The organism is Liquorilactobacillus sicerae (assembly GCF_029916425.1).
GTDB classification, from domain to species: domain Bacteria; phylum Bacillota; class Bacilli; order Lactobacillales; family Lactobacillaceae; genus Liquorilactobacillus; species Liquorilactobacillus sicerae.
The window spans coordinates 1-115,343 of record NZ_JAHAVQ010000003.1 but is presented as its reverse complement, the minus strand read 5'-3'; the positions used below and the strand labels follow the sequence as shown (position 1 = coordinate 115,343).

At 37.8% G+C, this 115,343-nt stretch carries 102 protein-coding genes and 1 other RNA gene (1 of these 103 running past the window's edge); 92 read left to right on the top strand and 11 right to left on the bottom strand.

All coding sequences use genetic code 11. From position 1 onward, the window contains the following. The 37 genes from gpsB to KH893_RS02525 all read left to right on the top strand — a co-directional run. Positions 1 to 272: the 3' portion of a cell division regulator GpsB gene (gene gpsB, locus KH893_RS02705; RefSeq protein ID WP_281164638.1), read on the top strand. Its footprint begins 67 nt before the window's first position; the window shows 272 of its 339 coding nt (coding positions 68-339); its start codon lies beyond the left edge, outside the window; it ends in the stop codon at positions 270 to 272. A gap of 23 nt (positions 273 to 295) precedes the next feature. Further along, positions 296 to 667: RNase P RNA component class B (gene rnpB, locus KH893_RS02700), an RNA gene on the top strand. Between the two features lie 82 nt (positions 668 to 749). Beyond that, positions 750 to 1,889, top strand: a complete 1,140-nt coding sequence (locus tag KH893_RS02695) for a THUMP domain-containing class I SAM-dependent RNA methyltransferase (protein WP_281164637.1) — start codon at positions 750 to 752, stop codon at positions 1,887 to 1,889. 74 nt (positions 1,890 to 1,963) lie between these two features. Next, complete coding sequence (locus tag KH893_RS02690) at positions 1,964 to 2,338, top strand: EbsA family protein (RefSeq protein WP_281164636.1); 375 nt, start codon at positions 1,964 to 1,966, stop codon at positions 2,336 to 2,338. 121 nt (positions 2,339 to 2,459) lie between these two features. Beyond that, on the top strand, positions 2,460 to 4,118 hold the full coding sequence (locus KH893_RS02685; protein ID WP_281164635.1) for a formate--tetrahydrofolate ligase: 1,659 nt from the start codon (positions 2,460 to 2,462) through the stop codon (positions 4,116 to 4,118). A gap of 216 nt (positions 4,119 to 4,334) precedes the next feature. Then, positions 4,335 to 4,781 carry a signal peptidase II gene (gene lspA, locus KH893_RS02680; protein WP_281164634.1) on the top strand — a complete coding sequence of 149 codons (447 nt, stop codon included), beginning with the start codon at positions 4,335 to 4,337 and terminating at the stop codon, positions 4,779 to 4,781. Next, positions 4,765 to 5,694 carry an RluA family pseudouridine synthase gene (locus KH893_RS02675; protein ID WP_281164633.1) on the top strand — a complete coding sequence of 310 codons (930 nt, stop codon included), beginning with the start codon at positions 4,765 to 4,767 and terminating at the stop codon, positions 5,692 to 5,694. Before lspA ends, KH893_RS02675 begins: the two co-directional genes overlap by 17 nt. 144 nt (positions 5,695 to 5,838) lie before the next feature. After that, positions 5,839 to 6,378, top strand: a complete 540-nt coding sequence (pyrR, locus tag KH893_RS02670; RefSeq protein ID WP_281164632.1) for a bifunctional pyr operon transcriptional regulator/uracil phosphoribosyltransferase PyrR — start codon at positions 5,839 to 5,841, stop codon at positions 6,376 to 6,378. 126 nt (positions 6,379 to 6,504) lie between these two features. Further along, positions 6,505 to 7,791: a solute carrier family 23 protein gene (locus KH893_RS02665; RefSeq protein WP_281164631.1), complete on the top strand. Its 1,287-nt coding sequence runs from the start codon at positions 6,505 to 6,507 to the stop codon at positions 7,789 to 7,791. Between the two features lie 15 nt (positions 7,792 to 7,806). Beyond that, on the top strand, positions 7,807 to 8,757 hold the full coding sequence (locus tag KH893_RS02660) for an aspartate carbamoyltransferase catalytic subunit (RefSeq protein WP_281164630.1): 951 nt from the start codon (positions 7,807 to 7,809) through the stop codon (positions 8,755 to 8,757). 1 nt (position 8,758) lies between these two features. Continuing rightward, positions 8,759 to 10,042 carry a dihydroorotase gene (locus KH893_RS02655; protein WP_281164629.1) on the top strand — a complete coding sequence of 428 codons (1,284 nt, stop codon included), beginning with the start codon at positions 8,759 to 8,761 and terminating at the stop codon, positions 10,040 to 10,042. A 3-nt stretch (positions 10,043 to 10,045) separates the two neighbouring features. Next, a complete protein-coding gene (locus tag KH893_RS02650) occupies positions 10,046 to 11,140 on the top strand; it encodes a carbamoyl phosphate synthase small subunit (RefSeq protein WP_281164628.1) in 1,095 nt (364 codons plus the stop codon). Further along, the gene (gene carB, locus KH893_RS02645; protein ID WP_281164627.1) at positions 11,124 to 14,309 is read left to right on the top strand and encodes a carbamoyl-phosphate synthase large subunit; all 3,186 of its coding nucleotides are present in this window, start codon (positions 11,124 to 11,126) and stop codon (positions 14,307 to 14,309) included. Before KH893_RS02650 ends, carB begins: the two co-directional genes overlap by 17 nt. A 13-nt stretch (positions 14,310 to 14,322) precedes the next feature. Next, positions 14,323 to 15,096, top strand: a complete 774-nt coding sequence (locus tag KH893_RS02640; protein ID WP_281164626.1) for a dihydroorotate dehydrogenase electron transfer subunit — start codon at positions 14,323 to 14,325, stop codon at positions 15,094 to 15,096. Then, positions 15,093 to 16,037, top strand: a complete 945-nt coding sequence (locus KH893_RS02635) for a dihydroorotate dehydrogenase (RefSeq protein ID WP_281164625.1) — start codon at positions 15,093 to 15,095, stop codon at positions 16,035 to 16,037. Before KH893_RS02640 ends, KH893_RS02635 begins: the two co-directional genes overlap by 4 nt. Further along, positions 16,027 to 16,743, top strand: coding sequence for an orotidine-5'-phosphate decarboxylase (gene pyrF / locus KH893_RS02630; RefSeq protein ID WP_281164624.1), 717 nt, complete (start codon positions 16,027 to 16,029; stop codon positions 16,741 to 16,743). Before KH893_RS02635 ends, pyrF begins: the two co-directional genes overlap by 11 nt. Next, positions 16,740 to 17,363, top strand: a complete 624-nt coding sequence (pyrE, locus tag KH893_RS02625) for an orotate phosphoribosyltransferase (protein WP_281164623.1) — start codon at positions 16,740 to 16,742, stop codon at positions 17,361 to 17,363. The genes pyrF and pyrE overlap by 4 nt, the downstream gene beginning before the upstream one ends. Before the next feature lie 776 nt (positions 17,364 to 18,139). Then, complete coding sequence (arcA, locus tag KH893_RS02620; RefSeq protein WP_281164622.1) at positions 18,140 to 19,375, top strand: arginine deiminase; 1,236 nt, start codon at positions 18,140 to 18,142, stop codon at positions 19,373 to 19,375. Positions 19,376 to 19,397: 22 nt separating this feature from the next. After that, positions 19,398 to 20,396, top strand: a complete 999-nt coding sequence (gene argF / locus KH893_RS02615; protein ID WP_281164620.1) for an ornithine carbamoyltransferase — start codon at positions 19,398 to 19,400, stop codon at positions 20,394 to 20,396. Between the two features lie 94 nt (positions 20,397 to 20,490). Next, a complete protein-coding gene (locus tag KH893_RS02610) occupies positions 20,491 to 21,951 on the top strand; it encodes an amino acid permease (RefSeq protein ID WP_281164621.1) in 1,461 nt (486 codons plus the stop codon). A 125-nt stretch (positions 21,952 to 22,076) separates the two neighbouring features. Beyond that, the gene (gene argF, locus KH893_RS02605; RefSeq protein ID WP_281164620.1) at positions 22,077 to 23,075 is read left to right on the top strand and encodes an ornithine carbamoyltransferase; all 999 of its coding nucleotides are present in this window, start codon (positions 22,077 to 22,079) and stop codon (positions 23,073 to 23,075) included. A gap of 30 nt (positions 23,076 to 23,105) precedes the next feature. After that, positions 23,106 to 24,044: a carbamate kinase gene (arcC, locus tag KH893_RS02600; protein WP_281164619.1), complete on the top strand. Its 939-nt coding sequence runs from the start codon at positions 23,106 to 23,108 to the stop codon at positions 24,042 to 24,044. Positions 24,045 to 24,122: 78 nt separating this feature from the next. Further along, a complete protein-coding gene (gene arcD / locus KH893_RS02595; RefSeq protein WP_281164618.1) occupies positions 24,123 to 25,547 on the top strand; it encodes an arginine-ornithine antiporter in 1,425 nt (474 codons plus the stop codon). Between the two features lie 16 nt (positions 25,548 to 25,563). After that, on the top strand, positions 25,564 to 26,028 hold the full coding sequence (locus KH893_RS02590; protein ID WP_281164617.1) for an arginine repressor: 465 nt from the start codon (positions 25,564 to 25,566) through the stop codon (positions 26,026 to 26,028). A 51-nt stretch (positions 26,029 to 26,079) separates the two neighbouring features. After that, positions 26,080 to 26,496, top strand: a complete 417-nt coding sequence (locus KH893_RS02585; RefSeq protein WP_281164616.1) for a nucleoside-diphosphate kinase — start codon at positions 26,080 to 26,082, stop codon at positions 26,494 to 26,496. Positions 26,497 to 26,549: 53 nt separating this feature from the next. After that, the gene (locus tag KH893_RS02580) at positions 26,550 to 28,001 is read left to right on the top strand and encodes an amino acid permease (protein WP_281164615.1); all 1,452 of its coding nucleotides are present in this window, start codon (positions 26,550 to 26,552) and stop codon (positions 27,999 to 28,001) included. A 230-nt stretch (positions 28,002 to 28,231) separates the two neighbouring features. After that, entirely contained in the window at positions 28,232 to 29,011 is a 780-nt protein-coding gene (locus tag KH893_RS02575) for a tyrosine-protein phosphatase (RefSeq protein ID WP_281164614.1), read from the top strand. 51 nt (positions 29,012 to 29,062) lie between these two features. Further along, positions 29,063 to 31,810, top strand: a complete 2,748-nt coding sequence (locus KH893_RS02570; protein WP_281164613.1) for a cation-translocating P-type ATPase — start codon at positions 29,063 to 29,065, stop codon at positions 31,808 to 31,810. A 15-nt stretch (positions 31,811 to 31,825) separates the two neighbouring features. Beyond that, positions 31,826 to 32,716 (top strand): alpha/beta hydrolase, encoded by an 891-nt coding sequence (locus KH893_RS02565; RefSeq protein ID WP_281164612.1) that lies wholly within the window; start codon positions 31,826 to 31,828, stop codon positions 32,714 to 32,716. Between the two features lie 198 nt (positions 32,717 to 32,914). Next, on the top strand, positions 32,915 to 33,883 hold the full coding sequence (locus KH893_RS02560; protein WP_281164611.1) for a LysR family transcriptional regulator: 969 nt from the start codon (positions 32,915 to 32,917) through the stop codon (positions 33,881 to 33,883). A 38-nt stretch (positions 33,884 to 33,921) separates the two neighbouring features. Then, positions 33,922 to 34,842, top strand: a complete 921-nt coding sequence (locus tag KH893_RS02555) for a manganese-dependent inorganic pyrophosphatase (RefSeq protein ID WP_281164610.1) — start codon at positions 33,922 to 33,924, stop codon at positions 34,840 to 34,842. Positions 34,843 to 35,095: 253 nt separating this feature from the next. Continuing rightward, positions 35,096 to 35,863, top strand: a complete 768-nt coding sequence (locus KH893_RS02550) for a DeoR/GlpR family DNA-binding transcription regulator (protein WP_281164609.1) — start codon at positions 35,096 to 35,098, stop codon at positions 35,861 to 35,863. Positions 35,864 to 36,117: 254 nt separating this feature from the next. Continuing rightward, the gene (locus KH893_RS02545; RefSeq protein WP_010579987.1) at positions 36,118 to 36,447 is read left to right on the top strand and encodes an ASCH domain-containing protein; all 330 of its coding nucleotides are present in this window, start codon (positions 36,118 to 36,120) and stop codon (positions 36,445 to 36,447) included. A 178-nt stretch (positions 36,448 to 36,625) separates the two neighbouring features. Beyond that, a complete protein-coding gene (locus KH893_RS02540) occupies positions 36,626 to 37,156 on the top strand; it encodes a biotin transporter BioY (protein ID WP_281164608.1) in 531 nt (176 codons plus the stop codon). Between the two features lie 109 nt (positions 37,157 to 37,265). Continuing rightward, positions 37,266 to 38,462, top strand: coding sequence for a pyridoxal phosphate-dependent aminotransferase (locus KH893_RS02535; protein WP_281164607.1), 1,197 nt, complete (start codon positions 37,266 to 37,268; stop codon positions 38,460 to 38,462). A gap of 12 nt (positions 38,463 to 38,474) precedes the next feature. After that, positions 38,475 to 39,254 (top strand): glutamate racemase, encoded by a 780-nt coding sequence (gene murI, locus KH893_RS02530; protein WP_281164606.1) that lies wholly within the window; start codon positions 38,475 to 38,477, stop codon positions 39,252 to 39,254. Between the two features lie 61 nt (positions 39,255 to 39,315). Continuing rightward, entirely contained in the window at positions 39,316 to 40,050 is a 735-nt protein-coding gene (locus tag KH893_RS02525; protein ID WP_281164605.1) for a rhomboid family intramembrane serine protease, read from the top strand. A gap of 60 nt (positions 40,051 to 40,110) precedes the next feature. Here the strand turns inward: KH893_RS02525 and KH893_RS02520 are convergent, their stop codons facing one another. Next, on the bottom strand, positions 40,111 to 41,562 hold the full coding sequence (locus KH893_RS02520) for an APC family permease (RefSeq protein ID WP_281164604.1): 1,452 nt from the start codon (positions 41,560 to 41,562) through the stop codon (positions 40,111 to 40,113). A gap of 273 nt (positions 41,563 to 41,835) precedes the next feature. On the opposite strand from KH893_RS02520, the gene KH893_RS02515 reads away from it, so the two are divergent. The 24 genes from KH893_RS02515 (at position 41,836) to KH893_RS02400 (ending at position 64,648) form a co-directional block, all read left to right on the top strand. Then, a complete protein-coding gene (locus KH893_RS02515) occupies positions 41,836 to 42,213 on the top strand; it encodes a GntR family transcriptional regulator (protein ID WP_281164603.1) in 378 nt (125 codons plus the stop codon). Continuing rightward, positions 42,210 to 43,244 carry a DUF5808 domain-containing protein gene (locus KH893_RS02510; protein ID WP_281164602.1) on the top strand — a complete coding sequence of 345 codons (1,035 nt, stop codon included), beginning with the start codon at positions 42,210 to 42,212 and terminating at the stop codon, positions 43,242 to 43,244. The genes KH893_RS02515 and KH893_RS02510 overlap by 4 nt, the downstream gene beginning before the upstream one ends. Positions 43,245 to 43,259: 15 nt before the next feature. Then, positions 43,260 to 44,162: an alpha/beta hydrolase gene (locus tag KH893_RS02505; protein WP_281164601.1), complete on the top strand. Its 903-nt coding sequence runs from the start codon at positions 43,260 to 43,262 to the stop codon at positions 44,160 to 44,162. Positions 44,163 to 44,298: 136 nt separating this feature from the next. Next, positions 44,299 to 44,685 (top strand): GntR family transcriptional regulator, encoded by a 387-nt coding sequence (locus KH893_RS02500; RefSeq protein WP_281164600.1) that lies wholly within the window; start codon positions 44,299 to 44,301, stop codon positions 44,683 to 44,685. Then, the gene (locus KH893_RS02495; RefSeq protein ID WP_281164599.1) at positions 44,667 to 45,377 is read left to right on the top strand and encodes an ATP-binding cassette domain-containing protein; all 711 of its coding nucleotides are present in this window, start codon (positions 44,667 to 44,669) and stop codon (positions 45,375 to 45,377) included. Before KH893_RS02500 ends, KH893_RS02495 begins: the two co-directional genes overlap by 19 nt. A 2-nt stretch (positions 45,378 to 45,379) precedes the next feature. Then, positions 45,380 to 46,099 (top strand): hypothetical protein, encoded by a 720-nt coding sequence (locus tag KH893_RS02490; protein WP_281164598.1) that lies wholly within the window; start codon positions 45,380 to 45,382, stop codon positions 46,097 to 46,099. Positions 46,100 to 46,134: 35 nt separating this feature from the next. Beyond that, positions 46,135 to 46,905, top strand: coding sequence for a hypothetical protein (locus KH893_RS02485; protein WP_281164597.1), 771 nt, complete (start codon positions 46,135 to 46,137; stop codon positions 46,903 to 46,905). A gap of 19 nt (positions 46,906 to 46,924) precedes the next feature. Next, positions 46,925 to 47,986 (top strand): efflux RND transporter periplasmic adaptor subunit, encoded by a 1,062-nt coding sequence (locus tag KH893_RS02480; RefSeq protein WP_281164596.1) that lies wholly within the window; start codon positions 46,925 to 46,927, stop codon positions 47,984 to 47,986. After that, positions 47,979 to 48,668, top strand: coding sequence for an ABC transporter ATP-binding protein (locus KH893_RS02475; protein ID WP_281164595.1), 690 nt, complete (start codon positions 47,979 to 47,981; stop codon positions 48,666 to 48,668). Before KH893_RS02480 ends, KH893_RS02475 begins: the two co-directional genes overlap by 8 nt. Continuing rightward, a complete protein-coding gene (locus tag KH893_RS02470) occupies positions 48,668 to 49,843 on the top strand; it encodes an ABC transporter permease (protein WP_281164594.1) in 1,176 nt (391 codons plus the stop codon). Before KH893_RS02475 ends, KH893_RS02470 begins: the two co-directional genes overlap by 1 nt. 314 nt (positions 49,844 to 50,157) lie before the next feature. After that, entirely contained in the window at positions 50,158 to 51,393 is a 1,236-nt protein-coding gene (locus KH893_RS02465; RefSeq protein WP_281164593.1) for an aconitase X catalytic domain-containing protein, read from the top strand. After that, positions 51,377 to 51,802 (top strand): aconitase X swivel domain-containing protein, encoded by a 426-nt coding sequence (locus tag KH893_RS02460; protein ID WP_281164592.1) that lies wholly within the window; start codon positions 51,377 to 51,379, stop codon positions 51,800 to 51,802. Before KH893_RS02465 ends, KH893_RS02460 begins: the two co-directional genes overlap by 17 nt. Continuing rightward, positions 51,803 to 52,786 carry an NAD(P)-dependent oxidoreductase gene (locus KH893_RS02455; protein ID WP_281164591.1) on the top strand — a complete coding sequence of 328 codons (984 nt, stop codon included), beginning with the start codon at positions 51,803 to 51,805 and terminating at the stop codon, positions 52,784 to 52,786. Positions 52,787 to 52,806: 20 nt separating this feature from the next. Then, positions 52,807 to 53,826 (top strand): ABC transporter substrate-binding protein, encoded by a 1,020-nt coding sequence (locus KH893_RS02450; RefSeq protein WP_281164590.1) that lies wholly within the window; start codon positions 52,807 to 52,809, stop codon positions 53,824 to 53,826. A 27-nt stretch (positions 53,827 to 53,853) separates the two neighbouring features. Further along, positions 53,854 to 54,705, top strand: coding sequence for an ABC transporter permease (locus KH893_RS02445; RefSeq protein WP_281164589.1), 852 nt, complete (start codon positions 53,854 to 53,856; stop codon positions 54,703 to 54,705). A 13-nt stretch (positions 54,706 to 54,718) separates the two neighbouring features. Further along, positions 54,719 to 55,483, top strand: a complete 765-nt coding sequence (locus KH893_RS02440; protein WP_281164588.1) for an ABC transporter ATP-binding protein — start codon at positions 54,719 to 54,721, stop codon at positions 55,481 to 55,483. Between the two features lie 45 nt (positions 55,484 to 55,528). Then, positions 55,529 to 56,809 carry a Zn-dependent hydrolase gene (locus tag KH893_RS02435; protein ID WP_281164587.1) on the top strand — a complete coding sequence of 427 codons (1,281 nt, stop codon included), beginning with the start codon at positions 55,529 to 55,531 and terminating at the stop codon, positions 56,807 to 56,809. Continuing rightward, positions 56,809 to 58,143: an amidohydrolase family protein gene (locus KH893_RS02430; RefSeq protein WP_281164586.1), complete on the top strand. Its 1,335-nt coding sequence runs from the start codon at positions 56,809 to 56,811 to the stop codon at positions 58,141 to 58,143. The genes KH893_RS02435 and KH893_RS02430 overlap by 1 nt, the downstream gene beginning before the upstream one ends. Before the next feature lie 24 nt (positions 58,144 to 58,167). Continuing rightward, entirely contained in the window at positions 58,168 to 60,243 is a 2,076-nt protein-coding gene (gene hutU, locus KH893_RS02425; protein WP_281164585.1) for a urocanate hydratase, read from the top strand. A 6-nt stretch (positions 60,244 to 60,249) separates the two neighbouring features. Further along, a complete protein-coding gene (hutI, locus tag KH893_RS02420; RefSeq protein WP_281164584.1) occupies positions 60,250 to 61,512 on the top strand; it encodes an imidazolonepropionase in 1,263 nt (420 codons plus the stop codon). A gap of 84 nt (positions 61,513 to 61,596) precedes the next feature. Beyond that, positions 61,597 to 62,187 (top strand): HutD family protein, encoded by a 591-nt coding sequence (locus KH893_RS02415; protein ID WP_281164583.1) that lies wholly within the window; start codon positions 61,597 to 61,599, stop codon positions 62,185 to 62,187. Further along, positions 62,168 to 63,040, top strand: a complete 873-nt coding sequence (locus tag KH893_RS02410) for a MurR/RpiR family transcriptional regulator (RefSeq protein ID WP_281164582.1) — start codon at positions 62,168 to 62,170, stop codon at positions 63,038 to 63,040. The genes KH893_RS02415 and KH893_RS02410 overlap by 20 nt, the downstream gene beginning before the upstream one ends. Positions 63,041 to 63,102: 62 nt before the next feature. Continuing rightward, positions 63,103 to 63,852: an NrtR DNA-binding winged helix domain-containing protein gene (locus KH893_RS02405; protein WP_281164581.1), complete on the top strand. Its 750-nt coding sequence runs from the start codon at positions 63,103 to 63,105 to the stop codon at positions 63,850 to 63,852. 226 nt (positions 63,853 to 64,078) lie between these two features. Then, entirely contained in the window at positions 64,079 to 64,648 is a 570-nt protein-coding gene (locus KH893_RS02400) for a folate family ECF transporter S component (RefSeq protein WP_281164580.1), read from the top strand. A gap of 97 nt (positions 64,649 to 64,745) precedes the next feature. Here KH893_RS02400 and adhE read toward each other — a convergent pair whose 3' ends face one another. Continuing rightward, positions 64,746 to 67,364, bottom strand: coding sequence for a bifunctional acetaldehyde-CoA/alcohol dehydrogenase (gene adhE, locus KH893_RS02395; protein WP_427859748.1), 2,619 nt, complete (start codon positions 67,362 to 67,364; stop codon positions 64,746 to 64,748). A gap of 6 nt (positions 67,365 to 67,370) precedes the next feature. On the opposite strand from adhE, the gene KH893_RS13165 reads away from it, so the two are divergent. Both KH893_RS13165 and KH893_RS02390 read left to right on the top strand, forming a co-directional pair. Continuing rightward, complete coding sequence (locus tag KH893_RS13165; RefSeq protein WP_427859747.1) at positions 67,371 to 67,451, top strand: hypothetical protein; 81 nt, start codon at positions 67,371 to 67,373, stop codon at positions 67,449 to 67,451. A 257-nt stretch (positions 67,452 to 67,708) separates the two neighbouring features. Next, entirely contained in the window at positions 67,709 to 68,914 is a 1,206-nt protein-coding gene (locus KH893_RS02390; protein WP_281164578.1) for an acetate/propionate family kinase, read from the top strand. Positions 68,915 to 68,961: 47 nt separating this feature from the next. Here KH893_RS02390 and KH893_RS02385 read toward each other — a convergent pair whose 3' ends face one another. Continuing rightward, complete coding sequence (locus KH893_RS02385) at positions 68,962 to 69,438, bottom strand: MerR family transcriptional regulator (protein ID WP_281164577.1); 477 nt, start codon at positions 69,436 to 69,438, stop codon at positions 68,962 to 68,964. Between the two features lie 137 nt (positions 69,439 to 69,575). Between KH893_RS02385 and KH893_RS02380 the strand changes: the two genes are divergently transcribed. The 3 genes from KH893_RS02380 to KH893_RS02370 all read left to right on the top strand — a co-directional run bounded on the left by KH893_RS02380 (position 69,576) and on the right by KH893_RS02370 (position 73,154). Then, positions 69,576 to 71,060, top strand: a complete 1,485-nt coding sequence (locus KH893_RS02380; RefSeq protein ID WP_281164576.1) for an MDR family MFS transporter — start codon at positions 69,576 to 69,578, stop codon at positions 71,058 to 71,060. Next, entirely contained in the window at positions 71,057 to 71,797 is a 741-nt protein-coding gene (locus KH893_RS02375; protein ID WP_281164575.1) for a DUF4811 domain-containing protein, read from the top strand. The genes KH893_RS02380 and KH893_RS02375 overlap by 4 nt, the downstream gene beginning before the upstream one ends. Before the next feature lie 133 nt (positions 71,798 to 71,930). Further along, positions 71,931 to 73,154 (top strand): coiled-coil domain-containing protein, encoded by a 1,224-nt coding sequence (locus KH893_RS02370; RefSeq protein WP_281164574.1) that lies wholly within the window; start codon positions 71,931 to 71,933, stop codon positions 73,152 to 73,154. Positions 73,155 to 73,231: 77 nt separating this feature from the next. On the opposite strand, the gene KH893_RS02365 is transcribed toward KH893_RS02370, so the two are convergent. Continuing rightward, positions 73,232 to 74,392 (bottom strand): hypothetical protein, encoded by a 1,161-nt coding sequence (locus tag KH893_RS02365; RefSeq protein WP_281164573.1) that lies wholly within the window; start codon positions 74,390 to 74,392, stop codon positions 73,232 to 73,234. Between the two features lie 267 nt (positions 74,393 to 74,659). Here KH893_RS02365 and KH893_RS02360 point away from each other — a divergent pair, with 267 nt between their 5' ends. Continuing rightward, complete coding sequence (locus KH893_RS02360) at positions 74,660 to 76,906, top strand: copper-translocating P-type ATPase (RefSeq protein WP_281164572.1); 2,247 nt, start codon at positions 74,660 to 74,662, stop codon at positions 76,904 to 76,906. A gap of 62 nt (positions 76,907 to 76,968) precedes the next feature. On the opposite strand, the gene KH893_RS02355 is transcribed toward KH893_RS02360, so the two are convergent. After that, positions 76,969 to 78,372 (bottom strand): hypothetical protein, encoded by a 1,404-nt coding sequence (locus tag KH893_RS02355; protein WP_281164571.1) that lies wholly within the window; start codon positions 78,370 to 78,372, stop codon positions 76,969 to 76,971. Positions 78,373 to 78,644: 272 nt separating this feature from the next. Between KH893_RS02355 and KH893_RS02350 the strand changes: the two genes are divergently transcribed. The 10 genes from KH893_RS02350 to KH893_RS02305 all read left to right on the top strand — a co-directional run bounded on the left by KH893_RS02350 (position 78,645) and on the right by KH893_RS02305 (position 94,994). Next, positions 78,645 to 82,490: a lectin-like domain-containing protein gene (locus KH893_RS02350; protein ID WP_281164570.1), complete on the top strand. Its 3,846-nt coding sequence runs from the start codon at positions 78,645 to 78,647 to the stop codon at positions 82,488 to 82,490. Between the two features lie 172 nt (positions 82,491 to 82,662). Further along, positions 82,663 to 83,907 carry an accessory Sec system protein translocase subunit SecY2 gene (secY2, locus tag KH893_RS02345; RefSeq protein WP_281164569.1) on the top strand — a complete coding sequence of 415 codons (1,245 nt, stop codon included), beginning with the start codon at positions 82,663 to 82,665 and terminating at the stop codon, positions 83,905 to 83,907. After that, the gene (asp1, locus tag KH893_RS02340; protein ID WP_281164568.1) at positions 83,907 to 85,460 is read left to right on the top strand and encodes an accessory Sec system protein Asp1; all 1,554 of its coding nucleotides are present in this window, start codon (positions 83,907 to 83,909) and stop codon (positions 85,458 to 85,460) included. Before secY2 ends, asp1 begins: the two co-directional genes overlap by 1 nt. Positions 85,461 to 85,464: 4 nt before the next feature. Next, positions 85,465 to 87,003 carry an accessory Sec system protein Asp2 gene (gene asp2 / locus KH893_RS02335; protein ID WP_281164567.1) on the top strand — a complete coding sequence of 513 codons (1,539 nt, stop codon included), beginning with the start codon at positions 85,465 to 85,467 and terminating at the stop codon, positions 87,001 to 87,003. Then, positions 86,996 to 87,907, top strand: coding sequence for an accessory Sec system protein Asp3 (gene asp3 / locus KH893_RS02330; RefSeq protein WP_281164566.1), 912 nt, complete (start codon positions 86,996 to 86,998; stop codon positions 87,905 to 87,907). The genes asp2 and asp3 overlap by 8 nt, the downstream gene beginning before the upstream one ends. Next, on the top strand, positions 87,900 to 90,251 hold the full coding sequence (gene secA2, locus KH893_RS02325) for an accessory Sec system translocase SecA2 (RefSeq protein WP_281164565.1): 2,352 nt from the start codon (positions 87,900 to 87,902) through the stop codon (positions 90,249 to 90,251). Before asp3 ends, secA2 begins: the two co-directional genes overlap by 8 nt. Positions 90,252 to 90,269: 18 nt before the next feature. Beyond that, the gene (gtfA, locus tag KH893_RS02320) at positions 90,270 to 91,787 is read left to right on the top strand and encodes an accessory Sec system glycosyltransferase GtfA (protein ID WP_281164564.1); all 1,518 of its coding nucleotides are present in this window, start codon (positions 90,270 to 90,272) and stop codon (positions 91,785 to 91,787) included. Beyond that, the gene (gene gtfB / locus KH893_RS02315) at positions 91,780 to 93,123 is read left to right on the top strand and encodes an accessory Sec system glycosylation chaperone GtfB (protein WP_281164563.1); all 1,344 of its coding nucleotides are present in this window, start codon (positions 91,780 to 91,782) and stop codon (positions 93,121 to 93,123) included. Before gtfA ends, gtfB begins: the two co-directional genes overlap by 8 nt. After that, positions 93,110 to 93,286, top strand: coding sequence for a hypothetical protein (locus tag KH893_RS02310; RefSeq protein WP_281164562.1), 177 nt, complete (start codon positions 93,110 to 93,112; stop codon positions 93,284 to 93,286). The genes gtfB and KH893_RS02310 overlap by 14 nt, the downstream gene beginning before the upstream one ends. 10 nt (positions 93,287 to 93,296) lie before the next feature. Beyond that, entirely contained in the window at positions 93,297 to 94,994 is a 1,698-nt protein-coding gene (locus tag KH893_RS02305) for a glycosyltransferase (RefSeq protein WP_281164561.1), read from the top strand. A gap of 35 nt (positions 94,995 to 95,029) precedes the next feature. Here KH893_RS02305 and KH893_RS02300 read toward each other — a convergent pair whose 3' ends face one another. Continuing rightward, positions 95,030 to 95,950, bottom strand: coding sequence for a serine hydrolase (locus tag KH893_RS02300; RefSeq protein WP_281164560.1), 921 nt, complete (start codon positions 95,948 to 95,950; stop codon positions 95,030 to 95,032). A 353-nt stretch (positions 95,951 to 96,303) separates the two neighbouring features. Here KH893_RS02300 and KH893_RS02295 point away from each other — a divergent pair, with 353 nt between their 5' ends. Then, positions 96,304 to 96,444 (top strand): hypothetical protein, encoded by a 141-nt coding sequence (locus KH893_RS02295; RefSeq protein ID WP_281164559.1) that lies wholly within the window; start codon positions 96,304 to 96,306, stop codon positions 96,442 to 96,444. A 102-nt stretch (positions 96,445 to 96,546) separates the two neighbouring features. Then, a complete protein-coding gene (locus tag KH893_RS02290) occupies positions 96,547 to 97,353 on the top strand; it encodes a carbon-nitrogen hydrolase family protein (RefSeq protein ID WP_281164558.1) in 807 nt (268 codons plus the stop codon). A gap of 360 nt (positions 97,354 to 97,713) precedes the next feature. Here the strand turns inward: KH893_RS02290 and KH893_RS02285 are convergent, their stop codons facing one another. Next, a complete protein-coding gene (locus tag KH893_RS02285; RefSeq protein ID WP_281164557.1) occupies positions 97,714 to 98,034 on the bottom strand; it encodes a hypothetical protein in 321 nt (106 codons plus the stop codon). 295 nt (positions 98,035 to 98,329) lie between these two features. On the opposite strand from KH893_RS02285, the gene KH893_RS02280 reads away from it, so the two are divergent. Both KH893_RS02280 and KH893_RS02275 read left to right on the top strand, forming a co-directional pair. Then, complete coding sequence (locus KH893_RS02280; protein WP_281164556.1) at positions 98,330 to 101,374, top strand: alkaline phosphatase family protein; 3,045 nt, start codon at positions 98,330 to 98,332, stop codon at positions 101,372 to 101,374. 336 nt (positions 101,375 to 101,710) lie between these two features. After that, complete coding sequence (locus tag KH893_RS02275) at positions 101,711 to 102,568, top strand: metal ABC transporter solute-binding protein (RefSeq protein ID WP_427859746.1); 858 nt, start codon at positions 101,711 to 101,713, stop codon at positions 102,566 to 102,568. Positions 102,569 to 102,631: 63 nt separating this feature from the next. Here the strand turns inward: KH893_RS02275 and KH893_RS02270 are convergent, their stop codons facing one another. The 3 genes from KH893_RS02270 to KH893_RS02260 all read right to left on the bottom strand — a co-directional run bounded on the left by KH893_RS02270 (position 102,632) and on the right by KH893_RS02260 (position 104,782). After that, entirely contained in the window at positions 102,632 to 103,801 is a 1,170-nt protein-coding gene (locus KH893_RS02270) for an RNA-guided endonuclease TnpB family protein (RefSeq protein ID WP_281164554.1), read from the bottom strand. Further along, complete coding sequence (tnpA, locus tag KH893_RS02265; RefSeq protein WP_281164553.1) at positions 103,782 to 104,234, bottom strand: IS200/IS605 family transposase; 453 nt, start codon at positions 104,232 to 104,234, stop codon at positions 103,782 to 103,784. The genes KH893_RS02270 and tnpA overlap by 20 nt, the downstream gene beginning before the upstream one ends. A 203-nt stretch (positions 104,235 to 104,437) precedes the next feature. Beyond that, complete coding sequence (locus KH893_RS02260) at positions 104,438 to 104,782, bottom strand: hypothetical protein (RefSeq protein WP_281164552.1); 345 nt, start codon at positions 104,780 to 104,782, stop codon at positions 104,438 to 104,440. 254 nt (positions 104,783 to 105,036) lie between these two features. On the opposite strand from KH893_RS02260, the gene KH893_RS02255 reads away from it, so the two are divergent. Continuing rightward, positions 105,037 to 105,246: a DUF4649 family protein gene (locus KH893_RS02255; protein ID WP_281164551.1), complete on the top strand. Its 210-nt coding sequence runs from the start codon at positions 105,037 to 105,039 to the stop codon at positions 105,244 to 105,246. A gap of 24 nt (positions 105,247 to 105,270) precedes the next feature. Here the strand turns inward: KH893_RS02255 and KH893_RS02250 are convergent, their stop codons facing one another. Beyond that, positions 105,271 to 105,861: a sigma-70 family RNA polymerase sigma factor gene (locus tag KH893_RS02250; RefSeq protein WP_281164550.1), complete on the bottom strand. Its 591-nt coding sequence runs from the start codon at positions 105,859 to 105,861 to the stop codon at positions 105,271 to 105,273. A gap of 215 nt (positions 105,862 to 106,076) precedes the next feature. On the opposite strand from KH893_RS02250, the gene KH893_RS02245 reads away from it, so the two are divergent. The 10 genes from KH893_RS02245 to rfbA all read left to right on the top strand — a co-directional run. Continuing rightward, positions 106,077 to 106,844 carry a hypothetical protein gene (locus KH893_RS02245; protein WP_281164549.1) on the top strand — a complete coding sequence of 256 codons (768 nt, stop codon included), beginning with the start codon at positions 106,077 to 106,079 and terminating at the stop codon, positions 106,842 to 106,844. Positions 106,845 to 107,285: 441 nt separating this feature from the next. Then, on the top strand, positions 107,286 to 107,924 hold the full coding sequence (locus KH893_RS02240) for a sugar transferase (RefSeq protein WP_427859745.1): 639 nt from the start codon (positions 107,286 to 107,288) through the stop codon (positions 107,922 to 107,924). Positions 107,925 to 107,939: 15 nt separating this feature from the next. After that, positions 107,940 to 108,704: a DUF4422 domain-containing protein gene (locus KH893_RS02235; protein WP_281164547.1), complete on the top strand. Its 765-nt coding sequence runs from the start codon at positions 107,940 to 107,942 to the stop codon at positions 108,702 to 108,704. A gap of 4 nt (positions 108,705 to 108,708) precedes the next feature. Beyond that, positions 108,709 to 109,689 (top strand): glycosyltransferase family 2 protein, encoded by a 981-nt coding sequence (locus KH893_RS02230; protein ID WP_281164546.1) that lies wholly within the window; start codon positions 108,709 to 108,711, stop codon positions 109,687 to 109,689. Next, positions 109,679 to 110,575 carry a glycosyltransferase gene (locus tag KH893_RS02225; protein ID WP_281164545.1) on the top strand — a complete coding sequence of 299 codons (897 nt, stop codon included), beginning with the start codon at positions 109,679 to 109,681 and terminating at the stop codon, positions 110,573 to 110,575. Before KH893_RS02230 ends, KH893_RS02225 begins: the two co-directional genes overlap by 11 nt. 7 nt (positions 110,576 to 110,582) lie before the next feature. Then, on the top strand, positions 110,583 to 111,644 hold the full coding sequence (locus KH893_RS02220; protein ID WP_281164544.1) for an EpsG family protein: 1,062 nt from the start codon (positions 110,583 to 110,585) through the stop codon (positions 111,642 to 111,644). Between the two features lie 25 nt (positions 111,645 to 111,669). Next, positions 111,670 to 112,602 (top strand): glycosyltransferase family 2 protein, encoded by a 933-nt coding sequence (locus KH893_RS02215; protein ID WP_281164543.1) that lies wholly within the window; start codon positions 111,670 to 111,672, stop codon positions 112,600 to 112,602. 63 nt (positions 112,603 to 112,665) lie between these two features. Then, entirely contained in the window at positions 112,666 to 113,556 is an 891-nt protein-coding gene (locus KH893_RS02210) for a glycosyltransferase (RefSeq protein WP_281164542.1), read from the top strand. A 101-nt stretch (positions 113,557 to 113,657) separates the two neighbouring features. Continuing rightward, positions 113,658 to 114,635 carry a hypothetical protein gene (locus tag KH893_RS02205; protein WP_281164541.1) on the top strand — a complete coding sequence of 326 codons (978 nt, stop codon included), beginning with the start codon at positions 113,658 to 113,660 and terminating at the stop codon, positions 114,633 to 114,635. Positions 114,636 to 114,691: 56 nt separating this feature from the next. After that, the coding region (rfbA, locus tag KH893_RS02200; protein WP_281164540.1) for a glucose-1-phosphate thymidylyltransferase RfbA at positions 114,692 to 115,343 on the top strand (652 nt) is incomplete at its 3' end.

Sequence of the window (115,343 nt, the reverse complement as noted above, 5' to 3'; positions counted from 1 at the left end):
ATGATCCGGCTGATGTCGATGAATTTCTTGATGATGTAATCAAGGATTATGAAACTTATTCGAAAGAAACTCAGCGGCTTCAGTTGGAAAATGATCGTTTAGTCAGCAAGGTCGATGAATTGACAAAACAGCTGTCAGTCAGCGGTGATAGCCAAGTTAGCCGACCAGTTTCCAACGTAACTAATATGGACATCCTGAAACGCTTGTCTAATCTGGAACGCCATGTTTTTGGCGCACAGTTGAATAATGATGATCATACTGACCGTTTTTAACAACGATCAATAATAATCTTGTAAGTCTCTGGTGATCGCGGTTCGCCTTTGAGCGAACTGAGGAAAGTCCAAGCTTGCACAGACTGCGATGTCTGTAGTGATCGTGCTCGCTGAAAAAATAAGGCGAGGTGCCAATTGGTAATGGCAAGCAAACGGGCTAAGGTTTTGACTACGCCCTAGTAGTTTTGAAAAGTGCCACAGTGACGAAGCAATATTGGAAACAGTATTGATGGAACGCGGTAAACCCCACGAGCAGGTAACCCAAATTATGGTAGGGGCGCTTCATGCCGGAAATGAACTAAGCATGGGGGCAGGCAAATTGCCTGGAGATAGATGATCGCCACCTTGTTTGATATCTCCTGGATCATTCAAGGGACGGAACGTGGCTTATAGAGGCTTACATTTACAGGAAGAGGTTAGGAAGCCATGTGCATCCTAGCCTTTTTATTTTAATTAGAATATATTAGGAGAAAATTGATGGAAAAATTTAATTTATTAGCCGCTTGTGCAGCAGGCTTAGAGAGCGTTACTGGCAACGAATTGCGCCACTTAGGTTATCAAGTTCAAGTCGAAAATGGTCGAGTACGTTTCATTGGCGATTTGCGCGACATTTTAAGGAGTAATTTGTGGCTGCGTTCTGCCGATCGAATCAAAATTATTATTGGTGAATTCCCAGCAAAGACCTTTGATGAATTATTTGAAAGAACTAAACAGCTTGCTTGGGACCATTTTTTACCTTTGGATGCGGAATTTCCAGTTGCTGGTCGTTCACAAAAATCTCAATTGCATAGTGTTCCTGATGTGCAGGCGATTGTTAAAAAGGCCGTTGTTGATAAGCTTAGTCAAGTTTACCATCGACATGGACATTTACCAGAAAGTGGAGCAAAATATCCGTTGGAAGTTGCGATCAATAAAGACCAAGCTTTATTAACTTTGGATACAACTGGGCCAAGCTTATTTAAGCGTGGTTATCGCTTAGAGAAGGGTCCGGCACCGCTCAAAGAAAATTTTGCAGCTGCTTTGGTTTTGTTGGCTCATTGGTATCCAGAAAAGCCATTTATTGATCCAGTCTGTGGATCGGGAACAATTCCGATTGAGGCGGCTTTGCTTGGTCATAACATTGCTCCAGGATTCAAACGGCAATTTATCTGTGAGGATTGGGACTGGGTACCTGTGGAAGTTTCTAGGTCAGTCCGGGACGAAGCAGCTGATTTAGCTGATTATGATCGAAAATTAGCGATTTTTGGCTATGATATTGATGGACAAATGATTGCCATTTCGCGTTTGAATGCTCGTCAAGCTGGCTTAAGTAAAGAGATTTATTTCAAACAGCAGGCAGTCAAGGATTTTAAAACTGAACTGACAAATGGGGTAATCGTTGCCAATCCACCTTATGGTCAGCGTTTGAGCGATCAGGTGAGCGTTCACCAGCTTTATCAGCAAATGGGAGTCGCTTTTAAACCATTGAAAACTTGGAACAAGTACATTTTGACGAGTGATTTAACTTTTGAAAAATATTATGGGCAAAGAGCTACTAAACGGCGTAAATTATACAATGGATCTTTGCGGACCGATTTATTTCAATATTGGGAATTGACAAAGCAAAGAAAACATTAAAGATCATAAATTGGCTTCTTTTACCGAAAGATTTGCATTACCATAAAGCTAGAAAATTAATTGGAGGTTTTCAAGTGGATAAAAAGTTTTTTTATCAGCCAGATCTACCAACGTCAGTTACTTGCTGGTCTTATACGCTGATTATTTTATCAATCAGTGTTTTGCTGTGGTTAGAAATCACAGTTTTTCAAATTTGGACAGTTTTGGTTTTTTTATTGTTTCTCTTAGTTAGCGGGGTCCAGATTTATTTTCGCCAAGTTGAAATTCGACCAGATCAGGTAGTGTTGAAAACAGTCATTCCACAAAATAATAAAGTTTTGCAGCGCTCTGAATTGTGTGTTAGCAAGCAGCCGCATGGTTGTTTAGTGTTTAAAACTAAATTACAGACCTATCGCATTTATTTGCTGCCATCAGCTCGAAATAAGCTGTATGATTTAATCCAAGACTAAAGGTATTGTTCTTAAAATGTTCTTTTCAACCAGGACAATGCTTTAAAACTGAAAGAAATAATGACATTTTGCGAACTTTATCATATAATTGGGTTATCAAATTCAAGGGGGACTTTGGGCATTGAAAGATATTGAGATCGCACGAAAGGCAAAAATGGAGAAGATTACCACTGTTGCTGCACGTTTAGGGTTAAGTGCGGACCAGATCGAACAATATGGTGATTATAAGGCTAAGATCAAATTGCCATTACAAAATAATAATTTAGCAAATGGCAAATTGATCTTAGTGACAGCTATCAATCCAACCCCAGCTGGTGAAGGCAAATCGACAGTTACGGTCGGTTTGGGTGATGCTTTGAATCTTAGAAAGCGGCGGACTGCGATCGCTTTGCGGGAACCATCACTTGGCCCGGTCATGGGAATGAAAGGCGGTGCAACGGGTGGTGGCTATGCTCAAGTTATTCCAATGGAAGATATCAACTTGCATTTTACCGGTGATATGCATGCTTTAACAACTGCTAATAATACCTTGGCAGCTTTGATCGATAATCATATTTATCAAGGCAATCAGCTGAACATTGATCCGCGGCGAGTAATATGGAAACGTGTCTTGGATATCAATGATCGTGCACTGCGACATATTGTGATTGGACTCGGTGGCTTGTCTCAAGGAATTCCGCGTGAAGATGGTTTTGATATTACAGTTGCGAGTGAACTGATGGCGATTTTGTGCCTGAGTGAAAATTTAGCTGATTTGAAAAAACGAATCAGTCGGATTGTGATCGGTTATACCTATGACAAACAGCCAGTGACGGTTGCACAGCTCGGCGTAACTGGCGCAATTTCCTTATTGCTCAAAGATGCAATTAAACCAAATCTGGTTCAGACTTTAGCTCATACGCCAGCAATTATTCACGGTGGACCATTTGCCAATATTGCTCATGGCTGCAACAGTGTTTTGGCGACTCAAACGGCTTTGAAACTTGCTGATTATACGGTCACCGAAGCTGGATTCGGTGCTGATCTGGGAGCAGAGAAGTTTCTTGATATTAAGTCGCCAGTTTTAGGTCAGACACCAAATGCTGTTGTGATTGTAGCTACAATCAGAGCTTTGAAGATGCATGGCGGTGTAGCCAAAGATCAGTTGGCAACTGAAAACTTAGCAGCCCTGACAGCTGGTTTTACCAATTTACAGAAACATATTGCCAGCATTAAACGCTATCAAGTGCCAGTGATCATCGCCATTAACCGTTTCAGTGCGGATACTGAAGCTGAATTAATCAAATTAAAAGAATTGTGTCAGCAGGCTCAAACACCAGTGGCGGTGGCTGATGTTTGGGCTCATGGCGGTCAAGGTGCCTTAGAACTGGCCGACAAGGTTGTTGAATTGTGTGATCAACCAGCTGATTTTGTGCCGCTTTATCAAGCAGGTGATCCACTAACAGTTAAAATTGAAAAAATTGTGACAGAAATTTATGGAGGCCAAGAAGTTATTTATAGCCGCAAAGCTCAGCGTCAATTAAAGCAGTTTGCTCAAAGAGGTTGGGACAAATTGCCAATCTGCATGGCTAAAACACAATATTCATTATCAGATGATCCTAAAAAGTTAGGTGCACCAACTGGATTTGCAATTCATATTCGCGAGTTTGTGCCTAAATTAGGAGCTGGCTTCATTGTTGCGTTAACTGGCAATGTTTTGACCATGCCTGGTTTGCCGAAAGTTCCAGCTGCCAATCAGATGGAATTAGCTGATGATGGTACGATTTCTGGGTTATATTAATTAAAGTTCTGTCGCAGGATTTTTGCCAATATTAAAGAACTGATTATTTTCAAAGGCTAAAAGCAGCTCACTGATTTGTTAGTTGCTTTTAGCTTTTTTAGTGGGTAATGAATTGTTTCTTAAAAATTTAAGTTTATGCTGACAAATAGGTGAGGTATAATGTAAACTTAAGGTATTCTTTAATTATTTGATGCCAGAAAGTGAGGATCGATTTTAATGCCAATTTATTTTCTACTGATGTTTGCGGTGGTTTTACTTGACCAGTTAGTTAAACATTATGTTATGGTCACTGTCCCACTTAACAGCAGTATCAATTTTATTCCGCATTTTCTAGCGCTGGCACATATTCGCAATTATGGCGCAGCTTGGAATATCTTAACTGGCCAACGGCTTTTCTTTTTTGTAATAACCTTGGTTGCCTTAGTGATTTTAGGCTATATGTTTAAGAAAACTTGGCAGAATTGGATCTATGCGTTGGGAATCAGTTTGATGATTGGTGGCACAATTGGGAATTTTATCGATCGGATCCGGGTTGGCTATGTTGTTGACATGTTTGAATTGAAATTTATTAATTTTCCGGTCTTTAATGTTGCCGATTCGGCTTTAACTGTCGGAGTGATCATTTTGTTATTAGCAGTGCTCAGAGATGATCGGCATGACTGAACGACAAAGTTTCAAAATCACTGATCAATCAGGTAGGTTAGATAAAGTTATTGCTGGCTTTTTTCCAAATTATAGTCGTTCACAGTTGCAAGTGCTGATCCGCCAAGGCAATTTGAAGGTCAATCAGCAATTAGTTTTACCTAAGTACCAAGTTAAAACAGGTGATTTGATTGAATTGCAGCCGCCTAAGATCAAACAGCTCAGTCTTAAACCAGAAAAGATTCCTTTGTCGATTATTTATGAAGATCAAGATCTTTTAGTAGTCAATAAACCTCAAGGAATGGTCGTTCATCCGGCACCCGGGCATCCAGATCAAACCTTAGTCAATGCGCTGTTGTATCATTGCCCGTTGTCGACGATCAATGGTACTTATCGTCCTGGAATTGTTCACCGAATTGATAAGGACACTTCGGGTTTATTGATGGTTGCTAAAAACGATCAGGCTCACCAGGCATTGGCTGCCCAGCTGAAAGCTAAAAAGAATTTGCGTGAGTATACTGCTTTAGTTCATGGAATCATCAAAGAAGACCATGGAACGATTAATGCTCCAGTTGGCAGATCATTGCGTGACCGCAAAAAACAGGCAGTCGTAGCCAATGGACGGCCAGCAGTTACTCATTTTCAGGTGGTTAAGCGTTACTACCAAACACAATTTACTTTGATCAAATGTACTTTAGAAACTGGTCGAACCCACCAAATCCGAGTTCATTTGCGTTATATAGGGCATCCCTTGGCTGGCGACCCATTATATGGCCCAGCCAAAACACTCAAAGGCCATGGCCAGTTTCTTCACGCCGGTCGTTTGGGGTTTGAACATCCCCGGACTCATCAGGTAATGGTCTTTAATGTGCCAGTCCCGGGAATTTTTCAAAAAACGTTGGAAAGACTTGACAAGCAAGAAAATATCAAGTAAATTTATAGACAATGAAGGTCCTTTAAAGTTAGTCCTGTGAGGCTAAGAAGGCAGCGTCTTAATTGAGCTCGAAGAAGGCATTTGTCTACCACTTAGTCGATGAACTGAGTGGTCTTTTTTTTGGACAGAAAAGGAGAGGTAAAAATGGCAAAAGAAGTCGTTGATTCAATGGCGATGAAGCGTGCGCTGACTCGAATGACGTACGAAATCATTGAAAAAAACAAAGGGATTGGAGATTTAGTGATCGTTGGGATCAAGACACGGGGCATTTATCTAGCACAGCGGATTGCAAAACGCTTGCAGCAATTAGAAGGAGCCAGTGTCCCAGTCGGTGAATTAGATATTTCACTCTATCGCGATGATCGTCATGATGCATCATTAAAAAATGATCCAGTTGTCAAGTCTTCCCAGTTAGATTTTGACATTACTGATAAGCAAGTCATTTTAGTTGATGATGTTTTATTCACTGGTCGGACGGTTCGGGCAGCTTTAGATGCTTTGATGGATCAAGGACGTCCTAAAAAAATCAATGTTGCAGTTTTAGTTGATCGTGGACATCGTGAATTGCCGATCAAGGCGGATTTTGTTGGTAAAAATATTCCAACCTCACGCCAAGAGCAAATTCAAGTTTCAGTTGAAGAAATTGATGGTAAGGACTCAATTGAAATTAAAAACTTAAAATAAGCACCAACCATTTTAATTGACTCCAGAGAGAGCAAAAAGGTTGCCGCTCACCTAACTGAGGTGAAACCTTAAGCTGGCCTGGATCAATTGGATTCAGGTTTTTTTGTCGAGAAAGGATGAAATATTTTGAAAAATTCGTCTACAAAAGAATTTCGCAATGATGAAGCACTTTTGGATATTCAGGATCGACCAACTTTTTTTCACTGGCTGATTCTTTCGATCCAGCATTTATTTACGATGTTTGGCGCAACAGTTTTAGTTCCTTTGCTGATTGGCATCAATCCTAGTATTGCTTTGTTCAGTTCCGGTGTCGGTACTTTGACTTATATTTTATGTACCAAGGCTAAGATTCCGGCCTATCTCGGTTCGAGCTTTGCGTTTGTTACCACCATGCAGGCTTTAATGAAAGCCGATGGTTATCCAGCCGTTGCCCAAGGGGCGATTTCAGCTGGTTTAGTATATGTGGTCGTCTCATTGATCATTTCCCGCTTTGGCTCTAACTGGGTTGATCGAGTTTTGCCACCGGTTGTTGTTGGGCCGATCATCATTGTGATTGGCTTGTCATTGGCTACAACAGCCGCCAGTGATGCAATGTTGAATAACAATCATTATGATCTTAAATATTTTGCCGTTGCAATTTTCACTTTGTTGATTACCATCATTTTCAATCTGTATCTCAAAGGTTTTCCAAGCATGATCCCAGTTTTGTTGGGAATCGTTTGCGGCTACTTGCTAGCAGTGATGGTTGGAATTGTTGATCTGCAATCGGTCGTTGCCGCTAAATGGTTCTCTTTACCGGCCTTTGATGTAATGTTTGTCAATTATCACTTTAAATGGTATCCCGCGGCCATCATTGGCATGGCACCAATTGCTTTTGTCACGATGACTGAGCACATGGGTCATATCATGGTTTTAAACAAATTGACTAAGCGGAATTTCTTTAAGGATCCTGGTTTGCATCGGACCTTATTCGGGGATGGATTATCATCGATCATTGCCGGTTTTGTTGGTGGTCCGCCAACCACCTCATATGGTGAAAATATTGGGGTATTGGCAATGACTAAGGTTCACAGTGTCTGGGTCTTGGGTGGAGCAGCTTTATTTGCCATAATTTTCAGCTTTGTTGGTAAAATCAGTGCTTTGATCCACTCGATACCGACACCCGTAATTGGTGGTATTAGTTTTCTCTTGTTTGGCATGATTGCTTCTAATGGTTTGCGAATCTTAGTTGATAATCATGTTAATTATGAATTAAAACGCAACTTAGTAATCACTTCAGTTATTTTAGTAATTGGAATTGGTGGAGCATATCTGCAATTGGGAAATTTCCAATTAACCAGTATTGCTTTAGCAACCGTTTTTGGAATCGTCTTGAACTTGATTTTGCCGCAAAAAGCAAGAAGTGAAAAATAAAAGGAGCTGGGATTCATGCAAAAATCTCTTGAAATGGTAAAATTACCGCATTTTGTTTCGGTTGAAAATCTGCCGGTCGCAACTGTTAAAGCCCTTATTCAGCGAGCAACTTATTTTCAACAAGGTGGAAATGTTCCAGTTTGGTCAAAACCAATTTATGCTGCTAATTTATTTTTTGAAAATAGCACTCGAACTCACTGCAGCTTTGAAATGGCGGAAAGAAAGCTTGGCTTGACAGTCATTCCTTTTGATCCCGCGGCTAGTTCGGTGAAAAAAGGTGAAACTTTATATGATACTTTACTGTCATTGAATTCAATCGGGATCGACTTGGCAGTAATCCGGCATTCGCAAAACGGTTACTATCGCAACTTGATTAACCTGCCAGCTAGTTCGCAATTGAATATTGGAATCGTCAATGGCGGTGACGGTAGTGGTCAGCATCCTTCACAATCTTTGCTGGATATGTTGACGATTTATCAGCAGTTTGGTCATTTCAACGATTTAAAAATTGCTATTGTCGGCGATTTAACAAATTCACGCGTTGCTCGCAGTAACATGCAGCTGCTAACTCGTTTGGGAGCAAAAGTCTATTTTTCAGGTCCAGAATATTGGTATGACCAACAAGAATTCAGCCAATTCGGCCAATATTTGCCGATCGATCAGTTGATTGGGCGAATGGATGTCATGATGCTGTTACGGGTTCAGCATGAACGCCATGCTGAGGAAAGCCAATTTGATGCTCAAAGCTATCATCAAAAATACGGTTTAACCAAATCTCGCTATCAACAAATGAAAGACAAAGCAATTATTATGCATCCAGGTCCGATCAATCGTGGCGTTGAGATTGATTCAGAATTAGTTGAAGCTCCTAAGTCGCGTTTCGCACAGCAAATGAAAAATGGTGTCTTCATGCGCATGGCAATGCTGGAAGCAGTAATTAACGGGCGTCATTTAGGGGGACGGTAAGATGCTGACTTTGATTAAGAATGGTTTGGTCTATCAAGCTGGTCAACTGCATAAAATGGATGTTTTGCTCCAAGATGACCATTTTGCAGCTGTGGGAACAAACTTAGCCAAGCTAATCAGTGCTGATCAAGTAATTAATGCTGCCGAAAAATTAGTTGCTCCAGGTCTAGTAGACGTGCATGTGCATTATCGTCAGCCTGGTTTTACCCAAAAAGAAACAATCAAGACCGGTAGTTTAGCAGCGGCTCACGGCGGCTTTACGACGGTTGGGGCAATGCCTAATTTAGATCCAGTTCCAGATACGCCTGAAAAAATGTCACGAATGCAAGCGTTGAACCAAAAAGATGGTGTGGTGCATATTCTTCAATATGCTGCAATCACTAAAGGCCGGCAAGGAAAAAAAATTAATGCTTATCCAGCCCTGAAAGCTGCTGGAGCATTTGCAATCAGTGATGATGGCAATGGAATTCAAAGTGCAGCTGTTATGTATCAAGCAATGCAGCAGGCAGCTGCAGCTAAATTGCCACTAGCCGAGCATATTGAAGACGAATCACTTTTATTCAATGGTGTGATCAATGCTGGCCCGAAAGCTCAGGAACTTAATCTGCCAGGAATGCTGGACTTAAGCGAATCATCACAGTTGGCTCGTGATTTGATTCTCGCCCAAAGAACCGGGGTCCACTATCATGCCTGTCATATTTCAACCAAGGAAAGTGTGGCTTTGATTCGCTGGGCCAAACAACAGGGAATTCAAGTTACTTGTGAAGCAACGCCACACCATTTGTTACTGACAGCTGATGATATTTTGGCTGATGATGGTAATTACAAAATGAATCCACCGCTGCGGACGAAAGAAGACCAGGCTGCTTTGATTGCCGCCTTGGCTGATGGGACAATTGATCTAATAGCAACTGATCATGCCCCGCATGCGGCTAGTGAGAAAGCAGGCGGTTTTTGTCACGCTGCTTTTGGAATTACTGGCAGTGAAACAGCTTTTAGCCTACTATATACCAAATTGGTTAAAACTGGCCAGCTGACTTTGCCAAGATTATTGGAACTGCTGACCAGTGCGCCGGCAAAGGCATTCTCAATCTCTGCGGCTGGTACAATCCAAGCAGGTAAACCAGCGGACTTAACCATTTTTGATCTGCAGCATCCAGCACAAATCAAGGAATCAGCTTATTATTCAAAAGGCAAAAATAATCCATTTACTGGTGAACAGGTTTATGGCATTACTGAAATGACTTTTGTCAGTGGTCGACTTGTTTATCAAAAGGAGGACTGAAACGTGGAGAGATATTTAGTATTAGAAGACGGCGCGATCTATCAAGGAACGGCTTTTGGTGCTGACCAGCTGACGGTTGGTGAAGTAGTTTTCACGACCGGGATGACCGGCTATCAAGAAGCAGTTACTGATCAATCATATGCTGGCCAGATTCTAGTTTTTACTAATCCGCTAATTGGCAATTACGGCGTCAACCTTGACGATTGTGAATCGATCCAGCCGGGATGTTGTGGAGTTGTCTGTCATGAATTAGCCCGTGTTGCTAGTAATTGGCGGCAACAAGGCAGTTTCGACGACTTTTTGAAACAAATGAATATTCCAGGAATTTCCGGGATCGATACCCGAGCTTTGACCAAACGTCTCAGAGTGGCGGGAACCATGCGCGGCAAATTGACTGCCACCAAACAAGCTGCCAAGGAAGCACTGGTCAAACTTAAGCAGATTGAACCAACCAGCAACCTAACACCAAAAGTTTCAACGCTTCGTCCTTATCCGAATCCTGGTACGTGTCGCAATGTTGTCGTTGTTGATTTCGGCTTGAAACATAGCATTTTGCGCGAATTAGCCAAACGTGGCTGTAATACAATCGTGATGCCGTACGATTCGACGGCAGCTGAGATCTTGCAGTTGCATCCTGATGGCGTTTTGCTTTCCAATGGTCCCGGCAACCCTAAAGCATTACCGCAAGTTTTAGGTATGATCCGTCAGATTCAGGCTAAGCTGCCACTTTTTGGCATCTGTCTGGGTCACCAACTATTTGCTTTAGCCAATGGGGCCGATACCTTTAAAATGAAATTTGGCCATCGTGGTTTTAATCATCCAGTCAAAGAGATCGCTACTGGCAGGATCTTTTTTACTTCGCAAAACCACGGCTATGCAGTTAATCCTCAGTCAATTGACAGTTCAGTATTAAATGTTACTCATACTGAAATCAATGATGGCACCGTTGAAGGATTGCACCATAAAGCTTACCCAGCTTTCAGCGTGCAGTTTCATCCAGATGCTGCTCCAGGTCCACATGATGCGATGGCCATTTTTGATGATTTTATGCAAATGATCGATACAAGAAAGGAAGAGCGCAATGCCGAAGAGAACTGATATTCACAAAATTATGGTCATTGGGTCAGGTCCGATCATTATTGGCCAAGCAGCCGAATTCGACTATTCTGGAACGCAAGCTTGCCTGGCACTGCGCGAAGAAGGCTATGAAGTCGTTTTAGTCAATTCAAATCCGGCGACGATCATGACTGATAATGCGATTGCTGATCACGTCTATTTGGAACCTTTAACAACCGAATCGGTTTCACGGATCATTCGCCAGGAGTATCCAGATGCGATTTTGCCAACCCTTGGTGGTCAAGTTGGTCTTAACTTAGCCATGTCCTTAGCTAAAACCGGGATTTTGGATGAACTAGGAATTGAATTATTAGGTACCAAGCTCTCGGCAATCAATCAAGCTGAAGATCGCGAATTATTCAAAGAATTAATGAACAAACTTGCTGAACCGGTTCCAGCCTCTAAAACCGTCACTACTACTCAAGAAGCTTTAGATTTTGCTCAAGAGATTGGCTATCCAGTCATTGTACGGCCGGCCTTTACGATGGGCGGAACTGGCGGCGGTTTGTGTGATACGCCTGAACAGTTGGCAACGATTGCTGCAAATGGTTTAGATCTTTCACCGGTTACCCAATGCCTGATTGAAAAAAGTATTATGGGCTATAAGGAAATCGAATATGAAGTGATGCGAGATCATGCTGATAATACGATGGTTGTTTGTTGTATGGAAAACCTTGATCCAGTCGGGATTCATACGGGAGATTCAATCGTTTTTTCACCGCCGCAAACTTTAAGTGACCGGGAGTATCAAATGTTGCGCGATGTTTCTTTAAAAATCATTCGGGCATTAAAAATCGAAGGCGGCTGCAATGTTCAACTGGCCCTCGATCCAAATAGTTTCCACTATGATGTGATCGAAGTCAATCCGCGAGTCAGCCGTTCCTCAGCCTTGGCATCGAAAGCTACGGGCTATCCAATTGCTAAAATGGCGGCAAAAATCGCAGTTGGTTTGAACTTAGATGAAATTATCAATCCGGTAACTGGGACCACATATGCTGAATTTGAACCTGCCTTAGATTATGTTGTAGCCAAGATTCCACGGTGGCCATTTGATAAGTTTCAAAATGCTGATCGGCGGTTAGGAACTCAAATGAAAGCGACTGGTGAAGTAATGGCGATTGGCCGAACCGCGGAAGAAGCTTTGCAAAAAGCCGTTCGCTCACTAGAAATTGATGAACGCGATCTGTTTTCACCGATTGCTCAACGAGCTAGTGATGATCAGTTGGAAGAAAAACTAGTTCATCCGCAAGATGATCGCTTATTCTACTTAGCAGAAGCGTTTCGACGGGGATATACACTAGATGAAGTTCATGAGTTGACTAAGATCAATTTATACTTTTTGGACATTATCAAACACCTGACGGAATTAGAACAGCAGTTAAGCTCTTACCCTAATGATCGTCAGTTATTGGTAACGGCTAAACGATATGGCTTCAGTGATTATACAATTGGTCATTTATGGAACCAATCAGAAGATCAGATTCGGCAATTGCGGCTTAGTCAAGGGTTGAAGCCAGTCTATAAAATGGTCGATACTTGTGCAGCAGAATTTGACTCAAAAACACCGTATTACTACAGTACCTATGATTTAGAAAACGAAAGCCAGCCAACAGCTAAAAAATCAATTTTAGTTATCGGTTCGGGTCCAATTCGAATCGGTCAGGGGGTTGAATTTGATTATGCGACCGTTCACAGTGTCAAAGCGATCCAAAGCCTTGGCTATGAAGCAATTGTGATGAATAGCAATCCGGAGACTGTTTCAACCGATTTCTCAGTTTCAGATAAATTATATTTTGAACCATTAACATTAGAAGATGTTTTAAACGTGATTGAGCTCGAACAGCCGTTGGGAGTGATCGTCCAATTTGGTGGGCAAACGGCGATCAACTTGGCTGCTGGTTTAGAGCAGCATGGTGTTAAAATTTTAGGAACTTCAGTTAAGGATCTAGATCGAGCCGAAGACCGTGAACTGTTTGATGAAGTTATCAAGCAATTAGGTTTACGGCAACCGGTGGGTAAAACAGCGACTACTCAAGCCGGAGTTTTGCAAAAAGCTCAAGAAATCGGTTATCCAGTTTTAGTTCGACCAAGCTATGTGCTAGGCGGCCGAGCAATGGAAATTGTCTACAATGAAACAGAATTGAAAACTTATCTCAAGCAAAATGTTACTGCAGCGGCCGATCATCCAATTCTGGTCGATGCTTATTTGGAGGGACGAGAATGCGAAGTTGATGCAATTTGCGATGGTCAAGATGTTTTGTTGCCGGGAATTATGGAACATATTGAACACGCTGGCGTACACTCTGGTGATTCAATGGCGGTTTATCCACCACAATCGTTCAATTCAGCAATTAAAGAGCAAATCGTTGCTGCTACTCAAAAATTAGCTATTGCTTTGAATTGTCGCGGAATAATGAATATCCAGTTCATTATTCATCAAGATCAGGCCTATGTGATCGAGGTCAATCCACGGGCTAGTCGAACAGTTCCTTTTTTAAGCAAAATCACGGGAATTGAAATGGCTCAAGTTGCCACTAAAGTTATTTTAGGCAAAACTTTGCCGGAACTTGGCTATCAATCTGGTCTTTATCCGGAAAGCAAAACGATCAATGTCAAAGCTCCGGTTTTTTCATTCAGCAAATTAGCTGAAGTTGACAGCTACCTTGGTCCAGAAATGAAATCAACCGGCGAAGTTATGGGCAGTGATCGGACATTTGAAAAAGCTTTGTTGAAAGCTTTTGCTGGCGCAAAAATGAAATTGCCGATGAACGGCAATGTTTTGTTAACGATCGAAAAACGCGATAAAGAAACAATTTTGCCATTAGCTCAGCGTTTTAGCCAAATTGGCTATCGACTGTTAGCTACTGATGGGACTGCTAAATTTTTAGAAGATCATGGATTAAGAGTCATGAATGTTGCTAAAATTGGTGAAGTTGCAACTACTGATCCGAATATCTTGGACTTGTTGAAAGCTGGTAAGATCCAATTGGTAATTAATACGATGGGTCATGATCAGGCGGCAACTTCAGCTGGTTTCCAAATCAGACAAATGGCGATTTCGCATAACGTACCATTGCTGACCTCGCTGAATACGGCCGCAGCTTTAGTTAAGGCGTTGGAGAATCGGACTTTTGCAACTGATCCATTATAGAAAGGAGCCGTTTATGCCAAGTGCCAATGATTTTATCATTCAAGAACAGTGTCAATTGACTGCTGATGTGTATTTACTGAAGTTAAAAACGACTGCTAAGTTAAGTGGCTACCTGCCCGGAAAATTTGTGATGGTTGCATTGCCAAATGAACTTTTTCAATTGCGGCGGCCATTGGCAATTGCTGATTGTCAAGCTATGCAAGGACAGTTGAGCTTGGTTTATCGAACAGTTGGTCAAGGGACTAATTTGTTAGCTAGCCTAAAACCTGGTGTCAAGTTGAATATTCTCGGAGCCTTAGGCAATGGTTTTACTTACCAAAGTCTGACTGCTAATGATCAAGTCCTTTTGATTGGCGGCGGTACAGGTTTGCCGCCCTTGATGTTTTTAGCCAAAACATTAGCGCAAAAAGGTTGCCAGGTCACTACGATGGCTGGCTTTCGCACCCAAGCACAAGTCTTTGGTACAGCAGTTTTTCAAGCCAGTGGAAAATTTTTATTAGCTACCGATGATGGAACAGCTGGAATCCAGGGAACGGTCAAAACTTTATTGGATAATTGGTCAGCCAATTGCCGTCATGTTTATGCTTGTGGACCTTTAGGATTGTTACAGACAGTTCAAAAGCACTTTGCTGACTGTCAGCTGCCAGTTGACTTGTCCTTAGAAAGTCGGATGGGTTGTGGTATGGGTGCTTGTGCGGGTTGCATGGTCAGCATTGGTCAAGGTGATTTGAATCAGCATGTTTGCCTGGAAGGACCGGTTTTTTCAGCTGCGGAGGTGAAATTATGAAGCTCAGTGAACGTCTAGCAGTTGAATTGCCAGGTTTAAAACTTAAAAATCCAATCATGCCGGCCAGTGGTTGCTTTGCTTTTGGCGATAACCGTTATGCGGAAATGTTCGATCTGAACCAACTCGGAGCAATCATTATCAAAGCTGCCACGTTAAAACCACGGATTGGCAATCCAATGCCACGGATTGCGGAAGTACCAGGTGGCGTTTTGAATGCAGTTGGCTTACAAAACCCTGGGGTTGATGTAATTTTACAAGCCAAATTACCTGCCCTGAAGGCCAAATATCCGAATTTGCCAGTTGTTGCTAACGTTGCTGGTACGGCTGAAGCTGATTACGTCGAGACTGCCAAGCGTTTAAGTCATTCTGGTCTAGTTGACGCTTTGGAATTAAATATTTCTTGTCCAAATGTCCGGCACGGTGGTATGCAGTTTGGCACTGATCCTGTCAGTGCCAAAAATTTAACGGCAACTGTTAAAGCTGTTAGTCCGATACCAGTTTATGTCAAACTTTCACCAAATGTGACGGATATTGTTGCTATTGCTCGTGCAGTTGCGGCTGGTGGAGCTGATGGATTGAGTATGATCAATACCTTATTGGGGATGCGGTTGGATTTAAAGACTAGGCAGCCAGTTTTAGCTAATCAAACTGGCGGTTTATCTGGTCCAGCAATTAAATCTATTGCAGTTCGGATGATTTATCAAGTCAGTCAGCAAGTTGATTTACCAATTATTGCCATGGGTGGAATCAGCAATGCCGACGATGTTTTGGAAATGTTCTTAGCAGGAGCCAGTGCGGTAGCAATTGGAACGGCGCTTTTTCATGATCCACTGATTTTTCCCCACATTTTGGCGGATTTACCAACTAAAATGGATCAGTACCAGATCAAAAGTTTGTCAGCTTTGCAGCAGGAAGTGAGGAGCAAAATTAATGAAAATTGAGCGACCGATAATTGCGTTGGATTTTCCTGACAAAGCAATGGTTAATAATTTCTTGAAAAAATTTCCGGCAGGTCAGCGATTGTTTGTCAAAGTTGGGATGGAATTATTTTACAGTGAAGGTCAAACAATGGTTCAGGAATTGATTGCTGCTGGCCATGATGTCTTTTTAGATCTGAAATGTCATGACATTCCGCATACAGTTGAAGCTGCAATGCGGGTGATCGGTAAATTGGGCGTCAAGCTGACAACAATTCATGCTAGCGGTGGAACGCCAATGATGGAGGCAGCCGTTTCTGGTCTGCTAGATGGCAGTAATGGTGATTCAGCAGCTAAAATTTTGGCTATCACCCAGTTGACCTCAACGACTGAAGAGCAATTGCAGCAAGAACAGTTGGTAACAGCTTCAATGCAAGCCAGCGTACTGAATTATGCAGCTTTGGCTGAGCAAGCTGGCTTGGGCGGAGTGGTTTGTTCTGCTTGGGAAGCAGCGGCAATTCAAGCGCAAAGTCAGCCTGATTTTCTGCGGGTCACCCCAGGAATCCGGCTAGTCGGCAACAACCATGATGATCAAAAAAGAGTTATGACGCCGGATCAGGCAGCTCGCAATGGCAGCAGTGCAATCGTTGTTGGCCGGGCAATTACCCAGGCTGCTGATCCAGTGGCAGCGTATCAATTAGTTGAGAAATTATGGAGGGAACAAGTATGAAACAAGTAGCAGCTGATTTATTAAAAATCAAGGCCGTCAGTCTTTCACCGCATCAGCCTTTTACTTGGGCGAGCGGAATCAAAAGCCCAATCTATTGCGATAATCGTTTGACCATTAGTTATCCGCTAATTCGTCAAAGAATTGCGAGCGGACTGGCAGCTTTGATCAAACAAAGTTTTCCAGAAGCTGAGGTGATTGCTGGAACAGCAACTGCCGGCATTCCGCATGCCGCTTGGGTAGCTGATCGTTTAAATCTGCCGCTAATCTATGTTCGCTCCAAACCGAAAGATCACGGCCAAGGTCGGCAGATCGAAGGAGTCTTGCAACCAGGTCAAAAAACGGTTCTGATCGACGATTTGATTTCGACCGGAGGCAGTGTTTTAAAGGCCGTTGCAGCTGCTCAAAAGGAACGGGCACAAGTAGTTGGGGTGGTTGGAATTTTCAGTTACCAATTACTAGCTGCCAAGCAAAATTTTGCTGCGGCACAAATTCCATTTTTCACTTTGACCAATTACCATGAATTGATCGAAGTCGCTAAGGAAGAAAACTACATTGATGAGCAAGAATTGGAATTGTTGTACGCGTGGCACCAAGACCCGACGGATTGGCAACAAAAATAGTTAAAAAAGCAGTTCAAGAGCTAAAAAACTCTTGAACTGCTTTTTTTAACGAATATTGTTTGATTCGTTGTATTAAAGCTGGTTTTGGAATAAAACTGGTAAATCGATCAATAATTTGACCAGTCTTAATAATAATCAAAGTTAAAATGCCTTAAATTTGTAGTTGTTGGACAAATATAGGGAGATGATCGACATCGAATGATTTAAAACTGACTATCACAAATTCAGAATTTTCCGATAAATGAACTAAAATCGGCTTCATCATTTGATGTGTTGGATACCCAACGGAATTAAAATCAACAGTTTTATTTTGACTGATTTCTTGTTGAAAATCAGTATCAGAAACTTCTTTTACTTTTGACTAGGTTATTAAGCTTTTTTATTACTGCCATAGATATATACTACAATCTCCCCAACTATTACTGTATTTTAAACGCTAATTCAATTAAGACTTTTGAATTAGTTCTTAAAGTAAGAATTTTGATAGCTATTTCATTTAGAAAAAGCTTTTTTATTTTTTAAAATGATAAATTAATTCACTAAATATTCTAATTGTTTTTTAATGATTGGTATATTTTTTTTATTCATCAATTTATACATATTTTTCATAAAGTATACTATATTTTAAATACCAATGTATATAATGAAAATTTATACATCAGGGCAAATAAAAGGCTTGTCCAGCCTTAAAATACTAATAAATCAACTGTTGACAGCGGTTACACAAAGGTAATAACATATGATTGTAATAAAAATATACAGGAGGTTGATGAAAAATGTCTAAACCGATAAATGTTAAATCAGAAATTGGTAAACTGAAAGCTGTTATTTTAAAGAGGCCGGGTAAAGAGATTGAAAACATAACTCCGGACACAATGCCTCGGCTACTATTCGATGATATTCCTTACTTGCCGATAGCTCAAAAAGAACATGATGAATTTGCACAAGTTCTAAAAGCTAATGGGACCGAAGTCTTGTATTTAGATAATTTGGTTTCAGAATCATTGACTAACTCTGAGGTAAAAAAAGATTTCCTGAATCGGATGATCTCCGAGTCTGGATTTAAGGAAGAAAGCGAAACCGCGAAAGTTCTTTTTGGATATTTAGGTCATATGGGTAATTTGGAAATGATTACTCATATCATGGAAGGAGTTCGAAAAGATGAAGTTGAACTAAGTTCGCTAGATCTTAAAGAAGCATCTGGAGATAAAGCATATCCTTTTCTAATGGATCCAATGCCTAATTTGTACTTTACAAGAGATCCAGCTGCTGCAATTGGAAATGAGTTAAGCATTAACAAGATGACGTTTGCGGCACGTCAAAGAGAGTCGTTATTTATGGAATATATTATTTCCAACCATCCAAAGTTTGCAAATAAAGGTGTCCAGGTTTGGCGAGATCGGAATCATCTTAATCATATTGAAGGTGGTGATGAATTAGTCTTAAATGATCATGTTTTGGCAATTGGTATTTCCCAAAGAACGACAGCAGAAGCAATTGAGGATATTGCTAAAAGTCTGTTCACAAAAAATTCAGGATACGATACAGTTCTAGCAATTAAGATCCCGCATAATCATGCAATGATGCATCTAGATACGGTATTTACAATGATTAATTACGATCAGTTTACAGTGCATCCAGCAATTTTAAATCAAGATCAGCAGATTGATATTTGGGTTATGCATCCTAAAGATCAAGGCGTATCAGTTAAACACGAACGTAATCTGAAAGAGGTCTTGAAGGCAGCCCTTAAGTTAGATGATTTAGATTTGATTCCAACTGGTAACGGTGATCCAATTGTTGCTCCTCGTGAACAATGGAATGATGGCTCAAATACATTAGCAATTGCTCCAGGAGAGGTCGTTACTTATAATCGTAACTATGTATCAAATGACATTTTAAGAAAACATGGCTTACATGTCCATGAAATTCAGTCCAGTGAATTATCACGCGGACGTGGTGGCCCACGTTGTATGTCAATGCCAATTTATCGTGAAGATTTGAAAAAATAATTAAATAAAGGAGAAAAAGAATATGTTTAATGTACGCAATAAGAATTATTTAACTTTAATGGATTATACACCAAGAGAAATTAGGTACTTGCTCGATTTAGCGGAGAATTTAAAGAAAGCCAAATATACCGGGACAGAACAGCCAACGCTGGAAGGCAAAAATATTGCTTTGATTTTTGAAAAGAGTTCAACAAGAACACGTTGTTCTTTTGAAGTAGCTGCTCATGATCAGGGGGCACATGTTACTTATCTTGGACCGTCTGGAAGCCATATGGGTCACAAAGAATCGGCAAAGGATACGGCACGTGTTCTAGGAAGAATGTTTGATGGAATTGAATATCGAGGATTTTCGCAAAGAACAGTTGAAACATTAGCTGAATATTCTGGAGTTCCGGTTTGGAATGGCTTAACTGATGAAGATCATCCAACGCAGGTCTTAGCTGATTTTCTGACAGCTAAGGAGATTTTAAAGAAAGATTACAAGGATGTTAAGTTTGCCTTTGTAGGTGACGGACGTGATAACGTTTCAAATGCCTTGATGATCGGTGCAGCTAAAATGGGAATGACATATCACGTTGTATGTCCGAAAGAGCTGCAGCCATCAGCAGAGCTTTTAGCGAAAATTGATAAAATTGCTCAAAAGACCGGTGCTCAAATTAAAGTATTTAATGACATTGCTGAGGGCGTCGATCAAGCTGATGTTATTTATACAGATGTTTGGGTTTCAATGGGTGAACCAGATAACATTTGGAAAGAAAGAATCAACTTGTTGCAGCCTTATCAGGTTAACCGATCAGTACTGGATAAAACTAACAATCCAAATGTAATTTTTGAACATTGCTTGCCAGCATTTCATAATACCGAAACTGAAGTTGGGAAGAAGATTGCCGAACAGTATGGTTTAAGTGAAATGGAAGTTACAGATGAAGTTTTTGAAAGCAAGAATTCTGTAGTTTTTGAAGAAGCAGAAAACAGAATGCATACGATCAAAGCAGTAATGGTAGCTACATTAGGCAAATAATATTCGCTTTGGTGGCAGTAACTATAAACTGATTTTCTTTTTTAACAAAGTATCTTTTTAAAAATTAGACGCAAAATAAAAGAGATGTTTAATTATGAAAGATGAAATAAAAAGTAAAGTTGGATTAGGTGGTTTAATAGCTTTAGTAATTGGCGGAACAATAGGTTCAGGGATATTTGCATTGCCAGCAACGATGACTCAAAATGCTAATCCAGAAGGAATTTTAATTGGTTGGACAATCGTAGCAATTGGAATGCTGTCATTAGTATTTGTCTATCGAAATTTAACATTACAACAGCCTGAGATTGATGATGGTATCTATGGTTGGAGTAAAAATATGTTTGGTAATGTGGGTGGCTTTATAGCAGCTTACGGACATGGTGCAGGAGATTCAATTGGGAATTCTAGTTATCTAACAGTTTTATTTTCTGCATTTGGAAGCTTTACGATATTTAGATTTTTCGGTAATGGTACGACCTGGGCTGCAGTGATTACATCATCGGTTTTATTATGGATAGTTGTTTTTATGGTATCTAAAGGTGTTAAAACAGAGACTTGGTTAAATAATGTAACAACTATCGCAAAAGTAATTCCAATCGCATTGTTTATTATTTTGGCCTTACTAAATTTTAGTCCACATATCTTTATGGCACATTTTAGTTCTACTCAAATTTATAATACATCTTTAGGTAAATGGACACATGTATCTATTTTTAGTCAGAGTAAATCGGTTTTATTAGCAGCTATGTGGACTTTGATAGGTGTTGAATCAGGGACTATATTTGCTACACGTGCAAAGAAGTTATCAGACGTTGCTAAAGCCACAACAATTGGAGCAACTGTTGTTATTTTGCTACTAGTTGGAACAAGCATTTTGTCTTTAGGCTTAATGGTACCCAAGGAAATTTCAAATTTGCATGATCCTTCAATGGCCGGGTTAATGGAACATATGGTTGGTTCATGGGGAGGATGGCTGATTAATATTTGCTTAATAATTTCGGTCTTAGGGGCATTAATTGCTTGGGTAAATTTAAGTGCAGAAGAAACAAGATTGGCTGGTCGTGGCGGATCAAGTACTAGATGGTTAAATGGATTGAATAAAAATGAAGCACCAATTAATTCGTTGATTGTGACAGCGGGAATAACTCAAGTATTAATGATCGTTGCTGGTATCTATTCGGCAGGGTATAGAGTTTTGTTGGAGTTTTCAACCTCACTTTCAATAGTTCCTTATTTGATGGTTTCCCTTTATGCATTAAAGAGTGCCATAAAGGGAACGGGATTTAATAACAAAACAAGAACTGAAAGGATTAGTTCCGGTGCTTGGGCAGTATTAGCAGTTTCTTTTTCAATGTTTATGATTTATGGCGCAGGTTTAAAATATCTTTTATTAGCAGCTATTGTGTGGCTAACTGGTTTACCCCTATATTGGAAAGGCAAAATTGAAAGAAATGAGAAATGGGATAAATTTGAAAAAAGTGCTTGGTCAATAATAACTCTTATGGCTTTAACTGGAATTTATGGATTATTTACAGGAAATATTCTTTTTAATTAATAATTTGCGCTAAGCTTTTGAAAATTCATTTATGGCTTTTCATGGACATGGTGGCCCACGTTGTATGTCAATGCCAATTTATTGTGAAGATTTGAAAAAATAATTAAATAAAGGAGAAAAAGAATATGTTTAATGTACGCAATAAAAATTATTTAACTTTAATGGATTATACACCAAGAGAAATTAGATACTTGCTCGATTTAGCGGAGAATTTAAAGAAAGCCAAATATACCGGGACAGAACAGCCAACGCTGGAAGGCAAAAATATTGCTTTGATTTTTGAAAAGAGTTCAACAAGAACACGTTGTTCTTTTGAAGTAGCTGCTCATGATCAGGGGGCACATGTTACTTATCTTGGACCGTCTGGAAGCCATATGGGTCACAAAGAATCGGCAAAGGATACGGCACGTGTTCTAGGAAGAATGTTTGATGGAATTGAATATCGAGGATTTTCGCAAAGAACAGTTGAAACATTAGCTGAATATTCTGGAGTTCCGGTTTGGAATGGCTTAACTGATGAAGATCATCCAACGCAGGTCTTAGCTGATTTTCTGACAGCTAAGGAGATTTTAAAGAAAGATTACAAGGATGTTAAGTTTGCCTTTGTAGGTGACGGACGTGATAACGTTTCAAATGCCTTGATGATCGGTGCAGCTAAAATGGGAATGACATATCACGTTGTATGTCCGAAAGAGCTGCAGCCATCAGCAGAGCTTTTAGCGAAAATTGATAAAATTGCTCAAAAGACCGGTGCTCAAATTAAAGTATTTAATGACATTGCTGAGGGCGTCGATCAAGCTGATGTTATTTATACAGATGTTTGGGTTTCAATGGGTGAACCAGATAACATTTGGAAAGAAAGAATCAACTTGTTGCAGCCTTATCAGGTTAACCGATCAGTACTGGATAAAACTAACAATCCAAATGTAATTTTTGAACATTGCTTGCCAGCATTTCATAATACCGAAACTGAAGTTGGGAAGAAGATTGCCGAACAGTATGGTTTAAGTGAAATGGAAGTTACAGATGAAGTTTTTGAAAGCAAGAATTCTGTAGTTTTTGAAGAAGCAGAAAACAGAATGCATACGATCAAAGCAGTAATGGTAGCTACATTAGGCAAATAATAAACAAAAGTTTGAAAGAAGGTTCTCTTTATGAAAAAAATTGTTGTTGCTCTAGGAGGTAATGCAATTTTATCTAAGGATGCAAGTGCAAAATCTCAACAAGAAGCAATTAAAAAAACTGTTAATGTTTTAGTAGAATTTATTAAACAAGGGCATCAATTAGTAGTTACTCATGGTAATGGCCCGCAAGTTGGTAATTTGTTGCTTCAGCAGGTTGCAGGAAGCACAGCAAAGAATCCAGTGATGCCCTTAGATACAATTGGTGCCATGACAGAAGGTAGTATTGGGTACTGGATGCAGCAGGCATTTAATGAGGTTTTGGAAAAAGAAGGCATTCATAAAAAGGCTGCGACTATAATTACTCAAACTGAAGTCTCAGCGGATGACCCAGCTTTCAAAAACCCTTCAAAGCCAATTGGTCCTTTTTATCAGAAAGAGGAAGCAAAACAAGAGCAAGAAAAGCATCCTGATTATATTTTTGTTGAAGATGCTGGGCGAGGGTATCGACGTGTAGTTCCGTCTCCAATCCCTAAGGAAGTAATTGAATATCCAGCTGTTTCCGCAATGCTTAAAGACAACTTAATTCCAATTGCTGCTGGTGGTGGTGGAATTCCAGTTTCAAAAGATGCTGATGGCAACTTCATCGGCCAAGAAGCTGTGATAGATAAGGATTACGGTGCTGCAAAATTGGCAGAGAATATTGAAGCAGACGAACTGATTATTTTGACAGCAGTTGATTATGTATATGTAAACTTTAACAAACCAAATCAATTGAAATTAACTGATGTAACTGTTAATGAATTAAAACGCTACATTTCTGAAAATCAGTTTGCTAAGGGAAGCATGTTGCCTAAGGTCAATGCAGCCATTGAGTTTGTTGAGCAAACAGATGGAAAAGCGATAATTACTTCTCTCGACAATGTTAAACAACTGCTTGAAAAAGGAGTAGGCACAATCATTTCAAAATAGCATAAAAAAAGGGGGATCAAGAAAGTTAGTATCGTACTTTTAATATGATTCCCCTTTTTTTAAAGGAGGTCGAAAGTTGTGGAAGTAAAAAAACTTAATTTGATTGAATTAATTGGTCTAGTTGTTGGATCAATTATTGGTGGTGGAATATTTAATCTTATGAGTGACATGTCAAGATCTGCTTCAGCTGGATCACAAATAATTGGCTGGATTATTACAGCAATTGGCATGATTTCATTAGCTTTGAGTTTTCAAAACTTAAATATGAAACGTCCTGATTTAGACGCTGGAATTTATAGTTATGCGGAAGCTGGTTTTGGAAAATATATGGGATTTAATTCAGCGTGGGGTTACTGGATTTCTGCATGGTTAGGAAATGTTGGATATGCAACATTACTAATGAGTTCTGTTGGCTATTTTTTCCCAGTATTTGGAAGTGGTCAAAACATTTATTCAATTATAGCAGCTTCTTTAATACTGTGGATCTGTCATTTTTTGATTCTGCAAGGCATACAATCAGCTTCTTTTATAAATACAATTTTAACGGTTGCTAAATTGATTCCAATTGGAGTTTTTCTAGTAATCATGCTGATTTCTTTTAAATTAGGCATTTTCACATCAGACTTTTGGGGAACAGTGTCTCACAATTTTGAATTAAAACCGGTCATGTCTCAAGTTAAAAGCACAATGCTTGTAACTGTTTGGGTCTTTATTGGGATTGAAGGAGCAGTATTGTTTTCAGGCCAAGCCAAAAAAAGATCAGATGTCGGGAAAGCAACTATTTTTGGAATTATTACTGTTATCTTGATTTACATGTTAGTTACTTTGCTGTCATTAGGTGTAATGAATGGATCTGAATTATCGAAGTTGCGTCAACCTTCAATGGCATACTTATTAGAGTCAGTTGTCGGTAAATGGGGAGCAGTTTTGGTTAATCTAGGCTTAATTATTTCAGTGGTCGGTGCCTGGCTGTCATGGACAATGTTTGCAGGGCAGTTACCTTATGAAGCAGCCAAAAATGGAACATTTCCAAAATTCTTTGCTAAAGAGAATAAAAATGGAGCACCGATTAATTCACTATTAGTAACAAATGTTTTAATTCAAGTTTTCTTCTTTACTTTTCTAATTTCAAGTCGAGCTTACAATTTCTTCTATTCTCTTGCAAGTTCTGCAATATTAATTCCATATGCTTTTTCAGGTTTTTACCAGCTAAAATTTTCGTTGAGTGAGGATAATAATGTTGAAGGAAAACAAAAAAATATAGTTATTGGCGTGGTTGCAAGTGTTTATGCGTGCTGGTTAATTTATGCAGCCGGGTTAAAATATTTACTTTTAACAACATTACTTTTTGCACCGGGAATAATTTTTTACTATCAATTACAAAAGAAAGATAACAAAGCTGAAAAGGCGTTTAGTAAAACTGAACTGGGAATTGCAGTTCTCATAGTTCTATGTGCAATAGCTGCATTCTATCAAATAATAGTTGGAAAAATCACTTTTTAATTAGGGGGCAATTAATTTGGAAAATGATAAAAGAAGAAAATTAATCCAACTTCTAATTAATAAAAATAAAATCTCTACGCAACAAGAATTGATCGAACAGTTAAAGGAAAATGGCGTAGAAGTAACTCAAGCAACCATATCGAGAGACATTCGATCTCTAAATATAGTAAAGAAAAGAGACGATAATGGTCTAATTTACTATGCTCAAGCACAAGTATCTAAAGAAAATATGGTTTGGAAGTTCTATGAAACAGTTAACCAGTACGTTTATAACGTACAAAGAATCGAATATATAAATGTTATCCATACAGTTCCTAATTTTGCCAATGTTTTGACTGCGTTGCTGGATAGTTTAGAGGTTCCTGAAGTTACAGGCAGCGTTGCTGGTTATGATACAATTATGATCATTAGTTCAAGCATCGAGGACGCTATTTTTGTAGAAAAGTTATTTGAGGATCATATTGATGCAAGTTTAAAATAACTTTTTCTGACTTAATAATTCAATAATAATACTCATGGGAAGTAACGAATTATGAAAGAATATCAACAGTCTTGCGTAATTATAAAGCCAGATAGTATTGAAAAAAAATTAATTGGAGAAATCATCGAAGTAATCGAAAATACTCCATTTAACATCGAAGATATGAAGATGATTTATGCATCTGAAAATCAATTAACCGATCATTATAAAAACTTGAAGAACAAAACATTTTTTAAAGACCTACTTAATTATATGTTATCTGGCCCAATAATTGTATTAAAGGTCTCTGGTGATAATGTAATTGATGAATTGCATAAATTAGCAGGAAACACCGACCCTAATTTAGCGCAACCTGAGACTATTAGAGGACATTTATCATTATATGGCGGCGATAAGATGCATAATTTCATTCATACTTCTGATACTAAGCAAAATGCTATTAATGAATTGAATATTTGGTTTGATTAAGATAGCCCTTGCATCTAGTAAGTTTAATAAATTATTAGAGGGTGTATCTGAAAATGAAAAAAGAAAACGCGGTTCAAAATGATAAAAGCAAAAATCAGGTTAAACGAGTTTTAAAGACAAGGCACTTATCTATGATTGCTTTAGGAGGAAGCATTGGAACTGGATTATTCGTTGCTAGCGGTCTTACAATTAGTTCTGCAGGGCCAGGTGGGGCTTTAGTCGCGTATATCACAGTTGGCATTATGGTCTATTTCTTGATGACTAGTCTTGGTGAAATGGCCACGTATATGCCTATTAGTGGATCATTTGCATCTTATGCTGGAAAGTTTGTTGATCCTGCATTAGGATTTGCTTTGGGGTGGAATTATTGGCTTAATTGGGTAATAACTTTGGCAGTTGATATTACTACCGTCAGCATAATAATCAAGTTCTGGTTACCCAATAGTCCCACCTGGATTTTTAGTTTACTGGCTTTAGCTGTTATGTTTTTTATCAATATTATTTCTGCTCGTTCTTTTGCAGAAACTGAGTATTGGTTATCACTGATTAAAATTTTGGTTATACTTATTTTTATATTTTTAGGTTTCCTAATGATTTTTGGAAAATTAGGGCAGCCATTTACAGGTTTGAAAAATTTCACTTATAAAAAGGCACCCTTTTTAGGCCTTTTATCAATGCTAGGGTCTTTTTCAACAGCAGCCTTTTCGTTTCAAGGAACGGAACTTATCGGGATAACGGCTGGTGAATCAGCTAATCCAGAAGAAAGCATACCTAAAGCAACCAAGCAAATCTTCTGGAGAATATTATTATTTTACATCTTATCAATTTTTGTGATTTCATGTTTAATTCCGTATGATAGTCCGTTCTTACTTGGATCGAGTACTAAAGATATTGCAATAAGCCCATTTACATTGGTCTTTAAACAATCTGGCTTAAATTCAGCAGCAAGTATAATGAACTTTGTAATTTTAATATCAGTTTTATCATCAGCTAACTCTGGTATTTACGCAGCAACTCGAATGCTTTACTCACTTTCATATCATAAAGGAGCGTTATCAATTTTCATAAAGACAAATAAGCAGGGTATACCAAGTTTAGCTTTATTTGTGACAACATTTATCGGGTTATTAATCTTCTTGATGAATTTTTTTGAAGTAGGAATTTATGATTTCTTAGTTACAGCTAGTGGTTTAACGGGATTTATCGCATGGTTAGGAATTTCTATCTCACATTTGCGCTTTAGAATGATCCTAAAGAAAAAAAATATACCACTAAGTAGCTTAAAATATCGTGCTAAGTTTTTTCCTTTAGGACCGATTTTGTCGACTCTGATTTGCGTGTTGATTATTTTAGAAAAAGGAATTGAATTGACGATTGATTTTAATTGGTATGAGCTTCTAATTACTTACTCTTGCATACCGATATTCTTAATTTTGTTTTTAGGCTACAAGTTAAAAAATCATACAAAGTTGATACCGTTGGATGATGTTAGTATAAAAAAATAAAAAAAGCTTAACAAGAAAGCAGAGCTGATATTATTTTTAATATTGGTCCTGCTTTTAATTATAAAAAATTATCAAGCAGAAAGACGATGAATATAAAAAATCCAATTTTTAGATGGAAAAATTTATATGATTCATAATTCATTCTGTAAAGAATATCTCAAAAAAATAATAACTATTTGTTTTTGCGCCTAAAAGATTTACAATAACTTTGAAGCAAGGAGATGATCAACATGCATTCAGAAAGACTTTTACCAGTTGCTGGTAGCGTTAACTTACGCGAATTGGGTGGATATCCGACCCAGGACGGTCAAACTGTCCGCTGGCAAAAAATCTTGCGTGCCGGCGACTTAAGTCATCTTACAGGTTACGGACGTTTTCAGCTGGCTCATTATGGTTTGCAGTATGATATTGATTTACGCTCACCGCGTGAAAGAAGCTATGCACCTGACAACGTACCAGAACAAATCATTGTTCGTTCCTATCCGGTTTATCCGACTGATGATCAAGAAGATGATGGTGATCTGCCGCTTGCTGAACTTCAAGCTCAAAGCAAGTCGGCACTGGAAACTGATCCTTATCAACTGATGGTTTTTAATTCCCATTCACAATTGGCCTTTCGCTGCTTGTTTAAGGATCTTTTGGCTAATGATCAGGCGAAACATTCACTGCTGTTTCATTGCGCAGCCGGTAAGGATCGGACTGGAATTGCTAGTTTTTTGATTCTTTCAGCTTTAGGAGTAGATTATCAAATAATCCGGCAAGATTATTTATTGACCAATATTGTATACTCCGCTGGTGATCGGGATCAATTGAGAAAAAAGTTGAAAAACAAAAACGCAGCCGAGTTTATTAATCGAATGAATGCTTCGTTTTCGGTTTTGGGTGAGGAATTAGACCAGGTTCAAACAGCTATTGTTGAAAAATATGGTACGGTCAATCAGTACTTAAAAACAACCATGCAGCTGAGTGAAGGTGATCTTGATTTATTACGGAAAATTTATTTAGAATAATTTGCCGCAATAAAGTTTGACATAAGTGTCTGTAGGAAGAAGTGATTTGAGATGGAAGAGGATCAAAAAAAAGCTCAAATATATGCACAAAAGGATCTTGCGGAATTATATCAAGAATTTTCTTCAAGTCCGATTGGTTTGACGGCGCAAGTTGCTGCTGATAGATTACAACAAAATGGTTTAAATACGATTCAAAAGATTAAGCGTCAACCTGAATGGCAAGTCTTTTTAAAAAACTTTGTTAGTTTAATGGCTTGTCTATTGTGGGTCAGCGGATTAATCGCATTTTTTTCGGGCACAACTGAATTGGGAATTGCAATTTGGTGTGTTAATCTGATCAATGGCTTATTTAGCTACTATCAACAGCACGCTGCTCAAAAGGCGACCGATTCAATGCTTAAAATGCTGCCAAATTATACGCAAGTCATTCGTGATGGCAAGCAACAGCAAATTGATGCTAGTCAGATAGTTGTTGGTGATGTGTTTTTATTGAATGCTGGCGATGCAATTCCGGCAGATGCACGTTTGCTGGAAACTAATTCCTTGCAGATCGATGAATCAGCATTGACTGGCGAATCGGTGCCGGCAACTAAGAATGCCGTATATCAAGGTTCAGATTCTGATCAATTATCAGCTAATAATTTAGTTTATGCGGGTACTTCGGCTGTCAATGGTTCGGCTAAAGCAATTGTTTTTGCAACTGGGATGAAAACTGAATTTGGCAAGATTGCTCAGTTGACTCATCAACAAAAAAAGAATGTCAGTCCATTACAATTAGAATTAAACCGGCTGACCAAGCAGTTGTCGATCATTTCACTTTCGATTGGGGCAGCTTTTTTCGTAGCTTCAATTTTCTTTGTACATTATCCGCCAGCGCAGGCCTTCATCTTTGCTTTAGGGATGATCGTTGCATTTATTCCCGAAGGCTTATTGCCAACTGTTACTCTGTCTTTAGCACAAGGAGTTCGGCGAATGGCTCAAAAACACGCTTTGGTCAAGGAACTCAACAGTATTGAAACCTTGGGTGAAGCAACGGTGATTTGTTCTGATAAAACTGGGACGCTGACCCAAAATCAGATGACGATCAATCATCTTTGGACTCCAGAACACGATTATCAGATAACAGGAGAAGGTTATGAAGTCAATGGTCAGATCATGTTAGATCAGCAGCCGGCTGATTTGAAAGATCCAGATTTGCAGAAAATGCTCGAAGTTATGGTTTTAGATAATGAGGCTAAGTTACAAACTAATTCCAGTCAGCAAAAGCAGACTTTGGGGACACCGACTGAAAGGGCGTTATTGATTGCCGCCTTAAAGTCCCATTTAGATTTACAACAACTAGCTGAAAAATTGCCCAAGCTTCAAACCTTTCCCTTTGATTCAATCAGGAAGAGGATGTCGACTGTTCATCAGCTGGATTCAAAGCAGCAGTTAGTACTAGTCAAGGGTGCTTTGAGTGAAACACTGCCACTGTGCAGTCAAATTCAAGAAAATGGCCAAGTCAAAGCGTTAACGGCCGAGTTGCGGCAACGGATCTTAGCGGCTAATGCTCAGTATGCAGCGAGCGGATTGCGGTCGTTATGTCTGTCATATAAAAAAATCCCTAGCTCTCAACAAGTGGATTTAGCTGAAGCTGAAAGCGATTTGATTTTTGTCGGTTTGGCTGTCATGATGGATCCGCCGCGGCCAGAAGTGTACCAAGCAGTCAAAAAATGCCATCAAGCTAAAATTAAAATTATTATGGTGACCGGTGACAGACCACTGACAGCTAAAGCCGTTGCAGTCAAGATTGGAATCACTGGACCAAATCCGCAAGTTGTTACTGGTGAACAGCTGGAGAAAATGTCAGCAGCACAGTTAAAAGAAGTTTTAAAGGGCGATGTAATTTTTGCCCGCGTTGCGCCAGAACATAAATATCGAATCGTTTTGACTTTGCAGCAGTGTGGTCAAGTTGTTGCTTCAACCGGCGATGGCGTCAATGATGCGCCAGCCTTAAAAAAGGCAGATATTGGCGTTGCGATGGGGAAATTAGGGACAGATGTTGCTAAAGATGCCGCGGATATGATTCTGACCGATGATAACTTTGCTTCGATTGTTGCTGCCATTGAAGAGGGGCGAGCAGTTTACAGCAATATTCAAAAGTTTTTGCTGTATATTTTGAATTCCAATGTACCAGAAGCTTTTCCTTCCGTGTTGTTTCTCTTCAGCGGTGGGCTGATTCCATTGCCTTTGACAGTTATGCAGATCTTAACGGTTGATTTAGGAACAGATATGTTGCCGGCTTTAGGCTTAGGTGCGGAAAGAGCCGAGCCAGATGTGATGCAAAAGCCGCCACGTTCTCGCCAAGCCCATCTTTTAAAGAAGTCTTTGATTTGGAAGGCTTTTGGCTGGTACGGATTGTTAGCCAGTTTGATTTCGACCTTTGCTTATTTCTATACAAATTATGTTTCTGGCTGGCCAGGCAAAGCTTTAGCTGCTAGCGGTTCAGTCTATCTTGAAGCAACGACCATGACTTTAGCTGCCATTGTTTTTTGTCAGATTGCCGCAGTTTTAAATTGTCGGACAGAAAATACATCAGTTTTCAAGATTGGTCTCTTCAGTAATCACCAAATCTGGATTGGAATCATTTTTGAAATCTTGTTATTAAGTATTTTGATTTATTTACCATTTTTACAAGGAGTCTTTAACACCACCGCAATTGGCGTTAAGGAATGGTTATTTTTAATAGCTATCCCGATTCCAATTTTTTTGTTAGAAGAATTGCGGAAATTTATCAGTCGCCACTTCCAAAGAACTTAATTAAAGGAGCATTTTATGATCACTAAAAGCTTACAAGGAAAAATCAAGATTGCACGGCAAGCCTGGAAAAAAACTGATGATCAGCGGGATGCGGGTTTAACAAAACAAGTCAGTGGGATCAAACGTTTTGATAATTTGGCTTATGGTCCGGCCGGCCAATGGAATTTGACGGATATTTACCGGTCAGATAGTGAAAAAACTTTGCCAGTGATCGTTAACATTCATGGAGGCGGCTGGTTTTATGGCACTAAAGAAACTTATCAATTTTACTGCTTAACCTTGGCTCAAAGTGGCTTTGCAGTGGTAAACTTTAATTATCGTTTGGCTCCAGAAACACCATATCCAGGTGCAATTCAAGATGTTGTTCGCCTAATGAACTGGTTAGCGAACAATGGTGCGACCTATCATTTGGATTTAAATAATGTTTATTTGGTTGGCGACAGTGCTGGCGGCCAGTTGACAGAACAATATTTAGCGATTGATAGTAATCCAGCCTATAGTCAGCTTAGTGGTTTTAATCGGCCGCGGTTAAAGATTAGAGCGGCTGCCTTAAACTGCGGTGTTTATTTTTTACCAGAGTCATGTTATCAACCTGATGATTTAGAAACAGCCTATTTCCAGCCAGCATTGGTTGCCAAATATCAGCCTCAGCTGGAAGTAGAAAAATATCTAACGCCCGCTTTACCACCAATTTTTCTAATGACTGCTAATCAGGATTTTTTACGTGAAAAAGCAGTGAAGTTGGATCAATGGTTAAATAAAAGCCAAATTGCTCATTGCTTTAAAATTTATGGTGATGCGCAGCAACCACGTTCTCATGACTTTCAGATCAATCAAAAAGATCGAATCGCTGCTCAATGTAATCAAGCTGAAATTGCGTTTTTTAAAACTTATTTGGCTGATTAAGATGAAATTCTTAAGCCAGTAGTGACTTTCATTTTAAAGACTTTTTGATGAAACTATGTATTTATAAAACTTTTAAATCTTAAAAACGTTTTTATAGGTTGATAGTTAACATGGTTTAGGGTTATGATAAATGATAATATTTCTAATATAATATGACAAAAATATTTTTCTATTTATTTTGTTCAAGGGGAATTTGAAATGAAAACAAAACAGGAGAACATCTTTTCTTCTAAAACGCTTAGTTACTTTTTACAATTAGCTGAAACAATGAGCTATACACAGGCGGCACAAATTTTAGGAATCACGCAACCGGCGTTAACGCAGCAAATCAAAAAACTGGAACGGACGGTTGGGGCACCGTTATTTTATTCAGTTGGTAAAAAGCTGCATTTATCAGATGCAGGTTACACGATGTTAGATGCTACTCATCAAATTTATGAGACTTTGAATCGGGCGGCTGATGAAATTCAACAATCAACGAGTGCCACCCAAGGGGAAATTAGCGTGGGTATCCTGGCTTCGATTGAAGATCGGGTTTTTAATCAATTTGCAGTTCGTTATTTTTTAAAACATCCGGGAATCAAATTAATTTTTCATATGCTAACACGAAAAGAGATTTGGGAACGGTTAGAGAATAATACAATTGACCTAGCAATCATGTATTTGCCAGATGAAAGTATTAAAAACTGGAAGCCTTATGAATCGCGAAAAATTTTGACGGAGAACTTGCTTTTTTTACACCATAACCAAGAATGGTCAAAAAAGAAACGCATTCGGTTAAAAGATACTCTAGAACAGCAGTGGGTGACTTATCCGCCTAAGTATTACTTAAATAGTTTAATTCGCGAAGCATATAAGAATGCTTTGATTGACAAACCCACTAGTGTAGCACATTTTGCTACTCCCTTTCAGCTGTTTAATTTTTCTAGTCGGACGGGTGTTGCAACGGCTTTGCCAATGTCATTTATTTTAGCTCATTTAGACGAAAAAGCTCAAACAACTTGGACGGCTTTATTTGAGCCGGAAATTTCGTTTGATTTGGCATTCGTTTTTCGACGTGACAAGGATCAGATTCCCCGGATCGAAAACTTTTTAAACGCTTTTGATAGTTATTTGGAACAGCAGGATTACATTTCACGCTTGACAGAAATCAGCCGAAAAGGTTAAATCAATATTGAAGAACAATATAGATAGGAGATTTTAAAGTGAAAGAACTAGTTTTTGGGCATAAAAGTCCTGATACTGATGCAATAGTTGCTGCTAAGGCATTTTCTTACCTACAAAATCAGCTTGGCTATGAGACTGAAGCGGTTGCTTTGGGTGAACCAAATGATGAGACCAAATTTGTTTTGCAGCATTTTGATGAACCAACGCCACGGGTGATTACAGCTGCCAAACCAGAAGTTAACGCTGTTATGTTAGTTGATCATAACGAGGCTCAACAAAGTGTAGCTGATTTACAGGATGTTCAAGTTACACATGTCGTCGATCATCATCGGATTGCTAATTTTCAAACAGCTGCACCGCTTTATTACCATGCAGAGCCGCTTGGTTGTACCAGTACGATTTTGTTGAAGTTATTCAAGCAAAATCAAGTAGCAGTTCCAGCAAAATTGGCCGGTTTGATGCTTTCAGCCATCATTTCGGATACTTTGTTATTCAAATCACCAACAACTACCCCTGAAGATGAAGCTGCGGTTAAAGAATTGGCAAAAATTGCTGGTGTTGATTATCAGCAATATGGTTTGGAAATGTTAAAGGCGGGAACCAATCTAGCAAGCAAAACGGAAGATCAATTAGTAACGGCTGATGCTAAAACTTTTGAAATGGGTGGTAAAAAGGTTCGTATCAATCAAATAAACACTGTTGATTTGGATGAGGTTTTTGCGCGGGAAGCTAAATTACGACAGGCCATTGAAAAACAGAATCAAGAAAATGATTACGATCTGTTTTTGTTGATGGTAACTAATATTTTAAATAGCGACACGCGGATCTTAGTTGTTGGTGAACCACAGGCAGTCGTGGAAAAAGCTTTTAATACCAAATTAGTTGATAATAAAGCTGATTTGCCGGGAGTAGTTTCACGAAAAAAACAAGTCGTTCCGCCGCTGCAAGCAGCTTTTTAGTTGTGAATTAAATAAGCATTTTAACTAAGCAGACTACTTAAAATTTATTTTTAAGTAGTCTTTTTTTAGAATGAGGTTGATCAGCAAGCATCAATAAAACACTGGATATTTATTGTTGAAAATTAGAAATAATTATTTTGCTGATCATAAGTAAAAATCAGCATCAAATTAAGCATTTAAAAATGTAAAATTGCACTAAATGCTTATTTAGAGTATAATTATAAAAGATTTGATTTTTGGTGAGGAGAATTTTATGAGTCAAGAAAAAAGGATTGCTTTGATCAAACAGTTGCTAGAAGAAAGACAAGAACTGACTACGAAAGACATCATGGCTGAATTTGGAGTTTCTCAAGATACAGCTCGACGTGACATTGTCTTGTTAGCTCAGAGAGGAGAAGTCAAACGAACTCATGGTGGGATCTTGCCATTAGATTTTGGTCATCAAGTATTGAACTATCAAAAACGGCTGTCGCAGTTCACTGAAGAAAAAACTAAAATTGCTTTAGAAGCGACAAATTATTTTAATCCACATCATGTTTATTTTATTGATGCGTCAACGATTCTCTTAAAAACTTGTCAAAATATTAATTTACCAATTACGGTTATTACTCATTCGCTTGATAACTGTTTGGCTTTAGCTGAGCAAAATAAGGTTACAATCAAAGCGTTAGGTGGAGCATTTGATCATGAAAGTCGTTTTTTCTATTCTAATCAAGCTTTAAATGAGTTAGATACAATTGAATTTGATACTGCCTTCATTGCTGCCTCAGGAATCGACGAAAAAGGCTTATATATCTTAAAACAAGAAGACGCTCAAATCGTCAGTCGGGCGGTTGCACGTTCACGAAAAGTAATTTTAGTTGCTGAGCATCAAAAGTTTGTTAATACTTCTTATTATCGAATCTGTACCCCAGATAAGATTTCACTATTCATAACAGATCGGCCATTAACCCAAAAACAGCGAGTAATCTTCCCGGAAACGACTAAAATCCAAGTTGCTGGTGAAAGTACGAGTCGTTGATTGATGTTTGAGAGTTACTGGGGGTAGAAATTTTTGTCAAACTTATTTATAATATTTTTGTTCGTTTAGAAAATAAGAAAATCAAAAAAAATCTTGCATTTCAGATTAAAAAAAGATAATATTTTCATTATATAGTTGAATTAATTGATGTTTCAAATTTTAGGCATTAATCAGTTTTGTCAGAAGCGACAGGCTGCTAAAAAGTTCTAAAGTAACTTGTTGCTGCAGATCAGCATTTGCAGGAGGTCGGTATTGTGGATATCAGATTAGATGACGAGTTGTTTGAAAAAATTTCAGCCGGAACAAAGACGGTCGAAGTATTCCTTAACGATGACCAGATGAAACATTTTGGAGTTGGTGATACACTGGCAATCCATCGCGCTTCGAATGAAGATGATTATATTTTAACAAGTGCTTGGAGTATCAAAAAATGCCGTAGTATTGCAGAAGTTTATCAAAAATTTTCTGAAAAAGCAGTTGGCTTATCTTCAAAGGAACTAGCTCGGCTTTATCCGGCTGAGAAAGTTAAACGCCATGGCCTCTTGGCAATCAAAATCAAGTTATTAAAACCTAATTATGAATAACCGCAACGGTTAATTCCAAGTGTTAAATACTTTATGTAGTCAGTTGAATCTTTTTTTAGGTTTGACTGTTTTTTTGACCATTTAGTAAACTAAATTAAAAATGTGGTTGACAAAAATGCTACTGATGAGTAAATTAAGATTATCAGCTGATAAATTTCTGAAAAAAAGGATTGATATAATGAAAAAGAATCGAATACGGCAAGTTACAGTTAATGGAATGATGCTCGCCGTAATGATCGTCTGCTCACAGTTAACAATTCCAATTCCGATTGTTCCAATCACTTTACAGACATTTGCAGTTGGGCTGATTGCATCGTTGTTATCAGTTTTGGATGGTTTTGAAGTACTAATTGCTTATTTATTGCTGGGAACGCTTGGTTTGCCGGTTTTTGCAAATTTTAGTAGTGGCATAGCAGTTTTCCTTGGACCGACAGGTGGCTATTTGTTTTCTTTTTTAGCTTATCAAATAGTGACTGCTGGATTGCTAAAAAAATTTGGGCGCCAATTGCCAATTCTATTTGCAGCAAATTGTTTTGGTGCGTTGCTAAGTTTATTGATCGGTTCAGTCTGGATGATTTGGGTGCTAAAAATTTCTTTTACCAAAGCCATGCTGATCGGTTTTGTTCCCTTTTTACTGCCAGGATTGTTTAAAATCATAGTAATCATGCCGATTGTTAAAAGGCTTGCTCCGCTTACCTTACGGCACTAAGCTGTTTATGTTGAAAATATGAATGAAGATTCTTTAACTATTTTTTGAATTCTGCGTGCTATAATATTAAGTAGATTTAATTAATTATCCGATGCAGGGAGTAAAAATTATGGTAAAAGAAAAGTTTAATCAGAAAATTGAAGCAATTGCTGTTTCTGATATTCGCCAATTTGACAGCGAAGTTAGCGATATTCCAGGGATCATTAAGTTGACCCTGGGCGAACCGGATTTTGACACACCAGAACATATTAAGCAGGCTGCGATTAAAGCTATTAATGATAATCAGTCGCATTATACTGCCAATGCTGGCTTCCCCGCTTTACGCCAAGCTGTTGCGGCCTATTATAATGAAAAGTTCAATTTGAATTATCAACCTGATCAGGTTGTAACGACGATTGGCGCGACGGAAGGAATTGCGGCTAGCTTGCAAACGATTCTTAATCCTGAAGATACAGTGATCGTGCCGACGCCAATCTTTCCCATCTATATTCCTGATACCAAAATCAATGATGGACGGGTGATTTTAGTTGACACTAGTCAAGATGGTTTTATATTAACTGGTAAAAAGTTACGAGAAGTAATCGAGGAGCATCCATTAGCGAGGATCAAGGCTTTGGTTTTAAATTATCCTTGCAATCCAACTGGTGTGACTTACTCAAGGAAACAATTGGAAGAGTTGGCGCAAGTTGCTCGTGATTATAACTTTTGGGTCATCAGTGATGAGATTTATGCTGAATTGACTTATCAAAAGCAACATGTTTCGTTCGGAGAAATTTTGCCCGAACGCTGTATTGTGTTGACCGGTCTTTCAAAATCACATGCGATGACTGGCTGGCGGGTCGGCTATATTTTAGGACCGCAAGAATTCACTGAACAAGTTGTTAAATCACATCAATACATGGTGACTTCACCATCAACGATTTCCCAATATGCAGCTTTAGAGGCCATGACCAATGGTAAAAAAGATAGCTTAGCGATGAAGAGCGAATATGCTAAACGTCGTGATTTTATGATTAAGGAACTGACGGCTACTGGTTTTAAAATTGCCAGTCCAGATGGAGCTTTTTATCTCTTTGCTAAGATTCCAGCGGGTTGCTTCCAAGACTCATGGAAATTTGTTCGTTCATTAGCGCAAAATGCCAAGGTTGCTTTGATTCCCGGGATTTCCTTTGGACCAGGCGGAGAAGGATACGTTCGGATCAGTTATGCGGCTAGCATGGAAAAACTTCAACGAGCGGCTGCAGCCATCAAGGAATACGTTACAAAGTTCAGCAAGCAAGCGAAAGCCAGTACCAAGAATAAGTGAGGTAATCAATTAATGGATACAGTTAATAATCGACCAGTAGGAGTTTTTGACTCAGGAGTTGGTGGCATCAGTGTTTTAAGAGAACTGTATCGATTATTGCCACAAGAAAATTATATTTTTTATGGTGATTCGGCCAATGCGCCATATGGTACGCGACCAACGGCTGAGGTTCGTCAGCTAAGTTTGGCAGTCACGGAGAAGTTACTCTCACGACAGATCAAGGCCTTAGTCATTGCTTGCAATACAGCCACCAGCGCTGCTATTCAGCGGATTCGCCAGCAGTACCCAAAGCTGCCAGTCGTTGGTTTAGAGCCAGCCGTTAAACCAGCTGTTGAACAATTTTCCAAAACCAGCATTGCGGTAATGGCCACCGAATTGACTTTAAGGGAAGTTAAACTGCAAAAACTGTTAGAGCGTTATCAAGATCAAGCTAAGTTGATCAAAGTCCCAGCTCCGGCGCTAGTTGAATATGTGGAAAAAGGTGAGCTTAATACCCCAGAGGTTCGGACATATTTAACCGGTTTACTGGCACCATTAGGTAAATTAAGTTCAATTGTTTTAGGCTGTACCCATTTTCCGTTTATTAAACCAGCTTTAAAGCAAGTCGTTGGTACTGAACCTAAGATTATTGATGGTGGACCTGGAGCGGCTCGTGAATTGCAGCGGGTTCTGGCTAAAGCTAATTTATTGAATTCTTCGGCTGTTCAAGGTAAAGTCACTTTCTACAACAGTAATCCAGACCCAGCTGAAATCACTTTGAGTCAGCGTTTATTTCAAACACCATTAGACTAAATTAAGAATTAGGGACTGTCATTGGGACGGCCCTTAATTTGACTAAAAAAGGATTGAAGATATGCAGAATAATAAAGTAAAAATGCCTGATTGGTACTATCGTCGTAAATATCCGCTTTACGGCCGTTTTAGAAAATATTTTCAAGGAAATTGGATGACAAATTCCATTTTGATCATAACGGTAGCCGTTTATCTAGTTGAAGTTTTACTGAGCGGAAGTTTCACTATCAGCGGTCAGGTTTTGGAACAACTTGGAGCGCGCTGGAATCCAGATATTGTTGCTGGTGAATGGTGGCGTTTGTTTACGCCAATTTTCTTGCACGTGACGATATATCATATTGCTTTTAATATGGCAGCCTTAATGTATGCCGGAACAATTGTTGAAGAAGTTTACGGACACTTCAAATTTTTGCTGATCTACCTTTTCAGCGGTTTTTGCGGAAATTTGATCAGTGCTTTTTTTAAGCCTAACACGATTTCTGCTGGGGCATCGACTTCGTTATTTGGTTTGTTTGCGGTGATTGCTTTATTGCAAGTTGTTAGTGGTTTTAAACATCAGTTCACTGAACTAAGCAAAGGTGCAGTCGTTTTGATTGTTTCTAACCTGATTTTCAACTTGTTTATGCCGTCAGTTGATATTGCTGGTCATTTGGGGGGATTAGTTGGCGGTGCAATCAGCGTTTTACTTTGGAGTCCGAAAAGCATTCGTTGGCATGCGATTCATGATATTCTCGGAACACTGGTAGCTTTGGCAACTGTGATTGGTGCTGCCTGGTATGTACTCAATTTGATATAAGAAAAAAGCCAAGCAACAGTTAGCAAGTAATCAAAACTTGTTACTGTTAGCTTGGTTTTTTTATTTGGCTTCCACAATTGATTGTTTTTTTTCAATCCGTGCCAGCAACGGCATGATCAATCCAAACCCAAAGAGAACAAAAACAGAGAATAGATTCATCAGCAGTTGGTGGTTATAAGCTGGTGTTTTAAATTTGACGTCTTGCGGGATAAAACTCATCACGGCACAGATAAATGAAAAGATAAAACACCAAACTCCAACTGCGATCGCAGCTGCTTTATTTTTGATAAAGACAAAGGACGAATGGAAACGATCAGATTGCCAACGGACAGCAATAAATGCCAAAAAGATCCAACAATTTTTAAACGGAAAGACGATTCCATTCAAATTCAACAGCCAATTGAAGATAGCATTGATATTCGGCAAGGTACCGCTCATTAGCAATAAGAACAAGCAAAGCCCACAAGTCAAAATATAACTATGCAGTGGCCGACCGTTCTTATCACGTTTGCTTAACCAGCTGGGAATGAAATTAGCTGCCGTATCACCAGCAATTACCCAACTTGAAGAATCCAGTAAGACAGCCAGCTGTGCCATCATGTAGATTGCTTGGACGACAGTGAAGATATACAGCAAAATATTTCCCAGGCCCAGACGCTGCCCCAGTAATTGAAAGGCATAATATGAACCGTTCATTTTTAAATCATGGGGCAAATTATTAGCGTTGAAAAAAATAGCTAGCGAAAAAGTTCCAAAGACAGTCAAAAAAGCTGTCATAAAGGCTACTAACCACATAGCCTTAGGGAAATCCTTTTGTGGGTGGCGCATTTTAATCAAGTAAGGCGCCACGAGTTCAGCACCGCAAACCGCAAACATTAATAAACCGGTTGTTGAAAAATATTGTAAGCTAAAATTGGGAATAAAAGAATGAAAATTAAATGGTTGAGTAGCAATTTTGCCACCGTGAGCTAAAGAGTAGCCAGTCATAATGACAAATAAAACTGTCATTAAGAACATAGCACCACCACCAATTGTCGCCATAACTTCCATTGATTTTTTAAATAAATTCTGCAATAAAATGAAAGCCAAAATAATTACAAAAGTCAACAAACCAAACATAAAATTCGACATGCGTCGGTCTAATGAATTGTCACCAAGAACCAACCAACTAAAAGAAACGATTACTGAATTAGCAACGTCAACTATGTACGGCAAACAAGCAGCCCAATACATCCAAGCTGTCAAATAGCCCAACGTATCATTGGTACTGTGCCGGACCCAAGAAGCCAAGCCACCTTCTTCTTGACCGGTAAAAGTGGCACCTAGTTGACTGACTGACATTTCATAGGGAATAACAAAAGCAAAAACCATAAAGACCCAAGTAAAGACAACTGATAGCCCTTGGTTTTGCAGTGGGTAAAGGATATCATCAAAACCAATGATTGTTACAAAATCTAAAAAAGCAATCACTGGCCAACTGATATAATGTTTATTTTCAAGTGTTGGTTCCATTTTTTCCTCCTGATAAATTTTGATGGTTGGGTTAAGGTCAAAACTTATTCGGTGGTTTAGAATGCAACCAGTAAATTAAAGGTTTCAATTTTTTACTTCTCTCTTTTAGACGATAACATTAAGTATTTTAAAAATATCTCAAAAGAATTGCAAGAAAAATTTAGTTTAGAAAACAAGGAATTATTAATTTTTGATTTTCTCTGGACTTTATGTTCTATCTGTTATATAACATGTATATCAGACAGAACAATTGATTTTTAGGGAGGTGAAAAAATGTTACTAACAATTGATTTACAATCCTCAACGCCGATTTATCAACAGATTCGCAACCAAATCGTAGCTCAAGTAGCGGCCGGATTAGTTCAGCCGGGAGAAAAGCTGCCGGCAATCCGCACTCTAGCGAATCAATTGCAGGTTAATTTGCATACCGTCAACAAAGCTTATCAGCAACTCGCCCAGGAAGATTTTATCGATTTACTGGGCCGGCGGGGAGCAATTGTTGCCCAACCATCAACAGCAAATTTGCAACAAACAAAAAAATCTTTTCAACAAGCAATTACGGAAGCGGTTGCTCAGGGAGTTTCGTGTTCAGCATTGCAACAATTAGTTACGCAAACTTACCAACAGTTGAAAGCGGGGAAGATAGTATGAAACAGGGACAAGTTTTGGAATTCAGCTGGTTGCTCTTAGTTTTATTATTAGCGCTTGAGCCTTGGCTGACGCGAAAAAATGTGATTTTTGGAGTAGTTTTTAGTCAAAATAAATTTTGGACAGCCAGTTATTTAAAAAAGCTCCGTTGGCTATATTTTAGCTTAATTTGCCTGATGGGAATCATAATCAAGTTAAGCGTGCAAAGCTTTGGTTCAGCGATCAATCTGATTGTTATCGGCTTGCCAGTAATATTATTGTTGGGGACAATTGTTTTTGGCCTTTTTCATCAGTTAGTTTGGCGCTGGCAAAAGCAACAGCCAGCCAATCATTTGCAGACTAACAAGCGAGTGACTGTCGACTTGAAAGAATTGGCTGCCAATGAAATATCTTCTTGCTGGTTGATATTCTTATTGGTCGTGCCGTTGCTGGCTGCTTATTTAGCTGTGGCAAATTATCAGACGTTGCCGGCTAACTTGCCAATTCATTATTCGCTTAATGGTCCTGATAGTTGGTTGCCAAAACAGCGAGCTTGCTGGTTGATTTTAGCTAACCAGGCTTTGCTGGCAGTGACCTTTATTGCAACTGGCTATTTGACCCGCCAAGCAGCTGCTTCTGTCCATGGCAGTCCACAGGCAACTCCCGGTTATTATCATTTCCGGCGTAGCATTTACTTTTTTATGATCTTTGCCGGCTTGGTGAGCCAAATTATTTTGCTGACGCCACTATTAAAAGTCAACCATTTAACAACTTGGCTGAATTTCCTTGGCTTATTTAGTTTGCCATTGTTGATTGGATTACCGTTATTGTTTTTTTGGTTGTTTATTCGCCGCAAGAAACCACATGGTCCAATTATCGATGATAACTCCAATTGGATCTGGGGAATGATCTATTATAATCGTAATGATCCAGCGATTTTTGTCCAAAAAAGGAGCGGATTGGGTTTCACCTTTAACATGGCTCACAAACTTAGCTGGATCTATCTGATTGGCTTTTTGGTATTGGTCATGGTTTTAGGGGCTTTAGCAAATTAAGACTGGAGGTTGGAAATGGTTGAGTTTAGTGAACAAACAGTTGCAATCAAAGTTACGCCTGGAAAGCTAGCGGGGAGTTTATTACTACCAGCGCAGTCAACTAAGCCGGCAATCGTTTTGCTGATTGCTGGGTCTGGTCCGACCGATCGAGATGGCAATAATCGTCTCAGCGGGCAAAGCGATAATTTAAAACAGTTGGCAATTCATTTGGCTAACAATGGTTTTGCCAGTTTGCGTTACGATAAGCGTGGCGTTGGTCGAAGTCAAACGGCGGGAGTTGCTGAGCAGCAACTAAGATTTCAAACTTTTGTAGCTGACGCTTTAGCTTGGGCTAACTATTTGAAACAAACAGCGGCTTTCAGCCAAATTTTTATTTTAGGACATAGTGAAGGTGGCTTGATAGCTATCAAAGCCTGCCAGCAGTTTCAGGCAGCTGGATTGATCTTACTGGCAACACCAGGGCGCAGCTTGGCCGAGATCTTAGCTGGCCAATTAAAGCAGCAATTAGCCAGTCAGCCCCAGTTGCTGCAGCAGAGTCTCCAGATTTTGGCAAATTTGGCTGTCGGTCGCTTGGTATCAACAGTTCCGCCTGAATTACAGGTCATCTTTCGCCCAAGTGTTCAGCCTTATTTGCAATCACTTTTGGCGTTTGATTCGCCAGTTAAATTAGCTCAATTGAAATTGCCAATTTTAATAGTTCAAGGAACGGCTGATTTGCAGGTTTCAGTTGCTGATGCTCAGTTACTTAAGAAGGCCGTGCCAACTGCTAAGCTAGTGGTAATCGAGCATATGAATCATGTTTTAAAAATCGTTGATCCGGCTGATCGAGGCAACAATTTAGCCAGTTATCATCAGCCTAACCGACCACTCGCTGGTAAACTAAATCAGCAGCTAATCGCTTTTTTGACAGCTCAGTAAAGGTAAGAAGTTTAATAAATTAAATTTTTAGAGGACGACAACAGCAAAATATTTTGCTGTTTTTTTAATACTTGTCAGCCATAATGTATTAGTGTAGTATATAAGTACAACAGTATGACTGAATGAGGTGATCAAGATGAAATTTGCGGCTAACATTCCAATTTACTTACAAGTCAAAGATCTGCTGATTCAGCGGATCATTACCGGTGTGTATCCACTTGGTGAAAAGATTCCCTCAGTGCGTGAGTTAGCTGACGAGCTAACGACTAATCCGCGAACGATTCAAAATGCCTTGAAAGAATTGATCACAGCTAAGATTCTTGAAACCAGGCGGGGACAAGGAAATTTTGTAACGACTGAGCAGAGCCGGATCGAAGTTTTAAAACAGCAGGAGATTCGGGAAACAACTGAGAAGTATTTGCTAAGATTGCGACCTTATCTGAGCTTAGCAGAAATCATTCGAATTTTAACTGAAGTTGATCAGCAGCAGGGGGGACCAAAAAAATGGAAAATGACGGATTAATTTTAAAGAATATCTTTTTCAGACGCCAAAATAAACCAATTTTAACCAATATCACAGTTAAAATTCCTTGGGGCAGAATTGTTGCTTTACTAGGTGAAAATGGTGTTGGTAAAACAACCTTGTTAAGAATCATCTGTGATTTAAATAAGGGTTACCACGGAGTCGTCAATTTAAATGGCGTGGTTGATGAAAAAAGGAAACAGTTTGTTTCTTACTCAGATAACTTGGAAGGCTTTGCTAAGAAGAGTTTATTAACAAAAATTATTGATTTTTATGAATTAGGCTATCCTGATTTTGACCGCCAGCGTGCTGAAAAGCTCTTGACCTTCATGCAGCTTGATCCAGAACAGCGCTTAGGTGATTTATCAAAAGGCAGTCGCGAAAAATTTGTTATTACCTTAACATTAGCTCGCAAAGCCAAACTTTACTTGCTGGATGAGCCTTTGAGCGGGGTTGATATTTTCAGCCGGGACAAGATAATTTCAAGTTTGATCAAATGGATTGGACCAGATGCAATTTTAATTATTGCCACCCATCATTTAAATGAGCTGGAGCAAATTATTGATGATGCGATGATTTTAAAAGATCGTCGTTTGCTGGCTTATCGCGATGTTGAAGAGATTCGAGTTCAAGAAGGCTTAAGCGTTGAAGAATATTATCGGCAAATTTATTTAGAAGATCGGAGGCAGTAAGTATGTTGAAAACCAAGAAAATTTGCCGAATTTTTTTTCAAGCAGAAATCAGCAAAGATTTTGCCTTAGCTTGCGGCTGGCTTTTGGCTGAAATACTTTGGTTTATCATTTTGATATTTTTTAATCAGAGTCAGCGAAATTTAAATACTTTAATCAGTAGCTGCTTGATTTTTTTTATAATAGTTTTTGCCATTGTTAGTGTTTGCAAAGTAACAGTCTCAATAAATCAGACCTGGAGTAAGAACAAGTATCGTTTATTACCGGTCAAAAGCGGGATTTTTTATTTTAGTAATTTGATCATGCGAACCCTAGCAGCTCTCTTAGTTTCATTGCCCGTTATCGGTCTAAACTTATTAACAATTATGGTAAATCCTAAATTTATCAAGAGTTTAACTAATATAAACTTTGACAATCAAAATGTCATTAAAGTTGGCATGGTAGCCTTAATGTTTTACCTATTAATGATAATCAAAGCGACATTCTTGTGGCTAGTAGCTGTTTCCTTAGCCAATTTTTTTAAGCCCCGGTGGCAAGATTTGGTTTGCTGGGGAAGTTTCTTTTGCTTATTCTTTGCTTTAGCAAGTCTCGGGGGACAAGTTGAAAAAAGAATTTCCAATAATATTTTTGATTGGCGAGTTTTAGTTATTAATTCTGTGACACTTATTTTATGTATGATCGGTAGCATTTTGCTGCTAAAAAGCCAAGTTGAAACACAGAGCTAAAATACTTTTTTAACCTTAATTTAAGGAGGTAAACAATGCTTTCAATTAGAAAAACCTGTGCTTTGTTTTTTAAAGAAGCGCTACAAGAATATCGTTTATTCTTAATAATTGGTTCTGGCATTACCATTTTATGGCCGTTTATCGTTCTGATTAGGTTCGGTACAAGCCAAAATGACTTAATAGGTATTGGAGGTGGAGAGCTTTGGCTAGCAGTGATGTTCATTTTTCTGGGCATTATTAAACTGTTAGGAATGATTAATCGCGTCTGGACAAATAGCAAATACCGTTTATTGCCAATGAGTAGTACTCAGTTGTATTTGAGTAATATTACAATGCAGATTTTGGCTTTCATTGTTACGATTGGATTTTTAGCAGTGATCAATTTGTTGGCCGGCGTACTGATTTTTGATACCTATGCTAAGATTTCCTGGAGCGTTAATGCTACTAGTATGGGCTTTTCTTTAAGTGCTGCCAGTTCTGGTAAAGTTGTTGTGCATATTAGTGCGGAGAAGATGTCAAAAATCATTTTGACGCTGCTGGATTTCTTTGGCTCGATCATCATTGATATTAGCTTCGTGCTGCTCTTGTCGGAATCAATTATGAACTGGCTGACGCGCAAGCATCAAAGAATATTCAGTACTTTAGGTTTTGCAATTTTATTAGCGCTATTTTTAACCTTGGATATCAAAATTGCTGATCAACTAACTAGTGATTCAGTTTCATTTGCATATGATTTGGCAGTTAGCGTTTTAAGTATGTTAGGCAGTATTTATTTGTTAAAACATCAGGTAGAAACCAGAAATTAATTTTGAGAGGGCGAAAGATGTGAAAAAATTTAATCGGTTAAGCAAAAAACAATGGGGGATCATCTTAGCGGTCATAGTTTGTTTAGTAATTGTTATGGGAGTGATAGTCATTAGGCATAAGTCACAAAAAACAGCGGCTAAGCAAATTAATTATGCAGTAGTTAAATTGCAGCATCAGGTACCGCTGACTTTGATGGGCAAAGTTCAAGCTAGTCAGACGCAGCGCTTACAAAACCCTGCTGGTAAAGTGACTAACGTTGCTGTAAAAAACGGTGAAAATGTCAGTCAAGGCCAAACCTTATTGACAACTTATAATCAAACTGCCCAAGATTCGCTCAATGATCAGCAACAAGAAATCGCCAAACTACAGCGGAGTTTGAATTCAACTAATACTCAAGTTAAAAATTTGCAACAACAATTAGCACAGTTATCAAGCAGTGATGATAATTACAGCGATCTCAAGCAGCAGTTGACCGAAGCTCAAAATAGCGCGGCTGACACGCAAGCAGAATTGACCGAAGCTCAGCAAAAGAAACAAAAAACTGCCCAAAAGGTTACGGGAACCTTGACAGCACCATTTGCTGGCACGATCACAGTTAATTATCTGGCAAATGGCACACCGAGTTTGCAACTTCAAGGCAATGGGATGCAAGCAGTTGGTGAAGTCTCTGAGTATAGTTATAAGAAACTGACTTCGGGAACTAAGCTGAAGATCAAAGCGGTTGCTACCAAGGTCAAAACTGATAGTCAGGTTTCATTTTTGTCAACAACCGCCGCCAGTGACAGTCAAAAAAATGATGCCAAGTATCAGTTTACTGCCTCAATTTCAGGCAACTTTATTGATGGTCAAACACTCAAGATTTCGGTTCCACAAGCTGGCATTCGTGTTCCAAGTGCGGCCATTTATCACGGCAAAGTCTTTGTCGTTAAAGGACGGCAAGTTAGTGAAGTTGTTACGATCAGTGGAAAAAAAGCATCCGGTTTTACGATCGTTAAAACCGGACTGCAAGCCGGTCAAAAAATTGTCAATAATCCAGACCATAATTTAAAAGTTGGAAGCCGGGTGGATAATGATGATTAAATTAGAAAGTATCAATAAATATTACCAGCAAGGTGATCAGCGATATCATATTTTAAAAAATATTAATTTAAAGATCGATCAGGGAGAATTTGTCTCAATTATGGGTCAATCCGGTGCCGGGAAGTCAACCTTAATTAATATTATTGGTTTTCTTGATGACCAGTTTGAGGGAAACTATTATTATTTTGATCACCCAATCCACGATTACACTCGCAAACAGTTTTCAAAGTTAAGAAATCAAAATGTTGGCTTTGTTTTCCAAAACTTTGAACTAATTAAGAATTTGTCGGTGGCTGAAAATGTTGCTTTACCACTTTTGTACGCTGGCCAGCAGCGGAAAATGATTAGTCAACAAGTCGGCCAAGCTTTAAAGCAGGTTGGTTTAGCTGGCAGTGAGCAGAAAAAACCAACTAATCTTTCCGGTGGTCAGCAACAACGAGTTTCAATTGCCCGGGCCATCATTGCCCGCCCTAAATTTTTGATTGCTGATGAACCAACCGGAGCTTTGGACAGTCAAACTTCAAAAGAAATTATGGAGCTATTTAAAAACTTGAATCAGCAAAATCAAACAACAATCATTATGGTCACGCATGATGAAAGGGTTGCACATCAAGGTCAGCGGATTATTCGCATCTTAGATGGTCAGATCATTGCCGATGAACAGATCGAGGTGAATGCTTAATGCTATTTGTCGAGCTTTTAAAAACGGCCTGGCAATCGCTACGAACTAATCCACGCCGCAGTTTATTGACAATTTTTGGGATCGTAATTGGAATTGCGGCGGTTATTACGATTATTTCTTTGGGTAATGGCGTCAAGGCTAAACTGCTGAATGAATTGGAAGCTACTAGTACTGGTAAACAAACGACCAAGATTAATTATTATAGTAGCAATGGTTCTGATAAAATGGGTTTTGTTCAAAATGATGTTGAACAAATCAAAGGGAACTTCAGTAGCTTAGCCCAAGTCAAGGTCCTAAATCCAACATCGCACATAACTACGAATGCTCAGATTGGCAGCCAGCTTAAAAATGTTTCAGTGACTCTTTTACAAAAGCCGATTACTGGACTCAGGCTAATTGCAGGTAGCCAATTCACCCACTATGATTTAGCAGTCGCTAGTCCAGTTGCCTTGATCAATCAAAAAATGGCTAAAAAACAATATCATGATCCTGCAAATGCAATTGGTACTTCAGTTGAAATCAAGCATGTTTATTATCGGGTCATTGGAGTCTTTACTTCAAGTATTAGTCGTTATCAGACAAACTTCTTGTTGCCAAAACAGGTCTTTTATCAGAATTTATCGTCCAATAGCGGCAACACTTTGAAATTGACCTTTAATCAAGGAGTCAATGTCTCAAAAGAAACTAAGAGGATTGTTAAGTTCCTCAAGAAAAATGGAACTCAGCATAAAAATGGTCATTATGAATATTTTGATCTGGGCAAATTATTGAAGAGTATTTCAAAAGTTATCGACGAGCTGACGATCTTTATTAGTGCCATCGCCGGGATTTCGCTGTTTATTGCTGGTATTGGCGTCATGAATATGATGTATACCTCAGTTTCAGAACGAACCCAGGAGATTGGTATTCGCTTAGCAGTCGGGGCCCAGCCAAATTCAATTTTGCTGCAGTTTCTCTTAGAAGCAGTTATGCTAACGGTCAGCGGCGGTTTACTTGGTTTTGCCTTGGGCGGGTTGATTGCCAAGCTGATTTCTTTGGCCTTGCCGTTTAAAGCAGTTTTGACGCTCAATTCTTTCTTGCTGGCTTTTGGAGTTTCAGCTTTTGTGGGAATTGTTTTTGGTATTTTACCTGCCAAACAAGCTGCCAACAAGAATTTGATCGATATTTTACGGTAAAAAATTTGGTTTTATGAATATTAATTTAACCTCAAAACTAATCTTAAAACATGATTAGCTTTGAGGCCTTTTTTTACAAAAATATTGTATTAATGCAAGCGAACCTGTAATTTTTAAAAGCAATCATATTATATAACTTTAATCTTAGCTTAATCTTTCAATAGCCAAGCTGAAAGCGGATACATATTAATAAAAAACTAATATTTTAAAATTCATTGACTCGTATGCCTTATTATAATAAGCTTTAACTAAGTTAATGATTTCATTCATTTATCGTTAACATTAATAAATTAATCAAAAGGAAGGGGATAAACATGGTTGAATTAAAAAAGGATGAGATAGATATGCTTGATGGAAAGTACGGGAAGGGTACACAAACTGCAATGAAAATTCAAGTAGCGATTGCAGAAGCATTTAATGCCCCTTATATGGTACCAATTTCAAGAGCTCATGTAGCTCTTAGTAATCAAGAAGCAGATCTGTGGTTTGTCGAGAAATTGGTTAATCAAGGTGCTACCTGTCGAGTTCGACCAACTGTAAATCCAAGTTTCAACTGGAAACAAATGAAAAGAATTACAACTTTAGATCCAATTGATGAAAAAATAGTAAAAAGAACTGATGCAGCATACAAAAAAATTGGAGCACTTATGACGTATGATTGTACTCCATATCTACAACTGAATGTTCCAAAGATAGATGATGTAATAGCATACTCAGAGTCTTCAGCCACACCATTTGTTAATTCAGTTTATGGTGCTAGAACAAATCGTGAATCTGCACAGAGCGCACTTTGCGCCGCAGTTACAGGAGTTGTTCCATATTATGGATATTTGAAAGAAGAAAATAGAAAAGGTGAGGTCTTAGTAAATGTTTTACCAGAAATGAAATCGGATTTTGATTTTCAATTATTGGGTTATGTAGTTCCATTAAAAATTGGTTTTAAAATTCCAGTTTTCAATTTTAAAAATAAACCTAATAAGAAATCTTTTTCTAATGCCTCTCTTATGAATCTTGGAGCACAAATGAACACTTCTGGAAATGTTGCAATTTATCATATTTTAGGATTTACACCTGAAGCCAGTACTCTTGAGGAAGCTTTTCAAAGTAATGAAGTTCCAGAAACTATTGATATTACACAAAGTGATCTCGATTCGGTTCGTGATAAGATTTCAGCTCCTTTAGGAAAAATTGACTTTGCTTTATTTGGTTGCCCACATTTAACTTTTGAACAAATTGAAAAAGTTGTTCAAATTATAAAAGGTAAAAAGCTTTCTGTACCTTTGTTTATTATGAGTTCAGATCCAACGCGAAGATTATGTGAACAAATGGGCTTGCTACAAGAAGTCCAAAATGCTGGAGGAGATATTATTTCAAATACTTGTATGGATCAACCATGCTGGAAATTTCTTTATGGAAAAAAAGGAGTTACAGATTCTCCAAAATGCGCTTATTACACAAGAAGAAGAAAAATGGAATTTGTAATTACAGATTTAGAAAATGCAGCATATTCAGCTTTGAAGGGAGAAGTTACAGATGACCGTTATGAATAAAATCTTTAAATGTCACAAAATTTCTGAAGGACAAGCAGAAGGTGAGGTCCTTTTTTCAAAAGACGGAATTTGCTTTTATTTAATTGATCCGAAAACTGGCGTGGTAATCCAAAGGAATCATAGCTTATTTGGGAAAAGCGTTGCTGGGAAAATTTTAGTTTTTCCCAATGGAACAGGAAGCTCAGTAGTTCAAGCGGACGGAATGTATCAACTAAAAATGAACCATAATGAACCCAAAGCAATGATAGTTGAAAATGCTGATACAACTTTAGTAGCCAGTTCAATAATTATGGATATGCCATTAGTTGATAAAGTTGAAAAAAGTTTTAAAGATGAAGTAAAAAATAAAGATCTAGTTAGAATAAATGCTACAGAAGGAACAATTAAATTGTTAAGGAAGGAAAAATGAATGGATGAAAAAGCACCTTTATTTTGGATTATTGATGAAGAATGGACTGATTATGAGCTTGAGAAAGAAATAATCTATAAGAATTTTTCAAAAGCGATAATCAAGCATTCTAATTATGATTATAAAGATGATTTAAAAAAGTTTGGCAAAAAAGTTGATGCGATAATTGCTCAAGTTTATGCCGAAATACCAAACTCTACTATTGACTATTTAGAATCTTGTAAAGGGATTGCAATCTTTGGGGGTGGTTATGACAAAGTAGATATTTTAGAAGCAAGAAAAAATAATATACCAGTTACAAATGTTAAGAATTATTGTAAAGAAGATATTGCTGAGTATGTATTAAATTCTATTTTATTTAGTCTTAAACCGCTGAATACCTTTTTTAATCAAATAAAGAAAGGAAATTGGGGTTATCAAACATTAGATAAATTACCATCGAGAGTAAATAATCAAACTTTATTAATAATTGGTTTTGGTAGGATAGGAAGCTACGTTGCAGAAAAGGCTTTAAAAATAGGTATGAAGGTTATTGCATTTGATCCTAAGTTGGAAGCTGGTCAGATGATAAAAAAAGAAGTTCAGGTAGTTGGCTTAGAAGAAGGATTAAGGAAAGCAAACTTTATATCTATTCATTGTAATTTAACTAAAAAAACTGAAAATTTAATTGACAAATATCAATTTTCTTTAATGAAAAAAGATTGTGTATTAATTAATACTTCTCGAGGAAAGGTAATTAATGAGGATGAATTAATCAAGGCAGTTAAGCTTAAAAGAATAAAGGGAGCAATTTTAGATGTAATTGCTGAAGAACCCCCACGTAATTTGGATTTACCAATTTTGCAAACCAAAGGGATAATTGTTACTCCTCATATTTCTTATTTATCTTCTGAATCAATTACTGAATTGAAGAAGAGAGCAACTGAGAATGCAATTGCAATGTACAAAGGGGAATTTCCTAATGATGTTGTGAATTTTAAATAAAGGAAAGAAGGAAAATAGATATGGATAAGTTAATCAACAAAAAAAGCGGTTATATTAAACGTTCATTGCTTGTGTTCTTATTGTCTTTGTTATCAGTTTTAACTATTTTTATAGGTCAAGTTTCTGCAAATAGCAAGGTAGTTAAAATTGCTCATTCATCCTGGATCGGTTTTTATCCCTTAGATTTGGCTGAGCAAAAAGGTTTCTTTAAAGATTATGGAGTAAATGTCCAGATTAAAGACATTGAAAGCAAATCTGACAGTAAAAGTGCTTTGGCTTCAGGCAAAATTCAAGGCATTGCAACTTCTGTAGATACTAATGTTTTAAGTGCAGCTAGTGGTTTAAAAATTCAAAATGTTTTGGCTTTAGATACATCTACTGGTGCTGATGGTCTTGTAGGTACTAAAGATATTAAAACCTTTAAAGACTTAAAAGGGAAAACAGTTGCTTTAGATACTACTGGAGGAGCTAGTTACTTTTGGTTTAATTATATGTTACAAAAAAATCATATGAAATTGTCTCAAATGAAGGTAGAGTCAATGGACTCGGGAGCCGCAGGGAGTGCTTTTGTAGCTAAGAAGGTTGATGCTGCAATGACATGGCAGCCATGGCTATCAAAAGCTGAAAAACGAAGCAACGGACATGTGGTAATGTCAAGTAAAAGTTCACCAGGAATTATTGTAGATACCTTAGGCTTAAGTACGAGCTTTATTAAAGAACATCCAAAGGAAGTTAAGGGAATAATTAAAGGATGGTATAAAGCTCTTGCTTATATCAAATCTCATCCAACTTCGGCATACAAAATTATGAGCAAAAAAGCGGGTATTGGTTCTAAAGAATTAAAGAAAGAAATGACCACAGAAATTAAACTTTATAACAAAGAAGGAAACAAGAAATACTTTGGCACAGAGAAAAATAAAGGACAAATTTATAAAATTTCAAAAATTGCATCAGATTTGTGGTATACATCTAAGATATCTAAAAATAAGATCAGTGCAGAAAAAGTTACAAATCCTACTTTTGTAAATGAGATAAAATAAATTTTTAATATTGAAAGTGGTGACAAGATGACAGATTCAAAAGTAGAGAATTCTGAATATATCGCAAAAACATCAACAAAATTAGAAAAAAAATCAATTTTGAAAAAAGTTTTAGTACCTCAAAAAGAAATTTCTAGAAAAAACAGAATAATTTTGGGAATTTTAGCCTTTGTTCTAATTTTGTTATTTTGGAGCTGGATAACTTATGGGAAGATAGTTGGTACAATGTTTGTTCCAACGCCTTCATCAACGTTTAGTGCGCTGACTAACATGCTTTCGACGGGGTTTTGGAGTGATATAAGTATTACTGTTTATCGAGTAATGACTGGCTTTTTAATTGCTTTGATTGTTGCTTTGCCATTAGGAATATTAGTTGGAGCGTATCAACCTATTGCAGCATTTTTTGAACCAGTTTTTTCTTTCGTTAGATACATGCCGGCTTCAGCTTTCATTCCTCTTTTTATTTTTTGGATTGGAATTGGTGAATCCGAAAAAATTGCAGTTATAATTCTAGGAAGTTTACCACAGCTAGTTTTAATGATTGCAAATGATATTAGAAATGTTGATCAGTCATTGATAGAGGTTTCATATACACTTGGAACGAATACTCTGAACGTTTTGTGGAAAGTAATATTACCTAAAAGCTTGCCTGATATTATGAACACTATTCGCATCGTTTTGGGATGGGCTTGGACATACGTTATTGTTGCTGAGTTAGTAGGAGCTTCATCAGGTATTGGGTTCAGTATTCTTCAAGCAGAGCGAACCTTTCAAACTGATAGGATTTTTGTAGGAATTTTAATTTTGGGAATAATTGGACTAATAGTCGACACGGTTCTAACACTGTTGAATAAAGTATTGTTTGCCTGGAATTTTTAGGAGGACTTGAATTATGGATGAAAGTATTGAAGTAAAAAATGTTTCAAAAAAATTTCATACAAAAAATGGAGATGTTCAAGCTCTCAGTGACATTAACCTAACAGTGCATGACAAAGAATTTGTTTCTATTATCGGCAGATCAGGTTGTGGCAAATCTACTCTTTTAAGAATAATTGGTGGGTTAGAAAATGCTTCGGAAGGTGAAGTTAAGTGTCATTCACGGGAAATCGATGGCCCAGGTCCTGATAGGGGAATGGTCTTTCAGCACTATAGCTTATTTCCTTGGATGACTGTTAAAAAAAATGTTGAATTTGGGTTAAGGCAAAAAGGAATTGATAAAAAAGATAGAGCTGAAATTGCTGAAAAATATATTAATTTGGTGGGCTTAAAAGAATTTGAAGAGTTATATCCTAAAAATCTTTCCGGAGGAATGCAACAAAGAGTGGCATTAGCTAGAGGTTTAGCAAATGATCCTGAAGTGTTACTTTTAGATGAACCATTTGGGGCACTTGATATGCAAACTAGAGAAGACATGCAGGATTTATTGCTTGATATCTGGCAAAAATCACCTAAAACCATTGTTATGGTTACACATGATGTTGAAGAAGCCATCTTGCTAGCTAATCGAGTTGTAATAATGAGCTCACATCCAGGCAAAATTAAGAAAATTTTAAAAATAGAACTTGGTGAGCAAAGAAAGTTTGAAACAAGACTAACATCAGAATTTCTAAAATATAAAGGAATCGCCAGCAAGTTAATTAGATCCAAATCATTGTAATAATAAACATTAATAATGCTTATTATTTTAAAGAAGGTTGAATGATTGGTAAAAAGCAATTTAATTGAGTTGAAAATTAATAAAGACAGAATTAAAAAAAATATTGAAAACTTAGGTCAGATTGGTTTAAGCAAACAAGGTGGCATAAATCGTTCATTAGCTTCCAAAGCTGACATTGAATCAAGAAACTGGATCAAAACTTATTGGCAGCAGAACTTTAATATCTCTGTGACGACGGATGCAGCTGCAAATTTATGGGGAGAATATCCATATTCAACCAACAAATCGCTAAAGCCATTAATTATTGGCTCACATAATGATAGTGTTCCAGAAGGCGGTAAGTATGATGGTGCACTGGGAGTTTTACTTGCCACTGAAGCTTTTCAAACGATGGTTGAAAAGCAAATCAAATTAAAACATCCGCTAAAATTGATTTCTTTAACTGGCGAAGAACCTAATCCTTATCAAATTTCTACCCTCGGAAGCAAAATAATTTCTGGAGTGGTTGATAAAAAGTATTTGGCAAAGTTTAAAAACATTGAAACTGGTGAACCGCTCGCAACGGCCATTGATCGTTTAGGTGGAAACTTTAAGAATTTAGAAAGTGCTCGCTGGTTAGATAATGATTTTACAGCTTTTATTGAATGCCATATTGAACAAGGCAGAAGGTTATTTGATAGTGGTGATCCAGTAGCTGTTGTCAAAAAAATAACTGGTATCTATCGAGAGTTGGTTGTTATTGATGGTGAAGCTAATCATGCAGGGACAACTGATCTTTTTCATCGCAAAGATGCACTTTTGTCATTAAGCTGGCTCAATGTTAAGCTGCGAGAATATTTACAGAGTCTGGAGAGTAATGAGCCTGTTGTTGGGACAATTGGTTTTGCTGAGATTGAGCCCAATGCTGCTAATATTATTCCAGGTCGGGTGCGTTTTAATGTAGATTTACGTTCCGGGGACTGGGGCTTAGTCGAAGAGGCAATCAGCTACTTGGGTAAATTGTTTACAAACCTGGAGAAAATTGGCCTTAAAGTTACGCGTAACGTAATCTTAAATCAAAAGCCAGTTGATCTTAATGCTAAGATCATTCAGACATTTTCCAATACAATCGCAGCTGACTCAAATCTTAATTTAAAGGTTTTTACTAGTATGGCAGGACACGACGCGGCTAATATGGCTCATATTGGTCGGTCAGGAATGTTATTTGTTAAAAGTATTGATGGTAAAAGTCATTGCAAGGAAGAGTATTCAAAAATTGAAGATATTGAAGTTGCTGGGAATGTGCTATTACAAACCATTTTGGACTTAGACAGGGAGTTAGATTAATGCAAAAAATATTATTGCCAAAATATTTATATACAAATGCTGGCTTTAAAACAGACTGGGCGATTCTAATTACCAACAATACAATCACAGATCTGGGACCACAAGCAGGTATGTTAAAAAAATATGCGCAAGTTCCTTCCTATAAATATAAGAATTTGGTTTTTGTCCCGGGAACAGTTAATACGCACAATCATTCTTTTCAGAGCTTGTTACGAGGAATAGCTATTGATCAACCTTTTTTAAAATGGCGTGATAATTCACTTTATAAGTACTCACCTAAAATGAGGTTGGAAGATATTTATAATGGTGCATTATTTGCTTATGCAGAAATGATGAGATGTGGTGTCACAACTGTTTGTGATTTCTTCTATCTCCATAATTTCGGCAATGACTCAGATGAAGCGATTATTCAGGCAGCTAAGGATATCGGTATTCGATTAGTTCTTGCTAGAACCATGTACGACTGGGATGGTGCACCTGATGGTTATTTAGAATCGATTAAAGAAGCAGTTGCCAATACTAAAAAATTAGCGGAAAAGCATCAAAGTGATCCATTAGTTACAGTTTTGCCAGCCCCCCACAGTTTACACGGAGCAAGTCCAGAAATGATTCAGGCTGGTCATAATTTAGCCCAAGAAATGGGTACTAAATTTCATATTCATGTTGCAGAGGAACCATTTGAAGTTAAGGCCACACTTGAGAAACATCACTTGCGAACAGTTGAATATTTGGACAAGTTAGGTGTTGTGGATTCTTCTTTAGTGCTGGTACATGGTGTTTGGCTAAATGATAATGAAATTAAGTTATTAGGAAACAAGCATGCTGCGTTAAATTATTGTCCATCCAGTAATATGTTTTTAGCGGATGGCATAACAAATATTCCTGCAATGGCGGCTAATCAGATTAACATCGCACTCGGCAGCGATGGAGCTTGTGGAAATAATCGAATTAGCGTTTTTGAAGAAATGCGAATGACAGCCTTATTGCAAAAGGCTGCCACACAGGATGCACTTTGTGTCAAATGCAAACAAGCTTTTGATATGGGCACAAAAAACGGAGCTAAGCAATTAGACATAAATGCTGGAGAAATAAAGCCGGGTGCCTTAGCTGATTTTGTTGGTATTGACTTAAATGATTTTTCGATGAAGCCATTAAGTAATAATTTAGAACAACTTTTACCTAACATTGTATATTCATTGCAGCCGACTGCGATTAAAACAGTGTTTGTAAATGGTGAGGAAACTGTTAAAGATGGCAAGTTAAGCAAAATCGATGAAGAAAGTATTATGCGAAAAGTTGATCAAACAATGAGTTATTTCGAAAGTATTGATTAATTCTAGAAAGGAAATGAATTTTTAATGAGTGGTGTAAAAAATAAAGATCAAGAAGTTTCTGAAATTTTAAGTAAGATCAAAATTAACGAAAAACCGATTGAATTGTCATTAGTTGATGATGAACTTCCTGCTTATCCGAAATTTGTTGAAGGAATTAGGAGGGCACCCTCGCGTGGGTTCCGCTTGACAATGGACCAAACAAAAGTTGCTTTGAAGAATGCTTTAAGATATATTCCACCAAAATTTCATAAAAAGTTGATACCGGAATTTTTGAACGAATTGTATACTAGAGGTCGAATTTATGGTTATCGTTTTCGGCCTGAAGGAAGAGTCTATGGACATCCAATCGATGAATATCAAGGAAAAAGTCTTGAAGGTAAAGCTTTTCAAGTTATGATTGATAATAATCTTGATTTTGAAGTCGGTTTATATCCATATGAATTAGTTACTTACGGTGAAACGGGAAGTGTTTGTCAGAACTGGATGCAATACCAATTAATCAAAAAATATTTGCAACAGTTAACTGATGATCAGACTTTAGTTATTGAATCAGGTCATCCGGTAGGGCTTTTCCCATCTGAATCAACCGCCCCAAGAGTTATTATTACAAATGGTTTAATGGTTGGCGAATTTGATAATTTAAAAGATTGGGAAGTTGCTGAGGAAATGGGAGTTGCCAACTATGGTCAAATGACGGCTGGCGGTTGGATGTATATCGGTCCGCAAGGAATTGTACATGGGACTTATAATACTTTATTAAATGCTGGGCGTCAAAAACTGGGAATTCCTTTAAAAGATGATTTAAAAGGGAAATTATTTATTAGTTCAGGTTTAGGCGGAATGAGCGGAGCACAACCTAAGGCTGCAAAAATTGCAAATTCTGTTTCAGTAATTGCCGAAGTAGATCTCTCTAGAGTAAAAACACGCTTGGATCAAGGCTGGGTGGACGTTTATTCAGATGATTTGAATAAGATATTCAAAAAGGTTGAAGATGCTTTAAAAAACAAAAAAGCTTTATCAGTTGCTTATCATGGAAATATAGTAGATTTATTGAAATATGTTATCGATCATGACATTCATGTTGATTTGTTATCTGATCAGACATCTTGCCACGCCGTCTATGAAGGAGGATATTGCCCACAAGGTATAACTTTTGAAGAACGTACAAAAATGTTAAAAGATGATCGAGAGAAGTTTCATAAATTAGTCGATAAAACTTTACACAAACATTTTGAATTGGTTGAAGAGCTTCATAAAAAAGGAACTTATTTCTTTGATTATGGGAACTCTTTCTTAAAAGCTGTTTATGATTCAGGTGTTAAGGAAGTATCAAAAAATGGTATTGACGATAAAGATGGTTTTATTCTTCCATCATACGTTGAAGATATAATGGGACCAAATTTGTTTGATTATGGATATGGACCATTTCGTTGGGTTTGTCTGTCTGGAAAGAAAGAAGATTTACAAAAAACTGATCAGGCTGCAATGGATTGTATAGATAAATATCGTCGCTATCAGGACTTGGATAATTACAAATGGATACGCGATGCAGAAAAAAATAAATTAGTGGTTGGGACACAAGCTCGCATTCTTTATCAAGATGCTGAAGGCCGAATTAGAATAGCGCTTAAATTTAATGAACTAGTGAGAAAAGGTGAAATTGGTCCGGTTATGATTGGCCGTGATCATCATGATGTTAGTGGAACAGATTCTCCTTTTAGAGAAACTTCAAACATTCATGATGGAAGCAATGTTATGGCTGACATGGCTGTTCAATGTTTTGCTGGCAATGCAGCTCGCGGAATGAGTTTAGTAACACTGCATAATGGTGGCGGGGTAGGAATCGGACGTGCCATTAATGGTGGATTTGGTTTAGTGCTTGATGGAAGTGAGCGTGTTGATGAAATTATTAAAAAAGCAATTCTCTGGGATGTTATGGGTGGAGTAGCACGAAGAAATTGGGCAAGAAATAAAAATGCAATGGAAACAACTCAAGAATTTAACAATAAATTCAAAGGTGAGGCTCATATTACTGAGCCGTATTTAGCAGAAAAAGATTTGATTAACAAATCAGTTGAAAAAACTTTTCCGAAAGCGTGATAAATAATGGAAAATTTATTAATTCTACATGCGAGCCAAATTGCAACTCCAATTGGGAATTCTATCAAGCATGGCAAGGAAATGAATCAAATAAAAATTATTAATGATGGTGCGATTTTCCTTGAGAATGGACTAATAAAATATATTGGCAAAACAGATGAAGTGATAGAAAAAGTTAAGAGTAGAAATATCTCAACCTTTGATAAGATCATAGACGCAACTGGATCAACACTTGTTCCTGGATTTGTCGATTCGCATACCCATTTCCTTTTTGCAGGATATCGACTCGATGAATTTTGTGAGAGAGTTGCTGGATCAACATATATGGAGATAATGGAAAAAGGTGGCGGAATCCAGGCAACAGTTGATGCAACGCGTAAGGTATCTTCAGCCAAGTTAAAAAAACTAGGTTCAAATCGATTGCAGGAAATGTTGCATCAAGGAATAACTACTGTGGAAGGCAAAAGCGGATATGGATTGGATAAGGAAGCTGAACTTAAACAATTACGAGCTTTTAGAGAATTGAATGTTATTCAACCGGTGGATATTTCAGTCACCTATCTAGGAGCTCATGCTATTCCACGTGAATTTGAAAACAAAACTGATGAATATATCGAATTTATAATAAAAGAAGTTTTACCGGTGATCAAGGAAGAAGAGCTAGCTGAATTTGTCGATGTTTTTTGTGATCAGGGAGTTTTTGATTTAGAAAGCTCTAGTAAACTGCTAAAATCAGCCAAAAAACTTGGATTCAAAATTAAAATGCACGCAGACGAAATTGCCAATTTAAATGGAGTTAAATTGGCTTCGGAATTAGATGCAGTTTCGGCAGACCATTTAATAAAAATTTCCTTAGCTGAAATTGATGAACTTAGCCGGAAAAAGAATACAGTTGCGACGCTGTTGCCTTGTACTGCTTTTTGTTTAAAAGAAAACTTTGCTCCCGCGCGCGAGCTAATTGATAAGGGCTGTGGGGTCGCACTTGCCTCAGATTATAATCCTGGTAGCTCCTTTACTTGTTCAATTCCGCTGATAGTTGCATTATCAAGCTTTTCAATGAAAATGACGATGAATGAGATATTAACTGCCTTAACCTTGAATGGGGCAGCTGCGTTAGATATTGCTGATGAAAAGGGCAGTTTGGAGCCTGGAAAGATTGGCGATATTGTCTTTTTAAACTATTCCGATTTTCGTTACCTATTGTACAATACTGGAAATAATATTGTTTCTAAAGTTATTAAAAATGGAAAATTGGTTTATCAAGCGTAAAAATTTAAGCCTAATTATAGAGGATGGATTATGCTAGACCATAGTTTATCCTCTTTTTATTTAATGAACAGGTGAGGAATATTAATGACAAAAATTATTTTAAGGAAACATAATTCATATGTTAGACAATCATGGCTAGGTGGGGAGACAACGGAAGTTTATCTTTATCCTGAGGATGGAGATTACCAGCAAAGAAATTTTGCTTTTCGTTTCTCCTACGCAACGATTGAGATTGAAAAAAGCACTTTTTCGAATTTAAACGGTTTTAAAAGAATTTTAATTCCAACTAAAGATGAGATTACTTTGATAAATAATTTACGAAGTTTTAAAATAAAAAAGAATCAACCGTATTTTTTTGCAGGGAGCGATCAGGTTCAATCATTGGGTGTATCGGAGGATATCAATTTAATCTATCGTCCTGAGTGGCAAGCACAGATGAAATTAATCAGCTTACCAGCAAAGTTTAAATTTGATGTTGAGATAGTCGGAGTTTTTGCTTTAAAGGGGAATTCTAAAGTGTCTCTTAACGATAATGAATTTCAGCTAAGAGAAAAGGATTGTCTAATAATTCAAAATTCTGACCATCAAAAGCTCCAATTCAAAGTGGACAATAAAGAATTGAATGGACAAGTAGCAATATTTTGTTTGAAAAGAGATGATTCATTTGAAAGTTAAGGAAATCAGGGATAAAAAGGATTTGGATGATCGTTTGTTAGCAGTAGATCAAACCTCAGAAGTCAATCAGAAAATTGCCAGGTACATCGAAAAAAAATATAATTTGATAGTTTTTATGACGGCTGATAATTTAAGCAATAAAATAGGTGTGAGTCAAGGAAGCGTTTCAAGATTCTGCACGAAAATGGGCTATAATGGCTATAATGATTTTTTACGTTATTTACAAAAAATTATTAGTTCAGAAATGACAATTAAAAAACGACATTTAATTATTAATAATGAAGATGAAAATGATAAAAACCTTAATATTTTAAATCAGGAAATCAACAACTTAAAGGAACTTCAAGAGATAACTCAAACTGCAGAATATAAAAATGTTGTTGAGATCTTAGCAAAATCAGATAAAATTTTTTTAATGTCAAACCGGATGTCTGAAACGCTGTTACCTTACATGTATTATATTTTTAGTCGGTTAAGACCCAACGTTTACAAGCTGGATTATGGTACTCCAGCTTGGGAGAATGTTGATTTAGAAGATCCTAAAAAAAGTTTGATATTTACGACGTTTTTTCCACGTTATTCAAGCTCTCTTTTGAAAAAAATGCAAGATTTAAATAATAAGGGCTTCAAGATTATTTCAATTACAGATAGTCGCTTGTCGCCAATAGTTAAATATTCAAAGGTTGCTTTAATTAGTCCAATTACAATTTCTTCAGTTTTCGATGTCTATAGTACACCGTTGCTATTAATAAATTTATTGATGCGAGATATTTCAAGCAAAATTCCTAATATTGATCAGCGATTAAATCGAATCGAGGAAATGAATAAAAATGAACATTCATTTTTGTTATAATTTATTCCTTCTATATTTTGCGGTATAATTTAAGCAGCAAATAATGGAAATGGGTGGTCTAAGTGGTTGAAGTTGTTGTCGAGCCGAAAGTTACAATAACCAATATTATTTGGAGTTTTGATCTGCGTGCGCAAAAAGTCAATTTATTATTGATCAAGCGGGCAGACCCGCCGTTTCAAAATTATTGGGCATTGCCCGAAACTGTCATGCGCGTTCACGAGGGTGCAGATCAGGCAGCTTTACGTTTAGTTCAGGAGAAGATTGGTTTGAAATTGTCACGTTTTCATACTGAACAGTTGGAAACTTTTACTAATCCGTTGCGTTCACCAACTGCTAAACGTGAGATATCTTTAGCGTATATGACTTTTTTGCCTGATATGCCAAAGTTAAATGCTGGCTATGGAGCAGTCGATGCTCAGTGGTTTGCTTTAGGTCATGATCAGCAACATAATTACACTTTTACCGGAGAACCAGCTGCATTTGTTTTGCCCAAACGGCAGAGTGAACTTGAGTTTTATCAAACTGCTCGGCACGAGCATTCTTTAGCGTTTGATCATGAATGGTTGCTAAAGATTGCTTGTTTGCGGATCAAAAATAAACTCGATTATCAGCCAAACATTCTGTTGGTTTTGGGCAAGAGTTTTACTTTGAAAACGGCCCGAGTTGTTTATGCAGCATTTTTAAAAATCAAAGCGGATCAAATTGATAATTCAAATTTTCGTAAAACTCATGCTTGGCTGTTTCAAGAAGTTGGGGTAGCAGCTAAACAGGGTCCGGGACGTCCAGCTCGTTTGTATCGTTTGCAAGTTTGACTTGCATTATTGCTTGGATCAAGGTAAAATAGATTTAATAAAAGTATAATTTACTTTTATTTTAGACAAATAAAGGTAAATTATACCTAAAAGGCACAGGCATTTTTTAAAATCTAACGTCAGACATCCTAAAAAAAACTAAAAAATGCCTTTTGCTGATTAGGGAGTGGTTTGAAGAAAAATAAATAGTTGTTGAGTTGGCAGTCAGATGCAGAGGAAAGAGAGAATGAGCAGCGAAAAAAATAATTTTTTTAGTTGGAAAAGTCCACGGCTGAGGGTTGAAGCATTAACTTTAGCAGCGTTACTGTTAGCAATTGATGTTGTTTTTTACAAATTAGCATTTGGTCCAGCTTACGTTGATTTTAATTTGGGTTTCATCAGTACAGCTTTGATGGGATATTTTTTAGGTCCGTGGTTAGCCGGAGGATTAGAAATGGCTTCGGATTTCATTGGGACTTTGCTGGGTGGTGGAACATTTGCTTTTCCATTTCTATTAACGGCTTTTTTAGGCGGAATAGTTTATGGAATTTTTTTGCATAAGAAGCAGCCAAGCATTTGGTCCGTTATTATTACTAACTTATTGATTTTAATTCCCATTAGTTTACTGATTGATTCCTGGTTGATTCATTTGACGTATCAAGTTGCTTGGAAAGTTCTATTTTGGAGTCGTTTAGGTCGTAATATCATCGATTTTGCGATTCAAACACCATTATTATTTATAGTAATCAAAGCACTTGATCGAACCCAGTTGCGGGAAAGATTTGAAAGTCGGATTACTAACAGTTTGACTCGTTAAGTTCGATTAGCTGCCAGTAACACAAAAGACACACGTTAGAAATTTCGTGTGTCTTTTTATTATGGAAATTTATTTTTAATTATTTATCGTGCAAAAATTAGAATTGATCGCGTAACAGCTGCTCAATTTCTGCCAAGCTGGCCTGACGCGGGTTAGTCGTTGTGCAACGATCAGTATAGACCATCTCAACTAAGGTTTTTAAGGCACCTTCAAAGCGCTGTTTAGTAACATGATTTGCTGATAAACGCGGCGTAATTTTGACCGCTGTCATCAATTTTTCGATTTGTTGGCAAAGCTGTTCAACTAATTCGGCATCATTCTGACCTTTTAAACCGATGAAACTAGCAATCTCAGCATAGTCTTTTTGAGCTCGGTAGACTGCATAGCGTGGAAATGGAGTCCGCTTGACCTTACCGGTGACAGCATTAAAACGAATGACTGGAATCATAGCACAGGCCACAGCTAAGCCACTTGGCAAGCCAAATTCGCCGCTGGTTTTATGAGCTAGAGAATGGGTTAGTCCTAAAAAACTGTTGGCAAATGCCATCCCAGCTAAAGTAGCTGCATAATGCATTTTTTTACGAGCAGCTTCGCCTTCAAATGTCGGATGAGCGGGATCATAATTATAAGCAGCCACCAAATTTTGGAAAACTAACTTGATTGCTTCTAGCGACCATGGACGAGTAAAGTCAGAACTCATGACCGAAACATAGGCTTCCAACGCATGCGATAAAGTATCCATTCCACCAGTCGCAACGACTGCTTTTGGCAAATGTTTGGTCAATTCAGGATCAATGATCGCTGTTTCTGGTGTCAAAGCATAATCAGCTAATGGATATTTGATTTTAGTCTGATTATCAGTGACAATCGCAAATGGCGTTACTTCTGAGCCACTTCCAGAAGTCGTTGGAATGGCAATCAATTGGCTGGTCAAATGATGATTAAATTTGACGACCCGTTCGCTGATATCCATCAATTTTTGTTCGATACTCATGAACAAATTGCGATTTGCCTGATAATCTTCCAAGAAACCAGCTTTTTGATCGAGAGAGTATTCGTAAGTAAAACGTGCTAATTTAGCAGCATTGATGACTGTTCCACCACCTAAAGCAATGATCGTATCTGGATTAAATTGAGCAATGACTTGAGCTAGTGCCAATGTTTGGCTGATATTAGTATCCGCAGTTACTTTATCAAAAATTGAAATTTTGACTGGCCGATCACGCAAGGCCAACTGCGCATTAACTTCTTCGATCAAGCCTTGATTGGAAAGATCTGCATCAGTAATGATCAAAGCTCGATTAATATTTTCGTGAACATCTTGCAGGTAAGATAGGGCATGCTTTTCATAAAAAATTTCTTTAGGCAACCGAATCCACTGTGGCCGGCTACGGCGTTTAGCAACGGTTTTGATATTTAACAGATCGCGAGTCGATAAATTATGTGACAATGAATTTTTCCCCCATGAACCAGTTCCTAAGGTTAGACTTGGCCGCAAAGCTGCGGTGTAAATATCACCGATTGCACCGATTGAATCCGGCTGGTTGATCAAGATTCGGGCAGCTTGAGTTTGATCAGCAAATTCATTAATGAAAGGATCGTCCTGCGAGCCAATTTGAATCGCAGCATTATGACCGGCACCTTGATAATTCAACAAGGCAGCCACAATTTTGATTGCAGCTTGACGATCTTGAGCTTTGTAGACCGACAGCAGTGGTGAAAGCTTTTCCGAAGAAAGCTTTTCACCAATATTTTTCGGATCCAATTCAAAAATTATGACATCCTTATCAGCTGGCAGGTCGATTCCAGCTTGTTCGGCGATCCACTTAGCCGATTTGCCAGCAACTGGACCATTAACTCCATGACGGTCGTTGAAAACAAAATCAGCTAATTTTTGGTAATCCTTTGGTGGCAGCAGATAAGCACCCTTGGCCAGAACTTTTTCCAGCCAAGCATCATAGACCGCCGCTTCGACGACAACTGAGTTTTCCGTGGCGCAAATCATTCCGTTATCAAAGCGTTTAGAGAGCAACAGATCTTCAACTGCTCGGTCCAAATCAACGGTATGATCAACATAAACTGCACCATTGCCAGCACCAACCCCCATCGAAGGATTCCCCGATTTCAAAGCCGCATTGACCATCCCCGGGCCGCCAGTTGCCAGAATTGAAGCAATTTTTGGATTGCGGATCAAAGCGGTCGTATTATCGAGACTGGGCTTTGCGATCCACTGGATAATATTTTGGGGAGCTCCAGCTTTTAAGGCCGCCTGATAAACGATCTTGGCTGCTTGGACGGAACATTTTTGAGCTTGGGGATGAAAGGCAAAGATAATAGCATTCCGAGTTTTCAAAGCTAGCAGTGATTTAAAAATTGCTGTCGATGTCGGATTAGTTGTTGGCACGATCCCGGCCAAAACACCTAGCGGAGCAGCAATTTCAATTTTGCCAGCAACTTGGTCATTATTGATGATTCCAACTGTGCGATCATGTTTGATGGTGTTATAGACATTTTCCGCAGCAAATTGATTTTTAATAACTTTATCTTCAAGAATTCCTCGTTGCGTTTCTGCAATCGCTGCCTTTGCCAATTCAAGTGCGGCTTGCGAAGCAGCTTGGGCCATTGCCCCAACGATCTGATCGACTTGGTTTTGTGAAAAGCTGGCATACTTTTTCTCAGCGACAACGGCTTTTTCGACTAATCCGTTAGTATAAATTTCAGCTTGCTGATATTGGGCGGCTTTTTCTTCAGGAGAAAGCGTCGGTTTAACTTTTTTGGTGACTGTCATTTAAATCCTCCTTAAAAAAATTTATAATTTTTATTGTGAAATTAGTCACTTAATGTAACTAAGACAAATAATAAACTAAAAGATTGTGAATTGCAACACTTAATCCATAATCGTTTTATTATTAAATTATAAAGCAAATTTATTTATTTTTCTCAAGAAATCGCTTACATAATAGGAACCGTCGAAAAAAGCTAAAAAGCAATTGACAACAATTTTGAGTATGTTAACATATAACGTGAAATATATCACAATAGAAGAAAGAAGAATGGTTAATGAAAAAAATACTATCGGTCAATTCTGGCAGTTCGTCGATGAAAATCAGCTTGTTTGAAATGCCAGCAGAGAAGTGCCTAGCCAAAGTTTTGATCGATTACTCCGATCGGCAAAAATGTAAGGCAACGTTGACACTAGCCGACCAGAAAGAAGTGTTTATTGATCATTTTTCTGAGGAGCTTCATCCAATTGCTTTGACGTTACAGCTTTTGATCAAACATGGCGTGCTTAAAAATAGTCAGGAAATCAGTGGGATTGGCCATCGAATCGTGGCTGGTGGAGAAGTGTTTACCAAATCAACTGAAGTTACGCCTGCAATGATGGATAAGCTGCAAGATTTGATCGAACTGGCTCCATTGCATAATCCGGCTAACATTGCCGGAATTCGCGAAGCTGGCAAATTATTTCCAAACTGTCGTCAAGTGGCCGTTTTCGACACATCTTTCCATACTAGTCTGCCGCCAGAAAATTATTTATATGCGCTCCCATTGAAATATTATCGCAAATATAAAGTCCGTAAATACGGTGCTCATGGGACCAGCCATCGCTATGTTGCTCAGCAAGCAGCTAAAATGCTGCAGCGACCGGTGACTGACTTGAAACTGATCACGTTGCATTTAGGTTCGGGAGCTTCAGCCGCAGCAATCAAAAATGGCCGCAGCCTTGACACCTCGATGGGTTTTTCACCGGTTTCTGGTTTAATGATGAGTACGCGCAGCGGTGACATTGATCCTTCGGCTTTGGCTTTTTTACTGGATCATGGGGCGTTCAAAGATGCTGACGAGTGCATAGAAATTTTAAATCATCACTCTGGAATTTTAGGAGTTTCAGAGATCAGCCGTGATATGCGTGAAGTTCAGCGGCAGTTATCAACTAATCAACAGGCGGCGTTGGCGGTCAAGATGTTTGTCAAGCGAATCTGTGATTACATTGGTGCTTACTGGCTGGAATTAGGCGGCGCGGATGCGATCGTTTTTACTGGCGGAATTGGTGAAAATGACTGCCTGATTCGTGATATGATCTGCCGCAAGCTGGAATGCCTAGGGGTCAGCTTTCAGCCACGTTATAATCAGAATCATCAGCTGCCGTTTGATTTTTCGACCGCTGGGAGCAAAACGCATTTGCTGGCAATTCCGACGAATGAGGAATTAATGATTGCCCGTGATACGTTTGCTTTGGTGGCTAAAGCTGCCGTTGAAGAATAATAAGCCTTTTAATTAGAAAATTAAAAAAGGATCGCCCTAGCAGTTAGCTAGTGGTGATCCTTTTTTAGTAACAGACAAGTTGGTTGTGCCTGTTTGATGATGGCGACGACGTGTGTATCTGGTTGTTCTTTTAAAGCGCCGAGATCAAATTCATAGCCATCTGTTAAACGTCTGACCCCTGAAATGCGTTCCTTGAACAATTTATGGATTGCCGCTGCCGCCTGATCATGGGCCTGAGTTTTTTCGACAGCAGCTTTCAAAGTGAAGCCAGAGTCTAAGTAAGATTTGATCAAGCTGATGCGTGCCATTGTATAATAGGAATACTTACGATGTTGATGGTTATCAGCACACTTGGCAGCCTTAATATAGCCGCGCTGTTCCCAATAACGCAATTTACGTTGAGAAACTCCGGTTGCCCGCGCAATATCGCCAATGCCCAGCAAGAAATTATCCTGTCGCATAATTTCCTTGATCCGCTCGACAAATTCTGGATCAGTTAAAAGATTATGTGTCAATTTTTTCATCCTTTAGTTGTTTTAAATTCTCACTCTAATTGTATATTCTTTAACAACTTTGTCAAGTAAGTTGACAAAGAAATCAAAAGGGACTATATTTATCGTCAGACTTAAATTTTTGAAATGTAAACAAGGAGGATCAAGTTTTGGCGAAATCACTTGATGCCAACGGCAAGCCTTATAATCGAACACTTTTGGTTGTTCTGCTGTTAGTTGGTACTTTTTGTACGGTCTTGAATCAAACGATTTTAGCGACCGCCTTTCCAACCTTAATGAAATACTTTGATATCAATGCTTCAACTGTTCAGTGGCTGACGACTGGTTTTTTGATGGTCAATGGAATTATGATCCCGATCAGTTCTTGGTTAATGGGACGCTTTAATTCGAAAGTATTGTATTTGACCGCCATGATAGCATTTTTTATTGGGACTTTGACCTGCTATCTGGCACAAAATTTTGCGACCTTGCTAACAGGACGCCTGATCCAGGCTTTAGGAGTTGGCGTAACTATGCCGTTGCTCCAGACTTTAATGCTGACCATTTTCCCGGCTAATCGTCGCGGCGCTGCGATGGGCTTAGCTGGCTTGGTAATCGGCTTAGCACCGGCAATTGGTCCGACGCTTTCCGGCTGGGTGATCGACAATTATCGTTGGCAGACTTTATTTGGGATGATCTTGCCGATCGTTGCGGTTGTCATTTTAGGTGGAATCTGGCTGATGCGCACCTTACTACCGGCTCGCAGTGAAAAATTAGACTGGCTATCGGCTTTATGGTCAACAATCGGTTTTGGCAGTTTGTTGTACGGCTTTTCGGAAGTTGGCGACAAGGGTTGGGGCAGCGGTCTAGTTTGGACGACGATCGTTATCGGTGTGATTTTCATCATGCTTTTTGGCAAGCGCCAACTGAATTTGGAAAAACCATTTTTAGAGCTGCGCGTCTTGAAAAATCCCGAATTTTCGATTGCGACGTTATTGAGTTCGGTTGCCATGATTGCAATGGTTGGCACGGAAATGGTCGTTCCACTGTATTTGCAGACAGTCCGGGGTGAATCAGCTTTCCACTCTGGCTTAACGCTCTTACCCGGAGCTTTAATGATGGGAATCATGAGCCCGATCACCGGCCAGATTTTTGACCGAATTGGAGCGAAAAGGTTGGCGGTTACTGGTTTGTTTTTGTTGACGATTGGAACAGTACCGTTTGCTTTCATTACGAAAACAACGCCGCATCTGTATGTCATTGTCTTATATGCTTTGCGGATGTTTGGCATTGCGATGACAATGATGCCGGTGACAACTTCAGGGATGAATGCTTTGCCGTTGCGGTTGATGAGTGATGGAACAGCTGTCAACAATACGATTCGTCAGGTTGCTTCTTCGATGGGAACCGCGATCATGATCAGTATTTTGACCAATGTTACTAAACAGCAAACGCCGGCTCACAGCTTATTGAAACAGCAGCCGCTGCTTTATAAAAATCGGGTTTTGGATGCCGTGGTCAACGGCTATCATGCAGCTTTTTGGGTGACAGTCATCTTTTCTTTGCTTGGCTTTTTGATCGCCTTTTTTGTCAGCGATCGGGTACCGCGTTCAATTAAAGTTAAAACGCACGCAAAGGAGGCTGAAGCCAAATGATTATTGGAGCTTTGATCATCCTGGCATTATTGCTTTTTATCAGTATGACTGCCATCAAGCCTTTTGGGCGGCGGATCACGATTAGCGTTGTGCTGGGAATTCTGTTGATAATCACGATTACGCTGATCGTTAAAAATGACCATGATCATTTTGGCATGCAGCAAGTCACTCAGACTCAGCAGGAAAGCTTGGTCTCTAGTGTCAGCTCACAGCAAATGTCGATCTTGCTTTATCAGCCGTTGGGCACGCAGCAAAAAGAAAAAATCTACTTATATAAGACTAAACAGCAAAAAAAGCTGCGCAACACCAGTGCTGATCCAGAAAAAAATCAGGTAAAGGTCAAGCATAATGCTGCCAAGTCAAGTTTACAGATCAAAACGACTCGCTGGCGGTATAAAAATAGCTGGGATCGATTCTGGTTTGGAATCGCTAATAACGGAAATCAGTTGGTTAAACGTCAATATACTTTTAAGCTTAGTCAAAATTGGCTGGTATTGAGTACTAAACAGGCTAAACAACTGCAGACCTTGTTGAAACAGAAACAAGCTCAGTTAAAGCAAGGAGCCCAACAGTATGCCACTGCTCAGGTCAAAGCGGGTTTGGCAAAAGCTGTGCAGAAGAATCCAACTATGTCGGCTAGTCAACGTCAGCAGTTGAGCCAAAAATTAGCGCAGCAAGCGGCCATTGTTTATCAAAAACAAGCCATTAGTCAATTGTTGAAACAGCTAGAAAAATAATTAGTTTACTTGGTTGATGAAAAATGTCTGGAAAACATTTTTCATCTTTTTTTATCCAGCCGATTATCAAATCAGCTTGATTGATATATAATAAATATATTACATTATTTATCTTTTTTAGAAAGGGCCAGTTATGAAAAATACATTGAGGGCAGCCTTATTCTTGACGCCAATCTTGGTGTTGACTTTAATTCAGACTGATAATCAGGTTGCAGCAACTGATTTGACGCTGAAAAACGTTGCTAGCCAAACAGCGCTGAGTTTGGAGCAGCAAGCTCAACTAGCCAAACAGCAACAAAATAAGACTGATTCGCTTTGGCAGCAGGCTAAAGCTGTGGTCAATAATTTGACTGCACAAGTTGCAAATCTTCAAAACCAGCTAAAGCAGCTTGATCAGGCTCAGTTAAAACTTTTAGGCCAAATCGATCAGGCCCAAACAGCAATTTCTCAGCAACAGGCAATACTTGTAAAGCAGCAGACGCAAGCGGCAACTGCCCAAAGTTCCCAAAAACAGGCGCAAAGCCAACTAACAGCGGCGCAAAATCAACAAACGTCAGCTGAACAGGCACTTACCAAGCAACAAGCTTTAGTTGCTGCTGATCAGTCAGCTTTGGATCAATTACAGCAGGCAAATTCATTAGATCAAGCTAAGATAACGGCAGCGCAAACGCAGTTAAGTACGGATCAAACCAAGTTGGGCACTTTGCAGACGACTGCTGAACAAAAAAATCAAGCGTTACAACAAGCGCAAACTGAACTTAAAAGCAAAACAGCAGCGTTGAATGAAATTTTGACCCAAGTTTCGCAGACTAAACAGCAAATCAAAACTTTGCAAACGGCTATTAAAGCTTATCAGGCGACGTATCAGGCTAACCAGCAAAAAATTTTTCAAATCAGGCTGGAGCTTGAATTATTACAGCAAAAGTTAGCTGTTGCTCAGCAACAAGCAAATCAGGCGCAACAAAACTATTTAGCTGCACAAAAAAAGTATCAGCAATTGCAACAACAACTAGCAGCTAGTCATGAATTATTGACGAAGCTTTCACAGCCGATAACGAATGCTAAAACTTCATCAGCAGCCAGCTCGTCAGCTAAAACCCAAATACCAGTTGATCGAGTGCTGAAAACGGCGGCTGAAACATCTTCATCCGCTCAAAGCACAAAACAGCAAGCAGCCAAATCAGACGTTAATCATTCACAACAAGCTAAAACAAAGGCTGCAGTCACATCAGCTAATTCTGCTAATTCAAATAAAAAGAGCAATTTTTTAGCGTCAAATTTTGACAAACTAATAGTTGCTTTACCAGCAGTCGCTATTTTAGTGGCGTTTGGTTATGATTTCTTTCGCTTACGCTAAGTTAATAAAAAAAAAGGGGTTGGAAAAATTCGATTTTTTCCAACCCTTTTTTGAAGTGCCTTAGCAAATTTTATTTTTTAAGAATAATCAAATTCATCTCGGCCAGCAGAAAGATCGGCGAAAACAGCCAATAAAATGAAGTTATAAGACAACTGCAATAGATGTTGATCAATTGCGGAACTGATGATCACTAACAATAATGCAATTAAGAGTGAAAAAGTCTGCTTTTTAGAAAATAAATAAATTAAGTAAAAAATTGCTGAGCAGACGATCATGGTGGTGATCAGGCCAGAGATAACCAGTAACCGGATATATGAAGAGTCAATATAAAAATAATCTTTTTGGATCGCAAAAGATAAATTTCCATTGCTGTGTTCAACTACATGCTGACCAAACAAAGTGATTCCATGATTAAATAATCCCCTTTGACCTAGAGATAGGCGTTTGGAAAGACAATCGTTGAGAATTTTAAAAAATTTTATTTGCGGGTCAAAGGACACCGTCAGTGCCAGAAAAATAATTAAATAAAAAGCAACCAGCCAACTTAGAAAATATGAGCCTAGCTGGCGCAGACTTTTTTTGACTGGCGTTGGGAAAAGGACAATTGCCAATAACAAAAGCATCATCACCAAATCTAACCGCGAATTGGTCAGTAAAAAGGTCAGGGCAACCAAAATAATGCTGATAATTTTTCCTGGAATTGATATTTGAAATTTGTGCCAAGTATAATAAGCTAAAAGCAAATAAAAAACTCGGGCGGCCAAATCGGTTGGTGTCAAAAAACCTAGTGAAAATCTTAGAACTTGAAAACCAGGTCTGCCATCCATAACTTGAGTCGGAATCACCTTAAGTAAGCTAGCTAAAATTATCAAACTGGCAGTTGGTAATCCAATCCAAAAGAAAGTCCAAATTATTTTTTGAAAATCAATTTTCCATGCGGTGACAGCAAAGATTGCGTAATAAAAAAAGTCTGAATCACCAGAACGTTTACTAAAAAAGTAAAAACATAATAAACTAATGATGACAGCTAAGCGTATTCTCTGGGTTAGATCATTTCGCAGCAGGAAAACTATTAGAATGAAAAATGCCACTAATTTAACTGCTAGATAAATTGTATACATTGGGAAAATAAAGGGTACAGCATAACTTAAATCAATCATCATTAGAAAAACAAAAGCAGCCAAGCATGTCAAATACAGATTGGCATATTGCGACTGCAAGCGTTGATAAAAAGACACGGTATTTCCTCCATTCACATTGGACATTCTGAGTATACAACAAATTAGTATCATTTAGAAAGTCTGTTAAAGTTGTCGGGTAGAAAAATATGTACTTTAGTGACGAATAGTTGTGAGTCTTTAGAAGCAAATTGAAAAATCAGCGATGTTAAGCTGAAAGTAATAGTAGCTTGACATCGGTACAAGGTAAAACTTGCTTTTTATCGTTTACAAATGTAAACTTAAAGTGGAGCTTAAATCAGAAAACTTTTTTGGGGAGGAAGAGCAATGAAGAAAAAAACAACAGTGAATAATCAACAGCATGGCTCAATGAACAAGGATCACGAAATGTCGATGAAACATGGGTCAATGAACAACATGGATCACGAGATGCCAATGGAACATGGCTCAATGAACATGGATCACGAGATGCCAATGGAGCATGGCTCAATGAACATGGATCACGAGATGCCAATGGAGCATGGCTCAATGAACATGGATCACGGAATGTCGATGAAACATGGCTCAATGAACATGGATCATGACATGATGATGCACGGTGGTCAGATGATGCACATGGGGAATCTTAAGCAAAAATTTTGGATCTCGTTGATTTTAGCTTTGCCGGTCTTGTTGCTGGCACCGGTGATGGGACTTGATCGTCCGCTTATTTCTTGGGAAGGCGGTGCCAGCAAAGGATTGGTGATCTTGCTTTTTGATGCTTTGCTGTATTTCTATGGGGGAGCGCCATTTTTAAAGGGGTCAGTTGCTGAAGTCAAAGACAAAAAACCGGCTATGATGACGCTGATCACTTTAGGAATTTCCGTGTCCTTCTTTTATAGCCTTTATGCGATTCTGATTAATAATTTTGGCCATCCCCAAACGTCAGTTATGGATTTTTCGTTTGAACTAGCGACGTTGATTTTGATTATGCTGCTGGGTCATTGGATCGAAATGAATGCTGTCATGGGAGCTGGCAATGCTTTAGATAAAATTGCGGCTTTGTTGCCAAGTACAGCACATTTGATCAATAAAAATGGGCAAACGACCGATGTCAAGTTGGCTGAGCTGCAGGAGGGTCAGCGGGTTCAGGTCCGTGCCGGCGAAAGTCTGCCGACTGATGGGATTGTCATGGCTGGTTCATCAACTGTCAATGAGGCTTTAGTCACCGGTGAAGCAGCAGCCGTGACTAAAAAGGTCAACGACCAAGTGATCGGTGGCTCGATCAATGAAAATGGTACACTGACGGTCAAAATCACCAAAATCGGTCAAAACGGCTACTTATCACAGGTCATGGAAATGGTTCAGCAAGCTCAGCAGGCTAAATCTAAAGCGGAGACGCGTGCCGATACCGTTGCCGGGTACCTATTTTATGCGGCCGTGATAGTTGGCTTGATCGCTTTTTTCGCTTGGCTGCCACAAGGATTAGCAACAGCTTTAAGTCGGATGGTCACTGTGTTAGTGATCGCCTGCCCGCATGCTTTAGGCGTTGCAATTCCATTGGTAGTAGCTCGTTCAACTTCGATCGGTGCTAAAAAAGGTTTGCTGTTGCGTAATCGTCAGGCGCTTGAAGCAACTAAGTCGTTAAGCCACATTTTCTTCGATAAGACGGGCACGCTGACGGCTGGAAAGTTTAAGTTAAATGCGCTGGTGCCAGCTAATGGATATCCAAAAGAACAACTCCTGGGAAATTTAGCTGCTTTGGAAGCAAACTCATCACATCCCTTAGCTCAAGCGATCCTGAGCGCTGCTAAAACACAACAGCTCCAATTGCCGACTGCGCAACAGGTCAAGACGTTGCCAGGTATTGGTTTGAGTGGCCAAATCAATGGCAAGCAGTACCTGATCGCTAATCTTGGCTATTTGACGAAAAAGCAGCTTAAATTCGACCAGCAGCAAGTTGAAACGTGGTCAAGCCGTGGTAATACGATCAGTTTCTTGCTGGATGATCAGGAGCAGATTCTTGGTATGATGGCTGCCGGTGATCAATTGAAAACCGGTGCGAGAGAGCTGGTTGTTAAACTTAAGAAACAAGGAATTACACCAGTAATGCTGACCGGCGACAATCAGGCCGCTGCCAAGTATGCTGCTGATCAGCTGGGAATCACTGATTATCATGCTGGCTTATTGCCAGCTGATAAACAGCAGATCATTGAAAAATATCAGCACGATGGCAAGCATGTCATGATGGTCGGGGATGGTGTTAATGATGCTCCAAGTTTGGCAGCGGCTGATTTAGGAGTCGCGATTGGTGCTGGAACTGATGTCGCTATCGACTCCGCTGACGTAATCCTAGTCAAATCAGATCCGCATGATATCTTAAGTTTCTTGACACTGGCTAAATTGACTAATCGCAAAATGATTCAAAACCTTTGGTGGGGAGCCGGTTATAACTTGGCCGCTTTACCATTAGCTGCTGGGATCTTAGCTCCAATTGGGATAGTTTTAGATCCAGCTGTTGGTGCTATTATTATGGCTTTGTCAACGATAATAGTTGCTTTGAATGCGATGACTTTGACGGAAAAAGCAATTTAAAAAAAATAAAAACTATAAAAGCTTCACCTCTATCTAACTCATGGTAGGGGTGAAGCTTTTTTTTAAGCTTTTTGTAAGCGATTACGTTTCACTTCTTCAATCTTACGTGTCAAGTGTAGCCAGTCATATAGAGTTGGTGTTCTTAACCAAACAATTTGAGGGATCTCATCATGTTTTTTATTATATTGATCAGTTACATATAGGTCGGTTTCTGGTCCAATATAATCGTCAACTTGAATTTCAAAATTCAAAAATTTTTTAAAAAGACGTTCGATAAAACTGTTTGTATAATATCCACCAGCAAAATCTAAACAGATATGGACAATATCTGTTTGAAAAATTTTAAATGGGCCTAAAAAGGCCGCTGCCATCAAATCAAAATGTAAACGTTCATAGCCATAAACTTGAGTAACATTTTTATCAATTTCTTTAATTATTTCTGCAACTGTCTGACTTAGACGTGGATGCAAGTTATATAAATAATCAAAGTTTTTATTGCTAATCTGTTCATTGACGATATTCTTGTATTTTTCTAAAGCTAGATATATGGCTAAAGTCGATGAAAAGTACAACAAAACTTGATCACTAACTTGTTTTTGCTGTCCGGTTAAATTTAAGAAATGACGAAGAATGATTTTTTTGATTTGTAAGAAATATTTCTGATGTTTTGTTTCAAGATATTTTGGCTGCAATAATTCAACCTTTTTTATGCCAATATGGTACAAGAATTGATTTAAAAATATATTTTCACTTTTGAGATATTGTTTTTGAATTGGCAGAGTTTGAATAATCTGACTAGTCTTATTATCCACTTGAGTGATCAATAAATTTTTAGGTACTACGTAAAATTGTTTGGAAGTTCGAAAATAAATTATTTTATAAATCAGTTTTAGTTTTCTTCGCTGTGAAGGATTTAAATGAGTTAATGAAATTTTTAGACTAACAGGATAAGAAAAATCAGGTCGAATTGGATCATCAAAGAAATCAAAAACATTAAATAGTAGATAACGGATTAATGTTTCGTTTAATTGGCGATTTTGTAAAAACTCATTTGCAAATTGAAGCAACTTATTTTTTTGTTGATAAAAACTGGTTCGATTCCAATTGAAATCAATTTCCATCTTTTTGTGATCAGGAAATTCGCCAGTTTTTAAAAACCCGATTGCTAATTCACGTTGTAATGAAAACTTAAAGTAATAGTCTTTGAGCTTGTTGAAAACCTTCCGATCAAGATTTTCATCACAGATGAGTTGATGGGACTCAATTTGGAAGCCATTATTTCCTGTTACTTGATAAATATCATCGTTTAAATTTTCTAACAAGCTGTTTAACCGATAGCTTGATAATCCTTTGCTTTCTTTGAAACTTTTTAATTGCAACTTACGTTCTGGCAAATTATCAATGATTTCTTGGAAGAGGATAATTTTACTTTGGTCATAATTATTTAATAAGTTGAAAAAATTCATCATTATCATTTCCTAGCTATTTTTTTGAAATGTTTAATTTCAGTTCCATTATATAAATAAACAAAAAAATATCAAGCAAAATGTTTTTCATTTTGCTTTTTTTTGAAAAAATAAAAAATCCAGCATGTTCATAGACTTGATAACATTAATTTAGAAATATTAAACCCATAATTAGATTACTCAAAATTGAATTGGTATTGCAAAACCAATTCAATTAAGAATAAAAAAATACACATTTTATGATAAAAAGACATGTTTTGGAGAAATAAGTTATGAAAAAATATAATAAAAACAACTATTTTGAAAGTGAACCTACTACACGAGTAAAACTTTATAAAGCTGGAAAAAATTGGGTCAGCTCAATTTTTACCAAAATCGGCTTAATCAAAATTTCTAGAAGCGATGATCTTCTGAGTTCCCAGTTTAAAGAACAGCGCGAAGTTGAATCATCTGAGACTAACTCAACTTTGAAAACAGCCAAAGTGTTGGCCTTTTTAGGTGCAGTTGCAGGTGGAGCAGCGATTACAAACACGAAGGCTGCAGCTGACACTACCACGGAATTGAGCTCAACAAAGACGCTGGCGACAGATTCAACTTTAGCAACTCAAGAGAGTACCCAAATTAATCAAGATACAACTTCTGAAAATAATTATGTAAATTCGACAAGTGAAATTGCTGCTTCAGAAAATCAAGCTTCAGAATCAGTTTCGCTGTCTGCTCAACAGTCGAGTTCAGCTTCTAATTCAGTGTCGCTTTCAAATGCTGAACAACAATCAGCAATGTTATCGTCATCAATTGTTGCTTCCGAGGCTAAGTCGACTTCACTAATTAATGAAAAAAGTGAATCAACAACTGAAAGTGAATCGGCAACAGAAAGTGGATCAGCATTGCAATCTTCAGCTGCAACTGATAGTGGGAGTGCAAATTATACTAGCTCAGCAGCAACTTCTGACGGTGCCTCATTAAGTACTTCAACATCAGAGACTGAAGCTGCTTCAACTTCTTCTGCAACAAGTGAAAGTGAAACACAGCAGACGCAAGTTTCTTATAAAACTTTGGTCAGTGCTTATGAGCAAACATTGGGAACAACGGATAGTGGCTTGATCAATGTGACGGCAGCAAACTTTTTGGATTATTTTACATTGAATGGCAGTGCTACTTATGATGCAAGCACTGGAATTGTTACTTTGACACAAGATGAGCAAGGTCAAGTTGGCAACTTTGCTTTAAATAGCAAAATTGATATGACTGGCAGTTTCACCTTGACAGGGCAAGTCAATTTAGGCAGCAAGACTTCAGCTCAAGGTGGTGCTGATGGTATTTCCTTTGCTTTTCATGATGGCAATACAACAGATGTCGGGAATTCTGGTGCCAATCTAGGCATTGGTGGCTTGCAAGATGCACTTGGCTTTAAACTTGACACTTGGCATAACGATGATCAGGCTCCAACCTATCCCGATGGAAATAAAGACGGTGCGCAGATTGCAGATGATAATTCCTTGGCTTTTGGCTGGGCTGCTGATCCGACTAGCGATCCACAATTTGGGGCATTCGTAAGTACCCAATCTGAGGAAATCGCTGGTCAATATAACGTTTTTACCGCATCACGTTGGTGGGCAACCACTGATGCAAGTTCTGTTCAAGCATTAAGCAGTGATGATTTGAATGGGCAATTTCATGATTTTGTTATTTCCTATGATGGAAATACAAAACTTTTAACTATAAAATATACAGAAACTAGTGGCACAGTGTTAACGTGGACAAAAACTATTTCGAGTTCAAGTGAGGCAATGGCGATGATCGTCAGCGCTTCAACTGGAGAAGCATCAAATTTGCAACAGTTTAAGATTACTTCCTTTGAATTTAAACAGGCCGCGACGGTCAATGTTGAGTACGTTGATCTCTCAGGAAATGAGTTGACACAGGGGACAGTGACTTATCCAGATGGTCCATATGTCTCAAATTCCTATCAAACAGAGCAAAAGGAAATTAGCGGCTATACTTTCTTAAAGATGGGTGATGGCTCATTAGCATCTTCGGGAACTTTGACAACCAGTGGAAATAATGGGACAGTAATTTATGTCTATGTTAATGAATCTGAATCAAGCAGTTTAAGTAGTTCGACCAGCACGAGCGCTTCGACTTCAACCAGTTTATCTGAATCCTTGAGTAGCTCAACTTCAGGAAGTGAGAGTAGTTCCAGCTCATTAAGTAGTTCGATTAGTGAAAGTTCGTCCGGATCCTCGAGTTCTTCATTATCAACCAGTGAGAGTACTTCAAGTTCATTAAGTGGTTCAGTTTCGAATAGTGAAAGCTTATCAGACTCCTTGAGTAGTTCAACTTCAAGCAGTGAGAGCAGCTCGAATTCGTTGAGTAGCTCAGTTTCAAATAGCGAAAGTTTATCAGAATCCTTGAGTGATTCAATCTCAGAGAGCGAGAGTACCTCAAGTTCACTAAGTGGTTCAGTTTCAAATAGTGAGAGTACCTCGAGTTCCTTGAGTGGTTCAGCTTCAAGTAGCGAAAGCACTTCAAGCTCGTTGAGTAGCTCAGTTTCAAATAGCGAAAGTTTATCAGAATCCTTGAGCGACTCAACTTCAAGCAGCGAGAGTACTTCAAGTTCACTAAGCAGTTCAACTTCAAGCAGTGAAAGTACTTCGAGTTCATTGAGTGGTTCAGTTTCGAATAGCGAAAGTTTGTCAGAATCTCTGAGCAGTTCAATTTCAGAGAGTGAAAGCACTTCGAGTTCGTTAAGCAGTTCAGTTTCAAATAGCGAAAGTTTGTCGGACTCGTTGAGTGGTTCAGTTTCGAATAGCGAGAGCTTGTCAGACTCCTTGAGTGATTCAATCTCGGAGAGTGAAAGTACTTCAAGTTCACTAAGTGGTTCAGTTTCGAATAGCGAAAGCTTATCAGAATCCTTGAGCGACTCAACCTCAAGCAGCGAGAGTACTTCAAGCTCGTTGAGTAGCTCAGTTTCAAATAGCGAAAGCTTATCAGAATCCTTGAGCGACTCAACATCAAGTAGCGAAAGCACTTCAAGTTCGTTGAGTAGCTCAGTTTCAAATAGCGAGAGCTTGTCAGACTCCTTGAGTGATTCAATCTCGGAGAGTGAAAGTACTTCAAGTTCACTAAGTGGTTCAGTTTCGAATAGCGAAAGCTTATCAGAATCCTTGAGCGACTCAACCTCAAGCAGCGAGAGTACTTCAAGTTCACTAAGTGGTTCAGTTTCGAATAGCGAAAGTACTTCGAGTTCATTGAGCGGTTCAACTTCAAGCAGCGAAAGCACTTCAAGCTCGTTGAGTAGCTCAGTTTCAAATAGTGAGAGCTTGTCGGACTCGTTGAGTGGTTCAGCTTCAAGTAGCGAAAGCACTTCAAGCTCGTTGAGTAGCTCAGTTTCAAATAGCGAAAGTTTATCAGACTCCTTGAGCGACTCAATCTCAGAGAGCGAGAGTACCTCGAGTTCATTGAGTGGTTCAACTTCAAGCAGTGAAAGCACTTCAAGCTCGTTGAGTAGCTCAGTTTCGAATAGCGAAAGTTTGTCGGACTCGTTGAGTAGTTCAGTTTCAAATAGCGAAAGTTTGTCGGATTCGTTGAGTAGTTCAGTTTCAAATAGCGAAAGTTTATCAGACTCCTTGAGCGACTCGATCTCAAGTAGCGAGAGTACTTCGAGTTCACTAAGCAGTTCAGTTTCAAATAGTGAAAGTTTGTCGGACTCATTGAGCGACTCAACTTCAGAGAGTGAAAGCACTTCAAGCTCGTTGAGTAGTTCAGTTTCAAATAGCGAGAGCTTATCAGAATCCTTGAGCGACTCGATCTCGGAGAGTGAAAGTACTTCGAGTTCACTAAGCAGTTCAACTTCAAGCAGTGAAAGCACTTCAAGCTCGTTGAGTAGCTCAGTTTCAAATAGTGAGAGCTTGTCGGACTCGTTGAGTAGTTCAGCCTTGGCCAGTGAAAACTTTAATAGCTTGAGTATGGAAGCAAACTCTTCTCAGCAACATTCACAAACTAAACAAAGCGAATTACCACAAACTGGCGAAGAAAGCAGCATAGGGTATCTTGGATTCTTAGCAATTGGCTTAGCTGGTTTAGTGGCTGGTGGCAATAAGAAGAAAAAAGACTAATTTTCATCCTATTTAGTCTAGACCTAGGAATTTAAATAAATGGGATCATGGTCAAAGTGATCCTGTTTTTTTATTGCAAAAAGTTTTTAATTTTACCCGTTTGTATTTATAATAAGCTGAAAGTATAAAATTTATTGATTTTATTTTTGGAGTATTAGAAACGGAGTGTATCTTGAAGCAACTTACCAAAAAGAAAGAATTATTTAAAATTATCTGGTCAAAATTGGCGTGGACTGGCTTGATTTTAGTCGTCTACGACCTGGGAAAAAATATTCCACTACCCTTTGTTCAGGTGAGCAAACTAAATAAAATGAGTCAATCTGCCAGCTTGTTATCCTTGTCTGGAAGTGCCACCGGTGCAAATTTGACCCAGGTCTCACTGTTCTCGCTTGGCTTAAGTCCTTGGATGTCAGCCATTATAATTTGGCAGCTTTTGTTAATGATTAAAGGTTTAAGTTTTGACAAATTAAGTAAAAAGGAAACGGATTTTTTTCAGTTATTACTGACGTTAGTGATCGCACTAATTGAAGCCTGGGGAATGATCGTTAGTTTACCGATTATTGTTACAGGGGTTTTAGAAAAAATTATCGTTAGCCTGGTTGTTGTTGCTGGCAGTTTTTGGCTAATTTGGCTGGCAAATATGAATTCAGTCAAAGGCATTGGTGGTTCGATAACCGTCATCTTGTTTGGTATCTTGGGAAATGTTATTCAACAAGTCACAGAGATCATCCGACCGCATACGCTAATCTTAGTCATTTTGATCTGTTCATTAATATTTTTGCTAATAATTAGTTTGACCGTGATTGTTGAGCAAACTGAATATCATGTCAAGATCCAACAAATTATGATTGAAAGTCACTTTAGCGATCAAACATATTTGCCAATTAAATTGAATCCAGGAGGCAGTATGTCGATTATGTTCAGTTTATCGTTGTTGATGTTGCCAAATTACCTTTTGCAGATTCTACATCAGCAATTTCCAGACAATTCAATTATTGTTTGGTTGATTAAAAATGTTGCCCTGACCTCTTATTTTGGTGTTTCATTGTATATCTTGATCTTGTTTGGGTTAACGCTGGTCTTTGGTTTAGTTAATGTTGATCCAGAAAAAATTGCGGAGGATTTGCAAAAAGCTGGCGATTATCTAATCAAGGTTAATCCTGGTAAGGATACCGAAGTCTACTTGCGCCAAAAGGTTTTACAATTGTCTGTATTAGGTGCAATTTATACGGTTGCTTTTGCCGGGGTACCACTGTTTTTTGGCGTCGGCCGCACTCAGTTGCTGAATGTATTGTTACTTCCCGGAATGTTGATGATGACTTGCAGTATGGTCTTGATGATTATCGAACAATTTAGAACGATTAGTTTGTTGCATGGTTATGCTGATTTGTTGGACTTTTCTCGAGGAGGAAATTAATGTTTTATTTTTTGCCTAGTTGGAAACAGGCCAGTCAAACGACCTGGGATGCTACACCGCAGCCTTGGTACTCTGCAGCGCATAAAATTGAATTTGATGATACAGTTAGCCAACTTCGAATGCTGCATGAAGCGCAGCAGCAGCCAAAGATCGTTTTGACTGCCTATTCACCATTTTTAAGGACTTTTTTACAACAACAAAAGCTTTTAGGGGTTGCTTATTATAGTGTATTTGATGATTTGCAGAAAACAACAACTATGCCAATGCGCTCATTGGATTTTTTGGATTTAAACTGGCCAGCAGACATTGAATTCAACTATACGCCGTTTTTAGTAATTGCTAGTTTGCATGATCGGCTCTGGGCGCGCATTGAGTTTGGTGAGGGTGGACGTTTATTGAAGATCGAGCGGCCAGTGAATGATCAGCAGACCAAGACCTATTTCTTCGACGATCGTGGCTTCCTATCAAGCATCAAGTTTTGGGATCAAGCGCGGCAAAGAGGCTCACATAAGTTTTTGAGTTCAACTGGTGAAGTTTGCTTACAGCTAGCTTTGCCGGCAAACACGGTTCGAGTTAAGGGAGCTTTAGGGCTTAAGCAGACGGAATATCCTGATTTGGATAGTTTGATTCAAGAAAGGGTCAGCAACTATTTGAGCAAAACATTGACACAGAATAATTTCTTGATGGTCGCGGCCAGCACGGAAAATCTTGCTTTGCTGGCAGCTGCCAATTTACCTCGGCAACGACTGGGATTTTCAATCTTTAGCAATCGACTGTCATTTGATTTGCAAACGTGCCAGCAGTTGGCTAAGGGCAAAGTTTGGTTAGCTGATACAGATCAAAATTATCAATTGCTGGTAGCAAAAGCTCAAGGGTTGCCGAATCCACCGCAAATTAGGTTGATGACTCCGTTTGATAGCCGGTTGAATTTGGGCCATAGCCAACAACTTAAGGAACTGAAAATTCTTTGGTTGTTTGATGGCTTGTCGCTTCCAGAACAAAAACAAGTATTTTCAGTTTTGTTAGCTCAAGTTGCCAAAAATCCGGCAATTCAACTGACTTTGGCCACTTATCGTCAGTTAGATCAAACGAAATTAGCCACAGAGTTGGGTCCGTTGATCACTCAGGCAAACTTGAATGATCAAGTAATTTTTGATTTTCAAAAATCAGCTTCAGACGAAGAAAATGATTTAACTGTTTCAGCGAATCAGCGCTTAATCAATTGCTTGCCAATCAAAAAAGAGACTGATTTGATCAAGGAATTGTCAGCTACTCGGCTGATTATTGACTTAGCGGCTAAGCCAAGCCTGTTTTTGCAGATTGCTGGCATCAGTGCTGGAATCCCGCAAATTAATCGCGTTGTGACCAGTTATGTCCAGCCTCAGCAAAATGGGTTGGTGATCAGGAGTTTGACCGAATTAACAGCGGCTATCGATTATTATTTAGTTGGCTTAAAGCACTGGAATCAAGCTTTAGTTTATGCAACTGAAAGAATTGCCGAGTTCTCTAGTCAGAAGTTATTATCAATTTGGCAGTCTTTAGAAAGTAAGTGATAATTTGGCAAATTCAAAAATCAAAGTTTTACAGCTTGGCTGGCAGAATTGGTCGCAGAATCTGCCAATACCGCCGCAGCTTGAATGGAACTTTAGTAGTCCGACTCAATTAGCTAGTTTTTCAAAAACAAATGCCACAGCCGATTTTTCAGTGCTCTTGCTGACAGCTGCTATTTCAAATGAAAACTTTTCACGGTTGATACCGTTTGCGCAATCATATGCTTTGCTTTATGATCGAAACTTAAAATTAACGGCTACTGAATCAGAATTTTTTAAACATCTTCCAGCAGTTGGCGTGTCAGTTGCTAATCCGCAAAAATTAATTAAAAAGATTGCCCTTAGTTTTTTTGCAAAACAAAGTGGTCTTAAATTAGGAATTAAAAGTTTGGAACTCTCGCCTAATTTTCACGGCAAAATCAGTTATCAAGGCAATCTTTCCTTAACAATTGCCGGAGACTTTGGCAAAAATTTCCGGCCACTAGCAACTTGGCGGAATAATGTTTATGTTGATCCCCAGCGCCGGTTAGAAGTTTGGTTGGAGTTTCAGAAAAGTGCCGATTGTCAGCTGCAACTGGTTTTTTATGAAAGTTCGGTAGGTAATCTGGCCGACTCTCAGTCAAAATGGATCGTATCTGAAAGTCAAATGAAGCAAGTGGCAGTTATTTCAAGGACGCATAATGATCAAGCAGCCACCTATTTGACTGCAATTTTATATGCTAAAGGTCAAGGTAAAATACAGATCGGTAATCTCCATTTTAGATGGACGCGCTTTAACTTTGGCAGTTTGATTTTAGGTGGGGAGAGCAAAAAGACGGCTGAGCGGCAGGAAGTTTTAACTTATTTTGATCCGGGGGATTTTAAACCACCACTGAATGTCTACTTTGCTGGTTATCGTCAATTGGAAGGCTTTGAGGGCTATCCGATGATGAAAGCCTTGCACGCGCCGTTTATTTTATTCAGCGATCCGCGTTTAGAAGGCGGGGCCTTTTATTTTGGCAACGCGCAGTATCAGCAAGTCATTATCCAAACGATTACGGCTAAATTGAAGGATTTAGGTTTCTCTAATCAACAGCTGATTTTATCCGGTCTTTCGATGGGCAGTTTTGGGGCTCTTTATTATGGTCGGTTGTTAAAACCAGCGGCTATTATTTTAGGCAAGCCGTTGATCAATTTAGGGACGATTGCTGAAAATCATCGATTATTGCGGCCAGATGATTTTGCAACTTCACTAGATATTTTGCAGCTTTGTCAAACAGTTTTGAAGGTTCACAGTCCGCAAGCCGTTGACCAGCAGATCTGGCAGCGGATTATGGCTGGTGATTTTCGTCAAACAAAAATTGCCGCTGCTTACATGAAAAATGATGATTACGATCAAGCAGCTTTTTTACAACTTAAAAACCGCTTGCAAAACCAGCGACCACTGTTGATTGGCAAAGGTTGGATTGGCAGGCATAATGATAACTCTTCAGCAATCATCAACTGGTTTTTAGCACAGTTTCGGTATTTTTTAGCAGCCGATTTTGGGAGAACGATGAATGAATAACCAAGTGATCGATTTAATTTATTGGCGTAATTTAGCTTCAACCTATTTAGCTGGTTCAACAGTTGAGTTCGTGCGGTCGGATTTGGTGCTTTTTTCCAATGCACTCATGCCACCGGGTAAAGTCATTACGACTTGGTATGCCAACACTAATTATCAAGCGGATCGTTTCAGTCCACAACTGCCATTGCTGGAACCGCGAAAAAAATATCAGCTGGTTTTAAGGGCTGCTAGTCAACCACAAGCTTCTTTGTATCTGCGGTTGGATTTTTATGACGCTTTAGGACAACTTTGTTATCAGAAGTTCATCAAAGGGTCAAAGGGAACTTTCACTTATCCACAACAAGCAGTCGATTATCGAGTTTCTTTGATTAATGCCGGCTGCCAGCAAGTTGAGTTTCACCGCTTAGAATTAGCAAGTGCCAAGACAGAATTGAAAAACAACGATGATTTCATTTTGACGGAAATGATCAACGCCAGTTTTCAACAGAAAACTTTAAATTTGCTTTGGTTAGAACCGGACAACCAAATTAATTTGCAAAAGGATCCGGCTTTTTCATCAAAAACTGATTGGGTTATTTTAGCAACAACTTTAAGTCAAGCAACTGGCTTCTTAGCTGAGCCGCTGCAAAAACGTTTGCAGGATTACTGGCAAAGATTTGCTAAGTTGATTTTTTGGGGGACGGGTCACTGGTCGAATCTGGCAGGCTGCTATTATGGACAACAATTTGCAGGGAGTAGGGTTAAAGTCTCAGCGGCCATTGAGCCAAAAGAATTTCAGCAGTTGACCAAGGAAAAATGGCCGGCAGTTGAACGTTATCATTTAGCCGACTTAACGGCTCCAATTATTTTGGTTGATCATAAAAAAGATTTTTTATTAGTGAATGAGGATCAAGATCATGACTAAACTGGAACTGCATTTTTTATGGAAAATAGTCAAACAAGTAAATCAATATCAAATAACTATGCGTCATTTAACTGATAACCAACTAAAAGCCAAAACCAGCTATTTTAAACAGCAGTTGCGCAATGGTAAAACCTTAGATGAAATTTTACCCGAGGCTTTTGCGGTTATCCGTGAGGCTGATCGGCGGGTTTTAAAAATGTTTCCCTTTGACGTCCAAGTTTTAGGTGGAATTGTTTTGCATCAGGGAAACTTAGCCGAAATGAAAACTGGCGAGGGTAAGACTTTGACTGCAACGATGCCACTTTATTTGAATGCTTTGAGTCAGCAAAGTACGTGGTTAGTTACTGCCAATGAATATCTGGCTAATCGGGATGCTAAACAGATGAGCCGAGTTTATAGTTGGCTTGGATTAAGCTGTGCTTGCAGTTCACCAGAGGATGCCAGTCAACACTTGACGCCGGCGGAAAAGCGTCAGATCTATCAGTCAGATATTGTCTATACAACCAGCAGTACTTTGGGTTTTGATTATTTAATTGATAACTTAGCTGGTAGTCAAGCTGAAAAGTTTATGCGTGATTTTTCCTATGTAATTGTTGATGAAGCTGATCAGGTTTTACTTGATAGCGCCCAGACGCCTTTAGTTATTTCGGGAGCACCAAGGGTTCAGTCAAATATGTATTGCTTAGCTGATGATTTTGTGAAGACCCTAAGCAAAGCGGATTATCAAATTGATGAAGAAAAGCGTAATGTTTGGCTAACAAAACGGGGTTGGCAAGCAGCTCGACAGTATTTTCAAGTTCAAAACTTGTTTGATGGACATTTTTCTGAGTTAATTCGTCATCTCAACTTGGCGTTGCGAGCCCATTGCCTGTTTAAAAATGGTCGTGATTATATTGTTTCACAACAGCAAATTAAATTATTAGATAAACGTAATGGCCGTGTGTTGGAGATGTCTAAACTCGAAGGCGGTTTGCATCAAGCCTTGGAGGCCGCTGAAAAGTTGCCGATCACGCCAAATTTACGGGCCATGGCTTCAATTACCTATCAGAATTTGTTCCGAATGTTTAAGAAGCTGGCTGGGATGAGTGGTACTGGCAAAACGGCTGAAGCTGAGTTTATTGAGACCTATTATATGAAAGTTATTCAAATTCCGACTAATCGGCCGGTAATTCGGCAAGACTTTCCTGATCGGATCTATCCGACTTTGCCAGAAAAGCTCTATGCCTCACTGGCGGTTGTAGAGCAGTTGCATCAGCAAAAACGTCCAATTTTAATTGTGACAGGTTCTGTTGGCTTATCCGAAATCTATTCTGAATTATTGTTGCAGGCGCAAATTCCGCATAACGTTTTGAATGCTCGCAATGCTGCTAAAGAAGCGTTGATTATTGCCGAAGCTGGCCAAAAAGCTGCTGTCACAGTTGCTACTTCGATGGCTGGCCGTGGGACCGACATTAAACTTGGACCAGGGGTAGCACAATTAGGCGGTTTGGCAGTGATTGGAACTGAAAGGATGGACAATCGTCGAATCGAGCTGCAGTTGCGAGGACGAGCTGGCCGCCAAGGCGATCCCGGCAGCAGTCAGTTTTTTGTGTCACTGGAAGATCAGGTTGTTGATCAGTTTGGAACGCGCCGCTTGAAGAAATATTTTCAGCAACATCAAGCGGGTGATCTTACGCAGCCAAGAAACTTGAAGGCTAGATGGATTAAGCATGGCATTCGGCGCGCACAGCAAGTTAGTGCCGATCAAGGCTATCAACAGCGAAAAATGACATTGGCTTTTGATGAAAGTGTCCGGATTCAGCGCCAAGCTGTCTATCAGCAGCGTGATCAATTGATTTTTAAGCAGCAGTCAGAATCGGTAGATGTTTTTAAGTTGATCGATGAATTGATTGATCAATTTGCAACTCAATCATCTCAGTTAGAACCAGAGCAAGTACTGCAGTTTGTTTTAGAAAATTTAGCCTATCACTTTGACCGCCAGCTGATTTCAAAAAAGCTAACGGATCAGCAGTTAAAACACCAGTTAAAAAACTTAGCTCATCAGCAAATAGTTACTAAGACGCAAAATTTATCGACCGCCGAACAAGAAAACTTTTATCGCTCGTGTGTTTTAAAAGCAATTGATAATGCTTGGATCGAAGAAGTTGATAATTTGCAGCAATTGCGGGCAGTTATTTCGAATCGCCAAATTGCTCAAAAGAATCCGATTTATGAGTATCATCAAGCTGCCGCCAATGCCTATTTGCAAATGCAGTCGTTAATTTTACACAAAATTGTCCAAAATTTATTATTAAGTTCAATTATTAAAAAACCAGATGGAAAACTTATTGTTTATTATTTATAGAAGTTGAGGTGAATGATTATGACGGTTTATAGTTTTAATTTAGGAATTGGCTGGGCCAGTAGCGGGGTAGAATATGCCCAAGCTTATCGAGCAATGGTTTTACGTGAACTAAAACAACCAGCCAAATTTGTTTTTACGGATTTAATTTTATATGAAAATATTGAGACGTTAGCTAAAAATATTGGCTTTCATGATTCGGAAATCATTTGGATTTATCAGTATTTAACCGATATCAAGTTGACTCCTAATAGTTATACAATTCAACAATTTGAATTAAATCTTCGTTGTCAACAGCGGCAAACTAGAATTGAACAAGTAAATCCGCAAGTTAGACGTTATCATTTTGATCATGAGGATCAGTTTGTAACTGTTTATTTGAAAAAGGATTCACCTCAACTAGTTGAACGGGCGGAATTTGTGTCGCATGGTCGCCTGATTCGCAAAGATTTTTTTACCTACACTAGAGTCATGTCAGAATATTATACTCCCCGCAATAATCAAGCTTATATTTATTTGCGTCGGTTTTTTAATCAAAATGGTTCAACTGCTTATGAGCAGATCTTGGATGGCGATCAGGAAATGTTTCGAATAAATAATCGCTTATTGTACTCAAAAGCCGAGTTCTTGAAGTATTTTCTGGAGAAACTTAAGTTAACTAAAAATGATATTTGTTTGCTAGATCGTTCAACCGAGATTGGCCAGATAATTTTTCGTCATCATCAACCAGCCAAGTTAGGAGTAGTTATCCACGCAGAACATTTTAGTGAATCAGCAACTGATCATGATAATATCCTGTGGAATAATTATTATGACTATCAATTTACTAACTCACAAGCAGTTGATTTCTTTATTACGGCAACTAAGAAGCAACAACAGCTGTTAACCAAGCAGTTTCGAACTTATTTAGGGCGGAATCCAAGAATTTATTCGATTCCAGTTGGTGGATTGCAGCAGCTGCAGCAGTCAAAAACGCCCCGTCGCCCAGCGTCACTGATCACAGCGTCGCGCTTGGCAGCTGAAAAGCACCTTGATTATCTGATTTCGGCGGTCGTTCAAGCCAAAAAGACGATTCCCGAGTTGGTTTTTGACATTTATGGTGAAGGTGGACAAAAAAACAAGCTGGAGCAGATGATCAAGTTAGTGCACGCTGAAGCATATATTCATTTGCGGGGGCATCAGGAGCTGACTAAGATTTATCAGCAATATCAAGCTTACTTATCCGCATCAACCAGCGAGGGATTTGGCTTAACGTTGATGGAGGCGGTCGGTTCGGGTTTGGCGATGATTGGGTTAAATGTTCGTTATGGTACGCAGACGTTTATTTTGGATCAGCAAAATGGTCATTTGTTGGATTATGCCCCAACTGATACGCCAGCAGTAATCGTCGCTCGGCTGGCCCAAGCTATTGTTCAGCTGTTTACCCAAGATGATCTGCCGGCTTTTCACCAGAGCTCCTATCAGTTGGCGAAGGATTATTTACTGCCACAAGTTGAATGGAAATGGCAGAGATTACTGGAGGAAATGACTAATGATTAATTTATTCGATCATAATAATCAAGCAGCCGCTGATCTATTGGCTTCTTTACGGCAAATAAATCAGGCCACTCCAACAATCTTTATTGAAGATGACGGCTGGCTGCCAGAACATACTGAATCTCCTTGGAGTTATTTTTGTGAACAAGGCAACAGTGGTCAGCCATTGTATTTTGATCGCTTGGCTTTGCCCGATCTGTGGGAAATTCGCGGTACTAATCATGCTGCGGAAATCTACGATGATGATCGGTTAGCTGGTCAAATCATTTATGCTTGGCCAGCAGAAAAGCGTTTGATCAAAGAGGTCAAGTGGTTTGATCGTCAACAAAGACTGCGTTCAGTCGATCACTATAATCGCTACGGGCGTCGGTTTGCCGAAACAATTTACAATTTGGCAGAACAGCCGGTCATTAAGACTTATTATACGCAAGATCAGCATGAAAAAATTGTTGAAAATTTAGTTACTAATGATATTTTGTTGAATGGTCAGTTTGGTGAAATCTTTAATTTTTCTAATAAAACAGCCTTTGTTAAATTTTATTTGCAGCAGCGAGAATTCGACTTAAGCCAAGTTCGTTATAACTCCTTATCTTTTCCGTTCTTTGTGAGTTTAAACTTGCCTGATAATGGCAACGATATTTTGTTTTGGCAAGAGCCGTTAAACCAAGCAATTCCAGCTAATATGAGCCAAATTTTACAAAATAAGGCGGTGCGGACAAAACAAATTATTTTTTTTGAAAAATCAGCTTACGAATTTGTTAAAGCTCATTTACCAGCAGAAACTAACGTTGATTTGCAACTACTGGGTTACCTTTATCCGCATCACCGGTTAAATCATGGCGGTCAGCAGATTTTGATTATGACTAATTCGGATCAATTAGAACAAATTGAACCACTGATTAAGGAATTGCCTGAATTTGAGTTTAAAATCGCGGCAGTGACCGAAATGTCAGCCAAATTGCAGGAGCTGCAACGCTATGAAAATGTTCGTTTATTTCCAAACGTTTCTCCAATTGTTACAGAACAGTTGTGGCAGACAGCGGATTTTTATCTAGATATTAATCACCAAGCTGAAATTAAAAATGCGGTCCGGACAGCTTTTGATAATAACTTGCTGATTTTGGGGTTCGAAAATATTTTGCATGCGCCACGCTATGTCGCTCAAGCCCATATCTTTAAATCAGCTGAGTTTCAACAATTAGCAGCCTTGCTTAAAAAATGCCGACTGGAGCAAAACTTTCTCCAAACTCAGCTTAAGTTACAGCATTTAACAGCCAATGAGGTTTCAACAGCCAGCTATCGAAAGTTATTAACGGGAGAACATCATGCCAAAAGATAAGAGTGATTTAATCAAAAAAGACATTGACCAGCGGCTAAAAGCTGAAAGAACCGCAAGTGACCGGCCTGCTAAGTCATCAAGTGCGGGACAAAAGGTTGCCCTGATCGTCAGCTTGCTGATAGCCTTAGGGATCGTTTTGTCACTGTTGCAAGTTTTGTTTTAGGAGGGATAAATTGAACGTTCATATCACTAATATTTATGGTCAATCAGCTGCCAGTACAGCGCTGATTGCTCAGAATATGGTTGCTAAAATTGCCCAGCAACTTGGAATCAGTGAAGCCGGGATCTACAATTATCCAGTTAAAAGCGACACTGCGGGGGAACTAACCAAACGGCTCGATGGAATTTTTGCCAGTTTTGCCCGTGGGGACATTATGATTTTCCAAACGCCGACTTGGAATGATCTGGAATTTGATCAGGCACTCATCAATCACGTCAAAGCTTATCGTGATTCAAAGCTGATAATTTTCGTGCATGATGTGATTGCCTTGATGTTTGAGTCCAATCGTTATCTGTTGCCGAAGTTGATTGCTGCCTATAATCAAGCCGATGTTATTATTCTCCCGAGTGAAAATATGCGCCGTTTGCTGGTGAACCATGGCTTGCAAGTCAAAAAGATCTTGATCCAAGGGGTTTGGGATCATTTATATGATTACCCCAAATGGCTCAAACCGCCATTTAACCGCCAGTTGAGTTTTATTGGCAATCCGCAAAAATTTTCTTTCATTAATGACTGGTCTGAAAAAAAAGTGCCAATCAGATTATATGCGGCTAAACCGGCTGAACCTAATCCAGCTATTAACTATATTGCACCTTTGCCAGATGTAGCTTTGCTGCCAGATCTCCAGCAAAATGGCGGGTTCGGTTTAGTTTGGGGGACAGATCATTATTGGCATGAGTACATGATGTACGCTAATTCTTTTAAATTGGGAACTTATCTCGCGGCCGGATTGCCGGTCGTAGTGGATGCCAGCAACGCTAACGCCGACTTAGTGCGACAAAATCATCTCGGCTTGGTCGTAGTTTCCTTGGCTGAAGCTGTTAGCCAAATCCAGGCACTATCAGTTGCTGAATATCAAGACTTGATCACCAGTGTCGACCACTTTGCTGAATTGTTGCGACAAGGATATTTCACAAAACATGTTTTGATCGACGCAATTTTTTATTTGTTGCAAGCATCCCAGACTAGTCAGCTTTATTCATTGCAGGCACCGCACCAATTTCAGCCCAAAATTTTGAGCCCCAGCGAGACTTTGACGCGCTTGACTACGACTTCGGTGTCATTGATTAATCTCAGCTTGGCTGACATTCAGTTGCTTTGCGGTGAAGCTAGCCAGTCGGTTGCTGATTCAGCTTTGGTTCATACGCTGTTAAATATTGTTAATCTCCCTGCTGGTCAGCAGGTCTTAGTTGGCTTGCCAAATCTTTTAGCAATGTCTGCCGATCACCAGTCGAGCACCGCAAAATATCAAGGAACTTATCGAACATTTTTTAATGCCGTTAATTATGGGGATGGTCGGCTTAGTCAGCCGTTTGCTAATTTTCCATTCAAAAAAGCTGTTGAAATTTATCACAGATTTCAACAGCTTTGGGAGAATCAGGATCTTTTGATCATCAGTGAAAAGCATTTAAAAACCAGTTTAGCAGCTAATGCGGCCTCAGTTACAGAAATCATCTACGCGACCGATAACCCTGCGTCACAACTTGACAAAATTATAGCGGCTGCTAAGCAGAAACTGGTCTTGGTGTTGTTGGGACCAGCCGGACATCTGCTGGCCGAGTCTTTAATGCTGGCTGGTCAGCGAGTAATTGACTTAGGAGCTCAGTTGGTTGAAGATTATGAGAACTTTTCTTCGAATCTGCCTAATTAGGCCCGACTGAAAATGGCTAACCAATTAAGTTAATTCTAATTGCCATAGACAATCTCCTGAATATGTTTGGTGATTTTGGCAATTCTTGGGAAACCGCTAAAGCCGCTTTGATTGTGACCATGAGTCATAACGACCAACAAGTAACGTTGACCATTCGGCAAGGTGACGATCCCGGCATCATTGTTGGTGTCATCGAGAAAGCCAACTTTGTCTTGAACGGTGGTGCCTTTCATTGCTTCAGCTGCTCCAGTTGGAATACCTTTGCGGTAGACTTGTTTTTTCATCAAACCTAAAATATAATTGCGATCACTTGAATTGCTGAAAACGCCAGTACCTTCAGCCAATTGTTTCAATAAATAAATTAGACTAGTGGCAGTTGTTTCTGCATCCTGTCCCTCAACAAAAACGGGTGAGTACCAACCTTGATTTGCAATAAAGCTATTGATCGTGCTTAAACCGTAGTTTGAAAGTTGTTCATCAGCATAATCATTTTGACTATAAACAATCATGTTTTCAAAACCGCTCTGATTAGCAGTTGTCCAGCTAAAATTACCGGCTTGTTTTTCTTTCATCAAAAAAGCCGTAATAAATAATTTGAAGGTACTGGCGGCAACTTCAGCTGTATGTGCATTAGCTGAAACAGCCAATTTGCCTTCTTGATAAACGGCTGCATTCGAGCTTTTAGCTGCTTTGCTGCCGGAAACAGGGCTTAAATTGTAGAAACTAACGCTAGCTGTTTTATCAGCCGTAACAGTATCTAAATATTTTTGCAATTTTTGCTTGATTTTTGTCTGTTTAGTTTTAATCGTTTGCTGATTTGATTTTGAATTTTCGTTTGATGAAGCTGCATTAGCAGTATCAGCTGATTGGTGATTAACTTGTTGGTTGGTACGATAGATTAAGATCCCCACAATAACAGATAGCAATAAAAGTAGATAAAATAATTTCTTTTTCATAAGTGATATGCACTCCCAGGTACTTTGACTACTCCCTTTTTAGTAGCGAGTCCTTAGTGCAAAAATCAAGTTATATTCTATAACTTATCATATATTGCTGATTATTCAAAGAAAATGCTTATAGTAAAATTAATTATTCAATTAATTTCGTCAATTTTTTTTACCCAAAATATCTCTGAAAATTCATTCAAATTTCAAATTTGATTTACAAACCGCAAATCAGCTTAGCTTATTAAAAATTATTAAGGCATTGGTTACTTTGATTGTTGGATTTTATTCGAACAACTTATCTTAAAAATATAAAGTATTACAGAAGAAATTAACAATAAGCATTTGGAAATCGAGGGAAAGTCATGAAAGATCAAATTGAAGCGTTATTAATTCTAGCTAAGAGTCTTGGTCCGCAAATTTTGAAATCTGAGTTTCAAAAAGAAGAAGATGAAGGCAAACGTGCAGTTTTGCGAGCCCTATATCAATATGTTACTGATGAATAGCCACAGAAAATAACAAGATTTAAAAAATACTAACTGATTTTTTGTTGTACGTGAGCTTTTATGCTATATTAAATGCAAGCAAAAAGACATGGGGATGGATTAATGAAATTTAAAATTGCACTAGCCCAAGCGCCATCAACTGAGAATTATCTTGAAAATTTAAAAACTGCACGAGATTATGCTACGCGAGCCCAGCAGGCGGGAGCTCAGTTGGTGGTTTTTCCAGAATTGTACATGAGTGCTTTGACAACGAAGGTCGACTTAGCGACAACTTTGAAATATTCTCAGCCATTGAATGGCAGCTTTGTTAATGGCATGCGTGAGTTAGCTGATGACCTGCAGCTGTGGATCATTTTTGGGATGCGCCAAGCTCCTAATGATTCTAAAGATCAGCGAGTCAAAAATGCGGTTATCGTGGTTGACAACGATGGTCAGATTCGCGGAACGTATTATAAAACCCATCTTTATGATGCTTTTGGAGCCAAGGAATCACTGACGGTCGCACCTGGCAAGCATCTATTTAAACCAATTGAGACTCCATTTGGGAAAATTGGTCTGTTTGTCTGTTATGAGCTGCGTTTTCCAGAGATTGCTCGTTATCAGGCTCTGCATGATGCTGACTTAATTATTGTCCCAGCTTCTTGGTATCGTGGCTCACTCAAAGAACATCATTGGCAGACTTTATTGACAGCTCGGGCTTTGGAAAATACAGTGTATGTTGCTGGTTGTAATTTGCCAGCTGTCGATAAATGTGTTGGTGATAGTTTAGTTGTCGATCCTTTTGGGGTGCCGATCGCACGGGCCGGAGCAGATCCTAACTTAGTTGTCACGGAGATTGATTTAAAACGAATTAAAGAAGTTCGTCAGCGGGTACCTTCTGCTAAGCAACGGCAGCCAAAGCTTTATTAGTTAGCTTAATGACAACTGGATCCTTAGAAACTAAGTTGAGAAAACTCAATATGCCAGTAAAAAAGTAAGGGATAAGCGTACGCAAAAGTCCAAGGTAAACCAACCTTGGACACAAATTAGCATGTTTCAGAGTTCTTAAACTTCATAATTCAACAAGAACCGCCAGTTTTCGAGATTTTCCGAAAACTGGCGGTTCTTTTGAAACTCTGAATAATCCAGGTTGTAAAAAGATTATGTTGATCTTGGTTGGTAACGGCCTGGTTCTTGGTTATCCGTAATCAAATAACGCTGACACGAATATTGAGATTCTTAAGGGTACTTAAAGATTATTTTCAATTAGCATAATACTTTTTAAAAGATTTAGTCGGCTCTTTTGGCGGCCTGCTGTTTGAAAGTTTCATCTAAAAGATCATCTAAACGTTCCAAAGTATGGACTGTTGGCCGTGAATCAATCAAATATTGCAGCTGAAAGATAAAAATATCGTAAAATTCACCTAGTTCTTTGTGATCGATCAAATCGGTGTCATTAACGATCTGGCTCAGCCATCTGAGGTCCTCGTTAACTGTTTCGTTTAAAAAACCATAATCAACATGGTGACTACGGATAAATTTGATATCTTCACGAATTCGTTCTGCAAGCTTTTGCAAAGTATCTTGCTGTAAGTTATTATTATTTAACATTTAACGGCACCTCCATTGAATACATTTTATCATGTAAGACCCTATTTAGATGAAGAAAAGTATTTTAAAAACCAGTTTCTAGTTTTCAAAACTTATCTTAAGAATCGAAAGTAAATATTTGCTGCTTGAGTTAATTTAACTTTAGAATAGTAAGTAAAAAGCCTTTTTTCTTTAAGTTTTTGTGTTAAGAAACAGCCTAACAAAATTTTAATTTTTTATTCACAATTTTGCGTTATAATGAACTTTACTGTGCTTATCATGATGTTAAAGATTAATTTCAGTTAGGATGTAGAAAATGAAAACAATGCAAAACAAAAGAGTAAGGCTATTCTGGCTGTTTATTTTTGGCAGTGCAAGTTTTTTGCTATTGAATAGTCTTTTTTGGAATGCCGGATCAACGGTTTTATCGCAGGCAACCCGACCATCGTTTTTATATGCAGCTATGAACATTGCGCGCGCCACGACTTCGCTGGCTCTACCGCTCGTGGTGATCATGCTGGGCCTTGGGTTAGCAAAACAGCGCTTTTCGTTCAAACAATTGGTCAAACAGTGGCTATACCTCGTCTTGTTTGCGGTTGCTTGGCTGTTGATTGCCTTATTTGGCTTCCAGAAGTATAGTCTTAGTAATTTTTACTCGGCCTTTTTGCCACTGACGCGAAATGCTTACCCGGTGATTAGCGGTATCTTTTTAGCTCAGGTCTTACAACCGGCGTTTGGAAAGTTACTTCTGCGGCAACCGCCCAAACGTGTCTTGACAGTTTTTGGCCTGCTGGCAGTTTTGCCGACTATTTTTCATGCGGATCTTTTTGGTTTTGGCAGTGGCAATACCGTGCTCTTTGGCGGTTATTTATATTTGCTGGGAGTTGCTTTACGTCATTTCTTAGCAGCTCACCAGTTGCAACAAACTAAAAAGCTCTGGCTAACAGCAGCTGGCAGCTGGCTGATTTCTGTTGTTTTGAATGGCTTGATGCCGGCTATTTCTTATGCCAAATATGTTAATTTTTCAACAGCTGATCGATTTGCCAATTCAACCTCAGCCTTTAATCTCTTGGCAGCCGTTTGTTTAGCTATTGTTTTTTGGCAAAAGTTCGAACCAGTTGTCGAACGTTTTTCCGTTGCCCAACTGTTTCAAGTCAAAGAACTAATGCTAGGAGCTTTGGCGCTGAGTGATGGCTATTTGCTGTACAGTACGATTTTAAACATCAACAATAATTGGAACAGCAATCATCTTGGTTCGATCAAACTGATCTTTGCGCTGGCAGAAGCCATCATTTTTCCGTTACTCATTTGGGGTTTGAATTTTGCTTTGCGCTGGCTGGCAGCAAAGATGCTGCAACCGCAAGAACATTGGCTGCAGCAGCAGACACTCGCTGGTTTGCTGGATCAGGTGACCGACTTACCGCAGCTGCTGAAGAAGTTCTGGTATAAACATCGGCGTCAGCTGCTAGTTTTTGGCTGGTTCTATTTAGTGGCAGCATTTTCCATGTTAGTGATGAATACTAGCTTCCAGATTAGTCCAAGTACCGCTTTGACCAGTAATATTTTTGTCTATACTTTGTTTATTCGCTTCCCAGTGATTATTTTAAATGTCTTGTTGCTGACAGCACTGTTTATGATCCTCAGGTTTATTTTATTCGATAATTACTGGACCGCTTTGTCGATTACTTCATTGTTTTATCTGATTTTTTCTTTGATTAGTCGCTCTAAATTACAAATTCGGGATGAACCAGTTTTGCCGAGTGATTTGACGATGCTCAAAGCAACCTTTAGTCTTCTGGGAATGATAAATATAGCTATTGTAATTGTTGGGGGAGCAGCAATTATTTTGGCCCTGGCAGTGGCAATCTTTTTTGACCGCCGCCACCGCGTTACGCATCGCAGCTGGCAGAAGAGATCCATTTGGTTGGCAATTAGTTTGCTGTTTTTGAGCGGAACTTTTTTCTTGAATCATCAAAACTCACCGGTTCAAGTCGTGTCATCGCTGATCGGCAATGAGCCAATGTTTTACAATCAGCCAGTTGGCGCCCAGAAAAATGGGGCCGTTTTACAGTTTTTGAATAATGTCGACGTTAAAGTTATGGACAAGCCAGCGGGCTATAGTCGTGCAAAAATGCAGCAAATTGCCCGCAAATATACAAAAATGGCCGCTCAGATTAATCAAACTCGTAAAAATAATCCTAGCAAGCAGACTTTTATTTTCACCTTGAGCGAAAGTTTTGCTGATCCTGAGCGGGTGCCAGAGATGACGATTAACAAAGATCCGATGCCGTATCTGCGTAATTTGAAGCTTAAAACGACGTCCGGTTTAATGATGAGTTCTGGTTACGGTGGTGGGACGGCCAATATGGAATACATGGCTTTGACCGGCCTATCAATGAGTAACTTTTCAGCAACGTTACCAACACCGTATACCCAAATCGTTACTAAGCTGAAGAAAGCTCCTTCTTTTAATCAGAGTTTCAGTTATTCAACGGCAATTCATCCTTACTTAGGTGTTTACTACAATCGCCAAGAAGTTTATCAAAAGTTTGGTTTTAATCGTTTTTATTATCTAGGCAGTAAGTATAAGATTAAGCAGCAGCATCGAATTGATCGCAGTCAGTATTTATCTGATCAAACTGCCTATGATAATGTCCTTGATCAAATCAATCGTAAATCCGGTGGGCAGTTCATTAATTTGGTCACAATGCAAAATCATTATCCATACGACAAAAATTATTATAACAGCCGCGGCTTTAGTGTCAGCGGGCGGGCGGTTAGCGATAAGACTGCTAAAACCAGTGCCGAAGATTTTGCCACCGGCGTTAGTTATACAGACGAATATCTCAAAGCCTTCATCAAAAAACTAAATCAGATCAAAAAACCGATCACTTTAGTCTGGTATGGTGATCATTTGCCAGGAATCTATAGTGGGGATTCGATGAGCAAATATGGTTTGCAGCTGCATCAAACGGACTATTTTATTTATTCGAATAAATATGCTCGTCAGCACGGGATGGGAATCAGTAAGAATCAATCGTCTAAAACGAATTATGTCGATCCATCAGATTTTATTGCCATGTCGCTGGAACAGCCTAACTCAAAGGTTTCAGCCTACAATGCGCTCCTAACCAAAATCCACCAAGATTTGCCAGCAATTACAGTCAACTCTTTCAATAATGGGACCAATAGTTATAACTCAAATGCCGAATTTGTCAATTCACACGGTAATGTTGTCGCCTATGATTCATTGTCAGCTAAGCAAAAGGAACTTTATCACGATTATCAATTAGTTCAGTACGATATAACGGCGGGCAAGCAGTATCTGGCTAAAAGCAGCTTTATGACTAAAATAAATTAGCGTGCTTCAAAATCGGTCGAACAATAGTAAAAATAAAAAACAGCTAGGTTAATTTTACTTAATCTAGCTGTTTTTTTTGGTTTAGCGAGCCCCGGCTTGATGGTAAATTAGCAAAGTTACCTGTGCAGAGGGGCAGATTGGCAAATTTTAACACCAAAAAATTACAAGTTAACTGATTTTTTTAATGATTTAATAAAGAGTAACAATTACTATTTACAAATCAACTGAGTTTGTTATAATCAAATAGTAATAATTACTATTTGAAAGGGAGTTTTGATTTTGAAGCAAAAATTGTTACATATTTTCAGTTTGTTAGTGGTCTTGTTGACGGTTGGGATTGGTTTGGCCGCCTGCAGCAATTCATCCAGCAACTCTAAGTCTCAGCAAAAGATTCAGGTCGTTTCGTCAGTTGATTTTTATGGTGAAGCTGCCAAACGGGTTTTGGGTGATAAAGGGTCGGTAACTTCAGTAATCAATAAACCAAGTATCGACCCCCATGAGTATCAGCCAACCAGTGGAGTTTCCAAAGAGGTCAGTCAAGCTGATGTGATCATCTATAATGGGATCGGCTATGATACTTGGATGAGCAAGTTGGCTAAAAATAATAAATCAGCTACGGTCGTTCGAGTCGGCGAGGATGTCATGAATAAAAAGACGGGCGATAATCCGCATTTGTGGTATAACACCCAAACGATGCCCAAACTGGTCAATTACCTGGTAAAGAAGTTCAGCAAACTGCAGCCGAAAAATAAAGCTTATTTCCAAAAAAATGCCCAGATTTATCTCAAACAGCTTAACCAGATTTCAACTAAAGTTCAGTCTTTAAGCAAAAATAGCAACCAGCAATTAGTTGACGTCAGCGAACCGGTCTTCGATTATGCCTTAACTGAACTCGGCTATCGTGAAAACAATACTGATTTCGCTGCTTCGGTTGAAAAGGGAATCGATCCATCACCAAAGGATATTCGTCAGATGCAAACCGACATCAAAGAACACAAAATTGCTTTCTTCGTTCAGAATACTCAAGCAACCGATAAGACAGTTGCCAACTTAGTCAAATTAGCTAAGAAATATAATGTCCCAGTCCTTTCAGTTACCGAAACGATGCCAAAGGGTAAAGATTTTGTCCAGTGGATGCTAGGCCAATACCGGCAGTTGAGCAAGATTCAGCAGCAAAAGAGTTCAACTAAGTAACCTTACCCATATTAATTAGTAAAACATTGAAGTAATTCCGTTTTCTTAGACAAATGGTGGCAATTAACAAGTCAGATATTGATACGTAACTGGCTTGTTTTTTGTTGTATTTTTAGCTGCATTTATATCTCTATCATGGTGAATTCCACAGCTAGGACAAGTCCATTGTCGAACATTTAGAGTATGCTTGCCATCATCAAATCCACAGCTACTACAGATTTGAGACGTTTTTCTGGGATTAACAATGACTAATTGTTTTCCGTACCATTCACATTTGTAAGCTAATTGGAAACGCAGTTTCCTCCAACTTTGATTAGCAATTGCTCTGGCAAGTTTGTGATTTTTCAGAAGATTCTTGGCTTTCAAATCTTCTATTTTAATCACGTCATATTGCTCTACTAGTTCTTTTGTTAAAGCATGTAAATAATTATTCCGTTGGTTGGCAATTTTCTCATTGTACTTTGCCACCATATGCCGTGCCTTCAGATAGTTTTTAAAGTCACTAAGCTCTCTAGGAATAAGAACTTTATCGTGTTTATCCCAAGCTATTTCTTTCTGAGCTTGTAGTCTTCTACGGGCTAAACGTTTTTCCCAGTAATGTTTCTTTTTACTAAGTAACTTATCAAACCGAATGCTTGGATATTTTACGCCTTCACTAGTAATCATTAGGTCAGAGACCCCCATATCAATTCCTACTGAATTTTTAGTTTTAGGTAAAGTCTTAATTTCCGTGTCTACCAATAAGATTGCATAATATTTATCAGTAGCCGAAAGTCGAATGGTAACATTTTTAATTTTACCTATTACTTCTCTACCAGATTTAAAACAGACTGTGCCAAGTTTAGGAAGTTTTAGGTGGGTACTATCTAGAGCTTGAATATTTTTGTTAACAGAGTTGCTTTGATAGCTTTGTTTAGGAAATTTTCTTGACTTAAATTTAGGGTATCCAACATGATCTTTAAATAGTTTCTGATAAGCATGATTTAAGTCTCTGCTGACATGTAATAATGAAGTAGACTCTGCTTCCTTTAGAAATGGATATTCCTTTTTTAAAGATTTGATAAGATAATTCATGCCAAATTCATTAACATAATTACCACCATTATCATATCTGGATTGCTGCATATTTAGTAATTGATTCCACACAAAGCGACAATAACCAAAATTTGCAATAATTTTTTGTTGTTGCTCCTGATTAGGATAGATTCTAGTTTTAATTGCTTTCAGTGTCATCCAGTCTCACCTGCTTTACTTTTTGCTCATCAATATATTTTTTTACTGCTTTTTCATTAGTAGTACCAATACTTTCAACATAGTAACTTGGCGACCAAAGATGCCTGTCTTTCTTTTTCCAGTAGCTTTGTTGAAGCTCAGGACATTTTTCAAACAGTTCTTTAGCACTGATACCTTTTAACCATCTAACAATATTAGTTACAGAAAGCTTTGGTGGAGCGCTAACTAATAAGTGGATATGATCATCTTTACCAATTTCCATATGAGGAATACTAAACCCATATTTTAAAGCAATTCTATTAAGAGATTGTTTTAATTCTATTTCAACATTTCCTTTTAACACCTTGTTGCGGTATTTAGTTCCCCAAATTATATGGTAATTAAGATTATATACAGATGTTCTACCATACGTTAATCTATTATTGCCTTTCATAACAGCAATTATAGCACAATTAAACCACACTATGTGTACCAAAATCAAAAATAATAGTCAATTCATCACGTCCTTAAAAGAACGTGTTTCCTTGACTTAAAACAAAAAAGTACCCCACGACCCATTAAAATGCTTGTTTAATGGTCGTGGGGTACGCGGCAGGCAGACTAATCAGCTAGTGATAGTAGTTATTGACCACCAGCTTAGTTGTCAGCAACAATTTTTTGTACGTTTTTGTTTAAGCGAGTAATTAAATGCGGTGCGTCGGTTTGGAAGTCTTGAATAAACGAAGCAGATTCTGGCTGCAAGGTGCCAACTTGTTGATCAGTGATATTAAGAATGGCTATTTTTTTATCACTGACTTGCCAGTTTGCACTCCAATAAGGTCCTTCTAGTGCATCGACTACCATGTCACGGACATTTTCCAAAATGGCTGCTAAAATTACTTTTTCCGTTGTGTCATCCGGTTGTTGATGAGCCAAGTTCCACTGCAACTTAGTTTGAACCTCAGCTAAGTTGATGGGTTTTAAATCTCCTGTAAAGTCCATTATATTACCTCCCTCAAAAATTTTGTTTTATCAAATGACTGAGCAGCAAATATCAAAACAGTTAATTAAACATTCCAGCGCCCATTCAAGTGGCGGCTGAAAAAAGGTTGGAACAATAGGAAATAATAAAGTTTGCAATTCCTATTCAAAAGTGTTACTTTTTAAATAACAAATATATTTTAAAGCTGTTCTAAATGTTTGTCAATTTAAGTTACTGAAAGAATCAGACACTAAAATTTAGGAGGAATATAATTATGTTTAAAATTAAATACCTGGACGGACAAGAAAAACGTGAGATATCCTTTAAATCTGCAGCTGATTTTGTTGCTGATCTTCAACTGGAAGTTCCTTCGCTACAAGATTATTACAAAGTAGTTAGTGTTACTGACAATGGTCAGGAAAATACTGATTTTCAAGGCCAAAGCATTGCTGAATTATTCAATTATTATCTGCTGCAAAACTAAACAATTAAACCAGCAAGCCAGTCTTTAAGGCTGGTTTTTTTTCGGCATTTTTTGTTCATCAGCTAAGTCACCGCAGATCGCTGCCATTTTTTTCATCAAACTTTTGCGCCAGTTATAGATAGTCTGACGGGTGACACCGCAGCGTTGGGCGATCTCCGCCATCGACAGATCCTGTAGTCGGTAGCTCAGGTATAATTGTTCGTTCGGGGTACAGGTTTGCCACAGCTGCTTGGCCAGCTCACCAGCCAGGAGATCATCAGTAAATCGGTCTGCGTGCGGATCGGAAACTTCAAAAGGATTCGAATCTTCATCACTTTCCTGCGCTTTTTCTAAGCTGAAACTGTTGACTTTGACCCGCTGTTGCCGGCGCAAGATGTCAAGCAGCCGCCATCTGAGCAGCTGAAAATAATAATTGTTGTTGTAGTTTGCAGCCTGACCCTGCTGGGCTTTGGCTTGACGAGCTTTGAGTAAAATGATTGCACCTTCTTGCAGCAAATCTTGGTAGAGATCTTGTTGCGGGGTGACACCAATGTTTTTCAAAACGCCACGCAAAAGCTGGTAATCACTAGTTGAAAAAAATTCATTGTCGGTTAATAAAGAGTTAAAAAATTTCATAAATGATCGCTCCTTGTTAAAAAAGTTAATAATTCTCGGCCAAGAACCCTTTTAGATTAACTAATTTTTTAAGCGCTAACAACCTAGAGATAATGGGGTTTTAGGCTAGAGCAAAATTACTTGTTGCAAATTTATTTGCAATAATATATTATGTTTTTATATTAGTTTTTAAATAACTAATATAAACTATGTCAAACAAGGAGTGGTGAAAGGTTATGGTTAACTGCCCAAACTGGGGATTTGAGCAGCTGCTTCAAAAGCTTCAACATGAGGCGTGCTTCGATCAGGATGCCAGAATTGCTGGCAAAACAACAATTATGGTGATTGATTGTCATAAACAGGCGATCAATCTACGTTACAAATCATTGATTATTGATCTGCATCAGGGATTGATTGTCACTAGTAAGACCACCAAATGTTTACTTAATCAGTGGATAGCAAGTAGTCCATTTGGTTTGTCGATTACCCGGACCTATCAGCGTTTAAGTCATGGAAAGGTTAAGTCATTGCCCCACGTTCTCGGTGAAATAATGTTCGTGCCAATTGGAGGAGCCACCCAATACTCAACCACTTGGCTGGGGATGCATTATTTGATCGATAAGTATTCTTATTCCAGCGATGGTTGCAACTTGAACTTGACGCTCGATGAAGTTTTTCAGCGTCCAGTAACTATTTCAATACCAGTTTGCAAACATGTTTTTGAAAAGCAATTAAAAGATGCTCAGAGTGTGTTGATGGAACAGTTTTATGCCTGGCAATGCTTGGCAGATCAGTTTCAAAATTTACCACAGACCAAGATTTATCAGAACAGTCTTAAAAATATCGATCAGATGAAGTTATTCTCACCGCTGAGGCTGGCCAAGGAAATTCGGACGGGACTAATTACAATCACCCTAGAGTCAGTTTATCAAGGGAAGGTTAAGTTAGAAGAAGTCGAAAGAATCAGCCGTGAGATCATCCGGAGACAAGATTTGTTAGACTAGTGTGGATGGCGGATTATTTTAACTAAAAATGAATAAGATTTTGACAAAAAGCTGACCAAATATGGGCCAGCTTTTTTAGCTGGAGATTTTATCTCGTAAGTAAATAATCAAAAAGGTGCAAAGATTCAGCTAAATGGCTGATTAAAGTTGATTAACAGCCCGGTTGAATTTATTAGTTGACAATTTGCTTGGTAATTATTTTGACGTAAAAATGAATTTTTAAAGTTTTAAATTCGACTTTTTCATAAAAATGAATCAAAAGAGAAACATTATGCCGATATTAACACGTTTACATAATTAAGATTCCACTTTTAAGTATTTAATTATATTTAAATTTGCTATTTAATTAAGTTTAAGATTTTGTTAAAATGAACTTAAATGTTTTAACGGCGGGGGGGACATAGAATGCTGGAGTATGATTTTGGTGATGAGCAGCAGTCAATGACTTTAGATAAAAAGCAAATTGAGCGTCGTCATATTTATCATGTGATCAAACGTTTATCGGACATTATCCTGAGCGGGTGTGGCTTAATCCTGCTTTCACCATTATTTTTGACCGTGGCGGTGGCCATTAAGTTGGATGACCGAACGGGTTCAGTATTTTATCAGCAGGAAAGGGTCGGTCATAACGGTAAAAAGTTCATGATGTACAAGTTCCGGTCAATGTGTGTTGATGCTGAAAAGAAATTAAAGGAATTGCAAAAGTATAATGAAGTCAAAGGTGCCATGTTTAAGATGAAACACGATCCACGTGTGACCAAAGTTGGCCGGTTTATCCGACGCTATAGCATTGATGAGCTGCCACAGCTATTTAATGTTTTGGTGGGCGATATGAGTTTAGTCGGTCCGCGCCCGCCGTTGCCACGAGAAGTTAAAAAATATACCAACTATGATAAACAACGGTTGTATGTGGTGCCGGGCTGTACTGGTTTGTGGCAGGTCAGCGGCCGGAATGATGTTGGCTTTCATGAGATGGTTGCGTTAGACTTAAAATATATTAAAAATAGCGGATTATTGTACGATTTGGACATTATGTTAAAAACAGTCAAAATTATGGTGTTCCCGAATGGGGCATATTAATAATGGTGGTAAATAATGAAAGTGGAAGTTTATGTAGTTAGTCATAAAAAATATAAAATACCAAAGAAAGATGGAATTTACATTCCTATTCAAGTTGGAAATGGTGAAGGGATTCCTAATTTTTTAAGAGACAATTCTGGAGAAAATACTTCTTTTAAAAATAATAGTTACTGTGAATTAACAGCACAGTATTGGGCATGGAAAAATAGAGATGCGAATGTAAAGGGATTAGTTCATTATAGACGGTTATTAGTTGAAAAAAATGTTTTTTTAAATAAATTTAATTATAATTTAGTCTTAGGAAAGAATGATATAGTTAATATTTTGAAAAAATATGATGTTATTGTACCCCAAAAAAGAAATTACTTTGTTGAAAATCTTCGGAACCATTATAACCATTCACATAAAAAGATAGGCCTTATTACAACAGAACTAGTACTTAAGGAAGATTATCCAGAGTATTTTAGAATATTTGAAGAACATTTAAAAAGTACAAAATCACATATGTTTAATATGATAATTGCAAAAGCAGATATATTTGATGAATATTCAAATTGGCTTTTTGAGGTATTGCGAAAAGTTGAAAATAAAATCGATATTTCGAACTTTAGTGAGTCTGAGCAAAGAATTTTTGGATATTTAAGTGAATTATTACTTGACGTGTGGATTAAGAAAAATGGTTTAACTTTTTATGAATTTCCTGTGGGGTTTGTTGAAGGAGAAAGTAAATTAATTAAGGGATTTAAAATGTTGAAGAGAAAATATTTAAAGAGTGAGTAAAATAATGATTAACTATATAAAAGCATCTGTAAAAAGAATGAGTTTTGATATTTTTATTCATGAGAAAACGAATAATTTAAAATTGAGAAAAGTGATTGAATTTTTACTAGTTCCAGCCGGATTTATATATTTGATTATACTTTATTTGAAAAATATATATTATGAGTATATTTCAAATAATTCTTATATAAATGAGTTATCGGTTGTATCAATAGTTAAAGACGAAGGCGCTTACCTTGAAGAGTGGATTGAATATCATAGATTGATTGGAATTAATAAGTTTTATATATATGATAATGAAAGTGATGATCAAACTTTTACAATACTTCAACCATATATAGAGAAAGGAATTGTGACTTACATAAAAATAAAGGGGAAGGTGAGACAATTAGATGCTTATAATGATTCGTTAGATAAATACGGCCTTAATAATAAATATTTAATATATTTAGACGCTGATGAATTTATTTATTGTAGAGATAATCTAAAAAATAAAATCAATAGTTTAATGGTAGATAGAGTGGCATGTTTAAAGGTGAATTGGCTTATTTTTGGTTCTTCTGGTTTTGAAAAGAAGCAAAATGGTTTTGTTACACAAAATTTTATTTATAGAAGTGAATATGATTTTGAAAAAAACAGTCATATAAAAAGTATATGTAATCCCCGAAGAATAATTGGATTTTTGAATCCTCATTATCCTATAATTCTCCCTAAATTTAAATCTATTAATACAAAAAATCATGAGGTTAAAGGTGCTTTTTCTGCTTTTTCTGATAAATATTTTAGAATAAATCACTATTTTACAAAGTCTAAAGAAGAATTTATAAAGAAAAAAGGCAGAGGTATGGCAGATAATTTAAAAATTAGAAGTTTAAATGATTTTAAAACACATGATAGGAATGAAGTATTAGATCAAGGTATGTATAAATATAAAGAGAAATTAGAAGAAATTGTTAGAGGGTGTAATAGTAGCAGTGGAAGATAAAATTTGCGCGGGGATTGTACTATATAATCCAGAATTGAATTTACTAAAAAAAAATATTAATTCTATTTATAATCAGGTTAATAAAATAATAGTAGTAGACAATGATTCTTCAAATAAAAATGATTTAAAAAAAATCTTAAGTAATTTAGAAAAAGTTGAGCTGCATTTTGAAAATGAAAATAGAGGGATAGCGTTTGCACTCAATGAGATACTTAAAATCGCAGTTGAGGGAAACTATAAATGGTGTTTAACATTAGACCAGGATTCAATTTGTGATAAGAACCTTATTAAAAATTTTAAGCCATATTTAAGTAAAAAGAGAATTGCTTTAATTAGTCCGTTTATTTTAAACAATGGTAAAATCTCTTTTGAGGAATATTTAAAACTCAAGTTACCTAAATTTAATGAAATTATTAATCCGATTGATTGTATTACATCAGGAACTTTAAATAATGTTGAAATAGTAAATTCGATAGGTGGATTCAATGAGTTACTTTTTATAGACTTTGTGGATACTGAATTAAATTGTAAAGTTTTAGAAAATAATTACAAAATTTTAAGAATCAATACTACATTTTTAATTCAACAAATGGGAAAAGCAAAGCATATTCCATTATTTAGATTTTTGTATAAATTAACAAAGAAAAATATTTTTAAGAGGATGAGTGTTGTAGCGGTTTATACCAATGAGAGATTATACTATTCATCAAGAAATAGCAGATATTTGAGAAGAAATTATGAGAATCATGGTTTCCGAACTAGTTTTATATTTATGTTTATGTATTATTGTTTCTTTTCCATTTTTTATCCATATAGTAGAAACAGAATTGAGATGTGGAAGAAAATATTAAAGGGTTTTTTAGATTTCAAGAAAATGAGTAGGTAGTAAATAAATGTTTGCAATTATGCTGTTCTTTATTATTATTGGTTTTCTCTTAAAAAAACCGAAAATCATTTTTTTTGTTGATACAATTTTTTTATCAATTCTAACTAGTTCTTCAACTAATGTTCCAGACTTTTTATCATACTACAGTATTTATTACAATATAAAAAAAGACTTTTACTATGAAACAGGAAGTGGGTGGTATTATCTGTGTTTAATGGGTAGAAGTCTTGGAATAGGTTATGCACAATTTAAGGGAATTTTAGTGTTCATTTCGCTGGTTTTAATATATGTAACTTTATTATATTTTTATAAGAAGGATAACAATTTTATATGGAGTCTTTACTTGTTATATCCAGCGTTGATTGATTGTATTCAAATTAGATTTTTTATTGCAGCTGCAATTGGAATTTTTGCTATAATATTCTTAAGTAAAGATAATTTGAAAGGTTATTTAATGTTTATAGTTTTAATTGCATTTGCAGGAACAATACATAGCTCTGTATTGTTTTTTATATTACTACTGTTTGTTAATATAGTTGATAAATTAAGTAAATCTAAACTATTCATTATAATCTTAGTGGTGGTTTCTGCAACTATTTATTTTTCGACTATTGGTGAGAAAATTTTAGAAAGTGCGATATCTATTTTTGCGAATATGAGACAACAGTCCTATCTTGTCTCAAATAATAATATGTCAACTATTGAGTTTATGGTGTATTTTATAATTATTATTAGTTTTGTTTTGTTCAGTATGTATATGAAGCTAAACTTTTTTAAACTAAATCCAAATATGTATTCAAAAAAACTAGATAGACTTTTTTCAATAATTTTCTTTTTTAATATTATGACGTTATTGCTTTTGCCAATGCTTAAATTTTCATCAGATTTTATCAGAATTCAAAGACCAGTCTGGATTTTAATGTATTCAGAAATTCTATTTTATATAGCAAATTCGACTAAAAAAATTTTTTTAAAAAGAATATCTTTAGTTGCTTTTGCTATTATTAGCTTTTTTCTTCTTCTTGGATATTATGCACCGTTGGTTTTGCCAGGCTTTTTTAATTTTTAAAATGAACGCTTTGGGGGGATTTATTTTGTGTCAAGTTGCTATATTGATGTCATCATATAACGGTTCTAAATATATTTCTAAACAAATTGACTCAATAAGAGAGCAGACTTATGATGATTGGGATTTATACATTAGGGATGATGGATCGAATGATGATACTTGTAACATAATAAGAGAGTATTTATTGAAGGATAGAAGAATACATTTTATTGAGGAATGTGGATTTAAAAATGTTGGACCTAAAGTTTCTTTTTTTTCTTTGTTAAAACAAATTGAAGCTGATTATTATTTTTTTTGTGATCAAGATGACTATTGGTTAAAAAATAAATTAGAGGAGGAATTAAAATTTTTGAAGATCCAGAATTCACCTTGTTTAGTATATTGTGGATTAAAATGTGTTGATGAGAAACTTGAAAAAATTTCAAGACCGTTTGAAAGATTAGTTGGATCACTTAATGGAATAAATTCTTCTGGAAGATTTATTGCTAACGATATACCTGGATGTGTTATGGGCTTCAACAATAAGCTTCGAGAAATATTTTTATATACTTATGATTATTCAGATATTATGATGCATGATTGGTGGCTTTGTTTGTTGGCAACTGTGTTTGGAAAAATTATTTTTATTCCCAAAAAGTTAGTTTTATATAGACAACATTCTAACAATACTATAGGTGCAGGATCAAAAAAAAGCTTAATAAGTAAAATTTTTAACAAAGAAATTCAAAAAAAGCAAATTAGTTTTGTAAAAGGAAGTGTCTTACAAGGTAATACGTTTTTGATGCAATACTTCAAATTTATTTCAAAATTTGAGAAGATATTTTTAACGGATTTTTTTAAAAGTTATAGTGGAAATAGGCTTGAAAAAATTAGATTTCTGATTAAGTATAAGCCTGGTAAGGCTTATTCTTTCAGAACTTTGGTTTACTATCTATTATTTATTAATACATCATTTTAATAACTCATTATGTATGGAGCTTTATAAATTTTATAAAATACTTTGGAATGGAGTGATTTTTACTTGAAGTTTATTTATGGAATTGTAATTGTGATTTATAATTTTCCAATTACAAAAATAAGAGAAATGGTAAGCTTTTTTGAATATATTGGGAGCCCAGTTGTATTAGTAAATAATGGAGTTAAGTTAGATTTTGCGGGTAATAAAAATGTACACGTAATTAATTTAAAAAAAAATATGGGAATAGCATATGCTCAGAATAAAGGAGTTAGTTTTCTAGAGTCGAAATTTAGCATTGAATTGGTTTTTTTTATAGATCAAGATTCTATTGTTGATACAGATTTCTTTAATAACATGATTAAAGTTTGGAGAGAAATAGAAAATGTGGATTCAAAAATAAGTCTTTTAAGTCCACAAATCTTTAACATTGGGACATCCTCCTTTGATAGTGTACCAGTGATTAAACAAAAGAAAATAGAATATTTCAATTTTGATACCAGTATTTCTTTCATAAAGAATGTTTTACCAATTTCATCAGGTTCACTTGTTTCTGTTAGAATATTTGATTTTGTAGGTAAAAATAATGAAAGACTTTTTATAGATTGTGTGGATTTTGATTTAGCTTTAAAATTAATCAGTTTGGGGTATGGAGTGTATTCAACCAATAAGTGTGTTTTAAAACAAACTATCGGGAATACACGACAAGTTACTATATTTAAAAAGCATTTTTCAGTAAGTAACCATCAACCATTTAGAGATTACTATGCTGTTCGTAATACAGTGTATTTATTTAGAAATTATAAAAATTTTTTCCCCCAACTACCTGCGTTATTGGGATATTTTCTAAAAATACAAATTTTATCAGTTCCTTTTGAGAAAAATAGGATAAAAAGGACTTTTTTTATTATTAAAGGTTTTATTGATGGATTTACAAAAAAGTTGGATGTTAATTAGGTAAAATAAAAATATCTGGATTTTGAGGGGAATATAAAAGTGAAAAAAAAATTATTTATATTTGTTGTCCTGCTTATTCTAAGAGTGGAGGACCTGAGTTATTGCACCAATTATTGTTTTTTTTAAATAGGCTTAACAAAAAAGCTGTTATTGCTTATTTTGGAATAGAAAATGATAGAAAAGATTCACCATGTAATGAAGATTTTAAAGAGTATTTGACTAATGGAAGTTGGATTTCCATAAATGAAATTGAAGATAAAAAAGAAAATGTTTTAATAGTTCCTGAAACTAACATATCGCTATTAAAAAATTATCAATACATAACAAAAGTGATTTGGTGGTTAAGTGTGGATAATTTTTTAAAAGTAAATAATTTCTTTTATAATTTGAAAAATATTTCCATTAAAAATGCTTTTGGCAAAACAATTAAAAAGCTTTTAGGAGAAAATAAATTTTTAATTAATAATGCAGATCTAAATTTATGCCAATCTTTCTATGCTATTAAATTTTTAAAATCGAATCACATTGAGAGCAAAAAAATACTTTATCTTTCTGATTATGTTAATGATTACTACTTAAAAGAAAGCAACAATATAGATCGTAACGAGACAAAAAGAGATAACATTGTTTTTTATAATCCTGCAAAGGGGTTTAAATTTACCAAGAAAATAATAAAACAATCAAATATGCATAATTTGAAAATAAGGTGGGTAGCTATTAAAAATATGACAAATTATATGATTTTAGAGAACTTTAAGAGAGGTAAGGTGTACATAGACTTTGGAAACCATCCTGGCAAAGACAGACTGCCAAGAGAGGCAGCAATTCTGGGCTGTTGTGTAATTACTGGTAAAAGAGGTTCAGCTAAATTTCAAGAAGATGTTGCAATACCGCATTGCTACAAATTTGATGACAAAAATATTGAAGTGAACAATATTGTAAATAGGATTTATTACTGCTTAAACAATTATAGTAAAGCCAGTAATGACTTTTTAAATTATAGAAATAAAATAAAACAGGAGAAGACAAAGTTTCTTGTAGATGTGAAAAGCTTTTCTAATATTATTGATTCAATATAAAAATTAACTGGTCAAATATAAGTATATTGATTATTTTTGTAAGGAGTTAATTTCAAATGAAAGGTATTATTCTCGCTGGTGGCAGCGGAACACGTTTGTATCCGATCACCCGCGGTATTTCAAAACAACTGATCCCGGTTTATGATAAGCCGATGATCTATTATCCACTGTCAACGTTAATGTTGGCTGGAATTCGTGACATTTTATTGATTTCAACGCCTGAATACACGCCATTATTTGAAAAATTATTAGGTGATGGCTCAGATTTTGGCATCAACCTGAATTACGCAGTTCAAGAGCATCCGAATGGTTTAGCTGAAGCATTCATTGTTGGACGCAAGTTTATCGGTCAGGATTCAGTTTGCTTGATTTTAGGCGATAATATTTATTATGGCAGTGGTTTGTCAAAAATGCTGCAGTCGGCCGCCCAACAAAAATCTGGAGCAACAGTCTTTGGCTATCATGTCAATGATCCTGAACGCTTTGGGGTGGTTGAATTTGATGATCAAAGGCACGCAATTTCATTGGAAGAAAAGCCAACTAACCCCAAGAGCAATTATGCGGTTACGGGTTTATATTTCTATGACAATCGAGTCGTTGATTATGCAGCAAACTTGAAACCCTCAGCTCGGGGAGAATTAGAAATCACTGATTTAAATAAGATCTATTTGGAAAATAAAGAACTAAACGTTAAGTTGATGGGCCGTG

Bases quoted from the DNA above. Each gene is read 5' to 3' on its own strand.
- KH893_RS02695 (WP_281164637.1), top strand. From the start codon at position 750: ATGGAAAAATTTAATTTATTAGCCGCTTGTGCAGCAGGCTTAGAGAGC.
- lspA (WP_281164634.1), top strand. From the start codon at position 4,335: ATGCCAATTTATTTTCTACTGATGTTTGCGGTGGTTTTACTTGACCAG.
- KH893_RS02675 (WP_281164633.1), top strand. From the start codon at position 4,765: ATGATCGGCATGACTGAACGACAAAGTTTCAAAATCACTGATCAATCA.
- pyrR (WP_281164632.1), top strand. From the start codon at position 5,839: ATGGCAAAAGAAGTCGTTGATTCAATGGCGATGAAGCGTGCGCTGACT.
- KH893_RS02660 (WP_281164630.1), top strand. From the start codon at position 7,807: ATGCAAAAATCTCTTGAAATGGTAAAATTACCGCATTTTGTTTCGGTT.
- KH893_RS02655 (WP_281164629.1), top strand. From the start codon at position 8,759: ATGCTGACTTTGATTAAGAATGGTTTGGTCTATCAAGCTGGTCAACTG.
- carB (WP_281164627.1), top strand. From the start codon at position 11,124: ATGCCGAAGAGAACTGATATTCACAAAATTATGGTCATTGGGTCAGGT.
- KH893_RS02640 (WP_281164626.1), top strand. From the start codon at position 14,323: ATGCCAAGTGCCAATGATTTTATCATTCAAGAACAGTGTCAATTGACT.
- KH893_RS02635 (WP_281164625.1), top strand. From the start codon at position 15,093: ATGAAGCTCAGTGAACGTCTAGCAGTTGAATTGCCAGGTTTAAAACTT.
- pyrF (WP_281164624.1), top strand. From the start codon at position 16,027: ATGAAAATTGAGCGACCGATAATTGCGTTGGATTTTCCTGACAAAGCA.
- pyrE (WP_281164623.1), top strand. From the start codon at position 16,740: ATGAAACAAGTAGCAGCTGATTTATTAAAAATCAAGGCCGTCAGTCTT.
- arcA (WP_281164622.1), top strand. From the start codon at position 18,140: ATGTCTAAACCGATAAATGTTAAATCAGAAATTGGTAAACTGAAAGCT.
- argF (WP_281164620.1), top strand. From the start codon at position 19,398: ATGTTTAATGTACGCAATAAGAATTATTTAACTTTAATGGATTATACA.
- KH893_RS02610 (WP_281164621.1), top strand. From the start codon at position 20,491: ATGAAAGATGAAATAAAAAGTAAAGTTGGATTAGGTGGTTTAATAGCT.
- argF (WP_281164620.1), top strand. From the start codon at position 22,077: ATGTTTAATGTACGCAATAAAAATTATTTAACTTTAATGGATTATACA.
- arcC (WP_281164619.1), top strand. From the start codon at position 23,106: ATGAAAAAAATTGTTGTTGCTCTAGGAGGTAATGCAATTTTATCTAAG.
- KH893_RS02585 (WP_281164616.1), top strand. From the start codon at position 26,080: ATGAAAGAATATCAACAGTCTTGCGTAATTATAAAGCCAGATAGTATT.
- KH893_RS02580 (WP_281164615.1), top strand. From the start codon at position 26,550: ATGAAAAAAGAAAACGCGGTTCAAAATGATAAAAGCAAAAATCAGGTT.
- KH893_RS02575 (WP_281164614.1), top strand. From the start codon at position 28,232: ATGCATTCAGAAAGACTTTTACCAGTTGCTGGTAGCGTTAACTTACGC.
- KH893_RS02570 (WP_281164613.1), top strand. From the start codon at position 29,063: ATGGAAGAGGATCAAAAAAAAGCTCAAATATATGCACAAAAGGATCTT.
- KH893_RS02565 (WP_281164612.1), top strand. From the start codon at position 31,826: ATGATCACTAAAAGCTTACAAGGAAAAATCAAGATTGCACGGCAAGCC.
- KH893_RS02560 (WP_281164611.1), top strand. From the start codon at position 32,915: ATGAAAACAAAACAGGAGAACATCTTTTCTTCTAAAACGCTTAGTTAC.
- KH893_RS02550 (WP_281164609.1), top strand. From the start codon at position 35,096: ATGAGTCAAGAAAAAAGGATTGCTTTGATCAAACAGTTGCTAGAAGAA.
- KH893_RS02540 (WP_281164608.1), top strand. From the start codon at position 36,626: ATGAAAAAGAATCGAATACGGCAAGTTACAGTTAATGGAATGATGCTC.
- KH893_RS02535 (WP_281164607.1), top strand. From the start codon at position 37,266: ATGGTAAAAGAAAAGTTTAATCAGAAAATTGAAGCAATTGCTGTTTCT.
- murI (WP_281164606.1), top strand. From the start codon at position 38,475: ATGGATACAGTTAATAATCGACCAGTAGGAGTTTTTGACTCAGGAGTT.
- KH893_RS02525 (WP_281164605.1), top strand. From the start codon at position 39,316: ATGCAGAATAATAAAGTAAAAATGCCTGATTGGTACTATCGTCGTAAA.
- KH893_RS02520 (WP_281164604.1), bottom strand. From the start codon at position 41,562: ATGGAACCAACACTTGAAAATAAACATTATATCAGTTGGCCAGTGATT.
- KH893_RS02515 (WP_281164603.1), top strand. From the start codon at position 41,836: ATGTTACTAACAATTGATTTACAATCCTCAACGCCGATTTATCAACAG.
- KH893_RS02510 (WP_281164602.1), top strand. From the start codon at position 42,210: ATGAAACAGGGACAAGTTTTGGAATTCAGCTGGTTGCTCTTAGTTTTA.
- KH893_RS02505 (WP_281164601.1), top strand. From the start codon at position 43,260: ATGGTTGAGTTTAGTGAACAAACAGTTGCAATCAAAGTTACGCCTGGA.
- KH893_RS02500 (WP_281164600.1), top strand. From the start codon at position 44,299: ATGAAATTTGCGGCTAACATTCCAATTTACTTACAAGTCAAAGATCTG.
- KH893_RS02495 (WP_281164599.1), top strand. From the start codon at position 44,667: ATGGAAAATGACGGATTAATTTTAAAGAATATCTTTTTCAGACGCCAA.
- KH893_RS02490 (WP_281164598.1), top strand. From the start codon at position 45,380: ATGTTGAAAACCAAGAAAATTTGCCGAATTTTTTTTCAAGCAGAAATC.
- KH893_RS02485 (WP_281164597.1), top strand. From the start codon at position 46,135: ATGCTTTCAATTAGAAAAACCTGTGCTTTGTTTTTTAAAGAAGCGCTA.
- KH893_RS02475 (WP_281164595.1), top strand. From the start codon at position 47,979: ATGATTAAATTAGAAAGTATCAATAAATATTACCAGCAAGGTGATCAG.
- KH893_RS02470 (WP_281164594.1), top strand. From the start codon at position 48,668: ATGCTATTTGTCGAGCTTTTAAAAACGGCCTGGCAATCGCTACGAACT.
- KH893_RS02465 (WP_281164593.1), top strand. From the start codon at position 50,158: ATGGTTGAATTAAAAAAGGATGAGATAGATATGCTTGATGGAAAGTAC.
- KH893_RS02460 (WP_281164592.1), top strand. From the start codon at position 51,377: ATGACCGTTATGAATAAAATCTTTAAATGTCACAAAATTTCTGAAGGA.
- KH893_RS02455 (WP_281164591.1), top strand. From the start codon at position 51,803: ATGGATGAAAAAGCACCTTTATTTTGGATTATTGATGAAGAATGGACT.
- KH893_RS02450 (WP_281164590.1), top strand. From the start codon at position 52,807: ATGGATAAGTTAATCAACAAAAAAAGCGGTTATATTAAACGTTCATTG.
- KH893_RS02445 (WP_281164589.1), top strand. From the start codon at position 53,854: ATGACAGATTCAAAAGTAGAGAATTCTGAATATATCGCAAAAACATCA.
- KH893_RS02440 (WP_281164588.1), top strand. From the start codon at position 54,719: ATGGATGAAAGTATTGAAGTAAAAAATGTTTCAAAAAAATTTCATACA.
- KH893_RS02430 (WP_281164586.1), top strand. From the start codon at position 56,809: ATGCAAAAAATATTATTGCCAAAATATTTATATACAAATGCTGGCTTT.
- hutU (WP_281164585.1), top strand. From the start codon at position 58,168: ATGAGTGGTGTAAAAAATAAAGATCAAGAAGTTTCTGAAATTTTAAGT.
- hutI (WP_281164584.1), top strand. From the start codon at position 60,250: ATGGAAAATTTATTAATTCTACATGCGAGCCAAATTGCAACTCCAATT.
- KH893_RS02415 (WP_281164583.1), top strand. From the start codon at position 61,597: ATGACAAAAATTATTTTAAGGAAACATAATTCATATGTTAGACAATCA.
- KH893_RS02410 (WP_281164582.1), top strand. From the start codon at position 62,168: ATGATTCATTTGAAAGTTAAGGAAATCAGGGATAAAAAGGATTTGGAT.
- KH893_RS02400 (WP_281164580.1), top strand. From the start codon at position 64,079: ATGAGCAGCGAAAAAAATAATTTTTTTAGTTGGAAAAGTCCACGGCTG.
- KH893_RS02390 (WP_281164578.1), top strand. From the start codon at position 67,709: ATGAAAAAAATACTATCGGTCAATTCTGGCAGTTCGTCGATGAAAATC.
- KH893_RS02385 (WP_281164577.1), bottom strand. From the start codon at position 69,438: ATGAAAAAATTGACACATAATCTTTTAACTGATCCAGAATTTGTCGAG.
- KH893_RS02375 (WP_281164575.1), top strand. From the start codon at position 71,057: ATGATTATTGGAGCTTTGATCATCCTGGCATTATTGCTTTTTATCAGT.
- KH893_RS02370 (WP_281164574.1), top strand. From the start codon at position 71,931: ATGAAAAATACATTGAGGGCAGCCTTATTCTTGACGCCAATCTTGGTG.
- KH893_RS02360 (WP_281164572.1), top strand. From the start codon at position 74,660: ATGAAGAAAAAAACAACAGTGAATAATCAACAGCATGGCTCAATGAAC.
- KH893_RS02355 (WP_281164571.1), bottom strand. From the start codon at position 78,372: ATGAATTTTTTCAACTTATTAAATAATTATGACCAAAGTAAAATTATC.
- KH893_RS02350 (WP_281164570.1), top strand. From the start codon at position 78,645: ATGAAAAAATATAATAAAAACAACTATTTTGAAAGTGAACCTACTACA.
- asp1 (WP_281164568.1), top strand. From the start codon at position 83,907: ATGTTTTATTTTTTGCCTAGTTGGAAACAGGCCAGTCAAACGACCTGG.
- asp3 (WP_281164566.1), top strand. From the start codon at position 86,996: ATGAATAACCAAGTGATCGATTTAATTTATTGGCGTAATTTAGCTTCA.
- secA2 (WP_281164565.1), top strand. From the start codon at position 87,900: ATGACTAAACTGGAACTGCATTTTTTATGGAAAATAGTCAAACAAGTA.
- gtfA (WP_281164564.1), top strand. From the start codon at position 90,270: ATGACGGTTTATAGTTTTAATTTAGGAATTGGCTGGGCCAGTAGCGGG.
- gtfB (WP_281164563.1), top strand. From the start codon at position 91,780: ATGATTAATTTATTCGATCATAATAATCAAGCAGCCGCTGATCTATTG.
- KH893_RS02310 (WP_281164562.1), top strand. From the start codon at position 93,110: ATGCCAAAAGATAAGAGTGATTTAATCAAAAAAGACATTGACCAGCGG.
- KH893_RS02300 (WP_281164560.1), bottom strand. From the start codon at position 95,950: ATGAAAAAGAAATTATTTTATCTACTTTTATTGCTATCTGTTATTGTG.
- KH893_RS02295 (WP_281164559.1), top strand. From the start codon at position 96,304: ATGAAAGATCAAATTGAAGCGTTATTAATTCTAGCTAAGAGTCTTGGT.
- KH893_RS02290 (WP_281164558.1), top strand. From the start codon at position 96,547: ATGAAATTTAAAATTGCACTAGCCCAAGCGCCATCAACTGAGAATTAT.
- KH893_RS02285 (WP_281164557.1), bottom strand. From the start codon at position 98,034: ATGTTAAATAATAATAACTTACAGCAAGATACTTTGCAAAAGCTTGCA.
- KH893_RS02280 (WP_281164556.1), top strand. From the start codon at position 98,330: ATGAAAACAATGCAAAACAAAAGAGTAAGGCTATTCTGGCTGTTTATT.
- KH893_RS02270 (WP_281164554.1), bottom strand. From the start codon at position 103,801: ATGACACTGAAAGCAATTAAAACTAGAATCTATCCTAATCAGGAGCAA.
- tnpA (WP_281164553.1), bottom strand. From the start codon at position 104,234: ATGAAAGGCAATAATAGATTAACGTATGGTAGAACATCTGTATATAAT.
- KH893_RS02260 (WP_281164552.1), bottom strand. From the start codon at position 104,782: ATGGACTTTACAGGAGATTTAAAACCCATCAACTTAGCTGAGGTTCAA.
- KH893_RS02255 (WP_281164551.1), top strand. From the start codon at position 105,037: ATGTTTAAAATTAAATACCTGGACGGACAAGAAAAACGTGAGATATCC.
- KH893_RS02250 (WP_281164550.1), bottom strand. From the start codon at position 105,861: ATGAAATTTTTTAACTCTTTATTAACCGACAATGAATTTTTTTCAACT.
- KH893_RS02245 (WP_281164549.1), top strand. From the start codon at position 106,077: ATGGTTAACTGCCCAAACTGGGGATTTGAGCAGCTGCTTCAAAAGCTT.
- KH893_RS02240 (WP_427859745.1), top strand. From the start codon at position 107,286: ATGACTTTAGATAAAAAGCAAATTGAGCGTCGTCATATTTATCATGTG.
- KH893_RS02235 (WP_281164547.1), top strand. From the start codon at position 107,940: ATGAAAGTGGAAGTTTATGTAGTTAGTCATAAAAAATATAAAATACCA.
- KH893_RS02230 (WP_281164546.1), top strand. From the start codon at position 108,709: ATGATTAACTATATAAAAGCATCTGTAAAAAGAATGAGTTTTGATATT.
- KH893_RS02220 (WP_281164544.1), top strand. From the start codon at position 110,583: ATGTTTGCAATTATGCTGTTCTTTATTATTATTGGTTTTCTCTTAAAA.